General features: G+C 59.3%; 107 protein-coding genes (2 of these 107 cut by a window edge). 46 read left to right on the forward strand and 61 right to left on the reverse strand.

The annotated features are described in order from the left end of the window. The 4 genes from MK208_RS11155 to MK208_RS11170 all read left to right on the forward strand — a co-directional run. Positions 1-541, forward strand: the 3' portion of a protein-coding gene (locus tag MK208_RS11155; protein WP_294116754.1) for a putative sulfate exporter family transporter. 458 nt of this gene lie to the left of the window's left edge; only the last 541 of its 999 coding nucleotides appear in the window; its start codon lies beyond the left edge, outside the window; it ends in the stop codon at positions 539-541. A gap of 20 nt (positions 542-561) precedes the next feature. Next, positions 562-3,384 (forward strand): molybdopterin oxidoreductase family protein, encoded by a 2,823-nt coding sequence (locus tag MK208_RS11160; RefSeq protein WP_294116599.1) that lies wholly within the window; start codon positions 562-564, stop codon positions 3,382-3,384. 70 nt (positions 3,385-3,454) lie between these two features. After that, the gene (locus MK208_RS11165) at positions 3,455-4,216 is read left to right on the forward strand and encodes a 4Fe-4S dicluster domain-containing protein (protein ID WP_294116600.1); all 762 of its coding nucleotides are present in this window, start codon (positions 3,455-3,457) and stop codon (positions 4,214-4,216) included. Next, entirely contained in the window at positions 4,216-5,088 is an 873-nt protein-coding gene (locus MK208_RS11170) for a DmsC/YnfH family molybdoenzyme membrane anchor subunit (protein WP_294116601.1), read from the forward strand. Before MK208_RS11165 ends, MK208_RS11170 begins: the two co-directional genes overlap by 1 nt. Here MK208_RS11170 and MK208_RS11175 read toward each other — a convergent pair. From MK208_RS11175 to MK208_RS11220, 10 genes are all read right to left on the reverse strand, one after another. Then, entirely contained in the window at positions 5,085-5,735 is a 651-nt protein-coding gene (locus MK208_RS11175; protein ID WP_294116603.1) for a DUF1523 family protein, read from the reverse strand. The two genes, MK208_RS11170 and MK208_RS11175, sit on opposite strands and share 4 nt — an antisense overlap. Positions 5,736-5,748: 13 nt before the next feature. After that, entirely contained in the window at positions 5,749-6,015 is a 267-nt protein-coding gene (locus tag MK208_RS11180; protein ID WP_294116605.1) for a hypothetical protein, read from the reverse strand. Positions 6,016-6,018: 3 nt separating this feature from the next. Beyond that, complete coding sequence (locus MK208_RS11185; RefSeq protein ID WP_294116606.1) at positions 6,019-7,368, reverse strand: DUF6638 family protein; 1,350 nt, start codon at positions 7,366-7,368, stop codon at positions 6,019-6,021. Between the two features lies 1 nt (position 7,369). After that, entirely contained in the window at positions 7,370-7,885 is a 516-nt protein-coding gene (locus tag MK208_RS11190; RefSeq protein WP_294116607.1) for a hypothetical protein, read from the reverse strand. A 169-nt stretch (positions 7,886-8,054) separates the two neighbouring features. Beyond that, positions 8,055-8,432 (reverse strand): hypothetical protein, encoded by a 378-nt coding sequence (locus MK208_RS11195; RefSeq protein WP_294116608.1) that lies wholly within the window; start codon positions 8,430-8,432, stop codon positions 8,055-8,057. 369 nt (positions 8,433-8,801) lie between these two features. Next, complete coding sequence (locus MK208_RS11200) at positions 8,802-10,739, reverse strand: ATP-binding protein (protein WP_294116609.1); 1,938 nt, start codon at positions 10,737-10,739, stop codon at positions 8,802-8,804. A gap of 69 nt (positions 10,740-10,808) precedes the next feature. Continuing rightward, the gene (locus MK208_RS11205) at positions 10,809-11,258 is read right to left on the reverse strand and encodes a hypothetical protein (RefSeq protein ID WP_294116610.1); all 450 of its coding nucleotides are present in this window, start codon (positions 11,256-11,258) and stop codon (positions 10,809-10,811) included. 20 nt (positions 11,259-11,278) lie between these two features. Next, the gene (locus MK208_RS11210; protein WP_294116611.1) at positions 11,279-12,400 is read right to left on the reverse strand and encodes a hypothetical protein; all 1,122 of its coding nucleotides are present in this window, start codon (positions 12,398-12,400) and stop codon (positions 11,279-11,281) included. Between the two features lie 530 nt (positions 12,401-12,930). After that, entirely contained in the window at positions 12,931-14,007 is a 1,077-nt protein-coding gene (locus MK208_RS11215) for a hypothetical protein (protein WP_294116612.1), read from the reverse strand. Between the two features lie 197 nt (positions 14,008-14,204). Next, positions 14,205-15,413 carry an aminopeptidase P family protein gene (locus MK208_RS11220; protein ID WP_294116613.1) on the reverse strand — a complete coding sequence of 403 codons (1,209 nt, stop codon included), beginning with the start codon at positions 15,411-15,413 and terminating at the stop codon, positions 14,205-14,207. Between the two features lie 211 nt (positions 15,414-15,624). Between MK208_RS11220 and MK208_RS11225 the strand changes: the two genes are divergently transcribed. Then, positions 15,625-16,596, forward strand: a complete 972-nt coding sequence (locus MK208_RS11225) for a P1 family peptidase (protein WP_294116614.1) — start codon at positions 15,625-15,627, stop codon at positions 16,594-16,596. Here the strand turns inward: MK208_RS11225 and MK208_RS11230 are convergent. Beyond that, positions 16,593-17,372 (reverse strand): alpha/beta hydrolase, encoded by a 780-nt coding sequence (locus MK208_RS11230; RefSeq protein ID WP_294116615.1) that lies wholly within the window; start codon positions 17,370-17,372, stop codon positions 16,593-16,595. The genes MK208_RS11225 and MK208_RS11230 overlap by 4 nt on opposite strands. A 167-nt stretch (positions 17,373-17,539) precedes the next feature. On the opposite strand from MK208_RS11230, the gene MK208_RS11235 reads away from it, so the two are divergent. Then, complete coding sequence (locus MK208_RS11235; protein WP_294116617.1) at positions 17,540-19,723, forward strand: esterase-like activity of phytase family protein; 2,184 nt, start codon at positions 17,540-17,542, stop codon at positions 19,721-19,723. Positions 19,724-19,778: 55 nt separating this feature from the next. Here the strand turns inward: MK208_RS11235 and MK208_RS11240 are convergent, their stop codons facing one another. The 7 genes from MK208_RS11240 to MK208_RS11270 form a co-directional block, all read right to left on the reverse strand. Continuing rightward, positions 19,779-20,981 (reverse strand): MFS transporter, encoded by a 1,203-nt coding sequence (locus MK208_RS11240; RefSeq protein ID WP_294116618.1) that lies wholly within the window; start codon positions 20,979-20,981, stop codon positions 19,779-19,781. Between the two features lie 153 nt (positions 20,982-21,134). Beyond that, positions 21,135-21,608 carry an Hsp20 family protein gene (locus MK208_RS11245; protein WP_294116619.1) on the reverse strand — a complete coding sequence of 158 codons (474 nt, stop codon included), beginning with the start codon at positions 21,606-21,608 and terminating at the stop codon, positions 21,135-21,137. 135 nt (positions 21,609-21,743) lie between these two features. Continuing rightward, positions 21,744-22,544 carry a trypsin-like peptidase domain-containing protein gene (locus MK208_RS11250; protein WP_294116620.1) on the reverse strand — a complete coding sequence of 267 codons (801 nt, stop codon included), beginning with the start codon at positions 22,542-22,544 and terminating at the stop codon, positions 21,744-21,746. 46 nt (positions 22,545-22,590) lie between these two features. Further along, entirely contained in the window at positions 22,591-23,379 is a 789-nt protein-coding gene (locus tag MK208_RS11255; RefSeq protein ID WP_294116621.1) for a trypsin-like serine protease, read from the reverse strand. An 89-nt stretch (positions 23,380-23,468) separates the two neighbouring features. After that, entirely contained in the window at positions 23,469-24,791 is a 1,323-nt protein-coding gene (gene glcF, locus MK208_RS11260; protein WP_294116622.1) for a glycolate oxidase subunit GlcF, read from the reverse strand. 4 nt (positions 24,792-24,795) lie between these two features. Continuing rightward, positions 24,796-25,932 (reverse strand): FAD-binding protein, encoded by a 1,137-nt coding sequence (locus MK208_RS11265; protein WP_294116624.1) that lies wholly within the window; start codon positions 25,930-25,932, stop codon positions 24,796-24,798. A 77-nt stretch (positions 25,933-26,009) separates the two neighbouring features. After that, the gene (locus MK208_RS11270) at positions 26,010-27,449 is read right to left on the reverse strand and encodes an FAD-linked oxidase C-terminal domain-containing protein (RefSeq protein WP_294116625.1); all 1,440 of its coding nucleotides are present in this window, start codon (positions 27,447-27,449) and stop codon (positions 26,010-26,012) included. A gap of 84 nt (positions 27,450-27,533) precedes the next feature. Here MK208_RS11270 and MK208_RS11275 point away from each other — a divergent pair, with 84 nt between their 5' ends. After that, entirely contained in the window at positions 27,534-28,232 is a 699-nt protein-coding gene (locus tag MK208_RS11275; protein ID WP_294116626.1) for a DUF599 domain-containing protein, read from the forward strand. Between the two features lie 110 nt (positions 28,233-28,342). On the opposite strand, the gene rlmH is transcribed toward MK208_RS11275, so the two are convergent. From rlmH to MK208_RS11290, 3 genes are all read right to left on the reverse strand, one after another. Beyond that, a complete protein-coding gene (gene rlmH / locus MK208_RS11280; RefSeq protein WP_294116755.1) occupies positions 28,343-28,813 on the reverse strand; it encodes a 23S rRNA (pseudouridine(1915)-N(3))-methyltransferase RlmH in 471 nt (156 codons plus the stop codon). Positions 28,814-28,864: 51 nt separating this feature from the next. Beyond that, entirely contained in the window at positions 28,865-29,218 is a 354-nt protein-coding gene (gene rsfS / locus MK208_RS11285) for a ribosome silencing factor (protein WP_168590911.1), read from the reverse strand. A 262-nt stretch (positions 29,219-29,480) separates the two neighbouring features. Then, positions 29,481-30,905, reverse strand: coding sequence for a mechanosensitive ion channel domain-containing protein (locus MK208_RS11290; RefSeq protein WP_294116627.1), 1,425 nt, complete (start codon positions 30,903-30,905; stop codon positions 29,481-29,483). Between the two features lie 260 nt (positions 30,906-31,165). On the opposite strand from MK208_RS11290, the gene leuC reads away from it, so the two are divergent. The 5 genes from leuC to MK208_RS11315 all read left to right on the forward strand — a co-directional run bounded on the left by leuC (position 31,166) and on the right by MK208_RS11315 (position 34,622). Next, complete coding sequence (gene leuC / locus MK208_RS11295) at positions 31,166-32,572, forward strand: 3-isopropylmalate dehydratase large subunit (RefSeq protein ID WP_294116628.1); 1,407 nt, start codon at positions 31,166-31,168, stop codon at positions 32,570-32,572. 3 nt (positions 32,573-32,575) lie between these two features. Then, positions 32,576-33,013, forward strand: a complete 438-nt coding sequence (locus tag MK208_RS11300; protein ID WP_294116629.1) for a hypothetical protein — start codon at positions 32,576-32,578, stop codon at positions 33,011-33,013. A 29-nt stretch (positions 33,014-33,042) separates the two neighbouring features. Continuing rightward, on the forward strand, positions 33,043-33,648 hold the full coding sequence (gene leuD, locus MK208_RS11305; RefSeq protein ID WP_294116630.1) for a 3-isopropylmalate dehydratase small subunit: 606 nt from the start codon (positions 33,043-33,045) through the stop codon (positions 33,646-33,648). A gap of 75 nt (positions 33,649-33,723) precedes the next feature. Beyond that, positions 33,724-34,041, forward strand: coding sequence for a hypothetical protein (locus tag MK208_RS11310; RefSeq protein ID WP_294116631.1), 318 nt, complete (start codon positions 33,724-33,726; stop codon positions 34,039-34,041). A 14-nt stretch (positions 34,042-34,055) separates the two neighbouring features. After that, positions 34,056-34,622: a GNAT family N-acetyltransferase gene (locus tag MK208_RS11315; RefSeq protein WP_294116632.1), complete on the forward strand. Its 567-nt coding sequence runs from the start codon at positions 34,056-34,058 to the stop codon at positions 34,620-34,622. Between the two features lie 148 nt (positions 34,623-34,770). On the opposite strand, the gene MK208_RS11320 is transcribed toward MK208_RS11315, so the two are convergent. Continuing rightward, positions 34,771-35,985 (reverse strand): hypothetical protein, encoded by a 1,215-nt coding sequence (locus MK208_RS11320; RefSeq protein ID WP_294116633.1) that lies wholly within the window; start codon positions 35,983-35,985, stop codon positions 34,771-34,773. Between the two features lie 431 nt (positions 35,986-36,416). On the opposite strand from MK208_RS11320, the gene MK208_RS11325 reads away from it, so the two are divergent. Then, on the forward strand, positions 36,417-37,262 hold the full coding sequence (locus tag MK208_RS11325; RefSeq protein ID WP_294116634.1) for a hypothetical protein: 846 nt from the start codon (positions 36,417-36,419) through the stop codon (positions 37,260-37,262). 17 nt (positions 37,263-37,279) lie between these two features. Then, positions 37,280-38,275 (forward strand): endonuclease/exonuclease/phosphatase family protein, encoded by a 996-nt coding sequence (locus MK208_RS11330; protein WP_294116635.1) that lies wholly within the window; start codon positions 37,280-37,282, stop codon positions 38,273-38,275. On the opposite strand, the gene MK208_RS11335 is transcribed toward MK208_RS11330, so the two are convergent. Next, positions 38,245-39,141, reverse strand: a complete 897-nt coding sequence (locus tag MK208_RS11335) for a sugar nucleotide-binding protein (RefSeq protein ID WP_294116636.1) — start codon at positions 39,139-39,141, stop codon at positions 38,245-38,247. The two genes, MK208_RS11330 and MK208_RS11335, sit on opposite strands and share 31 nt — an antisense overlap. A gap of 97 nt (positions 39,142-39,238) precedes the next feature. On the opposite strand from MK208_RS11335, the gene MK208_RS11340 reads away from it, so the two are divergent. From MK208_RS11340 to MK208_RS11350, 3 genes are all read left to right on the forward strand, one after another. After that, positions 39,239-40,135, forward strand: coding sequence for a LysR family transcriptional regulator (locus tag MK208_RS11340; RefSeq protein WP_294116637.1), 897 nt, complete (start codon positions 39,239-39,241; stop codon positions 40,133-40,135). 58 nt (positions 40,136-40,193) lie between these two features. Continuing rightward, positions 40,194-41,297, forward strand: a complete 1,104-nt coding sequence (gene leuB / locus MK208_RS11345) for a 3-isopropylmalate dehydrogenase (protein WP_294116638.1) — start codon at positions 40,194-40,196, stop codon at positions 41,295-41,297. Between the two features lie 125 nt (positions 41,298-41,422). Further along, positions 41,423-42,061 (forward strand): PEBP family protein, encoded by a 639-nt coding sequence (locus MK208_RS11350; protein WP_294116639.1) that lies wholly within the window; start codon positions 41,423-41,425, stop codon positions 42,059-42,061. On the opposite strand, the gene MK208_RS11355 is transcribed toward MK208_RS11350, so the two are convergent. The 5 genes from MK208_RS11355 to MK208_RS11375 all read right to left on the reverse strand — a co-directional run bounded on the left by MK208_RS11355 (position 42,058) and on the right by MK208_RS11375 (position 47,647). After that, entirely contained in the window at positions 42,058-42,720 is a 663-nt protein-coding gene (locus MK208_RS11355) for an ABC-type transport auxiliary lipoprotein family protein (protein WP_294116640.1), read from the reverse strand. The two genes, MK208_RS11350 and MK208_RS11355, sit on opposite strands and share 4 nt — an antisense overlap. Beyond that, the gene (locus tag MK208_RS11360) at positions 42,717-44,831 is read right to left on the reverse strand and encodes an MlaD family protein (protein WP_294116641.1); all 2,115 of its coding nucleotides are present in this window, start codon (positions 44,829-44,831) and stop codon (positions 42,717-42,719) included. The genes MK208_RS11355 and MK208_RS11360 overlap by 4 nt, the downstream gene beginning before the upstream one ends. A gap of 3 nt (positions 44,832-44,834) precedes the next feature. Further along, the gene (locus MK208_RS11365) at positions 44,835-45,638 is read right to left on the reverse strand and encodes an ATP-binding cassette domain-containing protein (protein WP_294116642.1); all 804 of its coding nucleotides are present in this window, start codon (positions 45,636-45,638) and stop codon (positions 44,835-44,837) included. A gap of 2 nt (positions 45,639-45,640) precedes the next feature. Next, positions 45,641-46,771: an MlaE family lipid ABC transporter permease subunit gene (locus MK208_RS11370; RefSeq protein ID WP_294116643.1), complete on the reverse strand. Its 1,131-nt coding sequence runs from the start codon at positions 46,769-46,771 to the stop codon at positions 45,641-45,643. Positions 46,772-46,858: 87 nt separating this feature from the next. Beyond that, positions 46,859-47,647, reverse strand: a complete 789-nt coding sequence (locus MK208_RS11375) for a PaaX family transcriptional regulator C-terminal domain-containing protein (protein WP_294116644.1) — start codon at positions 47,645-47,647, stop codon at positions 46,859-46,861. 133 nt (positions 47,648-47,780) lie between these two features. On the opposite strand from MK208_RS11375, the gene MK208_RS11380 reads away from it, so the two are divergent. From MK208_RS11380 to MK208_RS11405, 6 genes are all read left to right on the forward strand, one after another. Further along, positions 47,781-49,400: a carboxyl transferase domain-containing protein gene (locus MK208_RS11380; RefSeq protein ID WP_294116645.1), complete on the forward strand. Its 1,620-nt coding sequence runs from the start codon at positions 47,781-47,783 to the stop codon at positions 49,398-49,400. Positions 49,401-49,402: 2 nt separating this feature from the next. After that, positions 49,403-51,358 carry an acetyl-CoA carboxylase biotin carboxylase subunit gene (locus MK208_RS11385; RefSeq protein ID WP_294116646.1) on the forward strand — a complete coding sequence of 652 codons (1,956 nt, stop codon included), beginning with the start codon at positions 49,403-49,405 and terminating at the stop codon, positions 51,356-51,358. Then, positions 51,355-52,155 carry a TIGR03084 family metal-binding protein gene (locus MK208_RS11390; RefSeq protein WP_294116647.1) on the forward strand — a complete coding sequence of 267 codons (801 nt, stop codon included), beginning with the start codon at positions 51,355-51,357 and terminating at the stop codon, positions 52,153-52,155. Before MK208_RS11385 ends, MK208_RS11390 begins: the two co-directional genes overlap by 4 nt. A 1-nt stretch (position 52,156) precedes the next feature. Then, positions 52,157-53,026, forward strand: a complete 870-nt coding sequence (locus MK208_RS11395; RefSeq protein WP_294116648.1) for a 3-keto-5-aminohexanoate cleavage protein — start codon at positions 52,157-52,159, stop codon at positions 53,024-53,026. Between the two features lie 99 nt (positions 53,027-53,125). Beyond that, the gene (locus tag MK208_RS11400) at positions 53,126-53,872 is read left to right on the forward strand and encodes a sulfite exporter TauE/SafE family protein (protein ID WP_294116649.1); all 747 of its coding nucleotides are present in this window, start codon (positions 53,126-53,128) and stop codon (positions 53,870-53,872) included. Positions 53,873-53,931: 59 nt separating this feature from the next. Then, a complete protein-coding gene (locus MK208_RS11405) occupies positions 53,932-54,840 on the forward strand; it encodes a rhodanese-related sulfurtransferase (protein WP_294116650.1) in 909 nt (302 codons plus the stop codon). A gap of 55 nt (positions 54,841-54,895) precedes the next feature. On the opposite strand, the gene MK208_RS11410 is transcribed toward MK208_RS11405, so the two are convergent. From MK208_RS11410 to MK208_RS11445, 8 genes are read right to left on the reverse strand one after another with little or no spacing between them, the layout of a single operon-like run. After that, positions 54,896-55,372, reverse strand: coding sequence for a class I SAM-dependent methyltransferase (locus MK208_RS11410; protein WP_294116651.1), 477 nt, complete (start codon positions 55,370-55,372; stop codon positions 54,896-54,898). Then, positions 55,369-56,124 carry a polysaccharide deacetylase family protein gene (locus MK208_RS11415; protein WP_294116652.1) on the reverse strand — a complete coding sequence of 252 codons (756 nt, stop codon included), beginning with the start codon at positions 56,122-56,124 and terminating at the stop codon, positions 55,369-55,371. The genes MK208_RS11410 and MK208_RS11415 overlap by 4 nt, the downstream gene beginning before the upstream one ends. Further along, positions 56,121-57,263: a glycosyltransferase gene (locus tag MK208_RS11420; protein WP_294116653.1), complete on the reverse strand. Its 1,143-nt coding sequence runs from the start codon at positions 57,261-57,263 to the stop codon at positions 56,121-56,123. Before MK208_RS11420 ends, MK208_RS11415 begins: the two co-directional genes overlap by 4 nt. Beyond that, on the reverse strand, positions 57,260-57,847 hold the full coding sequence (locus tag MK208_RS11425) for a histidine phosphatase family protein (protein ID WP_294116654.1): 588 nt from the start codon (positions 57,845-57,847) through the stop codon (positions 57,260-57,262). The genes MK208_RS11420 and MK208_RS11425 overlap by 4 nt, the downstream gene beginning before the upstream one ends. Continuing rightward, entirely contained in the window at positions 57,847-58,923 is a 1,077-nt protein-coding gene (locus tag MK208_RS11430) for a glycosyltransferase family 4 protein (protein ID WP_294116655.1), read from the reverse strand. Before MK208_RS11430 ends, MK208_RS11425 begins: the two co-directional genes overlap by 1 nt. Positions 58,924-58,927: 4 nt before the next feature. Beyond that, positions 58,928-60,166: a glycosyltransferase family 4 protein gene (locus MK208_RS11435; RefSeq protein ID WP_294116656.1), complete on the reverse strand. Its 1,239-nt coding sequence runs from the start codon at positions 60,164-60,166 to the stop codon at positions 58,928-58,930. Next, the gene (locus MK208_RS11440) at positions 60,163-61,386 is read right to left on the reverse strand and encodes a glycosyltransferase (protein WP_294116657.1); all 1,224 of its coding nucleotides are present in this window, start codon (positions 61,384-61,386) and stop codon (positions 60,163-60,165) included. The genes MK208_RS11435 and MK208_RS11440 overlap by 4 nt, the downstream gene beginning before the upstream one ends. Before the next feature lie 15 nt (positions 61,387-61,401). Further along, positions 61,402-62,673, reverse strand: a complete 1,272-nt coding sequence (locus MK208_RS11445; protein WP_294116756.1) for a nucleotide sugar dehydrogenase — start codon at positions 62,671-62,673, stop codon at positions 61,402-61,404. 337 nt (positions 62,674-63,010) lie between these two features. On the opposite strand from MK208_RS11445, the gene MK208_RS11450 reads away from it, so the two are divergent. After that, entirely contained in the window at positions 63,011-65,227 is a 2,217-nt protein-coding gene (locus tag MK208_RS11450; RefSeq protein WP_294116658.1) for a mechanosensitive ion channel domain-containing protein, read from the forward strand. A gap of 188 nt (positions 65,228-65,415) precedes the next feature. Beyond that, positions 65,416-65,949, forward strand: coding sequence for a J domain-containing protein (locus tag MK208_RS11455; RefSeq protein WP_294116659.1), 534 nt, complete (start codon positions 65,416-65,418; stop codon positions 65,947-65,949). Positions 65,950-65,984: 35 nt separating this feature from the next. Here the strand turns inward: MK208_RS11455 and MK208_RS11460 are convergent, their stop codons facing one another. The 4 genes from MK208_RS11460 to MK208_RS11475 are packed head-to-tail and all read right to left on the reverse strand — an operon-like array spanning position 65,985 to position 71,834. After that, entirely contained in the window at positions 65,985-67,136 is a 1,152-nt protein-coding gene (locus MK208_RS11460) for an ABC transporter permease (protein WP_294116660.1), read from the reverse strand. Further along, on the reverse strand, positions 67,133-68,161 hold the full coding sequence (locus tag MK208_RS11465) for an ABC transporter permease (protein WP_168590753.1): 1,029 nt from the start codon (positions 68,159-68,161) through the stop codon (positions 67,133-67,135). Before MK208_RS11465 ends, MK208_RS11460 begins: the two co-directional genes overlap by 4 nt. Positions 68,162-68,170: 9 nt before the next feature. Continuing rightward, positions 68,171-70,063 carry an ABC transporter substrate-binding protein gene (locus MK208_RS11470; RefSeq protein WP_294116661.1) on the reverse strand — a complete coding sequence of 631 codons (1,893 nt, stop codon included), beginning with the start codon at positions 70,061-70,063 and terminating at the stop codon, positions 68,171-68,173. Then, entirely contained in the window at positions 70,056-71,834 is a 1,779-nt protein-coding gene (locus tag MK208_RS11475; protein ID WP_294116662.1) for an ABC transporter ATP-binding protein, read from the reverse strand. Before MK208_RS11475 ends, MK208_RS11470 begins: the two co-directional genes overlap by 8 nt. Before the next feature lie 315 nt (positions 71,835-72,149). Here MK208_RS11475 and MK208_RS11480 point away from each other — a divergent pair, with 315 nt between their 5' ends. From MK208_RS11480 to MK208_RS11525, 10 genes are all read left to right on the forward strand, one after another. After that, positions 72,150-73,376, forward strand: a complete 1,227-nt coding sequence (locus MK208_RS11480) for an aminotransferase class I/II-fold pyridoxal phosphate-dependent enzyme (RefSeq protein WP_294116663.1) — start codon at positions 72,150-72,152, stop codon at positions 73,374-73,376. A gap of 4 nt (positions 73,377-73,380) precedes the next feature. Then, on the forward strand, positions 73,381-74,028 hold the full coding sequence (locus MK208_RS11485; protein WP_294116664.1) for a DUF4833 domain-containing protein: 648 nt from the start codon (positions 73,381-73,383) through the stop codon (positions 74,026-74,028). Beyond that, a complete protein-coding gene (locus MK208_RS11490) occupies positions 74,025-75,137 on the forward strand; it encodes an inositol-3-phosphate synthase (protein WP_294116665.1) in 1,113 nt (370 codons plus the stop codon). Before MK208_RS11485 ends, MK208_RS11490 begins: the two co-directional genes overlap by 4 nt. After that, on the forward strand, positions 75,137-75,934 hold the full coding sequence (locus MK208_RS11495; protein ID WP_294116666.1) for an SDR family oxidoreductase: 798 nt from the start codon (positions 75,137-75,139) through the stop codon (positions 75,932-75,934). The genes MK208_RS11490 and MK208_RS11495 overlap by 1 nt, the downstream gene beginning before the upstream one ends. Then, entirely contained in the window at positions 75,931-76,800 is an 870-nt protein-coding gene (locus MK208_RS11500) for a phosphatidate cytidylyltransferase (RefSeq protein WP_294116667.1), read from the forward strand. The genes MK208_RS11495 and MK208_RS11500 overlap by 4 nt, the downstream gene beginning before the upstream one ends. Before the next feature lie 40 nt (positions 76,801-76,840). After that, positions 76,841-77,989, forward strand: a complete 1,149-nt coding sequence (locus MK208_RS11505) for an LptF/LptG family permease (protein ID WP_294116668.1) — start codon at positions 76,841-76,843, stop codon at positions 77,987-77,989. Further along, positions 77,986-79,134, forward strand: coding sequence for an LptF/LptG family permease (locus MK208_RS11510; protein WP_294116669.1), 1,149 nt, complete (start codon positions 77,986-77,988; stop codon positions 79,132-79,134). Before MK208_RS11505 ends, MK208_RS11510 begins: the two co-directional genes overlap by 4 nt. Beyond that, the gene (locus MK208_RS11515) at positions 79,131-80,249 is read left to right on the forward strand and encodes a glycosyltransferase family 4 protein (protein ID WP_294116670.1); all 1,119 of its coding nucleotides are present in this window, start codon (positions 79,131-79,133) and stop codon (positions 80,247-80,249) included. Before MK208_RS11510 ends, MK208_RS11515 begins: the two co-directional genes overlap by 4 nt. 106 nt (positions 80,250-80,355) lie before the next feature. After that, the gene (locus tag MK208_RS11520; protein WP_294116671.1) at positions 80,356-81,882 is read left to right on the forward strand and encodes an FGGY family carbohydrate kinase; all 1,527 of its coding nucleotides are present in this window, start codon (positions 80,356-80,358) and stop codon (positions 81,880-81,882) included. 11 nt (positions 81,883-81,893) lie between these two features. Next, positions 81,894-82,505 carry a CDP-alcohol phosphatidyltransferase family protein gene (locus MK208_RS11525; protein WP_294116672.1) on the forward strand — a complete coding sequence of 204 codons (612 nt, stop codon included), beginning with the start codon at positions 81,894-81,896 and terminating at the stop codon, positions 82,503-82,505. Here MK208_RS11525 and MK208_RS11530 read toward each other — a convergent pair. The 13 genes from MK208_RS11530 to MK208_RS11590 form a co-directional block, all read right to left on the reverse strand. Beyond that, complete coding sequence (locus MK208_RS11530; RefSeq protein ID WP_294116673.1) at positions 82,481-83,263, reverse strand: hypothetical protein; 783 nt, start codon at positions 83,261-83,263, stop codon at positions 82,481-82,483. The two genes, MK208_RS11525 and MK208_RS11530, sit on opposite strands and share 25 nt — an antisense overlap. A 4-nt stretch (positions 83,264-83,267) precedes the next feature. Beyond that, on the reverse strand, positions 83,268-84,974 hold the full coding sequence (locus MK208_RS11535) for a cyclic peptide export ABC transporter (RefSeq protein WP_294116674.1): 1,707 nt from the start codon (positions 84,972-84,974) through the stop codon (positions 83,268-83,270). Positions 84,975-85,113: 139 nt separating this feature from the next. Further along, complete coding sequence (locus tag MK208_RS11540; RefSeq protein WP_294116675.1) at positions 85,114-87,129, reverse strand: cache domain-containing protein; 2,016 nt, start codon at positions 87,127-87,129, stop codon at positions 85,114-85,116. Beyond that, the gene (locus MK208_RS11545) at positions 87,122-88,510 is read right to left on the reverse strand and encodes a sigma-54 dependent transcriptional regulator (protein WP_294116676.1); all 1,389 of its coding nucleotides are present in this window, start codon (positions 88,508-88,510) and stop codon (positions 87,122-87,124) included. The genes MK208_RS11540 and MK208_RS11545 overlap by 8 nt, the downstream gene beginning before the upstream one ends. A 3-nt stretch (positions 88,511-88,513) precedes the next feature. Next, positions 88,514-88,639, reverse strand: a complete 126-nt coding sequence (locus MK208_RS11550) for a hypothetical protein (RefSeq protein ID WP_294116677.1) — start codon at positions 88,637-88,639, stop codon at positions 88,514-88,516. A gap of 1 nt (position 88,640) precedes the next feature. After that, positions 88,641-89,939 carry a c-type cytochrome gene (locus MK208_RS11555; protein ID WP_294116678.1) on the reverse strand — a complete coding sequence of 433 codons (1,299 nt, stop codon included), beginning with the start codon at positions 89,937-89,939 and terminating at the stop codon, positions 88,641-88,643. A 3-nt stretch (positions 89,940-89,942) separates the two neighbouring features. Next, positions 89,943-91,022, reverse strand: a complete 1,080-nt coding sequence (locus tag MK208_RS11560; RefSeq protein WP_366010901.1) for a formate dehydrogenase subunit gamma — start codon at positions 91,020-91,022, stop codon at positions 89,943-89,945. A gap of 243 nt (positions 91,023-91,265) precedes the next feature. Further along, positions 91,266-91,859 (reverse strand): formate dehydrogenase FDH3 subunit beta, encoded by a 594-nt coding sequence (fdh3B, locus tag MK208_RS11565; protein ID WP_168590772.1) that lies wholly within the window; start codon positions 91,857-91,859, stop codon positions 91,266-91,268. 14 nt (positions 91,860-91,873) lie between these two features. After that, positions 91,874-94,768 carry a formate dehydrogenase subunit alpha gene (locus MK208_RS11570; protein WP_294116680.1) on the reverse strand — a complete coding sequence of 965 codons (2,895 nt, stop codon included), beginning with the start codon at positions 94,766-94,768 and terminating at the stop codon, positions 91,874-91,876. Positions 94,769-94,877: 109 nt separating this feature from the next. Next, on the reverse strand, positions 94,878-95,069 hold the full coding sequence (locus tag MK208_RS11575) for a ubiquinol-cytochrome c reductase iron-sulfur subunit N-terminal domain-containing protein (RefSeq protein WP_164644045.1): 192 nt from the start codon (positions 95,067-95,069) through the stop codon (positions 94,878-94,880). 51 nt (positions 95,070-95,120) lie between these two features. Beyond that, positions 95,121-95,729 carry a molecular chaperone TorD family protein gene (locus MK208_RS11580; protein ID WP_294116681.1) on the reverse strand — a complete coding sequence of 203 codons (609 nt, stop codon included), beginning with the start codon at positions 95,727-95,729 and terminating at the stop codon, positions 95,121-95,123. Between the two features lie 2 nt (positions 95,730-95,731). Next, positions 95,732-96,391: a DUF3306 domain-containing protein gene (locus tag MK208_RS11585; protein WP_294116682.1), complete on the reverse strand. Its 660-nt coding sequence runs from the start codon at positions 96,389-96,391 to the stop codon at positions 95,732-95,734. After that, the gene (locus MK208_RS11590; protein WP_294116757.1) at positions 96,388-96,945 is read right to left on the reverse strand and encodes a DUF3305 domain-containing protein; all 558 of its coding nucleotides are present in this window, start codon (positions 96,943-96,945) and stop codon (positions 96,388-96,390) included. The genes MK208_RS11585 and MK208_RS11590 overlap by 4 nt, the downstream gene beginning before the upstream one ends. Positions 96,946-97,275: 330 nt before the next feature. Between MK208_RS11590 and MK208_RS11595 the strand changes: the two genes are divergently transcribed. Continuing rightward, complete coding sequence (locus MK208_RS11595; RefSeq protein WP_294116683.1) at positions 97,276-99,249, forward strand: 4Fe-4S binding protein; 1,974 nt, start codon at positions 97,276-97,278, stop codon at positions 99,247-99,249. On the opposite strand, the gene MK208_RS11600 is transcribed toward MK208_RS11595, so the two are convergent. Further along, positions 99,243-100,001 (reverse strand): hypothetical protein, encoded by a 759-nt coding sequence (locus MK208_RS11600; protein ID WP_294116684.1) that lies wholly within the window; start codon positions 99,999-100,001, stop codon positions 99,243-99,245. The genes MK208_RS11595 and MK208_RS11600 overlap by 7 nt on opposite strands. A gap of 79 nt (positions 100,002-100,080) precedes the next feature. Here MK208_RS11600 and MK208_RS11605 point away from each other — a divergent pair, with 79 nt between their 5' ends. The 4 genes from MK208_RS11605 to MK208_RS11620 are packed head-to-tail and all read left to right on the forward strand — an operon-like array spanning position 100,081 to position 102,547. Further along, a complete protein-coding gene (locus MK208_RS11605) occupies positions 100,081-100,281 on the forward strand; it encodes a DUF6494 family protein (RefSeq protein ID WP_294116685.1) in 201 nt (66 codons plus the stop codon). Then, complete coding sequence (gene apbC / locus MK208_RS11610) at positions 100,282-101,346, forward strand: iron-sulfur cluster carrier protein ApbC (RefSeq protein ID WP_294116686.1); 1,065 nt, start codon at positions 100,282-100,284, stop codon at positions 101,344-101,346. After that, on the forward strand, positions 101,343-102,068 hold the full coding sequence (locus tag MK208_RS11615) for a biotin/lipoate--protein ligase family protein (RefSeq protein ID WP_294116687.1): 726 nt from the start codon (positions 101,343-101,345) through the stop codon (positions 102,066-102,068). Before apbC ends, MK208_RS11615 begins: the two co-directional genes overlap by 4 nt. Next, positions 102,068-102,547, forward strand: coding sequence for a DUF6505 family protein (locus MK208_RS11620; RefSeq protein WP_294116688.1), 480 nt, complete (start codon positions 102,068-102,070; stop codon positions 102,545-102,547). Before MK208_RS11615 ends, MK208_RS11620 begins: the two co-directional genes overlap by 1 nt. Before the next feature lie 15 nt (positions 102,548-102,562). Here the strand turns inward: MK208_RS11620 and MK208_RS11625 are convergent, their stop codons facing one another. Genes MK208_RS11625 through MK208_RS11635 form a run of 3 tightly spaced genes read right to left on the reverse strand, consistent with a single transcriptional unit; the run spans position 102,563 to position 104,786 of the window. Then, the gene (locus MK208_RS11625) at positions 102,563-103,372 is read right to left on the reverse strand and encodes a substrate-binding domain-containing protein (RefSeq protein ID WP_294116689.1); all 810 of its coding nucleotides are present in this window, start codon (positions 103,370-103,372) and stop codon (positions 102,563-102,565) included. Then, entirely contained in the window at positions 103,369-104,088 is a 720-nt protein-coding gene (locus MK208_RS11630; RefSeq protein ID WP_294116690.1) for an ATP-binding cassette domain-containing protein, read from the reverse strand. The genes MK208_RS11625 and MK208_RS11630 overlap by 4 nt, the downstream gene beginning before the upstream one ends. After that, positions 104,082-104,786 carry an ABC transporter permease gene (locus tag MK208_RS11635; RefSeq protein ID WP_294116691.1) on the reverse strand — a complete coding sequence of 235 codons (705 nt, stop codon included), beginning with the start codon at positions 104,784-104,786 and terminating at the stop codon, positions 104,082-104,084. Before MK208_RS11635 ends, MK208_RS11630 begins: the two co-directional genes overlap by 7 nt. 333 nt (positions 104,787-105,119) lie before the next feature. Here MK208_RS11635 and MK208_RS11640 point away from each other — a divergent pair, with 333 nt between their 5' ends. Both MK208_RS11640 and MK208_RS11645 read left to right on the forward strand, forming a co-directional pair. Beyond that, on the forward strand, positions 105,120-106,163 hold the full coding sequence (locus tag MK208_RS11640; protein ID WP_294116692.1) for a TRAP transporter substrate-binding protein: 1,044 nt from the start codon (positions 105,120-105,122) through the stop codon (positions 106,161-106,163). Between the two features lie 207 nt (positions 106,164-106,370). After that, positions 106,371-107,435: a pyridoxal-phosphate dependent enzyme gene (locus tag MK208_RS11645; RefSeq protein WP_294116693.1), complete on the forward strand. Its 1,065-nt coding sequence runs from the start codon at positions 106,371-106,373 to the stop codon at positions 107,433-107,435. A 55-nt stretch (positions 107,436-107,490) separates the two neighbouring features. Here the strand turns inward: MK208_RS11645 and MK208_RS11650 are convergent, their stop codons facing one another. The 3 genes from MK208_RS11650 to ade all read right to left on the reverse strand — a co-directional run bounded on the left by MK208_RS11650 (position 107,491) and on the right by ade (position 111,188). After that, complete coding sequence (locus MK208_RS11650) at positions 107,491-107,778, reverse strand: HU family DNA-binding protein (protein WP_168590788.1); 288 nt, start codon at positions 107,776-107,778, stop codon at positions 107,491-107,493. A 132-nt stretch (positions 107,779-107,910) separates the two neighbouring features. Beyond that, the gene (locus MK208_RS11655; protein WP_294116694.1) at positions 107,911-109,383 is read right to left on the reverse strand and encodes an AMP nucleosidase; all 1,473 of its coding nucleotides are present in this window, start codon (positions 109,381-109,383) and stop codon (positions 107,911-107,913) included. Beyond that, a complete protein-coding gene (gene ade / locus MK208_RS11660) occupies positions 109,380-111,188 on the reverse strand; it encodes an adenine deaminase (protein ID WP_294116695.1) in 1,809 nt (602 codons plus the stop codon). The genes MK208_RS11655 and ade overlap by 4 nt, the downstream gene beginning before the upstream one ends. A gap of 192 nt (positions 111,189-111,380) precedes the next feature. Between ade and MK208_RS11665 the strand changes: the two genes are divergently transcribed. Continuing rightward, positions 111,381-112,136, forward strand: coding sequence for a class II aldolase and adducin N-terminal domain-containing protein (locus MK208_RS11665; protein ID WP_294116696.1), 756 nt, complete (start codon positions 111,381-111,383; stop codon positions 112,134-112,136). Here MK208_RS11665 and MK208_RS11670 read toward each other — a convergent pair. Then, positions 112,133-113,077, reverse strand: a complete 945-nt coding sequence (locus MK208_RS11670) for a GlxA family transcriptional regulator (RefSeq protein ID WP_294116697.1) — start codon at positions 113,075-113,077, stop codon at positions 112,133-112,135. The two genes, MK208_RS11665 and MK208_RS11670, sit on opposite strands and share 4 nt — an antisense overlap. A gap of 75 nt (positions 113,078-113,152) precedes the next feature. Between MK208_RS11670 and MK208_RS11675 the strand changes: the two genes are divergently transcribed. The 3 genes from MK208_RS11675 to MK208_RS11685 form a co-directional block, all read left to right on the forward strand. Continuing rightward, a complete protein-coding gene (locus tag MK208_RS11675; protein WP_294116698.1) occupies positions 113,153-114,313 on the forward strand; it encodes an acyl-CoA dehydrogenase family protein in 1,161 nt (386 codons plus the stop codon). A 66-nt stretch (positions 114,314-114,379) separates the two neighbouring features. Further along, positions 114,380-114,661 (forward strand): SelT/SelW/SelH family protein, encoded by a 282-nt coding sequence (locus MK208_RS11680; protein ID WP_294116699.1) that lies wholly within the window; start codon positions 114,380-114,382, stop codon positions 114,659-114,661. Between the two features lie 223 nt (positions 114,662-114,884). Then, positions 114,885-115,343, forward strand: the start of a protein-coding gene (locus MK208_RS11685) for an acetate--CoA ligase family protein (protein ID WP_294116700.1). 1,569 nt of this gene lie beyond the right edge of the window; the window shows 459 of its 2,028 coding nt (coding positions 1-459); the start codon lies at positions 114,885-114,887; the stop codon falls past the right edge of the window.

Here is a 115,343-nt window from a genome sequence, read left to right on the forward strand (position 1 = left end):
CACCGTCATGGGCGTCACCGTTATGTCCACCATTGCCATGATCGCGTATCCGCCGTTGGTGGAAGTCTTCGGGCTCAACGATCAAATGGCGGGCGTCTTCCTTGGCGGCACCATCCATGATGTCGCCCAGGTTGCTGGTGCCGGCTTCTCTATCAGCCAAGAGGCAGGCGACACCGCCGTACTGGTCAAGCTGATCCGAGTCGCCATGCTGGCCCCAGTGGTTCTGATCACCTCCATGCTGATCCGCACCTTTGCTGAAGCCCCCACATCCGGCGAGCGCCCGCCAGTTTTGCCGGGCTTTGTGGTCGGTTTCCTTGCTCTCGCAGCTCTGAATTCGCTTGGTTTCATTCCCGCCTTTCTTTCTGACCTGCTGGGCGAAACCTCTCGTTATCTCCTGCTCACCGCCGTCGCGGCTGTGGGCATGAAAACCAACCTCAAACAGGTGCTCGGCGTCGGCGGCGCAGCCATCGCGCTCATCTTTGTCGAAACCCTCTTCATCGCAGGCTTCATTCTCGCGGGGATTTACTTGCTCACCGGATAAACGCGCCCAAGGGAGGCCAGATGACGTTCCAGCAACCCGACCTCAACACCAGTCCGAAAGTCTCTGACGAGATACGTCAGACGACCTGTTACATGTGCGCCTGTCGCTGCGGCATCAACGTGCACATGAAGGACGGCCCCGATGGCAAAAAACAAGTGGCCTATATCGAAGGCAACCGCGACCATCCGGTGAACAAAGGCGTGCTCTGCGCCAAAGGCTCCGCCGGCATCATGCAGGTCAACGCGCCGTCTCGCCTGAAAAAGCCCCTTAAACGGGTCGGCCCACGCGGTTCCGGCGAGTATGAGGAGATCAGCTGGGAAGAAGCCATGAGCACAGCTGTCGGTTGGCTTACCGAGCTACATGAAACCGCGCCGCACAAATTGGCATTCTTCACCGGCCGCGACCAATCCCAAAGCTTCACCAGCTTCTGGGCACAGCACTTTGGCACGCCCAACTATGCGGCCCACGGCGGTTTCTGCTCCGTCAACATGGCAGCGGCGGGCATCTACACCATGGGTGGGGCTTTTTGGGAGTTTGGCCAACCGGATTGGGACCACACCAAACTCTTCATGATCTTTGGCGTCGCCGAAGACCACGACAGCAACCCAATCAAAGCTGGCATTGGAAAGATCAAAGCCCGCGGTGCCAAAGTCATTGGCGTGAACCCTGTGCGTTCCGGCTACAACGCCGTTGCGGATGAATGGGTGGGCATCACGCCCGGCACCGACGGCCTCTTCATCCTCAGCCTCGTGCATGAGCTGATGAAGGCCGGCAAAATCGACCTGCACTACCTCGCGCAATACACAAATGCCGCCGTGCTGGTGGACGCCGAAACCGGCCTTTTGATGCGCGACGCGGATGGCAAACAACTGGTGATTGACCGCAAAACCGGCAAGCCCGCACCCTTTGACAAGAAAGGCGTGCGCCCAGATCTGTCGGCCACCTACCGTCAGGCCGGTGTCACCCACCGTACAGTGATGCACCTGATGGCTGAGAAATATCTCGACCCGCAATACGCACCGGAAAACGTCGCCGAGAAAACCGGCATCTCCGCCCGAAAAATCAAAACCATCGCCGCTGAACTGGCGCGTGTGGCCTTTGACGAGGCCTTTGAGCTGGAGCAGGAGTGGACCGACTTCCGCGGCGAGGTCCACAAAACCATGACGGGGCGGCCGGTCAGCTTTCACGCCATGCGCGGCATCTCCGCCCATTCCAACGGGTTCCAGACGTGCCGCGCCCTACACGTGCTGCAAATCCTTTTGGGGACCGTCGAAGTCCCCGGCGGTTTCCGTTTTAAGCCGCCCTATCCCAAGCCGGTTGAGGCGCACCCAACACCCCACGGCTATGGCCGTCCCGGCAAGCCACTAGCCGGTCCACACCTCGGCTTCCCGCGTGGCCCCGAAGACCTGCAGATCAACGAGGACGGCTCCGCCTGTCGCATCGACAAAGCCTTCACATGGGAAAACCCTATGTCCGTACATGGCCTGATGCATATGGTGATCTCCAACGCCCACGCACAGGATCCGTACCCGATCGACACCCTGTTCATGTACATGGCCAACATGTCCTGGAACTCCTCGATGAACACCTCGGGCGTGATCAAGATGCTGACCGACCGCAACGACGACGGCGGCTACCGCATCCCACGCATCATCTACTCCGATGCCTACAGTTCCGAAATGGTCGCCTATGCCGACCTGATCCTCCCCGACACCACCTATCTGGAACGCCACGACTGTATTTCGCTATTGGACCGCCCAATCTGCGAAGCGGACGGCGCGGCCGACGCCATCCGCTGGCCGGTGATTGAACCAGATCGCGACGTGCGCGGCTTCCAATCGGTGCTGATCGAACTTGGCGCACGTATTGGCCTGCCTGGCTTTCTCAAAGAAGACGGAACCGCCAAGTGGAAAGACTACGCCGATTACATCGTGAACCACGAACGCCGCCCTGGCGTGGGTCCTCTTGCTGGTTTCCGTGGAAACGGCGACCAATTTGGCCGCGGCAAAGTCAATCCAAATCAACTTGAAGAGTACATTGCCAACGGTGGCTTTGCCATCGAACACGTGCCGGACAACGCACTCTACATGAAACCTTGGAATCAGCACTACCAAGACTGGGCCGTTGGCATTGGGCTCTATGACGCCCCCCAACCCTTCTTGTTCCAGCTCTATGTGGAACCAATGCGCAAATTCCAACGTGCCGCCGAAGGACATGGTGACATCCAGCCTCCAGACCATCTGCGCGACCGTCTGAAGGAGGTTATGGAGCCGCTGCCCATCTGGTACGCGCCGCTGGAGGACGCCCGTGTTGATCCAGACGAGTTGAACGTGCACGCCCTCACCCAACGCCCAATGGCGATGTATCACAGCTGGGGCACCCAAAACGCTTGGCTGCGCCAGTTACACGGCGAAAACCCGCTCTACCTCCCAACCAAACTCTGGAAGAAACACGGCTTTGCCGAGGGCGACTGGGCCCGCGTGACCTCTGCCCACGGCGAGATCACAGTGCCTGTGGCCCATCAGGCGGCTCTCAACGAGAACACCGTCTGGACCTGGAACGCCATTGGCAAACGCAAAGGCGCCTGGGCGCTTTCTGAGGACGCGCCGGAGGCCAACAAAGGGTTCCTGCTCAACCATCTGATCCATGAATTGCTGCCGCCCAAAGGCGACGGCTTGCGGTGGGCCAACTCGGACCCCATCACAGGCCAAGCCGCGTGGTTCGACCTGCGCGTGAAAATCGCGAAAGCGGATGCGCCTGAAGAGAGCCAACCGGCCTTTGATCCTATCAAGTCACCAGTGCCCCAAGGCCCGGATCATTTGGAATGGAAAGTAGGCAAATGAGACATCAAGGCCTCAAAATCCGCACCTCCGCGATACAGTCGCAATACCGACGCAATACCGACGTGAAAAAATGACCGATTTACCCGCCAAAACCGACCGCACCCTCGGCCTTGTGATCGATCTGGACACCTGCGTCGGCTGCCACGCATGCGTGATATCCTGCAAAGGCTGGAACACCGAAAACTACGGCGCGCCGCTGTCTGATCAACGCCCCTATGGCACCGAACCCATGGGCACATTTCTGAACCGCGTACACAGCTATGAGGTGCAGCCAGAGCAAGGCAGCGCGCAGACCGTACACTTTCCCAAGTCTTGTTTGCATTGCGAAAATGCCCCCTGCGTCACAGTCTGCCCCACCGGCGCAAGCTACAAACGCGTTGAGGATGGCATTGTGCTGGTCAACGAAGACCACTGCATCGGCTGCGGCCTCTGCGCCTGGGCCTGCCCTTATGGCGCGCGCGAGTTGGATCAAGCCGAAGGCGTGATGAAGAAATGCACCCTCTGTGTGGATCGCATCTACAACGAAAACCTGCCGGAAGAGGATCAAATCCCCTCCTGCGTCCGCACCTGCCCAGCGGGTGCAAGACACTTTGGCGACCTGTCCGATCCCAAATCTGACGTCAGCCAACTTGTTGAATCCAGAGGCGGATTTGACCTCATGCCGGAAATGGGCACCTTGCCCGTCAACAAATATCTGCCACCCCGCCTCAAAGATTCCTGGGACGACCAAAGCCTTTTGGCCCCACTTCTGGAACCCGTTGCCGAAGAACCCCAAGGCTTCCTCGGCTGGCTCGACAAGGCCCTCGACAAACTGCCCGGAGGGACCGCCTGATGCATCCAGCCCCATCCGTTATCGTCTTCTCAACGCTCTCCGGCCTTGGCTTCGGCCTCCTGTTCTGGCTTGGCATTGATCCGACGCCACCCACCGGCCTCACAGCTTTTGTATTCTTTGCAATTGCTTACGCCCTGTCCGTTGGTGGCCTGATCTCCTCCACCTTCCACCTCGGCCACCCTGAACGCGCCTGGCGCGCCCTCTCCCAATGGCGCAGCAGCTGGCTATCACGCGAAGGAGTCAGCGCCATCCTCGCCCTTCTTTTTATGGGGCTACACGCGATATCGCTGATTTTCCTTGAAATGAACGCCACCGCATTGGGTCTGATCGGTGCCGCCCTATCGCTGTTCACCGTCTTCACCACCTCAATGATCTACGCCCAGCTCGAAACTGTGCCACGCTGGAAAACCCCTTTGACGCCAGCACTTTACCTGAGTTTCTCTCTGGCTGGAGGCGCATTGCTTTCGGGTCTCGTGAACATGGCCATCCTGCTGCTTGTGATCGCCGCGATCTTCCAATTCATCTGGTGGCAACGTGGTGACGCGGCCCTATCTGACAGCGGCACCGACCTTGGCACGGCCACGGGATTAGGCGAGCGCGGCACGGTGCGCTCCATGGCACATCCCCACACCGCGCCCAATTATCTGGTGAGAGAATTCATCTACGTCATTGGCCGGAAACACGCGCAAAAACTGCGCCGCATCGCTTTTGGGCTCACCTTCGTGCTGCCCATCATCTGCCTGCTGCTGCCCTTCAGCCACGTCTTGGCAATCATCGCAGTCCTCAGCCACGTCGCAGGTGTCGCAACCTCGCGCTGGCTGTTCTTTGCAGAGGCCGAGCACGTGGTCGGCCTCTACTACGGCATGCGTTAACGCGCCTTCCCGCGCCAGGTGTCCAGCCAGGCGCGGAACCGCCCGCGCTTCTCAGCCAGATTGTCGCCTGCTGCTTCCAGGCTGTCTCCCATGTCCTCAAGCACCGGATCAATCCGCGCCTGACGGAAGCGCCGCCAACGCACGTAAATCGCCCAAACAAAAGCGAAAAACACGGTCAGGATCAGGATGTTCAACCATGGAATAAAGGTCACATCTGACCCTTCTACGGCTTTCACTCCCACGGCATTTGGGTAGATCGATAGGAACTCATTGCGCCAGCCGTAGTGCTTTACAGCCACCCATTGCGGCGCGTCCGCAGACGACTTCATATCCGCCGCTTCGGCCTGCAAATTGGCGGTGTCAAACTTGAAGTACGGCGGCCACCCGGCGGACGTATCTTCGTTGCGATAGACCATCACCTTTTCATTCGGAAACTTGGTCTGAATGAAAAACACATCGCGATTCACGTTGCCGGTTGCATTGCCACTGTCTTCTTTGGCCCAGAAAATCGAGTTCTCGCCAAAATCGATCCGCTTTTCATAGGTGTCGGTGATCCGCACGACATCGTGCTGCGGCAGTGTGTAATGAAAAAACGCCGCCACAAACAGCCAGAAGAGCGTCCAAAAGCCCCATTTCACATAGACCATGTCTTTGGTCCCCCTAGTGGAAATTCATAAAGTAGATCAACGCGATCACGATGGTCACAGGGATGATATAGACACCCCAGATCAATTTGCGACGCAAAGAGCCGTCATAGTCCTGCAACCCTTGCTCTACAAAGGCATCCCGGTCGCCGCTCATACCCTCACGGTCCCATTCCGCCTCAAGCTTGTCGCGCCGTTTGGCGCGCGAGTAGAGCGACAGACAGATGTAGACAATGGTGAGCACGACAAAGCCCACGACCGACAATCTTACCAATGCAAACATGATCTACCTCCTCACCGCGCCCCACGGACCAACCCGTGCGATCATATCCTCAGACGCCCGCCGCGTCACACGGGGCATCTCCAGTGGTGCGTCAAAGCCAAACAGAGCCTCGCGCGCGCCAACCTTGTCGACCTGATACTCCCGCTCCAGGAAATCCGCCACAAAGCTTTTTTTGGTCTCTGACCAGCCTTGATAGAGGCGATAAAACACCTCCTTGTGGCAGATAAACAGCTGCCGGATGTCCTTGGGCGCCAACTCTGCCAGCAGCATATTCACCAGATCGCGCTGATCCGTGTCTGTGGCCCGCAGCGTGTAGAAATAGGCGGGGTGATCGCTGGTGATCTTCGGCCATTTACCATCACTTTCCGCCCAATCCACCATCTTACGCAGCTCATGGTATTCAGGCGGCAGTTGCTCCGCATGCTGTCGCGCCAGACGGCGAATGTCGCTGCGCGTTGCCCCAGTAAGGTCCACGCCGGCTTCCTGCGCCGCGTCCACAACGATGAAATCCATCTTCTGGCGCAAAATCGCCGCGCCATCCACGCCCCGCGCTTTCACAATAGGCTCGGCCAGATCGTTGTAGTCCAGAAACTTCGCGATCTGATTTCGGTCTTTGAAATCAAACGTGTATTTGATCGGCAGCTTGCCCAGGTCAGCCTTGTCACCCGCCGTGATCACCGCTGGATGCGCCAAGCCGCGGAACAGGTAGACCCCGCCATAATGCGCGGTCCAATAGTCTTGCTGATCAAACTCCATATGTTTGAGCTTCACCGGATTGCGCGTCACATCGCCAGTGCGTATTGCCAGCGTGATCATGTCAGCAATCAGCACATCATCAAACCAGCCGTCTTCCTCCTGCTTGAACCGATCCGCCAGTTCGCCCAGCTTCTCCGCATCGCGCAGCGTGCCCTCAGTCGTGTCCGCCTCAATCGTGACCTTGCGAATGTCCATCAGCTTGCCGGGCTGGCTTACGGAAAATACCGAATTCACCAACTCGCCTGCGACGGCATCCCGCGCGGTCAGAGCAAAGAGCTGAGGCTCGTTTTCCTCAATGAAATGCCGCAGAATATCGCGGCTGGTGGAGAACTTGATGTTCAACAGCGGCGCGGATTTCTGATCCGTGGTCAGCAGGATGAACTGCCGATTGCAGCCCCCGTGATTGAGGTAGAGATGATCGTTTAGCTCGTCGCCAATCTCCGGCGAATAACCCGAGATATCGATGTGGAAATCGGTAAGATTGGTGGTCTTGCCCGTCAGATGTTTCAGCGCCCGGTTATAGCGCTCCACCAAAACCGGCGAGGCCACCTCGATCAGGTTGCCAAACATCAGGCCGCGTTGGATCAGTCTATGCATTTTAGGCCAACCTCTTTAATTCACTTTCAATAAGCTCCCACTCAGCACGAACAATCGCCCGACAAAGTGCTCTAAACTCCGGAACTTGAACCACTCCAATGGCACTATCTTCACTATTACCGCCAAATAGATGTGTAATTGTGCCCAAAACCGCTTGATCGAACTCTTCTGGATCAACAACTTTAGCGCGGATTCTCGATGCAATTTCCCATGAAATCAGCACCATCTCTGACATGCCTTTCTTGACATCCTCTTCGCTGAGACCTTCATTCGAAGCGTTCCGAAAGCAAATGGACTCAACTAAAGCATAAATTCGGTCCACTTGTTTGATCAACTCATCGAAGTTTTCTTTCCGGTACTCCGAGAGCTTTACTCTACCGGCCAATCGAATTTCGTCAGCTTTGGATTTGTGAACCAAATAACTGCCAAAAAAGCCGACGAAAACTGTAAAAACCGGTATCCCCAACGAAACTAGTAATGCTTGGTTTGCTGCTAACCACTTGCTGATTTCTGTCACTTTTTAACCTCCCGCCCGGCCTTAAGTCGGGCCGCGCCCGACCTCCCCCCGGAGGGCGCGTTTGCACCGTCCACAACACACACAAACACCTGCGCTCCTTGCGCCAAATCACCAACTCCAAAACAATCCAAAGCGCCCACCAGGTCGGGCGCGGCCCTCATCTCCATGCTCACCGCTCCACTGCCGCACTATCCTGCCCGCGCCGCGCTTCCACACCCTGCGCATGGCCAAACCAGGCCAGCCCCAAAATCGGCGCCCAGACAATCGCCGCCATCAGCGACAGTCTCAAATGCACCCAGGCCGCACCCAGCGGATCAATCTCAAAATGCCCCACGGCCTCAAACCCGCGCATCTGGGTGAGACCTATCGAAATCATAAACCCAATCGCCACCAAAAACGCCGCAGACAGCGCAATTCCGTGCAGCACCTTGCCATGAGAGCGCGTCTCACGATCCACCAGCACACGCGGCAACAGCACCGCCAACAGCGCCAAGACGCCGAGCGGCACCGCCGTGTTGAAAAAACCGATGCTGTCGATCACAAACACAAAGGCTCTCCCCCGCAGAGTTGGGCGTCAATCGGGTTCATTTTGCCACTCCGGATGGCCAGCTTGCGTCGCGTTGGACTGCTAAGACAAGCGTTACAAAGGGCACGAGAAGGAACATCGCCTCCCTAAACACTTGGTACGCAAAGTCCCTTGGGCACCAATCGAAGTAAACGCACGCGTGCAGAACACCTGTGTCCCAATTCCAAACCCCAACACGATAAAGTTCGATGAAGGCAGCGCCACTTGCGATGAACACGCATGACAGCGCACCTGCCAGCGCCCAAAGCCACAGATTTTTGGGCAGTGCCACACGAGTCAAGCGACACATGCAAAAGCTGACCATCAATAGGAGAGGCACCGCAGTCCAACTCACCCTTTGCCCTCCAGATACCGCCGCTTCGCCGCCTCGGACCGCTGCATGTCGCGCACCATATTGGAGATCGCGACCTCGTCGGATTTATCGGCATAGCGGAACTCACTGTCCGCATAGCGGTTGATTTCCTGCACCACCATGTCGGTGGTGATCGGCACCCGCAGTTCGTTTATCATGGCCTTCTTGGTGTCGTAGTCTTTGGCCAAAAACAGCTCTGGATTTTCCATCCATGCGTCCGGCAATTCAAAGTCCATCGCCCGCACCTTCACAGCGTCAGTAATGTTCTTGATCGCCCGCCCCGTAAAGCGCGGATCAGCCTCCTGAATGGCCTTCAGATACGTACCCATCTTAGCAATGGTGTCCAACTCGCCTACCTGAGCATGAACCTTGTCGAAAACGTTAAGCAAGCCTTCCTCATGTGGCCGGTTGTGGCTCTCAAAGCTCGCCGCTACAGCTTTCTGAATGGCCTGTGCTTCAAACAGTTCATGATCACCCAGCGCAATGTCGTGGTTCTTGCCCATCAACAGAGCGAGGATGTCGATGTAATCCTCCCGCGTCTGCGGCCCATCCACCAAGAACCGCGCCCCGGCCCGCTGACGCAGCGCGTCGTCTACGTTCTCCGGATAGTTGGAGAACATGCCAAAGGTGCAGTTGCCGCGCACCACGGTGTTGGCGCCCGCAAAGGCCTCCATAAACACCGCCGTGACCTCCTGCTGCCCTGCCGAACTCTGCCGATCCCCGCGCTTGCCCGCGATCTGGTCGATGTCATCAATGGTGCCAAAGCCAATCACTTGCGGGTCGAGCACATTCTGCACAAAAGCCTTGGCGTTCTGCCCCGACTTGCCCTGATAGCTGTCGATATTGTCGATGCCAAAGTTCTGATAGCGGAAGGCATAACCCGCCACCCGGCAATAGTCGTTGATCAGCCCCGCCATCATCTGAATGAGCGTGGTTTTCCCGGTCCCCGGCGCGCCGTCGCCCATGAAGGTAAAGATGAACCCGCCCAGCTCCGCAAACGGATTGAGCCGCCGGTCAAAATCATAAGCCATCAGCATTTTCGCGAGCTTCATCGCCTGGTATTTTGCAATGTGGTTACCGACCACCTCATTGGGTTTCTTGAAGGTCATGGTCAGCGTCGAACCCTTCGCAGCCCGCGCTGGCGTAAACCCGTTGATGGTCAGATCGTCGGCCTCAACCTTCCAACTGGCACCAACAAAAGCCGCAAGCTGCGGCGCATTCTGCGCCCGCAAGGCGACCTTCTCCATCAACTGCTCAGCAAACGCACAGACACAGGCGACCAGCCGATCCTCATCAGAGACCAGCGCAGCGATATCCTGATCCAACTCCCACAATGCGCCATGCAACGCCAGTTGCGCATTGTCGGTCAGCACCTCTTCAACTTCGCCCACTTCAACCTGCGTCTCGCCCAGCAGTGGCGCGAGCAGAAACGAGGTTGCATTGGCAAACACATAGCTGACCGCCAAAGCCTCCGCTGCCAACAATTCGGAAAACGCCGTCTTCTTATCCGCGCCCAGCGCGCCTGCGAGATTGTCCCGCTTCAAATCCGCCAAACCGGAGGCCTCGGCGAAGTTTTCACCCACCGCCAAAGCAATCGCCAAAGCCCGCCGCATCCCGTGCAGCACATTGGCTTGAATAGGGGACACCAGCGGATCTTCCCCCCCCGCGCCCTCAATGCGCTCCACCAGATGCACGCCTTCCGGCCGCGCGGTTGAGCGTGTCACCAACCCCGGCGTGGTGCTGCGAAAGCGCCGCCGCGTGCCAATCCCGCTGGACCGCTCCGGGGCGGCCACAGGGTCCTTGCCCTTGGCAATTCGCGGCGTGTGATCAAAGCCGTCCAGCATCCCCACCGCCGCATCATAATGCTTGCGAATATCCTCTTCGCGCAGCTCCATCTGATCACTTGTCAGGCTCATCTAAATCTCCACCCCAAACTTCATCTTTTTAAATTCCTCAAGCCGATAGAACGGCCAATTGTTCACTGACTATCTTTGTACCGCGGCTTCAAACTCACACCATTTTCGTTGGCCATAGTCTTCAGGCAACAACTCTCCTTCCCAAGTTCCGGCGGGCCAGGATTTGTCCACGTGCGCAATCGCAATGCTATCGTACCGATAATCCTCGCTGGATACGCATGCCAAAATCACTTCACTGGACGTGCCTGCACTTTCCTCGACAACCCGGCTGAAGCAAATTGCTGCATTGGGTTTCTCCAGCATCCAGCCCACTGGGCGCATCGAACAGGGAAAACGCCACTTCCCAGTCAAAGGATCGAAAAAATCGTTCTCGGCGACAAAGCTATTTTGCAAGGCCCAGCCTTCAAACTCCGCCAACGAATAGTAATTTGCGTAGGCCCAAAACACGTCGGTTCGGTCCAATTTTGGCTTCGACAGGAACAGAGTTTCTCCGACCACCAAGGCCAATAAGCCCGCCATCAGTATCCACTTGAACCGTCTCAATACCGCAACACCCGCCCCTGCGAGCTCACCACATATTTCGTCACGCTGCCAAACCCCGGCGGGTTGAGCTCTTCCAGCGCCTGAAACGGCCGCTGTGGCAGGATGATCGACCGCTCCATACTCGTCGCCCCGGTGTCCGCGCCGTGCCCCGCAAAGGGATCGAGGGCAAAGACCTGCCGCTCCACCGTGCCAAACCAGCCAGAGCGCTCATCGGTAACGCGCTCACTTACCAAATCCTCGGTGGTCCAGGCCAATGTCCAATCTTCGCCTTCCGGCGCCCGTGCGGCCTCCAGCACCTCACGGATCGGCCCCGACTGCCGCGTAAAGGCACTCGAATACATCGGCCCCACATGGATACGCCGCAGCCGTTTCGGGTGCAGGTCGTCAAAGCTCTCGTCAAACCCTTTGGCAATGGTCACCAACTTCAAGCCGCCCACCGCCTGCGCCATCAGATGCGCCTGCACTTCCGGCCAGCGCCGCTCGTCTTTGGGCAAAGCACGACGCCCGGTGTCCTCTAGGTCCATCAAGTAAATGGTCGGCAAATTCACCTGACTGTCATAAACCGCCCAATGCAGCAGATACTGACGCCGCCGCTCCGACAGATTGCCCTGCCAGCGCACTTCCGGATGGTTCTGCGCCCAGAACAGCTCTCCTTTCAAAAGCTCCTCATAATAAAGCCGTTGGCTCAGCGCGAACTGCAGCTTCGTCGGGATCTCCTGATCGCCAATGATGGCGCGCAGCATGTCATCCTTGAGCTGTTCCGCGCTTGGCATATTGCGCAAATGGCTTTCGGCCTGCTGCGCATCATTCGCCATGACCAGCAGCTCGTTGAACACCGGAAAGCCGCTCTCCACCGCGTCCATCGCAAGGCTGCCAAAGAACTGTCCGGTCTGCCGCCCAACCAGAAGGTACTTCATGCTCAACGCTTTGAAAGTGTAGCCAATCGACGCCAAATAGCGCGTGAGGATTTCCACCTCATTCTGCCCAATCGCCCCCTCAGCCGCGCGCGCCGCCGCCACCTGTGTCAGATGCTCGGTGATGCGCTCAAACTTCTGAAAATACCGCCGCGACGCGCGGGTCTCCATCAAAGCGGTGTGGTCTTCGATTGTGTCAGTCAAGGTCTCAAACTTCCATCACGATTGATCCCAGAAAACCACATTATCGCAGGTCCCGAAGGACCGTCGCAACGATCCTGCCATTTCTCCAGCTGATAGTGATTATCTGCCATCTTTGTCACCTTCCACATCCAACGATTGAAGAGCGGGCCGATTCCTCCAAAAACTACAAAGAGAAACGCAACGAAGGCCACTGCACGCCCTGCCGAGTCACAAGGGCCGCTGCCAAGCGAGCAGGGCGCAATGGAATAAGCCTTCAATGCCAACGCAACTCCCGCCGCCACACACAAAAAACACCGAAGTCTAAATGGAAGCATCACGCCTCTTTGCCAATTGAAAGCCAAGCCAAGTCACCCACCAGGCAAATACGAACGCTAACCCAATCATCGAATTTGGCACGCCAAATATTCGTTCAAACTCGCCGGAGGCAGCCACAACGTCCCAACAGAACGCCCCGGTCAATAAAAACAAAGTGGGCCAAGCGACTTTCGGCCCAATTGCCCAATCTAGGAAGAATTCCCAAGCGTGCCTCATCACGCCCCATAAAGGTTCTTGTCGTGCTTCTCGACAATCTTCTGGAACCGCCTCGCAAAGCGTTCGTCCGCCTTGGCCTTCGCTTCCAACACGTCGCGCGCAAACACCATGTGCTCCTCATGGGCTTCCATCATATCGGCCATCTTCTGGTTGGTCGCCGTGCCAATCGCCGCCATAGACGCCTGCGCTTCTTTGTCGGTCTCCACACCAATCTCGTTGATGCGGTGCGCGATGTCCTGCTGCTGCGCGGTCTTCAAAGATTTGGTCAGCGCATCATAGAGCACCACGCGCTGCTTGGTGTCTGTCTGCAGCTTGTTGATCAGCACCATCTGCGTCGCCGCCTGATTTTGCAGGGAGTCGACCCAGGTCTTGCCCTTCTCGATATAACGTTCCAGCGTCTGGCTTTTGGACAGTTTCACCTGCTCCTGCTGCACCAACGCATTGTAAGCCTTGTTCAGGTCCGCCAGCTCGGTTTCCAGCTTGGTCCGCGCCGCCGCGTCCTGCTCCACCGCAATCTTGTTTTCGATCTCGATGATCTTGGGATCCATGCCCAAAATCTCTGCCCGCAGGCTTTCCAGTTCCCCAACCGTAAACTCGCGCTCATCCAGCGTCTCGCTCAGATTCGCTTCAACCTTCACCTTCTGCTCTTCGAGCACAGCCAGTTGGCTTTCGAGCAGCTTGGTGATCACGTCGGATTTGGCAATCAGGTCCTGCAGCTTGTCATCAATGTTGGCCGTCTTGATCCGTTCCGCCCGCATGGACTCGGATTTGCCACGGCTGAAGATACCAACAAAGCTCTCCCAGCCGGTCTTATCCCGCATCTGGTCAAAGTCTTTGGAAAACGCTGCGGTGACGTCATCCAGCCCCATGATCAATTCAGCGATATTGGCGTTCATCACATCCGTATGCGCATGCACATCGTCCAATGTTGCGTTCTCGATATCAATCGCAACATCATCGCCGGTTTTCATCTTCGCCCGCGCCGCATCAATGCGCCCGGTCAGCTCGGCAATCTTGTTTTGTGCTTCGGCCACCTGCGCTTGAGACTCACGCACTTGGGTTTCAAAATCTGCCATAAAACACTCCCTATTTCCAATATGTTGAGACTGATATGGGGAATGTTATGCCCATTTACATCAATCACAGATCCAATTTGGGCAGAGTGTTGCAAATGTGCACGGCAAAAGAAAGGGCTTGCTGTTACGCACCCGCATTTCGCGAGGTTTTGGCCATGTGATCGCGCAGCCAAAACCCAAGCTTGTCTCACATCGCCTTACCCGACAACGTTGAACTCCGGCCCATAGGGATAGCCAGTGATGTTCTCATTGCCATCGTCGTTGATCACCAGGATGTCATGCTCTCGGTACCCACCGGCACCGGGCTGCCCATCTGCGATGGTCAACATCGGCTCCATGGAAATCACCATACCCGGTTCCAGCACTGTCGGAATATCTTCGCGCAGCTCCAATCCAGCTTCACGGCCATAGTAATGGCTCAACACGCCAAAGCTGTGACCATAGCCAAAAGTTCGGTATTGCAACAAATCACGTTCAGCGAAGAAGTCATTGATTTGCTCAGTAACCTCCGCGCAGCTCGCTCCGGGCTTCAGTAGAGAAATCCCCAGTTCATGCGCACCGACATTGGCCTCCCAGATCTTCAGACTTGCGTCATCCACTTCACCGACAAAAAGCGTGCGCTCCAGCGCTGTGTAGTAACCGGAAATCATCGGGAAGGTGTTCAGCGACAGAATATCGCCCCGCTGCAACTTGCGCGCGGTCACAGGGTTGTGCGCCCCGTCGGTGTTGATGCCCGATTGGAACCACACCCAGGTGTCACGATACTCCGCATCCGGGAAGCGTTTCGCGATCTCCAGCTCCATCGCATCGCGACCGGCCATGGCCACGTCAATCTCGCGCACACCTTCTTTGACGGCATCGCGGATCGCATAGCCCCCCACATCGGCCACAGCAGCACCAGCTCGGATCATTTCGATCTCCGCCGCGCTTTTGTGCATCCGCTGACGCATTGTGGGTTCATAAAGATCAACCACTTTGGACGGAGCCAAGAAGCTCTCTAACTTCCCTTGCTGCAGAAGGGTCAGGTGATCGCCCTCAATGCCAACTACCACACCACCGCCAGTGATCGATTTGATCGCCCGCCAATAGTTGTCGCGCTGCCAATCGGTATAGGTGATGTTGTCACCATAACACCGCCGCCAAGGCTGCCCTGCGTCTATGCCAGCGGAAATGGTCACACATTCGGTGGGCGTCACCACCACCGCATAAGGCCGCCCAAAGGCACAGTATGTGAAGCCCGAGTAATAGGACACATTGTGCATCGACGTGAAGACAGCCGCGTCGACCCCATGCTCAACCATGATGGCACGCAAACCGGCCACGCGGTTGGCATATTCAGCCTCGGCAAATTGCAACGGCGCTTTCTCGCCATTGTGGAAACGATAGAATTCTGGACGTGCAGTCATTTTGACCTCCGATCAAAGAGGTCCCGGCGTTCAGGACTGGAAAGATTGGTGCGCATTCCGGTTGGGAATGTGGCGACGCCATCGCCAATGCTGCGGACATTCTGCCAAATCCCCCGACACAGGGACAAGCAAAATCCGACACAGATGTCTCAACCGCGACCTTGCGCCTAAAATTCACGCGCCTACTGTGACCCGAACAGGAGGCGCTAAAATGCAGACCGGACTCAGAAACCTGATCACGGACATTGCCGGCTTGCGCGTCGGAAACGCGCAGGACGACAACATCAAAACTGGCACCACTGTGCTGATTGGCGATGCGCCTTTTACCTGTGGCGTCTCTGTGATGGGCGGTGCGCCAGGCACCCGTGAAACCGATCTTCTAGCCCCAGACAAAACCGTGCAGCAAGTCGACGCGCTCACCTTGTCCGGTGGTTCTGCCTTTGGTCTGGACGCGCCATCCGGTGTTGCAGACGCGCTCCGCACCCAAGGTCGCGGCTTTTCTGTCGGCGATCAAACTGTCCCGATTGTGCCCGGCGCGATCCTCTTTGATCTGCTGAATGGCGGTGACAAAAAATGGGACTCGAACCCCTACAAAGCCCTCGGCGCGGCGGCCTTAGAAGCAGTTTCCGAGGATTTCACGCTTGGTTCAGTCGGAGCGGGTACAGGTGGCACGCTCGCCACTCACAAAGGTGGACTTGGTTCAGCCAGCATGGTGCTCCCATCGGGTCACACGGTTGGCGCCTTGGTTGCTGTGAATGCCCTTGGCGACGCCTCACCAGATGGCAAACATTTCTGGGCCGCGCCCTGGGAAGTGGGCACCGAGTTCGGCGGCAACGGCCTCATGCCTTCCGCTCCCAGCGACTTACCCAACACCAAACTCTCCAGCCACAACACCACCATCGCAATTGTCGCCACTGACGCTGATCTAACCCAAGCGCAATGCACCCGCATGGCCACCGCCGCCCATGACGGCATGGCCCGCGCGTTGGTGCCGGCGCATACACCGATGGACGGTGATCTGATCTTTGGGGTCAGCACAAACGCCAAACCTTTGGACAACGACATTGCCGACACGCTCTGGTTGGGCCACGCGGCCGCCACCTGTCTCGCCCGAGCCATTGCACGCGGCGTGTGGCATGCCACCCCCAAGGAAGGTGACACACTCCCCTGCTTCCGCGCTTAGGAAAACAGCATCCGCGCCATATCGCTGTCAGGATCGGCAAAGGCGTCAATCACATCAAAGTGGTGCTTGCCGCCTGCCACCACCAGATCACAGCCCCAAGCGTCCGACAACCATCGTGCTTGGTCTAAAAACACTGGCCGCTCAGCCGCCCCAACCAGCACCGTCACATCGACACCTGCGCGCGGCGCCTGCCACATTGGGCTTTCCGCATCCGCCTCCGCCGCATCCAGTTGCAGCTTGTCATTCATCGCCGTCATCATCAGCGGACGCAAATCGGCCAGCGGCGAAATCGGCACAACCCGAGATACCCGCGCGGCCACATCCTCCGGTAACACCCCATCACAGATCATCCGCGCCACAAGATGCCCGCCTGCCGAATGGCCGGCCAGAACAACAGGGCCATCAACGAGCGCACAAGCCTTGGTCACAGCCGCTGCAATCTGCATGGTAATCTCGGAAATCCGCACATCGGGCGCAAGATCATAAGACGGCAACGCCACCGCCCAACCACGCGCCGCAGCCCCGCGTGCAAAGTGGCTCCAATACGACTTGTCAAACGCCATCCAGTAGCCGCCGTGCACAAAGACCAACAAGCCTTTGGCCGTCCCTGAGGGCCTGAACAGATCAAACTTGTGACGCGCACCGTCGCCGTAAGCGACATCCAGCTCCACGTCTGCAGTTTCGCGAAACGCAGCCGCCTCGCGCTCCCAGCGCGGCGGATAGCCCTCTGCGCCCTCAATATAGGCGCCATTTGAATATGCGTCGTCCCAGTCCATAGTTTTCTCCCCACAGCTCGACAGCACTCTGGGCGAAACTATTTCAAACCTCAAACATCTTTTGCGACTCCTGCTCTAGGCTTTAACAAATCTGTCACTCGCCCGTTACAGATGCGTCACCTGTCCATGCGATGCCCCTGCGCAGTATTCAACATGGAGACGCACAGATGTTGCTTCGCAGCCTTTGCCTGACCTCCGCGCTGGCCCTGACCGCAGGTCACGCCGCCGCAGAGATGAACTTCAACCGGATTGCCTCTTTCCCAGTGGTCAAAAACATGGCCGCAGGCGAAGACACCAAGCGCGAGACTTCTCCGGAAATCATCGCTGCCACTGCTGATGGCATGACCTTGGTATACACCGACAGCCCGCTGGGCGTTTTGGGCCGCATCGACATCACGGATCCCGCCAACCCCAAGCCTCTGGGCAACATTGCTCTGTCTGGCGAACCTACTTCTGTGGGCGTTCTGGGGGACTTTGCCATCGTTGGTGTGAACACCTCCGAAAGCTACACCGCTCCGTCGGGCAGCCTGCAAGCCATCAACATTAAAGACGGCACAGTCGCCGCGTCCTGTGACCTCGGCGGCCAACCTGACAGCGTTGCCATTGCACCGGACGCCTCCTTCGTGTCCGTCGCCATTGAAAACGAGCGCGACGAAGACCTCGGCGACGGCCGCACCGGGCAGATGCCAGCGGGTATGCTGGCCATGGTCGACTTGAAAGACGGCGCGCTGGCCTGTGACACCCTGCGTTTGGTGGACATGACCGGCCTCGCCGAGGTCTCGCCCGAAGATCCGGAGCCAGAGTATGTCTCCATCAACGCTCTTGGCGAAACTGTGGTCACCCTGCAGGAAAACAACCACATGGTGGTTGCCTCCAAGGACGGCGACATCATCTCGCATTTCTCCGCCGGCGCGGTTGACCTTGAAGGCATCGACGCAACAGACGAACGCGGCGCGCTGATCTTCACCGAAAGCCAAGCAGGTCGCCTGCGCGAGCCGGACGCCGTCGTATGGATCGACGACAACCACTTCGCCACAGCCAATGAAGGCGACATGGACGGCGGTTCTCGCGGCTGGACCATCTTCCACAAGGACGGCACCGTTGTGTACGAAAGCGGCACCGACTTTGAGAAAGCCATCATCCAGATCGGCCACTACCCGGACAAGCGCTCCGACAGCAAGGGCGTGGAACCCGAAAGCGTAACCTTCGCCACCTTCAATGGCACACCTTACGTGTTTGTCGGCGCCGAGCGTGCGTCCGTAGTGGGTGTTTATGACGTCACCAACCCCGCCGCGCCTGTGTTGAAACAGTTGCTGCCCTCCGGTGTAGGTCCAGAAGGCTACGTGGCCATTCCAGAGCGCAACCTGTTGGTCTCCGCCAACGAAAAAGATCTCATTGAGGACAAAGGCGCCCGCGCGCACGTCATGCTCTTTGAGTATCAGAACGCGCCAGCGACCTATCCGCACCTGACATCTGAAGGCGCGGACGAGCTCATCGGCTGGGGCGCGATTTCCGGTATGGTGGCAGACAAGGACGGCATCGTCTGGGCTGTGAATGACAGCTTCTACGGCTTCCAACCCTCGATCTTTAAGATCGACACCAACCAGACCCCAGCCCGCATCGTGGATGTGATCCGCGTCACCCGCAACGGCGCACCAGCGCAGAAGCTTGACCTCGAAGGCATCACGCTGGATGGCAAAGGCGGCTTCTACGTGGCATCCGAAGGCCGCACAGAGCGCCTGATCCCGCACGCGATCTATCACGTGCAGGCCGACGGCTCGATCAAGAACCTCAAAGGCGAATTTGGCATCCCGGCAGAGCTGGCCGCCGTCGAAAAACGCTTCGGGTTTGAGGGCATCACCAAGATCGGCGACACCCTCTGGATGGCCGTGCAGCGTGAGTGGAAAGACGATCCAGCGGATCACGTGAAACTCGTGTCCTACAACCTTGAGACCAAGGAATGGGGTGCTGTGCACTATCCGAAGGCTGCGCCTGCCACCGGCTGGGTAGGTCTGTCCGAAATCGTCGCCCACGGCGATTGGGTCTACATCGTGGAACGTGACAACCAGCATGACCACCGCGCTGTCACTAAGAAGATCTACCGCGTCCCAGCATCCGAAATGGTACCAGCCCCTCTGGGTGGCGACTTGCCGGTTGTCTCCAAAGTTCTGGTCCGCGACCTGCTCACCGATCTGACCGCTACCGGTGGCTACGTTCTGGACAAGGTTGAAGGCCTGGCAATCTTCGAAGACGGCACCGCCTACTTCTCCACCGACAACGACGGTGTCGACGATCACTCAGGTGAGACGATGTTTGTGAACATCGGCAACATCGAACCTGCCGCCAACTGATCTGACCCTCCCCGTCTGATTGGAAGCAAGCCCCGGTGCCGTTTGGCATCGGGGCTTACGCTTTGAGCCGAGCCAACAAAAGATAGGCCGCCACCCCTAGCGCCGCCAAGCTGCCGGTCCAAACCAATGCGGTCTGATACCCAAGCCAATCGGCCAAAATCCCCATAGCGCCCGCACCCAAAGCCGAACCACCAGCGGCAATCACCGCCCACAGGCTCATAACGCGCCCGCGCATGTCATCTTCCAAATCCAGTTGAATGGCTGTCTGTGTCGAGATCGCCGTCACCGTGGTCACAAAAGACATCCCTGCGGCCACCACCAAGGCCACTTCCCAGATCGGCGACACGCCAAGAACTGCGACAAGCATCAACCCAAAAACAATCGCTATTCTCGTGGTCAGCGGCAGCCGCCCTGGCTCTTGCTGCGGCAGCGCCGCTTGCGAGAAGCCACCAAGAATAGCGCCCACGCCAGTCACGCTCATCAACACGCCAAGCCCGTCCGCGCCGCGCTCAAACACCCCGTCCGCGAGAGGTGGCAAAACTTCCAGCGCGCCCCGTGCCACCAAAGCCAAAACACCCGCGATAAACATCGCCTCGCGCACCGTCTCTGTTTGCCACACGTATCGTACGCCAGCCCCCAATGCCTTGAAAAAGGGTTCCTGCGCGCTTCCGCTGTCTCGCCGCGGTCTTAGGGTCAGCCGCGCAATCACAAACAGATAGGGCGCAAACAACAGCGTCTGCACAAAGAGCGTTTCCGCCACACCGATAACAGCGATCAGAAAGCCACCAACGGCAGGCCCGACCATCCGCGCGATGTTGAAATTGATGGCCACAATTGTGACCACTGATCCCAAGTACTCGCGCCGTACCAGCCTCGGCGTCAACGCCATCCGCACCGGATGGTTGGCAGCAATCACCATGCCAATCAGAAGTGTTATCAATGCAATCAAAAACGGTGTCGCCCAACCCAGCGCCACAACTGCCCATAGCACGGCACTCAACATCGCATTGATGCTTTGCAACACCAACATCGTGTGTTTCACGCGCCAGCGGTCCACCCAAACGCCAAACAACGGTGACAGCACAATCGACGGCGCAAACAGCAAAAACGCCACCGCACCAACAAAGCTGGCGGAGTCCGTCATCTCCCAGGCCAACCAGCCAATGGTGACCCGCTGCATCCAGATCGCCAGCAGACCAAAGGCGGCGCCAAAGACATAAGCGCGGAAATTTCTGGATTTCAAAGCGCCCAGGTTCACGCGCCACTCCCGATTGTTGGAAAACGTCCGGCCAACATGCCCTTCACAGGTTAAGAACACAACCAATCAAAAACGCGCGCTCCAAACGGAACGCGCGTTGCCCAAATGGGCCTGACAACAAGGGAAGGAAGTTTGTCAGTTAAAGTTTGGAGGTCAGTTGACGGCTTTGGCGTCGACCACATCCTGCTCAACGGCTTTGGTCGCACCGCTGGAAATTTCAATCCGGCGCGGCTTCAGCGCCTCGGGGATTTCACGTTCCAGGTTGATGTGCAGCATGCCGTCTTCATGGCTTGCGCCGGTCACACGCACATGGTCCGCCAAATGGAAGCGGCGCTCAAACGCGCGGGTGGCAATGCCACGATGCAGATAGGTTTTGTCCGAAGACTCTTCGCCTTTCTTGGCGGTCACAACCAAAGCGTTCTGCTTGACTTCGATATTCAGATCATCGGCCGAAAAACCAGCCACAGCCAGCGAAATGCGATAGGCATCATCAGCGGTTTTTTCGATGTTATACGGGGGGTAGCTCGGCTGGGCGACGTCATTGGACAGAACACGGTCCATCATATTTGCCAACTGATCAAAACCAACGGTCGACCGGTACAGCGGAGCCAGATCAAAAGTGCGCATGGGTTATCCTCCATTGAGCGACAACGATATGTAGGTGCCTTCCATTCGGACAGGCGATGAATGTGTAAGACCCGATCATCGGCGCCTTACGCATACAGACCTATGTTGGCAAAATGCGGTTTCAACCCCCGCGCATCAGGGCTTCACAAATTTTGCGCCGCCGCCGCTGCGTGTCCCAACTTGAATGCGTGTCACACCTGTGGCGGTTTTCACTGCCGGACGGTCACCCACACGCATCCGATGTTTGAGCCGCTCGACAACTTCTGGAAGTTCCATACCAAAGGCTACTTTCTGCCCATCCCCATTGTCTCCTGTCGCAGACACCACAGACAAAATCCGTACGCGGTTGCCATAGCGCACAAAAACCGGCGCGCCTGATGAGCCAAAGGTCACGTTGCAATCAAAGGTCAAAATGCCCCAACCGCGCTCCAAAATGGAACAATCGCGCTGCCAAGAGAGGTGCTCACTTCGGCCACGGCCGTAACTCAGAACAGACACCTTTTCCCCTTCCTGAGGATCAACATGAATGGCAAACGGATCGGCTTCTCCTGTGGAAATGGGCGACTCCAGCCGTAACAAAGCCACGTCGTGTGGAATCATCCGGGTGCTAATCTTGCCATTGCCCGCGTCACGATAGCCACTATCCACCACAACGCGATCAACCCGCCGCTCCGCAAGAGCGTCACCAGAGACATATCCAGATCGAAAAGTGATCTGTTCCGGCGGCACCGGCGCGCCATTGCTGTCAAACACGCAATGGGCGGCGGTCAACACCTGATCCGGCGCAATCAAAACACCGGAGCAAAAGCCTGTGCCGCGCATATCCAGTCGCCCCAGCGCTTCCCATCCCAGCAGGTCGCCACGACTGGTCAAAGGCTGCAACCTCTCACCAGCCATACCCTGCCCCGCACAAAGCACGGCTATAAGCAGACTCAAAAATCTCGGAAAATGCATGGAATAACCTCCTAAACCCACCCGCAAATTACGGGCGCACAAACTTCGCACCGGTGCTGTTGCGTTGCTGTAGAGAGGTTCTTGCCCCTTGCGCGGACGCCACCCCACGTGCGGCAAACAGCTCTGGCAGGCTGTGATCCAGCGCTGTGCCAAGCGCCACTTTGCTGCCCCGCACCTCTGCCTTGGCAGCCACCACCGACGCGATCCGCACCGCACCATCCTCAAACACAAAAACCGGCGCCCCGCTGCTGCCAAAATCGATGTTGCAAGACAGCACATAGACGCCGCGCTGACGCCCCATCACCTGACACACTTCCTGAAAAGACGGCGCCGCCTCGCGTCCAACCGCATAATACACCACGCCGATTTTTGACCCTTTTCTCAGATCCGTGGACGTTTCAAACGGTGCAATCCGGTTGTTGCGAATGGGATGATGCAGCTCCAGCAACGCCAGATCGTTCTGCACAGTCTCGATCTGCGCATCGCCGCTATAAGCGTATTTCGGATGCACCACCGCGCGCCGCACAGAGCGATACGCTTCCGCCCGCCCATTGCGCCACCCGGCGCGGAACTCGATCTGCTTCACGTCGTAGGCCGCGCCAGTGCTCTTGTCATAAAGGCAATGCGCCGCTGTCAGAACCAGATCCGGCGCAATCAGAGCACCGGTGCAAAACCCGCGCCCATCAATTTCCAACCGCCCGACAGCACCCCAATCGCGACTGTCCTCGCCGGTATCCAACCGTTGAAGTGCTGTGTCCTGGGCTGCGGACACGCCCGCCCAAAGGACTGCACCCAGAATTGTTAAAAGTCGCACCACAGCCTGCTCTCCACGCGTCGTTTCCACCGAAGTAATCGCACCCTGCGGCAGAAATAGGGCACACGCTTGGCAAGGCGAAGATCAATCCATTAACGCAGGATAGGGATTTCTGGTGCAGTCTTTCCTGGCTCAGTCAACGCGCGCGGCTGCGGCCCGCCGGTCGCCCAATCGAGCAACTCAACGGTATGGACAATCGGCACATCGGTGCCCGAGCCAATCTGCATCATGCAACCGATATTGCCCGCTGCGATGATGTCCGGGCTCTTGGCCTCAAGTGTACGCACCTTGCGCGCCTTAAGTTGCCCGGAAATCTCCGGCTGCATCAAGTTATAGGTCCCCGCCGAGCCACAGCACAAATGGCTATCTGCGGGCTCAACAACCGTAAACCCTGCCTTCTTCAGTAGGTCCTTGGGATACGTCTTGATTTGCTGGCCATGCTGCAAAGAACAAGCCGCGTGATAGGCCACTATGGTATCCTTACCCGCCCCATCAGGCAGGTCCAAGTTCATCAAAACCTCTGACACATCCATCGCAAGGCCACTCACCCGCGCTGCGTCGGCGGCAAGATCATCATTGCGGAACATGTGCCCGTAGTCCTTCACCGTAGTGCCACAGCCCGACGTGTTGATCACAATCGCATCCAGCCCTTTGCCATCCATCTCCGCACACCAGGCTATGATGTTCTTGGCGGCAGTCGCATGGCTCTCACTGGTTTTGCCCATGTGATGCGTCAGTGCCCCACAGCAGCCAGCACCCTCCGCCACGACCACTTCGCAGCCCAGCCGCGTCAACAGCCGGATGGTGGCATCATTGATATTGGTGTTCAGCGCTTTCTGCGCGCAGCCCGTCATCAAAGCCACCCGCATCTTTTTCTCCGTTACCGGTGCAAAACTCTGCGGATCATCGTTTCGACTGACCGGCGGAATAGACTTCGGCGCCATATCCAGCATCGCTTTGAGGCGTGCATCCGGCATCAAAAACCGGAACGGCCGTCCCAGCTTGGCACCAATCAAGGCCCAACGGAACCGCATCGGATATGGTAAAATCTGTGCCAACACCCAGCGCAAAACCCGATCACTAAGGGGACGCCTATAGTTCTCTTCAATGTACTCGCGCGCGTGATCCACCAGATGCATGTAATGCACCCCACTTGGACAGGTGGTCATACAGGCCAAACAGCTCAGGCAGCGGTCAATATGCTTGACCGTTTTGGCGTCCGGCACCCGCTCGTTTTCCAGCATATCCTTGATCTGGTAAATCCGCCCTCTTGGGCTGTCGAGCTCATCGCCCAGCATCTGATAGGTCGGGCACGTTGCGGTGCAAAACCCGCAATGAACACAAGCGCGCAAGATTTCATTGGCCCGCTGAATACCCGGATCTTTGAGTTGGTCTTCGGTGAATGTGGTTTGCATCGAATTACCCCATCAATCCCGGGTTCAAAATGCCGCGCGGATCAAATTTGGCCCGCAAGCCTTGCGACAAGGTCGCCAACGGCGCCGGTTCCGGATGGAAAACCGGCAAAGAGGCACGGGTCTCACGCGAGCTCCGGATCAAAGTCGCGTGCCCTTCAAAAGCCACCGAACGCACATCGGTTCCCGCTGGCACTTGCACCCAGACCAATCCTCCGCCCCAATCGTACAAAACCCGAAGATCTGCATAGAGAGCCCGCAATTTTTCAACGACCTCAGGCCCATCGCTTGGCTTGACAGAAATCCGCCAGACATCACCTGCACCGCCTTGCATCGCCGCCACATCGCGCACCCAGGCCCAGCCGACCGCAACCTTGTCGGCATCGCGCTCAACACTCACCTCACCGCCAAACCTGGCCAGGACGTCCGTTAACTTCGCCGCACGATAGGCCACAGAAGCCTCCAGCCCCTCAATCCGGATCATTGTCACCGGATGCCCATCCACACCGGACGGCGCATGCGCCGCGCCGCTCACATCAAATGGCGACCCAAGCGCCGCACTCATGGCCGCCACCGCATCCTCGTCCGATAATCCGTTGATCAGGACACAGCCGACGGCCTCAGGCAATGCCTGCACCTTCAGACTCACCTCGGTCAGCACGCCCAGCGTGCCCCAGCTCCCGGCCATCAGCTTTACCAAGTCATAGCCGGTGACATTTTTCATCACCCGCCCGCCATTCTTCAACACACGCCCGGCGCCATCGACAAACCGAACCCCCAACAGGCTGTCGCGGCAAGCACCCACTTGAATGCGGCGCGGTCCGCTGATGTTGCCCGCCACCACGCCGCCAATGGTCGATGTGCCGGTGGTGCCAAGCAAACCGCGATGATCCACCGGCTCAAAGGCCAGCCTCTGCCCCTCTACCGCCAGAGTGTCCTCTATATCCGCGAGAGGCGTACCCGCCACGGCCACCAAGGTGAGCGCTCCCGGCTCATACAGCGTTACGCCTGACAAGCCAGCGGTCGACAACACCTCACCTTGCACAGGCGCGCCGATATCTCGCGTGCCGCCGCCCTGAATGCGCAACGGCCCCTTCGCGCCTGCAATCACATCTGACAGCTCTGCTTCTGTTAAGGGTGTCATCATTTTCTCTTGGCCTTCAAATATCCGCGATAAATTGGCAACTTGGTTGCCATTAGGGTCTGGCCCCTCCCTGCTTGTCATTCTGCCGCCATCCGGCGCGCTTCACTGGAGGCCAAGGGAAACACCTTGGCCGGGTTCAGCAACCATTTGGGATCAAACACATCTTTCACCGCCATCTGGATATCCAGATCTTCTGGCAAGTATTGATCCACCATCAAATCCCGCTTCTCAATGCCCACGCCATGCTCGCCAGTCAGACAACCGCCAACTTCGACACAAAGCCGCAGAATATCCGCGCCAAAGGCCTCGCATTTTTCCAGATCACCCGGCTTGTTGGCATCAAACAGGATCAATGGATGCATGTTGCCGTCGCCTGCATGAAATACATTGCCCACATCCAAACCGTAGTCTTTGCTCAGCTCTCCAATCCGGCGTAGTACATACGGCAACTGGCTCACCGGGATGGTTCCGTCCAGGCACATGTAGTCATTAATCTGCCCCATGGCGCCAAAGGCGGACTTACGCCCCAACCAAATCCGCGCGCTTTCATCTGCACTGGTGCTTTCACGCAGTTCGACAGGACTGTGCGCCCGCGCAATGGCCAAAATACGTTCCAGCTGCGCGTCGATTTCCTCGTCAGAGCCTTCGACCTCGACAATCAAGAGCGCCTCGCAATCCGGGTAGCCAGCACCAGCGAAAGCTTCGGTGGCTCGGATGCAAGGGCGGTCCATAAACTCAATCGCCACAGGCAAAATACCTGCCTTGATGATGTCGGACACGCACTGGCCCGCCACTTCGTTGCTGTCAAAACCCATCAACACAGGCCGCGCGCCTTCTGGTTTGTGCAAAATCCGCAAGGTCGCTTCGGTCACGACACCAAGCTGACCTTCGCTGCCGCAGATCACGCCCAATAGATCCAACCCGCCAGCGTCCAGATAGGCACCGCCTATCTCGACGATCTCACCCTCCATGGTCACCATGGTCACGCCCATCAGGTTGTTGGTGGTCACGCCATATTTCAGGCAATGTGCCCCGCCGGAATTCATTGCAATATTGCCCGCAATCGCACAGGCCAGCTGGCTGGAAGGATCGGGTGCGTAGAAGAACCCTTCTTCCTCCACGGCGCCGGACACGCTCAAATTGGTGCGACCGGTTTGCACGCGGATGAAGCGGTTTTCATAATCCGTTTCAAGCACTTCCGTCATACGCGCGACGCCAAGGATGATGGAATCCGCTGTCGGCATGGAACCGCCCGCCAAAGAGGTGCCCGCGCCGCGCGGCACAACGGGTACATTCTCGGCATGACAAACTTTTAACACCGCCGCGACCTCCTCTGTTGAGGCCGGCAAGACGGCAGCCAAAGGCGGGCAACGGTAGGCGGTCAGTGCGTCGCACTCATAGGCGCGGACTTCGACCTCGTCGGAGATCACGGCATCGGCTGGCAGCACCTCTTTTAGACGCGCGACGATGCGGGCTTTTTTGGCAAGCACCTCGGGATTTGGGGTTGGCATGTCCATGGCTGACCTCCGCTACAATTGGTAAACTAATATAACCAATAATCGAGGCTGGCAAGCGCAACCGCTTCACGTTAGGGTGCGATCATGATCAAAGACACCCTCCTCGCACAGTTTTCCGCCCTCGATTTCATCGCGGTTTTGACCATCCTATCGGCTTGGGCGCTGACCACGCACCTTATTGAAAACCCACCAAAAAACCGGCCTTCCGTGTCGCGCCTGATGGCATTTTATCGGCAGGAATGGATGGTGCACTATGTGGCACGGGAGGTGCGGGTTTTTGATGCGCAGATCATGGGAAATCTGCGGCAAAGTACGGCGTTTTTTGCCTCCTCCTCGATGATCGCCATCGGGGGCCTGGTGGCATTGATCGGGAATACCGACCAAATTGCCGGGGTGACCAAAGACCTCACCCAGACCGCGGAGCCGGCCTCCGTCTTGGAACTCAAACTGGTTCTGGTGCTGCTGTTTATCGGCAATGCATTTCTGAAATTTGTGTGGTCTCACAGGCTCTTCGGCTATTGTTCGGTGCTAATGGCGGCGGTGCCAAATGACGCCAAAGACCCGACAGCGCTGTCGCGTGCGAAGAAGGCGGGCACCATCAACATCACCGCCTCACGCAGTTTTAATCGGGGGATTCGGGCGATCTATTTTGGGTTGGCGGCGGCGGCCTGGCTTTTGGGGCCGGTGATGCTGCTGCTTGGGGTATTGGTAACAGTGGTTGTCCTGGGGCGGCGTGAGTTTGCCTCCCAATCCCGTGCCGCACTGCTGCAGGAACCGCGCTGAGTTAACCAGTCAATTTCCACGTCGGTATTGCGTCGGTATCACGACTGTTTTGCGGAGGTGCGCTTTCGAAGCACCCACCCAGGTTAACATTTCAAAAGATGAAGAGAGATTTAGACGCGGTGGTAAGGTGCACCGGCCAAAATGCTGGCGGCACGATAGAGCTGCTCGCTCAGCATGACCCGCGCCAGCATGTGTGGCCAAACCATTTTACCAAAGCTCAGCTTGGCGTCTGCTCGTGCGCGCAAACTTGGGTCAATGCCATCCGCCCCGCCAATCACAAAGGCCAGATCACCGCGCCCATCGTCGCGCCAGCCACCCAGCTTATTGGCAAACTCAGGACTGCTCATCAGCTTGCCGCGCTCATCCAGTGCACAGATCACGGCCCCCTTGGGGATCACACCTTCGAGCAGACCGGCTTCAGCCGCCATACCGCCGCCCTTGCGGTCTTCCACCTCGTGCACTGCTACCGGACCCAGGCCCAAGGCCCGTCCGGTGCGATCAAATCGGGTGAGGTAGTCATCAAGGAGGTCGCGCTCGGGACCAGACCGCAGCTTTCCCACGGCGCAGATATGCACCTTCAGTGCCATGTCATGCCCTCCGGCCTGCAAGCACAGTGCAGGCCGCCAGAAGTCTTATGCGGTACCGTCAGGCACCCACATCTTTTCGAGCTGGTAGAACTCACGCACTTCCGGACGGAAGATGTGCAAGATCACGTCGCCGGTATCGACCAGAACCCAGTCGCCTGTGTCCTTGCCTTCGACCTTGGCGCCGCGTCCAAACTCGGACTTCAGCCGCTCAATCAGCTTTTCAGCAATCGCCGTCACCTGACGCGAGGAGCGCCCGGAGCAGATCACCATGTAATCGCCAATAGAGGTTTTGCCGCGCAGATCGATCTGCACCACATCTTCGGCTTTGTCTTCATCCAGAGAGGTGAGAATACGGGCAAGCAGTGCCTCGCTTGTCGTATCCGGAGAGTCCGACGTCACAATCGAACCAGTGTCAGTAGCATTGGCCACGTCAGTGTTCAGAGACAGAAGTCTGTCCTCCTTGTAGCGCACCCGTCAGCCCCGGTGCCGAGCGTAATTTCAAGATAGCACCGGTTGGCGGTTTTCTCAACGAAAGGCAAGGGGGATTCGCGCCTCTCAGCCGGTTTGGCGCGGTTTTCAGCGGTTTTTGGCAGAGGGGGCCAGCCCCCACGCTTGGCCAAGCCAAGCGCTCCCCCGGGATACTTAGAGAATGAGAAGGCGCCTAAGGGAGGGTAGGCTGCCCGTCCTCTCCCTCCAACATGCGCACCTCGCGCTGTGGGAAGGGCAGCGAAATGCCGTGCTCGTGGAAGGCATCCCAGAGCGCGAGATAGACATTGCCGCGAATGTTGGTCAGCCCGCCGGTGGGATCTTCGATCCAGAAGCGCAGGATGTAATCCACGCTGCTGTCGCCAAAGCCGACGATGTGACAGACCGGCGTGTTGGGGTAGCGCAGCACTCGTTTGACCGACTGTGCCGCCTCCACCGCCACCTTGCGCACCAGATGCGGATCGTCGCCGTAAGCGGTGCCAAAGAAGATATCGAGCCGCACATAGGCGTCCGAGTGCGACCAGTTCACCACCTGATTGGTGATCAGGTCTTCGTTGGGAATAAGGAATTCTTTGCCGTCGCGCGTGACCACAGAGATGTAGCGCGCGCCCAGCGAGTTGATCCAGCCAAAGGTCTCGCCCAGCGAAATCACGTCGCCGGGTTTGATCGATTTGTCCATCACAATGATCAGGCCGGAGACCAGATTGGACACCACCTTTTGCAAGCCAAAACCAAGTCCAACGCCAATGAAGCCGGTGAGGAAAGCGAGGCCCTGCAGATCAAAGCCGATGATGCGCAGCCCCACAAAGAAGGCCGCTGTGTAGAGAAAGACTTGCAGCAGCTTGCCAAACAGCACCCGCATGGACGGGGAGATGTCTTCGCTGCGTTTGAGCCTTGCGTCGGCCTGGCGCGAAAGCAGCCGCGTGACGGCAAAGGTCAGACCCAGCAAAACAAGCGCTTGCGCAATCATCCATAATGAAATGCGAGTCTGACCAAACACCAATGCCATGCTGTCCATCAGCTGCACCGCATCGTCGCGCAGGCCGGTGAGCACCAGCGTGACCCAAATCCAAGCCCCATAGCGCAGGAAGGTGCGCAGAGTGGTGTTCTGCACCACCCGCAGAACCACCACCACCACCAGCCAGGCCAGCGCCAAATTGGCCAATCCCACCAACAGATAAGACCGACTGGGCCAGGTCACCGCGCGCATGCCCCAGACCGTGAACCAGATCAGCCCGTTGAACACGATCAGCACCATGCGACGGTGCACCATCATCGCGTAGCGATAGCGCAGCTTGGACCAACCCTCGCGGGTTTTGAGCCAGGCGTAGAACCGCGGTTTGATCACTGCCGCCAGCGCATAGGCCAGTGCGAGCAGCCCCAACGCAATCAGCACCTGGTAAAACGCCCAGGGCCGCAGGAGGCTTTCGCCAAAATCCACCACCTGATCCCAGATGCTGAGCGCGATTTCGGTGGTTTGCGTGTTGCTCTCGCTGGGTTGGGCGGCCACAACCTCACGCTCGGCCCCGGCGATGCGGTCGAGCTCGGATTCCTGCGTGTCGCCAGTGGTTTGGGTCTCTGTGGTGTTCTCCTCAGCCATAAATGCATCCTTGCACGGGCTCTGCCTCTGCGGCAACGCGTGTGTGTCGGATTGTGTGCTTCTGCTTGAAGGAATCTGCGCAACCCTGTAGGGGAGAAGCATGAAACGCATCTATGACATCTCTGACCGCGCCTTTTTGCCTTGGCGATTCTTTGGTCAGTCCAAGTCCGTCATCGCCGCGCTATGAGCTTTTGGCGCAGCTGAGCTGTGCCCGTTAGTCAGCCATATTTTCAGCTATCCAAACAAAATGGAGAGGACCGATGTCCCCCAAAACGCTCTATGATAAAATCTGGGATGCCCATGTTGCGCATGAAGCCGACGATGGCACCTGCCTGTTGTATATTGACCGTCACCTCGTGCACGAAGTGACCAGCGCGCAGGCTTTCGAAGGCCTGCGCATGGCAAACCGCAAGGTACGCGCACCAGAAAAAACCATCGCTGTGCCGGACCACAACGTGCCGACCACCATGGGCCGGGAAGATCCGGCGCAGATGACCGAAGAATCGCGCATACAGGTGGAAGCGCTGGACAAAAACGCCAAGGAATTTGGTGTGCACTACTATCCGGTGTCTGACGTGCGTCAGGGCATCGTGCACATTGTGGGCCCGGAAAACGGCTGGACCCTGCCGGGGATGACTGTGGTGTGTGGTGACAGCCACACCGCAACCCACGGCGCCTTTGGCTCTCTGGCGCATGGTATCGGTACCTCTGAGGTGGAGCACGTGCTTGCCACTCAGACGCTGATCCAGAAGAAGTCCAAAAACATGAAGGTGGAGATCACTGGCAAACTCAAGCCGGGCGTGACCGCCAAAGACATCACGCTGGCCGTGATTGGCGAAACCGGCACCGGTGGTGGTACGGGTTATGTGATTGAATACTGTGGGGAAGCGATCCGCGATCTGTCCATGGAAGGTCGCATGACGGTTTGCAACATGGCGATTGAAGGCGGCGCCCGCGCCGGTCTGATCGCGCCAGATGAGACCACCTTTGCCTACTGCAAAGGCCGTCCACATGCGCCAAAAGCTGGCGCATGGGAGCAGGCGCTGGAGTATTGGAAGACGCTCTACACCGACGAAGGCGCGCATTTCGACAAAGTGGTCACCATCAAAGGCGAAGACATTCAGCCGGTGGTGACCTGGGGCACCAGCCCTGAGGATGTGCTGCCGATCACCGGTGTGGTGCCAGCGCCAGAAGATTTTGAAGGTGGTAAGGTGGAAGCGGCCCGTCGCTCAATCGAGTATATGGGGCTGACCCCGGGTCAGAAGCTGACCGACATCGAAATCGACACCGTGTTCATCGGCTCTTGCACCAACGGCCGCATCGAAGACATGCGCGCCGCCGCAGAAGTGCTCAAGGGTAAGAAGATCAAAGAGGGCATGCGCGCGATGATCGTGCCGGGCTCTGGTCTTGTGCGGGCGCAAGCGGAAGAAGAAGGTCTGGCGGATATCTTCCGTGACGCAGGCTTTGAATGGCGTCTGGCTGGGTGTTCCATGTGCCTGGCGATGAACCCGGATCAACTGTCAGAAAACGAACGTTGCGCGTCCACCTCGAACCGCAACTTCGAAGGCCGTCAGGGCTATAAGGGCCGCACGCACCTCGTGTCCCCTGCCATGGCCGCCGCTGCCGCGATCACCGGCAAGCTCACTGACATTCGCGAGCTGATGTAGGCAATGCTGGCTTTCTTCAAAAAACGCTTTTGGTGGGCACTGTTTACAACAGTGTCCATCATCTCGTTTTTTTGGAGTGGCCCAGCTTGGTTTGCGTGCCCAAACACAAAACTTCTCACAGATGGAACGCATATCTCACACTGCCGAAGCAGCGGTAAGAATGAGTACTGGTTTAGTGCATCCGCGAAACGCGAAGATTTCTTTGTGTTTCTCGATGCTCTCGCAGCCTCCAACCAAGGCGAATGGGAGCTCGCGAAAAATACAGCTCAAACGGAAGAATATGCGTTTGACCGTAGCGACGATGTGCTTGTGAGACGTAGTGCATATTGGGTGGATGGAGAAATCCATTACTCTCAGCGCAAACCAATTGTTTTATCGGATCGCAAAAAGAAAGAATGTGCGGCCTCAGACGAGTCCAGAGGCCGCTGCACCGAGACTTAATTGCGCCCTGAGCGCATTGGAGTAACACGATGGAAAAGTTCGAAACCTTCTCCGGTATCGCCGCGCCTATGCCGCTGGTGAATATCGACACCGACATGATCATCCCAAAGGTGTTCTTGAAATCCATTGCCCGCACCGGCTTTGGCGCCAATCTGTTTGATGAGATGCGGTTCAACCGTGACGGCACAGAGATACCTGATTTTGTGCTGAACAAACCACAATATCGCAACGCGCAGATCCTGATTGCGGGCGACAACTTTGGCTGTGGCTCTTCGCGGGAACACGCGCCTTGGGCGCTGGATGATTTTGGCATCAAAGTGATTGTGTCGACGTCGTTTGCCGACATCTTCTTCAACAACAGCTTCAAGAACGGCATGCTGCCAATCGTGCTGCCGCAGGAGCAGGTTGACGTGCTGATGGCAGACGCGGAAAAAGGCGAAAACGCCCGGATGACCGTGGACCTGGAAGCGCAGGAAATCACCACATCGGATGGCGAGGTGATCAAGTTCGAAGTGGATGCGTTCAAAAAGCACTGCCTGCTGAACGGCTTGGACGACATTGGCCTGACCATGGAGAAAGAAGCCTCCATCGACGCCTATGAAGCCAAAGCGGCAGCGGAGCGTCCTTGGGCATAAGCCCGTCGACCGCTGATTGACATAACCCTGCACAACCGCTCAAGTTGTGCGGGGTTTTCTTTTGGGTTGATTTGCATGTTTAAAAAACTGTTCAGGCAAAAAAGCCGCGTGGAACGTATCCACGACGAGTTGAAGGTACTAATCGAGCTCTTGGAAAGTTCCGAAGGGCGGGAATTTTGGGTCAGCCAACTACGCAGCCTGATGAAGGCCACAAACGAAACCCAGCTGTGTAACGCCGTCCAAACTATTTACGGCGGCATGGGTTCATTCAATGACATTGTGTTCCACAAATTAAATGGAGATACCGGCACCGAAGAGGAGCTTAACGGTTTGAACGAGCGATTTCATCACCACAAAACTCGCCTATATGGCCTTACCCAAAAGCACACTTGATTATGGAAGAAACAATGGGATCCATTGGGCCGATTGATAGTTTTTTGGACTTCTCCATAGATACCGAACGCTTGCTGCTCCGCCCCTGTCGGATGGAAGACGCAGACGCGCTCACCGCCTTGATGACGCCTCAGATCAGCGACCGACTTGCAACATGGCCCACCCCGCTGTCGTTGTCTGAGACACAAACAATTTTGCGGAACTCTCGCCAACATGCAATGTGTGGCACATCCTTCCCTGCAGTTGTGATCGAAAAGGCGTCCAGCACTATAATCGGATGGTGCAAGCTGGATTGTGCGGAGGGGCAAGCGGACATGGGGTATTGGATTGGTGAAGCCTACCAGCGACGCGGCTTTGCGCTGGAAGTCGCGAAGGGCGCGATTGGCTTTGCTTTTGAGACCTTGGATTGCCATCAAGTGCGCGCCGGGGCGCGGGTGGACAATGCGGCCTCCCTTTCTCTGCTGAAAAAACTAGGGATGTCGCCCCAAGGCATCCAATCCTTTTGGACGCCTGCGCGCCAGCGCTACGAAGATTGCGCGTTCTGGCAACTGAACCGAGACGATTGGCGTCGGCCTCGGTAGGTAACCTTCGCAACCTCAGCAGCGATCGAGCCGAGGGGTGAAAGCGAAGCGCCCGCGTTTTGCCGAAGGCAAACCTATGGTTTGACGGGGGCGGTTTGGGCGCTCGCCAAAGCGGTGCTTTGGCGTCTTATCGCAATCTAGCCCCACATCACTCCGCAGGCACAGCCACCTGACGATCTGTGCCGCCCAAATGTTTGGCATTGAGCTTCAGCACCAACCAAATCATCGCCACCTGCAGGGCAATCGCCACGGCGGAAATCAGCAGATAGGCCAGCGAGAATTTGTCGACCAAACCGCTCGCCACCAGCCCTTTGTTGAGCCAGAAGTGCAACATCACCGACAGCGCCACACCGGGGCAGACCAGCGCGTAGGAGCCTGCGGATTTTTCCTGCCCGGTGATGAATGTGGACACATAGCCAAAGCGGCGCAGCACCGTCAGACCAAGTGCCAGCACGGCAAGCTGCACCATCAACAGGGTTGTCAGCATGGAGAGCGTTTCGCCCGCGCCGCCGTGCACGTCAAAATGCACATGCAAACCGTGGTTCTGACGCATCCAAGCGATGGTGATCACTGTGATCAGCGGCACAATCACCAGCAGGGTTGGTGCGCTTTCGGCTGTGGCGCCGTTTTCCATCATCGCCCGCAGGCCCAAGATCACATTCGCCACGGCCAACAGGATTGCCACCACAATGAAGAAGCTCGACAGGATAAAGGACACGCCCGCCACCAAAGCGGAGCCGCTCATGGCAGCGGGAGCGGCCAGGCCAACGCCCACCATGGCGAAGGCAAAGGCGGGCAGAACCTGTGCAAAGCTGTTGTTTTTGGCGCAGTCAAAGCCGCCGTTGATCAGCACGCGGCCAAAGAAGTCGCGCATGATCCTCAGCCCGTAGCTGCCAATCAGGACAAAGGCGATCATGGCAATTGGGAAGAGGTATTCGACCACGGTCCACAGGCCGGGCACAAACACCAAACCCACGATAAAGCCGCCGTTCACCACCATCGCCAGCGCAAGCGGGATCGCCATAAGCTGGGTTTCGGCGTTTGACGTGCGCAGCGCCTGATAGGCAGGCGTAGCCCGGAAAGCCGACAGGTGGCGCAGGTTCCAGATCAGCGATTTGATCAGCAGAAAGGTCAGCCCGGCGATCCCAACCATGGCGACCACAATTGCGGTCTGAAGCGGGAGTGCTCCAGATAAGAAAGCGGCGGTGATGTCTTCAAAAATCGGTACAGGGCGCCCGGGATGCGGCACCCAGAACATCAGGAACATAAAGAAGGTCACCATCAGGCCGCCGGAGCCCAAGGTAGCAAGAAAATAGAGGGGAGAATAAGGCGTGTCTTCACGCGTGACAGAGGGGGACGACATAGGATTTCCTTTCACATTCCATAAAAAGAATATGAGTCAGATTTTGCGCTACCTTGATCTAAATCAATACATATTCATTATTTGGAATGTCTGGAAGTTGAATTAAGGCAAAAATGTGGCGCGCCGTTTTACGAGGCGGTCACATTCTCCAAAACCCTTGTGGCCCCGCCAAATTCGCCCACCAGATTTAGTATCACCCTGAAAAACAGTGCTTTTTTGAAAGGCACAATTGATGCATTCGCGCACCAGTCTCTGTCTCAGACCGCGGCTTGGTTGCCAAAATCCAAACAAAACCTTGAGACTTGCCAAGATCCAATGGCACAATAAGGCATAAATGAGGCACCCCGCCATCAGAGCGGGATCAAGTTGGAACAAGATCGCACGGCCAAAGAGCCACAAAACGCGACATCCGGTTTGAAGGGACACGAGCTGTGATAGGCAGAATCATTGGCGCGGCAACGCGTGCGGGACTGGTGGCATTGCTGTTTGCCTTGCCAGCCATCATCTTGCCCACTGTGAGCGAAGATGTGGTGCACATTGTGCTGCTGTTTGCGATCTTCAGCTCGATCCTGGTGTTCATCGAATATGTGACCACCGCGCCGTCGTTCATCGAATTCCGCCACGCGCCGCCGTTCAACCGGATGCGCTTTCTGGCGATCTTTCTCACCGTATTTGCGCTCTCGGTGATTGCCCGTGGCGAAGTGGCGCCCAACGCCTTCACCGCCTTTTTGCATGCGCTTGGCATCATTGTTGGCGACGCGATTGATTTCCCCTATTCGCCGGTGCGGCTGATGGTCATCATGTTGCCGGACAACGCCACGCCTGAGCTGATCAAAGAGGTGCGCACCGCGTCTGGGCTCAGCTATCTGATCTCTCTGATGACGCTGGCGGTGTTCTACTTCTTTGCGCGCGTTCTGGAATGGCCAGCGCGCAACGGGGCGTTTAACGTCTGGATCAACCTGCCGCTGTTTGACCCCACCGCAGGCGGCGACGTGCTGCCACGTCTGCAACGGGATGGCCGTCTTAACATTGCGTTAGGATTTCTTATGCCATTCTTAATCCCGGCGATCATTCAGATGATGTCGGACCTGATTGATCCGATCTACTTAAGCGATCCGATGACAATGATTTGGACCATCAGCGCATGGGCTTTCATACCGGCCAGCATGATCATGCGCGGCATTGCCATGAGCCGCATTGCCACCATGATCGACGAGAACCGCCGCCGCGCCTATGCCGCGTCGCGTGGTACACATCCGGTGTCCTCTGCCGCCTGATTGGCGTTCTGTTTTTTGTGAGTTTTGCGCATGCGGAGACGATCCGCGTAGCAACCTATGATGTGGAACTGAGCCGCAAAGGGCCGGGCCTCATGCTGCGCGACATCACGCGGAGCGATCCGCAGGTTGTGGCGATCACTCAGGTGGTGACACATCTCGCGCCGGATATTCTGTTCCTGCAAGGCGTGGACTATGACGCGGATCTGTTGGGCGCCAAGGCGCTGCGGGACCACTTTGGCAAAAGAGAGCTGGACTACCCGCATGTTTTTTCGCTGCCCCCCAACACCGGCATTCCCACTGGCTTGGACATGAATGGCGACGGGCGATTGCACACACCAGCGGATGCGCAGGGCTATGGCAAGTTTCGCGGGGCCGGTGGTATGGTGGTTCTGTCGCGCTGGCCCTTTGGCGAGGCGCGGGATTTCTCGGTGCTGTTGTGGCGGGACCTGCCGGAGGCCACATTGCCCGGAGTAAATGGGCAACCGTTCCCCTCAGAGGAAGCACAAGCCATCCAGCGGTTGTCGTCCAATGGCCATTGGGTTTTGCCCGCGCTGCATCCCAACGGCCCAGTGACGCTCATGCTCTTTGCCGCAGGGCCGCCGGTGTTTGACGGGCCAGAAGATCAAAACGGGTTGCGCAATGCCGATGAAATCCGCCTGTGGTCTCATCTGCTGGACGGCAAGCTGGGGCCCGCACCAGAGCCGCCGTTTGTCTTGATGGGCGGTGCAAACCTTGATCCACAAAAAGGCGAAGGGCGGCATGAAGCCATTCAAGGCTTGCTAACTGATCCACGCCTACAAGACCCGCTGGAAAAGGCAGGCCCCACCGTGGATTGGCGCGAGCCGACGCCGGGGGATTTGCGGGTCGATTATGTCCTGCCCAGCGCCGATCTGAAGGTGATCGACGCTGGGGTGTTTTGGCCGAAACCCAAAGAACCGGGCCATGAGCTGCTATCGGAGAAAGACATCGCCGCCAGCCGCCATCATATGGTTTGGGTCGACATCGCCTTCTGAGGCACCGCCGACTCTGGCAGTGCAGAGGCCAAAGCCTTGTGCAACTCGGTAGGCTCAAACTCCGGCAGCAATTCCTCAAACCGAGCGCTATCCAATCGATGCGACGTGTTCCACAGGTAGCGCATTTCCAGCAGGTGCGGCGCCAGTTTCCACACCGGCGAGGCCAATTGGATTGCCCACCACGCCATGGATTTGACCTTCAACGTGCGCCCTAGAACCTGCTCCAACGCCTGCGCCATATCGTTGCCGGTCAACGTGTAGCCCGGAAACGGCACGTCCTCGAAACGGTTCAACTGATCCCGCTTCTCCGCCAGCATCACAGCCGCGCGGCAAAGATCCGGCAAATAGGCCCAAGCGTGATCCACATCGCGTTTGCCCGGATAGGTCAGCACACCCCGGCCAATCTTGGATGTCATGATCATGTCAAACCAATTGCCCGAGGCCTCTGTGTCGATAAAATCCCCAGCGCGCAGAATGATCGTGCGCACCTCGCTAAAGCGATAGGCCCGCTCCATGTCACGCCGGATTTGGCCCAGCGGGTTCTCTGCCTGATGCGGGGTGGTCACGCCCCAGGGGCTGGGCGTTTGTGCGCCGTAAACATAGACGTTGCCCGGCACAATCACCGTGGCGTCCACCATTTTGGCGGCGGCAATCACCTCATCGTGCAGTTTTGGCACCTGTGCGGCCCAATCAAAGTATTGCGGGTTCCAGGCGTTCACGATCACCTGCACCCCATGCACCGCCTCACGCAGCCGGTCTTTGCTGCGATCAAAGGGGCGCACATCCCACCCCGCCTTGGCAAAAGCCTGCGCTGCGTTGCGTCCAAACCGCCCGTTTGCGCCAAGTATCAAAACCGTCTGTGCCATGATCTCTCTCCTGCTGTCTGGCGTCTTGACACCAACATGCGGCATTCGAAGACAGTTAGGTATTGGCGAAATTCGCAGCCGTGATATTCATAAATGAATGGAAAAGGCACTCTCAAACCTCGACTGGTCGTTGATCCAGTCCTTTCTGGCTGTGGCGGAAACCGGCTCCCTGTCTGGCGCGGCGCGGCAGCTCAATGCCTCCCAACCCACGTTGGGACGCCATATCAAAACGCTCGAGGACACGCTGAAGGTTGAGGTCTTCCACCGCCACGCGCGGGGTTTTGAGTTGACCGAAACAGGACAGGCCTTACTCGCACCCGCGCAACGTATGGCCGCCGCCATGGCCGACCTGTCGCTGGCCGCCGCCGGTGGGGAAACCGACCTGGCCGGCACCGTGCGGATCTCGTCATCCATCTTCATGGCGCATCATGTCATGCCGAACATTCTGGCCGATCTGCGCCAGAAAGAACCGCAAATCCAGATTGAGCTGGTGCCGTCGGATCAATCGCAGAACCTGCTGTTTCGCGAGGCCGACATCGCTGTGCGCATGTACCGCCCCGAGCAGCTCGACATGATCACCAAACATCTGGGCGACATCACGCTGGGCATGTTCGCCGCCGAGAGCTACCTCGCCCGCAAAGGTCGCCCGTCCGGGGCCGAAGACCTGCCCCATCATGACATCGTTGGCTATGACGCCAATGACGACATCATCCGCGAAATGCGCCGCATGGGCATCCCCGCCAATCGGGATTGGTTTCCGGTGCGCTGTGACCATCAAACCACCTATTGGGAATTGGTGCGCGCGGGCTGTGGATTGGGGTTTTGTCAGCGCCACATTGCGCGGCAAACCCCGGGAATCGAAGAGATCAAAATCGACTTTCCAATCCCACATTTGCCTGTCTGGCTCACCGCCCATGAAAGCCTGCGCCACACCCCGCGCATTTCCCGCGTCTGGACCCTGCTGGAGAGCGCATTAAAGCCCTTTGTTTCTTGATCTTTCACGCGCCACTCGGTAACCCGTAGCGAACCTATTTGATCAAGGACGCACCGCAATGAGCAACCCTTCGCTTCTCATCCTCGCCGGCGACGGCATCGGCCCCGAAGTCATGGACCAGGTCCAGCGTATTATTGGCTGGTTTGGCGACAAGCGTGGCCTGAAATTTGACGTGAGCGAAGACCTTGTCGGCGGCGCGGCTTATGACAAACACGGCGTGCCGCTGCATGACGACACCATGGCCAAAGCGCAAGAAGTGGACGCGGTGCTGCTGGGCGCCGTAGGTGGGCCAAAATACGACGATCTGGACTTCTCCGTGAAGCCAGAGCGCGGCCTGCTGCGCCTGCGCAAAGAGATGGACCTGTTTGCCAACCTGCGCCCGGCGCAGTGCTTTGACGCGCTGGCAGATTTCTCCTCACTGAAAACCGACATCGTGTCCGGTCTGGACATCATGATCGTGCGCGAACTGACCTCCGGCGTGTACTTTGGTGAACCACGCGGCATCTTTGAAGAAGGCAACGAACGTGTTGGCATCAACACCCAGCGCTACACCGAATCCGAGATCGAGCGTGGCGCCCGCGCTGCGTTTGAGCTGGCGATGAAGCGCGACAAGCGTCTGTGCTCGATGGAAAAAGCCAACGTGATGGAAAGCGGCATCCTGTGGCGCGAAGTGGTCAACGAAGTGGCCAAACACTACCCAGAGGTGGAAGTCTCCCACATGTACGCCGACAATGGCGCAATGCAGCTGGTGCGCGCACCCAAGCAGTTTGACGTGATCTACACCGACAACCTGTTTGGCGACATCCTCTCGGATTGTGCCGCGATGCTGACCGGCTCGCTTGGCATGCTGCCCTCCGCCTCCCTGGGTGCACCAATGGACAACGGCCGTCCAAAAGCGCTGTATGAGCCGGTACACGGCTCCGCGCCAGACATCGCAGGCGAAGGCAAAGCCAACCCATGTGCCTGTGTGCTCTCCTTCGCCATGGCGCTGCGCTACTCCTTCAACGAAGGCGCAGAAGCAGACCGTCTGGAAGCGGCTGTGGAGAAAGTGCTGGCAGATGGCGTGCGCACAGGCGACCTGATGCAAGCAGACGGCGGCACCCCGGTGTCCACCTCCGAGATGGGCGACGCCCTGCTGGCCGCGCTGGACGCAAGCCTCTAAGCACAGGCCACAGCTTGAGAAATTGCGAAGGCGTCCTTAGGGGCGCCTTTACCTTTTTGGCAATTTGTTTTCCGCGGGCTTCTGCAAGCTGCTACCACTAAGGCAGGCAAGTTTTGGAGGTCGACATGAAGCATGTCCTCGGGGGCGCCCTCACGCTGGTTCTAAGTACCGCCGCCACAGCAGAAACCTTCAAGGCGGACGTCTGGGCCGACAATTGGTTTGCCCTCTATGCGAACGGATCCTTGGTGGGACAGGACCGCATCTCCATTGCCACGGAACGCTCGTTTAACGCCGAGAGCTTCACCTTCCGCGCCGAACGACCGTTTATGCTGGCGCTGATGGCGAAAGACTTCAAAGAGAACGACACCGGGTTGGAATACATCGGCACCAACCGCCAACAAATGGGTGATGGCGGCGTGATCCTACAAATCAAAGATGCCGCCGGGGACATCGTGGCCGTGTCTGACAAAGACTGGCGCTGTAAGGTGATCCATGAGGCACCGCTCAACAAATCCTGCACCAAGGAGCGCAACCCGCGCGTGGGCGAAGGGCCGTGTGGGTTTGAAGCAAGCAAGCCGCCGCGCGGCTGGACTGCCGAGTATTTTGACGATTCAGATTGGCCTCGGGCGACGGAGTACAAGAAACGTCAGGTGCGGCCGAAAGACGGCTACAACGATATCAAATGGGACCGGCGGGCGGAGTTCATCTGGGGGCCGGATCTGGAAACCAACAACACGATGATTTGTCGGTTGCTGATCCGCTAGCGCAGCGCCGGGCGCGGGTTGCGTTGGCCGTGGCTGTAGATGGTTTTCACGCTCCATTCCACGGCGCGACGCATGGTTTTGCCCAAGGCATCATCAAACGCCACCACCACATCAGACATCTCTTCGCTGGGCGACATGATGACTTTCTCAAAGGACTTTGACCCAATGATGTGATCGTCATAGGCGTCCACAATCTTGAGGTTCATGCGCACATGCACTTCCAGCGCATTGCTTTCGGTTTCCACCGCCGGAATGCGCGCCTGAAACTCGCGCAGGTCTGACACAATCAGGAAGTCCGGACGCAGCGCCACGGAGGAACGGCCCACGGCGGCCACCTTACCGCTGTTTTCAAAGCTCTCGATCAGCAACGTCTGCACAATCACCGGCGCGCGATCGACCCAACGCGCCACGGGCAGATATTCAAACTGATAGGGCGTCGGCTGCACCGCGATCTGGTCGGTGTCCACAGCGGCATGGGCCGTGGGCTCCTCGATCACAATCTGATGGCTGAGACGGGGCAGGCCCGACGAAAACGTGCTTTTGGGCGTCAGCGTATAGAGATCCGTCGGCGAGGCCGCGCGGTTCAACGTGCCCAACCCGCCGCAGCCCGAGAGCGCCAGCGCGCCCACCAATACCGTTGCCCATCCCCATCGAGTCATCGGCTAAACTCCGATCCTTGCGTGCCGAGAAGAAACCGTGCCGGATCGCGTTTGATCCGGGCCACCAGCCGGTCAAGGTTGCCAACCAGATAGCGGGATTCTTCCACAAATTTAACAGTTTGCGGCAAGCCCAACCGCAGGAATTCCGACACCTGCCGCTCGTTGCGTTGCACAATCTCATTCACCGTGCCGAGCAAATCAGATGCGGATTGCGAGGCGGCCAGCACCTCGTCCGACGCCTTGCTGATGTCATCAGAGACACCTGTAACCGTTCCGGATACCGCCGCCACTGCACCGCTGATGTCGGTCATAATCTGGTCCACATCCTCATCAAGAATCTGGTTCACCCCGCTGAACGTGTCGCCCGCCGTGGCCAGCGTATCGTCGGCGGTTTCCATCGCCTGATAGATCGCCTCCAGGGTGCGATTTGAGCGCTCAAACGTGTCGATCGCTGTCGTCAACGCTTCGCTGGCCTGTGGGGACAGCGTGGCCAATTGGCCGGTGGCGTCCACGGCCAGCGTGTCGATGCTGGCGATCATGGTATTGGCGGCTTGTGCGGCTTCAGAGATGTTTTCCACCACCTCCGGCAGGCGCTCATCCACGGTCACGCGGATGGCATCCAAGGCGCTGCGCGCGCTGGCCGCGGCTTCGCGGGCATCCTCGACCATCTCGGTTGCGCCGCCACGCACCAACGTGTTCACCGCATCCGCCGTGTCATCCAACGACCGCAGCATTTCATCCGACAGCTCCAAAGCCTCGTTGAAATTCGCAAGCGTGCTACGTGCCTCCACCAAGCGCGCCGTGGCGGTTTCCAACATCAGCGCGCCTTGGTCTGTGATCTCCTCCACGCCGGTCTCAATCGCCACCAGCGTCTCGTTGGTCTGATCAATCAAAGGCGAGACTTTGGTGGTCGCGATGTCGCGCACCGTGGTCAGCGCCGCTGTGGCTTCATCCGCCAACGGCTGCAGATCGGTGTTCATCACTGTGGTGGCCGTATCCGAGGCCACCCGCACCGAATTGAGCGTGTCGGTCGCCGCATTGGTGGCGGTTTCAAAGGCCGATATGGCGGTCTGGGTCTGCTCCACACGGGCCTGCACGCTGGTGCCGACCTCCTCATACCGCGCCATCAGGCTCGACGCATCGGTGCCGACCTTTGCGATCTGGGTTTCCATCACTTCCGCCGTGTCTTGCACCTGTTGCACCAAGGCGGGCAGGCGCTCATCAATCAAAGCCTGCGCCGATTGCATCGCGGAAATCGCCGAGGGTTCTAGCACCTCCACCACATTCTCCAGCGCAGCCGCCGCATCTGCGCCGCGTTGAATAAAGTCTTTGAGGTCTTCTTTCATCAGGCTATCCGCTGTGGCAAAGGCGCTTTCCGCATTGTCCAACGTGCCTTTGGTGCGCTCAGCCGCCTCCTTGATGGAGCCCAGCGCGCCGGTGGCCTCGACCAACGTTTCTTCGGCGGTGTCCGACAGGGCCTCCAAACGCGTGGTGAAGGCGGCGATTTCACGTGCCGCGCTGCCGACATCTTCGGACAGCTCTTCAAACTCCGCCAAGGTGCGGTCCAAACGGCCCGAGGCGCTGGCCAGATTGCCCAAGAGTTCATTCACCGCAGCGGTGTTTTCTTCGCTCACCACGCCTTGCAGGTTTTCCAGCAGGCCAATCGCCTTTTCCATCAGCTCCGGCGCGCCTTGGATCACAGACTGAAGCGCGCTTGGCTCGGTTGGGATTTCGCCAAATTGCTCCAACGCCGCCGCACCCGCCGTGCCGCCAGACAGCGCCACAAAGCTCACGCCGGTGACACCCTGCCCTTGCAGCTTGGCAATAGTGTCGGTCTTCACCGGCGTGTCTGCCCCCACCTCAATGCGCACCCGCACCAGTGAGGGGTTCTCCTCGTCCAGCTCCAGCATCACAACCTGCCCCACCGGCAGGCCGTTGTAGCGCACGCCACCCGCCATCCCGAGGCCGGAGACGTTGTCAAACAGCACGTCGTAATAGGCGTATTGCTTTTCCAGATCGATCTTGGCGAGCCACAGCACAAACAGGAACGAGCCGATCAGGCCGACCAGCGCGAACACCCCAATCAGGAGGTAGTTTGCCCGTGTCTCCATGCCCTATGCGCCCCCGGTTTCGGTGTCGATGCCTTTGACCTGCGCGGCCCGCGCACGTGGGCCGGTGAAATACTCCTGCACCCACGGATGATCGACATCCGTCATTGTTTCTATTGGACCTTCTACCAGAACTCGCTTCTCGGCAAGCACCGCAATGCGATCACAAATCGCGTAGAGACTGTCCAGATCATGTGTGACCATAAAGACGGTGATGCCCAGACTGCGCTGCAACTCGCCAATCAGGTCGTCATAGGCCGCCGCCCCGACGGGATCGAGGCCCGCTGTGGGCTCGTCCAGAAACACAATCTGCGGGTCGAGCGCGAGCGCCCGTGCCAAGGCTGCCCGTTTGCGCATCCCGCCCGACAGCTCGCTGGGCAGCTTGTCACAGGCGAGCTGCGGCAGCCCCACAAGGCTGATCTTGAGCGCGCCGAGTTCCTTCATCAAATTGGTCGACAGCTTCAGATGCTCGCGCATTGGCGCCATCACGTTCTGCAACACCGTGAGCGAGGAAAACAGCGCGCCGTCCTGAAAGGCCACACCCCAGCGGGTTTCGACCTTGCGCCGTTCCTCTTCCGGCGCGGTGAGCACATTGGTGCCCAGCACCTCAATGGTACCTGCTGCCGGTTTGTTCAGGCCAACAATGGTGCGCAGCAGCACCGATTTGCCGGTGCCAGACCCGCCCACAATGCCCAGTACCTCGCCGCGCCACACGTCCAGATCGAGATTGTCATGCACCACCTGTGGCCCAAACTGGTTGCGCAATCCGCGGACCTTGATGATGGCGTCACGCTCTGGGATATCGCTCATGCTCACACCCCCAACTGCGCAAAGAAGATCGAGAACAGCGCGTCGAGCGCAATCACCAGAAAGATGCCCTGCACCACGCTGGAGGTGGTGCGTTGGCCGACGCTGGTGGAGCTGCCTTTCACCTGGAAGGCCTGCCAACAGGCCACCACCCCAATCACCAGCGCAAAGAACGGCGCTTTCACCATGCCCACCAGCAGGTGTTTCACGGCAATGTTGTCATGCAGGCGGGTGAGGAACATGCCGGGGTTCACATCCAAGCTCACCCAGCTCATCAGCGCGCCGCCAAAGAGGCCAAACAGATTGGCGATGAACCCCAAAAGCGGCAACATGATCAACAGTGCCAGCACCCGTGGCACCACCAGCACCCGCACCGGATCAAGGCCCAGGGTCTGCATGGCGTCGATTTCCTGCTGCACCTTCATCGACCCGACCGAGGCCGTAAAGGCAGAACCGGAACGACCGGCCACAATGATCGCAGTCAGCAGGATGCCCAGCTCGCGCAGCACCGAGATGCCGATCAGTTCGACCACAAACACCTCTGCGCCAAACTGCTGCAACTGGCTGGCCCCCTGAAAGCCCAGCACCACGCCGATCAAGAAGCCCATCAGCGCCACAATCGGCACCGCGTTGAAGCCGACGTCCTGCATATGCGTGAACAGGCTCGCCCAGCGAACTTTGTGCGGACGGACAATCACATCCGCCAACCCGGCGAGCGTTTGCCCGAGAAAACTCACCAGTGACAGCGCGTCATCCCAACCGGACACCAGCTTGCGGCCAATATCCGCCACCCATTCCCAGCGTCCGTGTTCCGGCAGCTCATGGGGTGTCTCTTCCGGCGTGGCGGTGGCCACTGTTTCGATCAATGCAAGATGATCCGCCGCGCCAGTGATCTGCACCTCGGCGCCCTGTGTCTGCAGACGCGCACGCAGTTGAGAGACCAGCCAAGCCCCCCCTGTGTCAAAGGCGGTGAGCGGGGAGAGGTCTATGTCGACGTGCGTCTCAGTTGGCGCAGCCTGTGCGAACGGCGCTTCCATGTCGGCGAGAAACTCGGTCAGCAAAGCACCTGACAGGCGGACAGTGGCGCGCCCATCCTGGGCCGCAACCTGCAGGTCTGGCGCCGCCAAAACGCTCATGCGCGGCGCACTCCGCATTCCATAGTGTCCGTCAAACCCCGGATCATCCTGCCCTAATTCTGTTACCTCAAACCGTTTCGAAAAAGCCTAGCCCAGCGCCACCTGCCGCTCAAGCTCTGCCACCTCTGGCCACTCCAGCCGGGTCAGCGCCTGCATCACCAGCCGCTGCGCCCGTGCGCCGGGCCAATCAGACGGCAGAACCGCATCTTGAACAGCGCCATGGCGCAGCCGCAACCGCCGCCAGTGGTGCAAGATCACCAGCCGCAGCGCGGTACGCTCCAATGTGCCTTCCGGCGTGCTATGCGCAAGCACACGCCCGACCGCCTCTGACAGCGCATCATATTCCGTCGCCAGCTCGTGCGGGACCAAAGCAGTGACCGCCCACTCCGGCACACGCTCCGGCGTGAACTTGCTCAGCAAAACCTCCTCACTCGGACGCACGGTCCCGGTCCCCAGCGCACTGCGTGCTGACAAAGCAACCGCGTGGGTCGGCAAAAGCTCCAGAAACTCTGCTGCCGTCAAATTCGGGCCACCTACCGCCAACCAGACCGCCTCCGCCGTATCTGCTGTGCCATAAATCTGCCCGCGCACTGCTTCGGTCTCGGCCCAGCCTTTGGCCGTCAATTGATGCGCCGACAACCGCCCGCGCTTCTCCGAGGTGATCCAACCATCCCGGCGCAACCGGTGTACCGCCACGCGCAACGCCTGATTGTTGATCCCGAGCCGACTTACCAATGCATCTAACACCGGCCCGGACAGCCAGGCCTCTTCGCTTTGCAGCAGGTCGCCCAGAATGGTGACCACAACCGACCAGACTTTGATCGGGCCACAGGCGGCGACGGCATTGATATCTTCTTGCAGATCAACAGTTTGCATGGGCCAATTCTACGCCGCCCAAGCCTCAACAACAAGCTTTGGCCGCAGCGTCACAATCACGCTGCCTTGATGCGCCCGCGCCGGCGGCTCAGAGTGATCTCAATATCGGGACCGCTCAGGAGGAGGAGCCCCCATGTCGTTTGAGACACAGATCACGCCCAACGCGCCTGCGTTTGGCGAAAACCGGGATGCAATGTTGAGCGCCGTGGCGGAACTGCGCGCGCTGGAAACCCGGACGGCGGAGAAATCCGAACAACGGCGAGGGCGCTTTGCCGCACGGGGGCAAATCACCCCTCGAGAGCGGCTCGCCCGCCTGCTGGACCCCGGCCTGCCGTTCCTGCGCCTGCACAGTCTCGCGGGGTATCTGCAAGACAGCGATGACCCAGAGAAATCCCTGCCAGGCAGCACTTTCCTGATGGGCATTGGCTTTATCTCCGGCGTGCGCTGCATGGTGATTGTGGATGACAGCGGCATCAACGCGGGCGCGCTGTCTCCGATGTCGCTGCAAGCCATGCTCTCCGCCCAGGAAATTGCCCTGCGCCAGAAGCTGCCCTTTGTGCATCTGGTCGAAAGCGCGGGCGCCAACCTGATGAATTACCGCGTCGAAGACTGGGCTCTGGGCGGCGGCGTGTTCCGCAATCTGGCGCGTCTTTCGGCGGCCGGTTTGCCCACCGTCGCGGTTTTGCATGGCCCGTCCACTGCGGGCGGCGCCTATATGCCCGGCCTGTCGGACTATGTGATTGGCGTGAAGAAAAACGGCATGGCCGCACTTGCCGGGGCCGCGTTGGTAAATGCCGCAACCGGCGAGGTCGCGAAAGACGCCGATTTGGGCGGCGCGGAAATGCACGCGACCACCTCCGGTCTGGTGGAATACCTCGCCGAAGACGACGTGCACGCCATCGCGCTGGCCCGCCGGGTCATGGCGCGGCTGGACTGGAACCGTGACATGCCCAAACCAGAGGCGCGCGCCTTTGACGAACCGCGTTTTGACGTGGGTGAAATCGCAGGCGTGGTGCCCGCCGACTGGTCCACGCCCTATGACGCGCGCGAGTTGATCGCCCGGCTTGTCGACGGGTCCGATTTTGACGAATTCAAACCGGATTTTGGCCCCGCAACCCTCTGTATTCAAGCGCAAATCTACGGCCACACCGTTGGCATCCTTGCCAACAATGGCCCCATCGATCCGGCGGGCGCCAACAAGGCCACGCATTTCATTCAGGCCTGCGAACAGGCGGGCACCCCGCTTGTGTTCCTCAATAACACCACCGGCTACATGGTCGGCACGGCTTATGAACAGGCCGGGATGATCAAACACGGCTCCAAAATGATCCAAGCCGTGTCCAATGCCCGCGTGCCCAAAATCACGCTCTACTGCGGCGCCAGCTTTGGCGCGGGCAACTACGGCATGTGCGGCATCGCCTATCAGCCGGATTTCCTGTTTGCCTGGCCGACCTCCCGCTCCGGCGTCATGGGCGGCGCACAGGCCGCAAAAACCATGAGCCTCGTCGCCCGCGCCGGGGCCGCCCGCAAAGGCGTCGACGTGGATGAGGCCCGCATGGCCCAACAGGAAGCCGCCATTCAAGGCCTGTTTGATGCGCAAAGTTCCCCTTTCTTCACCTCCGGCAAAGTGCTCGACCACGGCGTGATCGATCCCCGTGACAGCCGCAAAGTGATTGCTTTCTGCCTTGCCACCGTGGCCGAGGCCCGTCGTCGCGATCTCAACTCCAACAGCTTTGGCGTGGCGAGGATGTGACCATGAGCACGTTTGACACCCTTCTGATTGCCAATCGGGGCGAAATTGCCTGCCGCATCATCCGCACCGCGCGCGACCTCGGCCTGCGCACTGTTGCGGTCTATTCGCATGCCGACGCAAATGCGCTGCATGTCTCGATGGCGGATGAGGCGCACCCCATCGGCCTCGCGCCCGCCGCCGACAGCTACCTCAACAGCGACGCTATTTTGGAGGCCGCCAAAGCCTCCGGCGCGGGGGCAATCCACCCCGGTTATGGCTTTCTGTCTGAGAACGCAGATTTTGCCCGCGCGGTTGAACGCGCAGGTCTTGTTTTTGTAGGACCATCCGCCGAGGCCATCGAGATCATGGGCAACAAAGCCATCGCCAAGGCGCATATGCTGGACGCCGGAGTGCCCTGCGTGCCCGGCTATCAAGGTGATGATCAAACTGACGCGACATTGCTGTCTCACGCACGCAACATCGGCATGCCACTCATGGTCAAAGCCGCAGCGGGAGGTGGCGGCAAAGGCATGCGGCTGGTCACGGATTTGGACGATCTGCCCGAGGCGCTCACCTTGGCCCGAGCGGAGGGCAGTGCGTCCTTTGGCAATGGCACGCTGATCCTCGAGCGCGCCGTGCAAAGCGCGCGACATATCGAAATTCAGATCTTTGCGGATCACGACGGCAATACCATTGCCTTGGGGGAACGAGACTGCTCTGTCCAGCGCCGGCATCAGAAGGTAATAGAAGAAGCCCCTGCCCCCGGCATGACCCGAACCATACGAAAGCGTATGGAAAAGGCCGCCATCGCAGCAGCTCAATCGGTGGGCTACGTCGGCGCGGGCACGGTGGAGTTTCTGCTCGATGGAAACGGTGAGGATTTCTATTTCCTGGAGATGAACACCCGCCTTCAGGTCGAGCATCCGGTCACCGAGATGGTCACGGGCCTGGACCTCGTCGCACTGCAACTCGCTGTCGCGCAGGGCGCGCCCCTGCCCGTCTCCCAAGAGGACATCACACTCTCAGGACACGCCATAGAGGTCCGGCTCTACGCCGAGGACCCCGCCAATGGCTTCCTGCCATCCATTGGGAAAATTCATAAATTTGAAACAGATAACATCATCCGCATCGACACCGGCGTGCGCAGTGGGGACGAAGTCTCTCCGCATTATGACCCAATGCTGGCCAAGCTCATTGCCTATGGTGACACCCGCGATGAAGCCCTGCGCAAGCTGAGCCAAGCACTGGACAACACGGCAGTTCTGGGTGTGACCACAAACGTGGCGTTCCTGCGCGACTTGCTCGATCGCACCGAGGTGCAAAACGGCACGGCTACCACATCTTTTCTGGATGACGCCTACCCGAATGGCCCTCCGCAGACCGCCGTCACGTCCCAAACTGTCGCCCTTTCTGCCGCGCTTTTGCTGCGCAGCGAAAGTGATAAAGCACAAGCGCAAAGTCTGCTGCCGGACGCCTCCCTCGCAGGGTTCTCCAGCGATGGCGGCCTGCCTATTCCGCTGGATCTCTCGCTTGACGGAGAACTACATAGTATCACCGCAACGAGTGTTGGCACGGACCAGATCACGGTTTCTGGTGACGGCTGGACCCACAACGTTTCGAGCGACCTCCGCATCGACGGACACCGCACCACTGCGCATCACGCGCCTGACGGTATGAGGGGGCTTTATCTGCAAACCGCAGGCCACCACCTGCATGTCACCCGCGCACAGCCCTGGGCCACAACTGACGCCACCGCCACCGGCGCCCTCACCGCGCCGATGCCGGGCCTGCTGGTGGCGCTCAACGTGGCCGCAGGGGACACCGTCCAAAAAGGCGACACGTTGGCCGTGCTTGAAGCCATGAAAATGCAACATCAATTGACCGCCGCCGCCGACGGCGTTGTCGCCGCGCTCCACGTTGAGACCGGCCAACAGCTGTCCAAAGGCGCGCTGATCCTGACCATGGAAGACCCAACATGACCCTCACCCAAGCTGATGATTTTCTCACCGAGTCCGAAGTGCTGTATGACGCCCTGTCTGGTTTGTCGGACGCGGAGCTGCGCACACAAACCCAGTTCAAAGGCTGGACCGTCGAAGACGTTTTGGTGCACCTGCATTTCTGGAACACCGGCGCGGACCTGTCTGCCTCCGACGAAGCCGCCTTTATGGCGCGCATGGGCGGCGCGATGGCCTCGCTCAAGGCCTCGGGTTCCCTGCGCAGCTATGAGAATGAAACCATCCCGGAGCGCGGCGCAGACCTGCGTGCCCTCTGGATCGAAACGGCGCGCGACGTCGCCGCCCGCTGGCGAAACATGGACCCCAAGGCGCGCCTGCCCTGGGTCGGCCCGTCGATGTCGGCACGCTCCTCTATGACCGCCCGGCAAATGGAAACCTGGGCCCATGGGTTTGAAGTGTTTGACCTACTGGGCAAGGTCCGCGCAGACAGCGACCGCATCAAAAACATCGTGATCCTTGGCGTGAACACCTTTGGCTGGTCCCATCAGGTGCACAGCCTGCCGGTGCCCGAGGCCATGCCCAGACTCACCCTGACCGCACCATCCGGTGCCACATGGGAGTTTGGCGAAGAGGGCGACAACAGCATCGCAGGCCCTGCCGCAGATTTTGCCGCCGTGGTCACTCAGACCCGCGCCTTTGCCGATACCGCGCTGACCGCCACAGGCGAAGTTGCCCAGACCTGGATGGCCAACGCCCAATGTTTTGCGGGTCCGCCAGAAACGCCGCCCGCCCCCGGCAGCCGCCACAAACAGGAGCGCTGAGATGGACAAAGCCATCCTCACCTGTGCGCTCAACGGCGTTCTGACCGATCCGACACAGCACCCCGTGCCGGTCACGCCCGCGCAATGCGCCGCCTCCGCGCGCGAGGCGATGGACGCGGGTGCCGCCGTGATCCACATCCACTTCCGCCAGCAGGAAGAAGGCAAAGGTCATCTGCCAAGCTGGGACCCAAAGGTGGCGACGGAAATTGTTGGCGCGATCCGCGATGCCTGCCCCGACATCCTAATCAACGCCACCACCGGCGTGGTAGGGCCGGATTACTCCGGCGCGTTGGACTGCATTCGTGTGCTCAAGCCCGAAATCGCCGCCTGCAACGCCGGCTCGCTCAATTATCTCAAGCTACGCAGCAACGGAGAGTGGGCTTGGCCGCCAATGCTGTTTGAAAACCAGCCGTCCAAAATTCAGGACCACCTCGATGTGATGGCGGAGACCAACACAATTCCAGAGTTTGAGTGCTTTGACACCGGCATCGTGCGCTCTGTGGCGATGTATGTGCAAAACGGCATGACCAGCTGTGCGCAGTACAACCTTGTCATGGGCGTGGCATCGGGCATGCCCGTGGACCCGAAACTTCTGGCATTCCTCATGCCCTACATGCTGAAAGACAGTTTCTGGCAAGCCACCCTGATCGGGCGCAGCGAGCTTTGGCAGAGCCACCAAAAGGCCGCCGAGCTTGGCGGCATGTTGCGCACCGGTGTAGAAGACACGTTCTACCTACCGAATGGGGACAAGACCCGCTCCAATGGGCCGTTGATTGAAGCGCTGGCCACCTGCGCCACAAACGCCGGGCGCGCAATTGCCAGTCCAGCAGAAGCACGGGAGATGTTGGGCATTTCGCCAGAGCGGTCGTAAGCGGGGGCCAGCCCCCGCACCCCCGGGATATTTTTGGCAAGAAGAAGCCCAAGCCGGAAGAAAGCTTGCACTGGGAGACCCACTGCTCATAGTGGCGCCATGATTGACCTGCTCCCGCCAGACCTGTCCCAAACCCATGCAATCTTCCTTTTGGCGGTGAGCTTTGCCACCTCATTGATGACCGCTGCTTTTGGCATTGGCGGCGGTGCGATCTTCCTGGCGGTGACCGCGGTGATCCTGCCGCCAGCGGCGCTGATCCCTGTACATGGCGTGGTGCAACTGGGCTCCAACGCCGTGCGCGCCATCATGTTCAGCAGCCACATCTTGCGCAGCGCCTTGCCCGCCTTCACCATCGGTGCCCTCATCGGTGTGGCCATTGGCGGCAGTGTGGCGGTGAGCCTGCCGCCTGCGACCGTGCAAATTGGCATTGGTCTGTTCCTGCTGTGGGTGGTGCTCGGCAAGACGCCTGCTTGGATCGGAAAATGGCCGATTGGCGCGGGCGCGTTTTCTTCCTTTCTGACCATGTTCTTTGGCGCCACCGGCCCGTTTGTCGCCGCCTATGTGAAAACCATGCAGCTGGACCGCCACACCCATGTCGCCACCCACGCGGCGCTGATGACGGTGCAGCACGGGCTCAAGGTGGCGATGTTTGCGGCACTGGGGTTTGGCTTTGCCCCCTGGGCGCTGTTCATCGCCGGACTGATCATCTGTGGCGCAGCGGGCACCTGGGTGGGCAAACATGTGCTGGGCCGGATGAGCGACCACGGATTTCACAAGGTGCTCAATGTGTTGCTGATCCTGATTGCGCTGCGTCTGTTGTGGGGCGGGGTCAGCACCTTCCTCTGACAAAACGCCACAGGGGACTGAGTCTTGATAGACCTTTAAAATAGGCGTAATGGGGCGCTATGTTTACAGTCTGCGCTCTCTATCACTTCACCACTTTTGACAACCACGAGGCCCTGCGGGCGCCCTTGCTGGAGTTTTGTCAGAAGCACAACATCACCGGCACCTTGTTGTTGGCCCATGAGGGCATCAACGGCACCATTGCCGGGCCACGCGACGGCATTGATGCAGTAATTGGCTACATCCAAAAGCTGCCGGGTTGCGCCAACTTTGAGTGGAAGTTGAGCACCGCGGCGGAAAAGCCGTTCCCGCGCATGAAGGTGAAGCTCAAGAAAGAGATCGTGACGCTGGGCCAGCCCAACGTCGATCCGACCGCGCATGTGGGCAACTACGTGAACCCGGAGGACTGGAACGAGCTGATCCAGTCGCCGGATGTGGTCACCATCGACACGCGAAACGACTACGAAGTGGCGATTGGCACCTTCCAAGGCGCAATTGACCCGGAAACCGCGACGTTCCGCGAATTCCCGGCGTGGTGGGAAGCCAACAAAGAGCGCTTCCACAACAAACGTGTGGCGATGTTCTGCACCGGGGGCATTCGCTGTGAGAAATCCACCAACTTCCTGATGAGTCAGGGTGTCGAAGATGTCTATCACCTGAAAGGTGGCATTCTGAAGTACCTCGAAGAGGTGCCACAGGAAGAGAGCAGCTGGGATGGCGAGTGCTTTGTGTTTGACGGACGTGTGTCGGTTGGGCACGGGCTGAAAGAAGGCCCGCACCTGCTGTGCCATGCCTGCCGTCGCCCCATCCTACCGGCAGATCAGGAGCGTCCGGAGTATGAGGCGGGCGTGAGCTGCCACCAATGTGTTGGCGAGTATTCGGAAAATGACAAAGAGCGGTTCCGGGAACGTCAAAAGCAAATGACTCTGGCACGCCAGCGCGGCGAGCAGCACATCATCGGTCTGGACTGATCCCTAAGTCACCAAGCCAAAGAACAAAACGCCCGGTCACTGACCGGGCGCATCTTTATGTTCTGTAGAAATAATAGCGCTCTGGCGCCACGGTTGTTGGCCCGCGCACCTGTTCAAATCCAACCAATGGCTGACCTGACACCAGCACGCCACCGGGCAACATAATCTCTTTGATCATTGCCGACAGACGCGCCGCCTCGGCCACGTCTTTCTCTTTGTCGCCAAAGCCAAAGTCATAATGCGCCATGGCCACTTTGGTGCCGTCTGTCGCCATCTTTTTCAGCATCTCTTCGGCTTCGCCCTGAAGGAAATCCTCCTCCGGCGGCACGCAGGAAGGGTGGCAGTTCAGCGCGCGGTCAATCACCCAGATGCGCCGCTCTGGAGCAATCTCGCGGATGTGGTCATAGGTGCGGCCATTGCCCAGCCCCATGTCGAGGAAATCCCCCTTGAGGCTGTCCACCATGGTGTTGCCCCACTCCAGCCCATCGGCCTGCGCTGCCAAGCGACGCATCATGCTGTTCAAACGGCTCATGAAATGCCCTTTCCATCATGGCGATAAAGCCGCACTGGCCCTTCGCAAATTTCCTGCAAAAACTGCCGCGAAAACTCCCAGATATCGGCGTCATGCACAAGGTGGTGCGTGAGATATCCCAGGGGTTCTTGATTGTCCGTGTGACCCGCGCGGCGGTCTTGTAGCAGCTTGACCACTTGAGACAGCAATGTCTCTACATCCACCAACCCTCTATGGCCGCGCCAGAAAATCGGATCAATGTGCGTGTTGATCTGCGCCACACAGGAGGCGGCCATGGCGGTTTTACGAGGGTTATAGGTCGACACCGCGTCAAAACCAGCCTCGGCCAGCCCGGCCACAACATCGGGCGCAATCCGGTTCCACGGCGGCACAAACATCGGCGCCAACTTGTCGCCAAACAGGGCGCGAAGTCGCGCAAGGCCTTGAGACGCATCCGCCAGTGCCGCGTTGGCAGGGCGGCCCGCCCCAAACTCTGCGTTTTTCACACCCTCCGGCGTGTGGCTGACATGGGCCCAGCCGTGCACAACCGGCACAAAGCACGTCGCCAAGTCCTGCGCCAAAGCCTCGTTGGCGTCTTTGGGTATGATCGCCAAGTGTACCGGAACTTCCGTCGCTGTGCTTAACGACGCAAGCTGATCAAGCGCCTCGGTGGGGGCAACCGCGTCGTCATCGCGCCACCACAAGGGCAGCACCAGACCTTCTGCGCGCCATTGCGCCAGTTCCGCCCGCAGCGCTGACCAGTCGATCCTCACCCGCGCAGCTCCGCCAGCATGGATTGGGCAATACGCACGCTCTCAGCCGCGCCATTCATACGCAGGCCGGACGGGCTGCGGCGGTCTTTGGAGGCCACACGTTTGATCTCTGCCATCAGGCTTTGCGGGGTCAGGTCGGTGGCGCTGAGCACTTCGATGCCGGGCTGCACGGAAAGGGCGCGCGCGCGCAGGGTCTGCTCCACTTCCCCGCCATCATCAAACGGCACAAACACCGCTGGCACGCCGGTTTGCAGCACATCGAGCGCGGTGTTGTAGCCGCACATGCTGACCGAGGCGGTCACATGGTGCAGCATTTGCCGGAAATCGGGCCGCACCGGTTCAATCTTGATCATCGGATCATCGGCCAGCGTTTTGAGCTCTGCAATCCGCGCCTCGGCATTGGCCCCGCCCACCAACAAGCGCCACCGCAACGGGCTACGTTTGGCGGCTTTGATCGCACATTCAAACAGCGCCTGTCCGACCGCGCCGCCCCCGGCGCTGACCACAATTTCACCGGCACCTGCGCTGTCCGGATGCTGTTGTGGCGCGGGCGGCGCCACGTAGCCGGTGTAGCGCAGCATCGCCGTCACATCGCTGGTCAATGGCCAGCTCATGTCGAGTTTGGTCAGCTCTGGGTCGGCATGCACCAGAATGCCGTCGTAATACTGTTTGATCACCTCGCGGGCGCGAGCCGCTTTGGAGGCTTTCGACGGCGGTGCAAGGATGTCGCGCACCGAGGCCAGCACCAAGGCAGGCTGCGGCAATGATTTGGCGGCGTCTAGCAAGGCTTCAAACTCCGCCGACAGGCTACGACGGCCAAAGGGGAAGAGTTCGGTGATCACCACATCGGGCGCCATGTCCTCTACCGCTTTCACCATCATCGCCTGACGCTTGGCCAGATAGGCGGCATCCGCCTCCACGCCCAATTCAGTCAACAGCTTGGTGAAATCCACACCATCCGAGGCCAGCGGCGGCAGCTGCACCAATGCAATGCCGTCCTTGTCCAGATGCTCTGCAGGCATGCCGCCCGACAGCACCACAGCCTCGTGGCCATCACGCGTGAACGCGCGGGCAAGTGTCAGAGCGCGGGACAGATGCCCGGTGCCCAGAAGATGGGTGACAGCGATCAAAACTTTCATGCGCTGCGCCTTTCCAATCGCACAATATCAGGGTCTGCGACTTTAACCGTATCCCCCTCAATTTCCACCACAAACAGCCGGTTGCGCTTCACCGCAAACGGGGCCGGGCCGTCAAAATCCCAGCCATGCGCCTTGGCCAAAATCATCCGCATGATGCCGATGTGGCAGACCGCAATGCAATCCCGCTTTAGGCCAAACAACCACGGCGCCAAGCGGTCCCAGACCATCTGCGGGCTTTCCCCGCCCGGCGGCTGGTAGTCCCAGCCCCACTGCTCGATGTCGCGAAACCCGCTGTTGGGATCGGCCTTAAGGTCCACGCCCTTTTTGCCTTCCCAATCCCCCCAGTCCATCTCGATCAGCGCGTCGACCACCGCTGGCCTGCGCCCGGTGACAATTTCGCCGGTTTCCTGCGCGCGGAGCAACGGGCTTGCCACCAGTTCGGCGGCGTCCCAGCCTGCGGGCAGTTTGAACTCTGCCAGACCTTCGCGCGCCTCATCGTCCAGCGGAATGTCCGTGCGCCCCTGGATTTGTCCGGCGCGGTTCCAATGGGTGTGTCCGTGCCGCAGCATGGCCAATCGGATCATCATGTCTCTTTCATCAATGGGTTCAGAACCTCCCACACGGTCTGCCGGGCGGCTGTGAGCAGGTGGTGGTTTTGCACCAAATCCCGCGCCTCTTGCGCCCGCTGCCGATGGGTTTCATCGTCATTCAACACCGTCAAAAGCGCCGCTGCAAGCGCATCCGGGGTTGGGTCGGCCACCAAGCCCTCTGCCGCGACCACATCGCGCACACCGGGGCGATCCTGTGCCACCACCGGCACACCATGTGCCTGCGCCTCCAGGTAGACCATGCCAAAGGCCTCGTTTACGCCGGGCCAGAAAAAGACGCGCGCGCGCTCGTACGCCTGCGCCATTTCCCTGGCGTCCAGCTGTCCCAAAAATCGCACCCGACCCCCATAGGGTGCCATCAGCGCCTCAACCTCAGCACGACACGGCCCATCTCCAGCAATCTCGACCTGCCAGTCGCCAGTCAGATGCCCCAAGGCCTCCGCGATGATGCTGTATGACGCCAGTTTGTCGCCCTTGCGCATCATGCCCGCCACCAGAAGGGTCGACGCATCCGGCTCCGCTTGGGTTGGCAAATTCTCCTGCGCCAGAAACGGCGGCAGATGCACAAGCTGTTGCCCGACTTTCAGATGACCCCGCAAAGCCACTGCATCGCGCCCCGTGAAGTGAAACAACACATCCGCCGCATCACAGGCCGCCTGCGCCTTTTTCTCAAAAGCATCCCAAGGCCCGCCCAAGCGTTTGTTGGCTCTCGTGGCCTCAAAGGACAAATAGGGAATGCCCAAAGCCGCGCTCACGGTTGGCCCCAACAAATCCGGCGCTTTGTAATAGCTGTGATAGGTCGCCCACAGCGCCCAGCCCTCGGCCCGCCCCTTAGCAATCAGCGTCGGTATCTCCGCCTCCGCCTGTGCCAGCAGCGCTGCCTGCACCGCACCATCGCCGTGTTTATCAAAGCTGCGCAGCTCAGAGACCAACTGGGGCACGACGCCATCGCGCATCAGCAGCTGCATCAGGTTGCGCGCCATCTGGCGCTCGCCGGACGGCACCGGATGATGCGGTGATTTCAGAGGGGCATAAAACGCAATCGGCCCCATGAGGTTAGGCCTTCGCCGCAGCCGCTTGCAGGCGCGCGTCGAGCTGGGCAATGCCCGGCTGCATCAGGAAATGCGCCGTCAGCCGACCATAAGCCGCCTCGGTCAACGTCTCCCGAAGCTCCGCATCCCGCGCCAGCCGCTCCATGGCCGCCGCAAGTGCCTCTGGCGCGTCGCTGGACAACACGCCATGTTCGCCGTCGGTGATGAACTCCGGGATCGCAGACACCGGCGTGGACAACAGGCACAGATTTTGGCTCGCCGCTTCCATCAGCACATTTGGCAAGCCGTCACGGTCACCGTCCTCGGCAATCCGGCTTGGCAGCACAAACACGTCGGACACCCGCATCGCCTCGATCACTTCGGGCTGGTCGCAGGCCCCACGCCAGGTGATACGATCAGCAATGCCAAGGGTCTCAGCCTGTACTTTCAACAAGCTGCCGTCCCCGCCGCCGCCAATATGGTCCCAATGCCAATCGAGGTCTTTGGGCAAGAGTGCCAAGGCAGAGATCAGACGGTCAAAGCCCTTCTTCTCCACCAAACGCCCCACAGACAGGAAACGCACACCACCGCCCTCAGGCCGCTCTGTGGGTGGCTCTGGAAAACGGGTCAGGTCCAAGCCGTGATATACCAGTTCCACGCGATCCGGCCTGTCGGCCAGTTCAGCCAAGTGATCCGCGCCGACCTTTGTACAGGTCGCCAAAAACTCCGCGCCAAAGGTGCTGTCTTGCAGTTTTTCGCGCTTTTCCCACTCCGGCGAAGTCCAGATGTCCTTGGCATGGGCCGACACCGACCACGGCATGTCGCGTATGATCGCCGCATAGCGTGTCACCGAGGCCGGCGTGTGCATGAAATGCGCATATAGCAGGTCAATGTCGTCCGGCAGCTCCCGCGCCAGAACACAGGCCTGCCCAAAACGGCGCACCCGGTTGCGGGTCACATCACGACGGAGGTCTTTGAGCCAAGCTCTCGTGGCGGCCCAAAACCGTTTCTTGAACAGTCCCGCAAAAACGCCCTTGAGCACACGCAGCGGCTCCTGATGCAGATATTCCGGCAGGTAATGCACCGGCGCCTGCAAACGCTCATGCAGCGGGTGGCGTTTCTTGTCGGTGGGGAAGCGCAGGGACCACATCGACAGGTCGTATCCCGTCTCTTCCAGGGCCACAATTTCCTGCGCAATAAAGGTCTCGGACAGGCGGGGCCAGCCTTTGACCACCACCGCCACCTTAGGTCTTTCTGAAGTCATGCAGCGCCTTGAGATCGGGCAATGCCAAGCATCGCCAAAGTACGTTCGGAGACCACGTCCAACCCGTCGAGCAGACCGGGCACAAAGGCGTGGCTTGGTTTTGGTTGATCCGGCAACGCGCGAATGGCGGCGATCATCGCCTGTGGCGTGAAGCCGTCGCGCTGCTCGTCCAACATGCGCACAAGGCCAAGGCTTTCGGCCCGGCTGGCGCGGATATGTTGCTCCATGCGGGGGCGTGTGCGCGGCACAATCACCACCGGTTTGTCAAAGGACAGCACCTCACAGAAGGTGTTGTAGCCGCCCATCGAGACAATCCCCATCGCGCCCTTCATCAGGGTTTCCATACGGCTGTCAAAGCCCACGGCTTGCACCCGGCCATTGAGCTTGGCAACACGGGCCTCAAACTCGGCGCGCACTTCGCCGCTCAGGAAGGGGCCATAGACCAGCACCGCACGTGGAGACAACTCCGGGTCCTGCTCATAGGCCGACAGCACCAGATCCACCATGCCTGCACCATCGCCGCCGCCACCGGGGGTGACCAGCACATAGGGCTGCTCTGGGGTTTCGCCTTCGCTCAGCGCTTCGCGGTGCAGATAGCCGGTGAATTTCATGCGGGAGCGGAAATTTTGCGACAAGTTCAAACCGGCCACCGGATCATAAATCGAGCGCAGCCCGTAGACCCAAGTCTCATCGTAGTATTTCTCAGCCGCTTCCAGAGCGCCTTTGCGGTCCCACTCGGCCGCCAGCACGTTTGGTTCGTCCAGCACGTCGCGCAGACCCAGCACCAGATGCGCCTTGCGCTTGGCCTTGAGCCATTCCAGCGCCGGCAACAGTTCGCCGCGAAAGCCGGTTGGCTCTTTGTCCACGATCAGGATATCGGGATCAAAATGCTCCACCGTGGCTTTGATCAGCCCAGCCCTCAGCGCCGTGGTCTCATCAATGTGCAGTCCCAGACGCTCGCTCTCATAATCCCCATCCGGCGTTTTGGTCACGCCGGGCAGGCGAATGTGGTCAACATTGTCCGGAAACGGGAAGCGCCCCGCCACTGGGGAGCCGGTCAGGATCAGCGCAGAAATCCGGCTGTCCGCCTGTGTGATCGCCGTGGCCAGCGCACGCGAGCGTCGCAAATGGCCCAGACCATAGGTGTCGTGACTGTAAAACAGCACGCGCGGCGACGCATTGGCCGCCAAATCACCTGTCAAAGAAATCGCCTCGGACACGTCACCCGCCTCGCTCTATAGCCGCCAGTCCGACTCGGACTTCGGCAAAACCCCTTTGATATCGTAAAGCAAAGCGTCCGGCTTTCCGAGGGCTCTTATCGCCGCGCTGTCCAACTCGCGGAACTGGCGATGCGCAACGGCAACGACCACGGCGTCATACGCCCCATTTTGAGGCTGATCGACCAAGGCATAGCCGTAGTCCGCATCCACCGCTTCAGGGTCCACCCATGGGTCCCAGATGTCGACCGTCGCAGAATAGCTTTTGAGCTCATCCACAATATCCACAACACGCGAATTGCGCGTGTCGGCACAGTTTTCCTTAAACGCCAGCCCCATGACCAGCACCCGCGCGCCAGCGGCATTGGTGCCTTTGGCCAATAGCCCTTTGATCAACTCCTGCGCCACATGGCGGCCCATGTGGTCGTTGATCCGCCGCCCCGCCAAAATCACCTCGGGCCGATAGCCGAGCTGCTCTGCGCGATAGGTCAGGTAATAAGGGTCGACCCCAATGCAGTGCCCGCCGACCAGACCCGGTGTAAACGGCAGGAAGTTCCATTTGGTGCCTGCCGCTTCGAGCACTTCCAGCGTGTCCAGCCCCATGCGCGCAAAGATCAGGGAAAACTCATTCACCAGCGCGATGTTCAAATCCCGCTGGGTGTTTTCGATCACTTTGGCCGCCTCAGCGGTTTTGATCGAACTGGCGCGGTGCAAACCTGCCTTGATCACCGGGCGGTAAATGGCATCCACACGGTCCAGCGTTTCCGCGTCCTGCGCCGCTACGACCTTGACCACATGCTCCAGCGTGTGCTCCGCATCGCCGGGGTTCACCCGCTCTGGCGAATAGCCCAGTTTGATGTCTGTGCCTGCTGTAAGCCCGCTGGCTTTCGCCAAGGCCGGGCCGCATACATCCTCGGTCACACCGGGATACACCGTGCTTTCCAAAATCACCAAAGCGCCGGGCGTCAGATACGGCGCGATGGTGGTGCAGGCTCCCAAAACCGGCCCCAAATCAGGTTCCTTGGCATCGGTGATCGGTGTGGGCACCCCCAGAATAAACGCAGTGCGCCCTGCCAGATCGGCAGCGTCGTCAGTGAACACCGCCGTGCTCGCTGCCAGAGTGTCGGAGGACACTTCACTATTGGGATCATCGTTGTTGAGCAGACGCGCCACCAACCGGCTGTTGGTATCAAAGCCCACCACATCAAAGCCCGCCCGCGCCAAGCCTAAGGCCAGCGGCAGGCCAACATAGCCCAATCCCAAAACGGCGATTTTTTCTGTCTTTGTCAGGCTCACGTCTCTTGTGCCTTTGCGAAAATGCGTATCATTTCCCGTTGCCTCCGCGCTATCGGGTTTCCCCACGGATGTCACCCCCAAAGCGCCGCAAACCCATGCAACAGAGCCGCAAATTGCCCCTCCCTCGCGGTAATCTGTTTTGCCCCACCGCATTGTTTGTGTAAGACCAAGATAAGACGACAGGAAAGACCACCCCATGATCCGACTTCTGCTTGCCGTTCTCTCGGTATGTCTCTTTTTGCCTTTGGCCGCTGTTCACGCGCAGGAGGCCGACACTGCTCCTGCCTCAGACACCATTTCTCAGCTTGTACAACAGGCCAGCGAAAGTGGCATGACTGTCATCATTTTGGATAGCAACGGCAACCCGATGGCGCCGGGCGAGCCCGCCGAACCCGTTGAGACAATCAACGAAACCACCAACATGACAACGGTGATGCGCCTGCAGTGGGAAATGGAAGGCTTCAACAAAGTCCTTCAGGATCGCATTGAGCACCTTCCTGTCGCCATCAACGAGGTACTCTTCATTCTGCGCGCCTCCAGCCCGGATGGCAGTATTCTCTTCTTTGCTAAACAACTGGTGATCACCCTGCTGTTGCTGGGCGTTGGTGTCATTTTTGAGAGGCAAGTCTACGGCCGGAGGTTGGCGGCACGCTTTGTTGTGCCATTGATCAGAGAAGTCCCAGAAGGATACACCCAGAAACTCCCGTTTTTGGTTGTGCGCTTTCTCGCCGGTGTTATCGGTTTGTTTGTGGGCATGGCTTTTGCGGCTCTGATTGGGTTGCTGATTTTTGGCCCCTCAGATGACACGGCCGTGCGTTTCACCAATGCTTCGATTTTTGCGGCCTACGCTCTGTCCCGCATGATCGCTTTGACTTGGCGCATGATCCTGTCGCCGTACCTGCCGCAGTATCGGATTCCGAAATTCTCCACCCATGACTCCAAAAAGCTGCACTACTGGGTCACTGGGCTGGGCATCGTCGATGTCACCACGATTATTTTTGGCGAATGGCTCAGTGAGCTGGGCCTGGTCTACGACGTCTATGCCGTGAACACTCTGGTGCTTTCCAGCCTCTTTGCTCTTGGCAACATCGCGCTGGTCTTTGCCAACTACCGCGCCATTTCTTTTGCCATTCGCAACGGCCGCGAAGCGGATCGCGTTCCTTTGGCAACCCGCTGGGCCAGCACCCTCTGGGCACCGATTTTCATTGTCTATGTGATTTACGGTTGGGCGCGCATGTCCTGGGATTTGATCCTCGGCAATGAGACAGAAATCCCCCTGATCGCGGGCGCCTATATGATCCTCACCGCCGTACTGGTGGTTTACGCCACCATCAACTTCGGCATCGAACGCTACTTTGAGCGCAACCGCGCTGTGAAGGAAATGAACGACGCGGCGGACGCGCTGCGCGATGAAGCCGTTGAGGAGGGCCATCTGTCCGAACAGCAGGAAGCGGAACTGTTCCAACTGGAAAACATCATCGACCACCGTCAGATGAACACCTTTGAAGAACTGGCACGGCGGATTTCCGGCGTGCTGGCGCTGGTCGCAGGTCTTTATGCTGCGCTCTACATCTTCAACGCCGACAACATCATGAACGAAGACATGGCCGGCGGGCGGTTCCTCGACGTGATTGTCATCCTCTTCCTGGGCTACATCGGTTTTCACGCGTTCCGCATCTGGATCGACAACCGCATTCGAGAAGAACAGCCAGACCCGTCAGAAGCAGGGGAACTCGGCGATGAGGGCGGCGGTGCCAGCGCCTCCCGTTTGGCAACTTTGCTGCCGCTGTTCCGCAACTTTGTCCTGCTGGTGATCCTGGTCACCATCATCCTGATTGTGCTGATGGAAATGGGCGTGAACGTCAGCCCCTTGTTTGCCGGTGCTGGTGTGGTGGGCTTGGCCGTCGGTTTTGGCGCGCAATCCCTGGTGCGCGACATCTTCTCCGGCGCGTTCTTCCTGTTTGATGACGCTTTCCGCAAAGGCGAATACATCGACATCGGCTCGGTGAAAGGCACGGTGGAAAAGATCTCCGTACGTTCCTTCCAGCTGCGCCACCACCTTGGCCCGCTGCACACCATCCCATTTGGCGAAATCCAGTATCTCACCAACTATTCGCGTGATTGGGTGATCATGAAGCTCAAGCTGCGTGTGACCTATGACACCGACGTGGAGCGCGTCCGCAAGCTGGTGAAAAAGCTTGGCATCGAATTGCTCGACGATCCGGTGATTGGCCACAACTTTATCCAGCCTTTGAAATCCCAGGGCGTGGTGGAGATGCAGGACAGCGCCATGATCATTCGGGTGAAGTTCATGACCAAACCGGGCGACCAATGGCTGGTGCGCAAACGGGTGTATCAGGAAATCCGCGAGCTGTTTGAGCGGGAAGGCATCAAATTTGCCCACCGCGAAGTCACCGTACGCATTGCCGATGATGCCAATGCCGAAGACCTCACCCCAAAACAGCGTGAAGCGGTTGTGGGTGCTGTGGAAGCGGCGATGGATGAAGACGCCATGGAAGGTGGTCCCGCTGGCGGGGATGACCGGTAAGCGCTGAACGCGCTATCAAAACAAGCAAAGGGCGCGTGTGACAAACACGTGCCCTTTTTCTTTGGCACTGGCTGTCTTTGCGGTGGCGTTAACCAAATGCAGTATACTCCTAAACGTGCACTTAAGAAGATACTTAGAATTTTAGCCAAATACTTGATGAATGAAGCTCAAAGGCACACACTCATCCCATGGCACATGATCTCGCATACGCTTACGACCTTCTGCAGGTCACACCCAATGCCTCCGAAAAGGAGATGCGGGCCGCGTGGCGCAGACTGGCGCGGCGCTATCATCCTGATGTGGCCAAAACCAATCCGGAAGAAGCCGCACGCCGCATGAGCGAGATCAACGCCGCTTATGATGCGGTGGCCCACCACATTGCGCGCCAAAACGCAGGCGCTGCGCCAAAACCAAGCCTCCACCGCCGCCCACGCACAGCGCGTCAGGCCGCAGAATGTCAGGCATGGCGCCGCCAGCGGGACGCCATGGCGCGCAAAGCGGCCAAAGCGTGGAAAGCTGCGCAAGTAGTTGCGACACCTGAGCATGTTGAGCCAACCCCGCAACTGGACGCGCCAAAGCCACTCCAGATTGCGCCAAAGGCCGCTGCAAAGTGGAACCGGGCGGAACAATCCCTGATCAACTCAGCCCGCGCCGCATTTGAAGGCACCCGCAAGACGCTGGGCACCGGTGCGCCACGCCCGGTGTTCTCCGCCTGTCATTAATTTTCAGCGTTTTTAAAAATTGCCGAACCGCAGCCTTAGCTCCGGTTCGGGTCCATCGCGTCGCGCAAACCGTCACCAAAGAAGTTGAACGCCAGCACCACAATCACAATCGGCAGCATCGGGATCGCCGTCCAGGGGTAGATCTCGATCGAGGCCAGGTTCTGTGCGTCGTTCAGCATCACACCCCAGCTCACAGCCGGTGCCCGCAAGCCAAGCCCAAGGAAGGACAGCGCGGTTTCCCCCAAAATCATCGCCGGGATCGACAGGGTTGCGCTGGCAATCAGGTGGCTGAGGAAGTTGGGCAGCAGGTGTTTCTTGATCACGCGGCTGGGTTTCGCGCCCATCATTTCCGCTGCTTTCACAAATTCTTCCTCGCGCAGGCTGAGGAATTTAGAGCGCACGGCACGGGCCAACCCGGGCCAATCTAATATTCCAAGGATGATCGAGATGATGAAGAACACCGACACCGGCCCCCAATGCGAGGGCACCGCCGCCGACAAAGCCAGCCAAAGGGGCAGTTCCGGCAGGCTGCGCAGCACTTCGATCACACGGTTGATGATCCAATCGAGGAAGCCACCAAAGTAGCCGGCAATAGACCCAAGCACGATGCCAATCACAAAGGATACAGTGATACCCACCAGCCCCACGGTCAGCGACAGCTGCGCCCCATAGAGAATGCGCGAGAACACATCCCGCCCCAGCCGGTCCGCGCCAAACAGGAACATGGTGGCGCCTTCAGGGGCGCAGAACAGATGGGTGTTGGACGGGATCAAGCCAGCCAGCTTGTAGTCGGAGCCTTCGCAGAAGAATTCCAGCATCGCTGGGCTGCTGGTGTCCGGCACATATTTCCAACTGAAGCTCTCCAAGTCCATCTCTGCCGTGGTCGGATAGACATGCGGCCCGATGAACTTGCCTTCGTGGAAGAAATGCATGCCCTGCGGCGGGGCGTAGATGTAATCCTCCAGCCGCTCATTGGGCGAATAGGGCGCGATGAACCCCGCAAAAGGCAACGACAGGTAGGACAGCAACAGGAAAATGGCCGAAACCAAGCCCAGCTTGTGTTGCTTAAACCGCAGCCACAACAGCCGCGCATTGGACATGTCCAGCTCAGCGCTGCGCGCCTCGGCGGCGGCTTCGGGATCATACGGCGCCTGATCGACGTACCGGCCATCCGGTTGCATGGTCATCGCTCCCGCCCTCCAAATCGAATGCGCGGATCAAGTAGCGCCAGCAACAGGTCAGAAATCAGCGTACCAATCAACGTCAGCAGCGCCACAAACATCAGCACAAAGGCCGAGAGGAACAAGTCTTGCGATTTCAGAGCAGAGAGCAACAGCGGCCCAATGGTCTGCAAGCCAAGCACCACGGACACAAGAACCGAGCCAGACACCAAAGACGGCAACAGCGTGCCAATGTCCGCGACAAAGGGGTTAAACGCCACCCGCAGCGGGTATTTGGTCAGCATGCGCGGCTCGCTCATGCCCTTGGCCCGCGCGGTCTCCACATAGGGTTTGCCCAGCTCATCCAAGAGGTTCGCACGCAGACGCTGCATCATCGCCGCCGCGCCGCTTGTCCCGATCACAAAGGTCGGAATAATCAGGTGAATGAGCACCGACTTCATTTTGTCAAAGCTCATCGGCTGGCCTTCGTATTGCGGGTCCATCAGGCCGCCGATGGGCAGGTTGAGATAGCGGTTGCCGTAATAAAACAGGATCAGCGCCAGCAGGAAGTTTGGCGTCGCCAATCCCAAATAGCCGACAAAAGCCGAGGTATAATCCACCCAGGTTTTCGACTTCGCCGCCGCCAGAATGCCCAGCGGCAAAGCCACCGCATAGATGAACAGCACCGCCGCGAGGTTGACCAGAACGGTCATCCACAACGCCCCGCCCACCAAATCAGCCACCGGCTTGTCAAACTCAAACGACCAGCCAAACTCGCCTTGCAACAGCCCGGCAAACCCATGCGGCCCCGGCATAAACCCGGCCCAGATCAGGTATTGCTTCCACAATGGCTGATCGAGCGAATACTCCGCCCGCAGGAATTCTGCCTTGGCGATACCCGCTGACTGGCCCGTGGCCCGCAACTCGTTGATCTGGTTGGACAGGTAGTCCCCCGGCGGCAGGGTGATGATCAAAAACACCAGCACCGACACCACCGCGAGGGTCGCCAGCATGGTCAGAAACCGGAAAACTGCAAACCGCAGCAGAGCCATTCTGCGCTCCTATTCTGCGAAGAAAAATTCATCAGGGCGATGCACCCCGAAATGCGCGCCCGGCGACCAGGCCCAGATGGCTTTCTCCGGCACATTGCGCAGGTTGTTACTCACTACAACCGGCTGCGGCGCGCCATTCAGAATGCCAATGGCAAAGACGTTGTCGGCGTGAATATCCACCATCTTCTGCCAGATCAGGCCACGATCCACCGAGGAATAGGCCTTGGTCCATTGATGTGCCAAGTCATTGAGCTCAATCGCCGCCGGCAAATCAGGTGGCTCGCCCACGGCGCCGTGGTTCTGATGGTACTGCCCCCACTTTGGCCAGGCCTGAAACGCCTGATCCCAAGGCGCCAGATAGGCAGGGGAGGTATAAGGCTGCGGCAACCCGTTGTCCCAACCAAACCAGGTCGAGGCCATGGTTTCCCCGGCATACACACGGTTGCGCAGGATGTCGCGCTCCAACGGACGCATGATCAGCTTCACGCCAATCTCGGCCCAGTTGTCGGTGATGATCTGCAGCGCGTTTTCCACTTCCTGACGCTCACCCGCAGTCTCAATCACCACCCAGGCCGGACGGCCATCAGGCAACAAGCGGAAGCCATCTTTGTCCCGCTTATCCATGCCCATCTCGTCAAGCAGCGCGTTGGCCATTTCCAGATCGCGGATCGCCCAAGCATCGCGGTTCTCTTCTTTAAAGAACGGGCTCACCGGCAGAACCGTCATGCCACCGGGCTTCGCCAAACCAAAATACAGACCCTTGTTGATGGTCTTGCGGTTGATCGCCAAGGACAGCGCCCGGCGGAAGCGCACATCGCGCATGGTCTCGCGCCAACCGTCATCGTTGTAGTTCAGGTTGGGGTAAATCGCGATCTGGCTGGCGGTGCCATTGCCCCACAGCTTGGTCTGATAGCCACCCGACGCTTCGCCCTTTTTCAAGATCGCCGCGTCTTTGAAATCCAGACCGCGCGCCTGCAGGTCTACCTCACCGGCATTGGCTTTGGCCGCCACAAGCCCCGGTGCCACCACCTGCATTTCGACCACGTCGATATAGGGCAGCTGCACACCATTGGCATCGACACGGTGATAGTAAGGGTTGCGCACAAACAAGAACCGGCTTTTGCCGTCTTTGGTCGCCATCATCCAAGGCTGCAACGTCGGCAGATCCGGATTGTCGAACTTATACATGTTGTCTTGACGGTTGTGCAGCGCCGCCCAGCTGCGCACCCGCGCCTCATACAGGCGCTCACGCAGTTCTTCTTCGTCGGTGTAGGCCGCGTGGTAGGGCTTCAGGTAATGCGACGGGCGGTAGATAAACGGGGGCCGCGCCTCGGCCAGCATCTGCAAAAACTGCGGATTGGGCTTGGACCACTCATAGATAACCGTATGTGCGTCCGGGAAGCTGACCTTGGGCAGCTCGCCTTCGACCCGCAGGAAATCCACCGGACCGGAGGGCGACAACAGCTCGTTGTTGGCCACGTCTTCCCACCAGTAGCGGAAATCCTCGGACGTAAACGGATGCCCGTCAGACCACTTGTGCCCCGGGCGCAGATGCATGGTGAACTTCTTGTCGTCCTCATTCTCAATGCTCTTGAGAATGTCGGCGACCAGCTCATAGCGTTCGTTGAACCCCACCAGGCGCGCATAGCCGTAGACCACCATCTGACGCACGTCTTTGGAGCGCGTCACCATGGTGCGCAGAGTGCCGCCTTGCTGGCCCAGCTCACGATTGCGCAGCTTGAGGTCGACAGTTTTGGGTGCCTCGGGCACGCGCTCCGCCACCGGAGGCAAGCTGCCTGCGTCCACATCGGATTGCCAGAACGCGCTCTCCTGATACTCGGCCTGCGCCGCGCTTAGGCCGAATACGGCAAACGCCGCCGCAAGGATCGGGGTTTTAAACATGGGCACGCACCTTATGTCCGGGGTCGGTTTCGGTCAGCGGAGGGGCATCCGCGCCGACAAATCTGAATTCTTCGGGCCAGGACGACGGCTCGCCCGCCCCCTGCGCCACAATCTTGAGGTCAATGGGCCGGGAGATATCCGGCTCTGGCTGCGCCGCGATCAGCGCCTTGGTGTAAGGGTGTTTCGGATTGTAGAACAGCTGCTCCGGCGGGCCTTGTTCCACCACCAGACCGGAACGCATCACCGCCACCTCGTCCGCAATCCGCGCCACAACGGCAAGGTCGTGGCTGATGAACAGATAGCTCAGGTTCAACCGGTCGCGAATGTCTTCAAGCAGCTGGAGCACCTGCTCCTGTACCGACACATCAAGCGCGGAGGTCGGCTCGTCGCATACCAACAGGATCGGGTTCAACATCAGCGCGCGGGCAATCGACAAACGCTGCCGCTGCCCACCCGAAAACGCATGCGGATAGCGGGTGAGCATGTTTTCGTTCAGCCCAACCCATTTGAGAATTTCCACCGCCCGATCAATCCGATCACTGGGCGAACCAATGCCGTGAATCTCGAGAGGCTCACACAGCGCGTCTTTCACCCGCATCCGCGGATTAAGCGTGCTGTAGGGGTCTTGAAAGACCATCTGCGCCTTGCGCTGAAACTTCAGCCGCGCGTCGCGGTCCAAGTCTTGTAGATTCACCGGCTCCGAATCTGCCGTCTCCCGAAACAGGATCGACGCCCCCGCGTCCGCCCGCTCCGCGCCCAGCGCCATGCGGGCACAGGTGGTTTTGCCCGACCCGGACTCGCCCACCACGGCCAGCGTCTTGCCACGCTCCACGCCAAAATCGACACCGCGTACGGCGTTCACCACCGTCTTGGGCTTCCACGGCGCGCTGCCTTTGAGAATGTAGGTCTTGTTGACGTCGCGCATTTCCAAAATGTAATCGCGATCAGCCTCATCGGGCCGATCCGCGGGCGCGGCCGGAATCTCCGGCGCCGCCGCCATCAGGTCTTTGGTGTAGGGATGTTTGGGATCGCCAAGGATCAGCTCGGCAGAGCCGCTTTCCATCACCCGGCCGCGGTTCATCACAACCACGTCATCGGCCATGTTGGCGACCACCCCGAGGTCATGGGTAACCAAAACCACCGCCATGCCATACTCGGCCTGCAGGTCTTTGATCAGGCCCAACACCTGCGCCTGCGTGGTCACATCCAGCGCTGTTGTCGGCTCATCCGCGATCAGAATATCAGGCCGCCCAACCATCGCCATCGCGATCATCGCCCGCTGCCGCATCCCGCCAGACAACTCAAACGGATAGCTCTCATAAACGCGTGCCGGATCAACAAAGCCCACACGCTCAAACATCGCCAGCACACGTTTCTTGCGTTCCGTCGCGCTAAAGTCCCGGTGCAGCTTCAACGCCTCTGACACTTGGTTGCCAATCCGGTGCAGCGGCGACAAAGAGCGCATAGGCTCTTGAAAGATCATCGAAATCCGGTTGCCGCGAACGTCCTGCATCTTCCGTTCGCTGAGCGACATCAGGTCGACCGGATGCCCCCCCTCGCGATCACACAGCACAATCGACCCCGACCGTACCTGCGCCGCCGCCGGCAAAATCCGCAACGCGGACCGGCAACTCAAGGTCTTGCCCGAGCCACTTTCGCCCACAAGCGCCAAGGTCTTTCCGGCCTCAACCGTAAAGCTGACATCCTCGACCACAGGGGCATCGCCCCCAAAGCCAATACTCAGGTTTTCAACAGTCAGAAGTGCCGTCACACCAAGTTCCCTCGCCACGCTCTCGTTATTATCCACCACGTGGCGGAGCGCCTTGCGTTAACTCAACATGATTATCCCTGTCGGAGCAAGCATCTAGGCTGTCCCTACCTGCCTTCCGCCTCAGATTTGTGCGCCAATCGCGAAAACCGCGCCCTTGCAGACGCACCTTAGGCAATCCCGCCTTGCAATGTTCTGGACCGGATGCGACTAAACAGTCATATTAAACCAAGAGCATATAACTGCCCGCGTGTTCTTTGGACCCATTTTAGAACCATATCCTTTGGCAATTGGCGCAGCCCCGCTGCGGAGACATAGATGACGACAGAGACTTCCAGCTTCTTGGCCTTTGCCGAACGCCGCTTTCGTCTAAGTGGCCGTGCCCTGATCGAAAATGGTCATCCTTACTTCGTTCCCACCGACGCCTTGGAAGCCCGCGCAGACCAGTGGTCGGGCGGCTACCTGTCGATGTCGCACTACGACTATCTCGGCCTGATGCATCACCCCAAAACTGTCGCCGCCGCCAAAGACGCAATTGACGCGCAAGGCACAGGCGTGGGCGCCTCACGCCTTGTGGGTGGCGAACGTCTGGCCCACCGCGCGCTGGAAGAAGACATGGCGGATTTTCTGGGTGTGGGCGGCGTGCTCTCCGTGATCTCGGGCTACCTCACCAACGTGTCCGTTATTGGGCTGCTGCTGGGGCCGCGTGATCTGGTTCTGGTGGATGAGCTTTCCCACAACTCCATTGTAGTCGGCGCGCGCGGCGTGAAAGCCCGCATGGAAACCTACGCCCATAACGATCTGGATGATCTCGAACGTCTGCTGCACAAACACCGTGCCGACTATGGCCGTGTGCTGATCTGCACCGACAGTCTGTTCTCCATGGATGGGGACATCACCGACCTGCCGCGCCTGCTGGACATGAAAGACGCCTACGACGCCTGGCTTCTGCTGGATGAGGCGCATTCCTACGGCGTGCTGGGCGCAACCGGCCGTGGCCTGTGTGAACACTTTGGCGAAGACCCCAAACGCGTGGAAATTGCCATTGGCACCCTGTCCAAGAGCTTTGCCTCTTCTGGTGGGTTTGTGGCCGCCAATGCCGACGTGATTGAATGGATGCGCTTTTGCCTCCCCGGCTTTGTCTATTCCGTCGGCCTGCCCCCCGCGACCACGGCAAGCGCGCACGCCGCCCTGCGACTATTGCGGGCGGAACCCGAACGCGTCACCAAACTGCGTGCCAACTCTCAGTATTTCATGCGCAAAGCAACCGAGGCCGGATTGAACACCGGCACGGCCATTGGTGAGGCCGTGGTGCCCATCCTGTTTGAAACCCCTGACGACTGTGTCTTTGTTGCCGAAGCCCTGATGCAGAAAGGCATCTACGCGCCACCGGTGGTGCATGTCGGCATCCCCAAAGACATGCCACGCATCCGCTTCTTCATTTCCGCCGCCCACTCCGAGGCGGACATCGACCGTGTGATAACAGCTGTTGCGGCGGCCCACACCACGGCCACCGCCACCCGACAACGGCTCAGCGCGGAATAACGACATGACCGGGCACGCACTCACGACTTTGCCGCGCCTGTGCCGGGCGATGACGGGCATCTGCCTGCTGGCCCTTGTGACGCTCTTGCTTCCCCTGTCTGCATCAGCGGCCAAACCCGCGCTCACCCATCTGTCGCGCAGCGAAACCCCGCAGCTGCCGCATGTGAACCGCGCGTTTCGGTTTCCCTCTGACGCGCATCAACTGTTCTTTCTGCAACGCACGCTGAACGCCAATACCGTGGTCTACACCGCGCATTTTGACAAAGCCGGCAACCTGAACCCCGACGCACCGGTGGCGGTCTACTGGCGTCGGTTTCAGGAACAGGGGCAGGTCATGGCCCTGCCCTGGTATGAACGCGCCTTTGGCTTTGGCGTGCGTGTCCAAAATACCGCCAATCCACAAACGCTACGTCTGACCTTCAATGGGCTGAAATCCCAACAATTGGAATTGCGCCAGACCGCCCCGTTCAAAGCCGCGCTGTTTGCCCGCATCGAAGACCGTGAGTATCGCCTGATCTACGCCTATCTGGACGTGGACGAGAGCGGCCTTTTTCCCAAAGTCACGCGCCTGCGCCTCTATACAAACGACCCGCAAACCGGTCTTTATGTCACTCATACCATTGCCGTTTCCGGCGGAGCTTATACCGAATGACCCACGCCTCAGCTTCCTCCCCCATCCGCACCGTCATTGTTGGCGTTGGCAATTGCGCCAGCTCGCTGATCCAGGGGGTGTCCTACTGCCGGGCCTTAGGTGATCAGGCCGTGGGGGTCAGTTTTCCGGAGCTGGCGGGGTACACCCCGGGAGACGTGGAGCTGGTGGCCGGGTTTGACGTCGACAGCCGTAAGGTCGGCAAAACCCTGGGCGAAGCCGCCTTTGCCGCACCCAACTGCACTGAACAATTCCACACCGATCTGGCGGATCAAACTGCCCCCGTGCTGCGCGGCCCCGATCTGGATGGTGTGGCGGCGCATATGCTGGCCAATCCCGCAGACCGCAGCTTCCGCCTGTCGGACGCGCCCGCGCTAAGCAAAGACGAGATCGTCGCCAAGCTTAAAGAATTCAACGCGGACGTCATGATCATCTTCCTGCCGGTTGGCTCCCAACAGGCGGTGGAGTTCTACGTCGAATGCGCGCTGGCCGCAGGCGTGGCGGTGGTCAACGGCATCCCCGTGTTCATCGCCTCCCATCCGGTTTGGGCCGAAAAATTCCGCGCCGCAGGTCTCCCGATCCTTGGCGATGATTTCAAAGCACAGATGGGCGCCACCATCCTGCACCGCACCCTCGCCAATCTGGCGGAAATGCGCGGCGTGGAGATCGACCGCACCTATCAACTCAACGTGGGCGGCAACACCGACTTCCTCAACATGAGCGAAAACGCCCGCCTGACCAACAAACGCGAAAGCAAGACCGAGGCGGTGCAATCCGCCATGGAGCAGCGGCTGGACGAAAACGACATTCGCATCGGCCCGTCCGATTATGTGCCGTGGCTCAAGGACCGCAAAGTGGCTTATGTGCGTCTGGAAGGCCGCCTGTTCGGCGGCGCGCGTACCAACATCGAAGTGCGTCTGGACGTGGAAGACAGCCCCAACGCCGCCGCCGAAGCGCTGGTGGCCATCCGTTTGGCGCGCATCGCAAAGGATCGCGGTTTGGCGGGCCCCATTTCCGAGGCCTCTGCCTTCCTGTTCAAACACCCGCCGGAACAGATCGAAGACACCGACGCGCATGACGTGGTTCTGCGCTTTGTGAACGACGAGGCCTGATGCCCGCGGCCTTCATAACCGGCGGCTCTAGCGGCATTGGCTTTGCCGCCGCTTGGGAGCTGGCGATCAAAGGCTACAGCCTCGCGCTGTTTGCGCGCGACGCTGCCAAACTTCTGGCCGCCCGAGACGCGCTGCTGGAGGCGGCCCCGGACATCGAAGTTGAAGTCTTCGCCGTAGATGTGGCCAACCGCGCAAGCTTTGTCGAAGCGCTAAAAGCGGCAGTGCGCAAAATTGGCCCACCGGACATGGCCATTGCCAGTGCGGGCATCGCCGAGCCGGGCCTGTTCCGCGAGCAAAGCTTTGAACAGCATCAGCGCCATATGGACGTGAACTATTTTGGCACGCTCACCTTCATCGAGACCTTGCGTGGGCCCATGGCAGCCTCGGGCGGCGGGCGCTTTGGCCTGATCGCCTCCGGTGCGGCTTTCTTTGGCATCTACGGCTATGGTGCCTATGCGCCCTCCAAATTTGCCCTGCGCGGATTGGCGGAAATCCTACATCTGGAGTTAGAAAACACCAACATCTCGGTGACGCTGATCTACCCACCGGACACCGACACGCCCCAGCTTGAGGCGGAAAAACGCACCAAGCCTAGCGCCACGCAAGAAATCACCGAGGGTGGCGGATTGTGGCAGCCGGTGGATGTGGCTGGCCGCCTGATCAAAGGCATGGAAGAGGGCAAACCGGTGGTCACACCGGGGCCGCAAATGCTGCTGCTGAACGGTCTCAGCAGCCTGATTTCGCCCATCCTGCGCTGGCATCAGAGGCGGATCATCCGCAAACACGAGGCCAAATGACCACCCTCACGTTACCCCAGGTTACCACCGCAATTGTCGCCATCTACGCCTTTGGTTTTGGCATCATTGCCGTACTCGCAATGATCCCCGCCCGCCGCAAAGACGCGATTGAGTTTGGCAAAACGCTCGGCACCGCCGTTGCCTTGATTGCTGTGCTGACGGCGCTGTTTTGGCTTGGAGATACCGCGCTATTCATCGCCCTTCCCGCAATCGTGGCGCGCATCAGCTACGAAGTTGTCTTTGTGCGCCTGCCCTCAAAACAAACCGCCTTCCTGCTCGGCCTCGCAGCAGCCGCATTGGCCTGTGCCGCCATGGTGTTTGAATGGGGTGGCTTGGCCGCTTTGGGCCTGTTTTTCATTGCCCTCGCCCGGCTGATCATCGGACGGCGCAAAGCCATCGCGTCCACGCTGGTCTTCCCAATCCTGCCCGCCTGCCTGCTGGCCTCAGGCACAGCCGACCCAGCCCTTGCCGCACTCCTGCTCGCCACCTACCTGATGGTGGAAATCTTCGACAGCTTTGCGCTGTTCTTCGGCGCCATGTGGGGCCGCACCAAAGCCTTCCCCACTCTCAGCCCCAACAAAACCGTTGAAGGCCTGCTCGGCGGCGGCTTCGCCCTGCTGACCCTCTCCCTGATCACCGCCGCCTTCCTCGACCTGCCACTCTTGCCCGCCGCCCTCACCGCGCTGCTTGTCGGTGTCCTCGCAGTGGTCGGCGACCTCGCCGCCTCGCGCCACAAACGCATCGCAGGCGTGAAAGACTTCCCGCAAGTCCTGCCCCGTCAGGGCGGCCTTTTGGACAGTCTCGACAGCTGGATCGCCGCCGGCGCGGGCATCACCGCCCTGCACACAGTCACGCAACTGTGGTGAGACCCTTGCCAGCCCCCGCCTTGGCAGAGACACTCACCCCATGAGACAACACCGCCCTCACACACGCAAATTTGTGCTGCCCCTGCCCCGGCTGCCAATTGTGCGCGTGCTGGGCAAGCCGTTGATCTTGCGGCTGTTGCTGCTTCTTTTGGTGATCGAAGCCATATTCCTCGCCGAAAGCTTCACCACTCTGATGGAGCATGCCCTACGCTACGAAGGCACCGCACGCGACGTGCTGCATTTGCTCAGCTTCAAGACACCCGAGATCCTCGACCTCGCCCTCGCCATCAGCCTGCTGATCGCCACCTATTTTGCCACGCAGGACGCCCGCAATCGCGGCGAGCTGGTGATCCTCGCCACCGCGGGCATCCACTGGGGCCGCGTGATCGCCTTTGTGCTGCTGCTGGGCACCTGCGGCGGGTTGCTCAGCTTTCTCAACGCCGGGCTGGTGCTGCCGATGGCCAAATACGGCGAACGCCTCGCCCTCGCCGCGCTGCAAAAAGACCACGTGCTGTCCCGCATCAACACCAGCACCGATCACACCACCCTGCAAACCATCCGCGACACCACTTTCATTGCCACCCCACCGCAGGACGCAGCCCAGTCTCGCGGCCAGCTGTTTGTGTTTCAGCCAAATCAAAACGGCAACTGGCGGGTGGCGCAATCGCAGGACTGGCAGGTCACCGACCCAGCCCCGGCCGATACCCACACCATCACGCTCCAATCACTTTCTGTGCTCGAAGCGCCCTACCCAAGTGGACAACCCAAACCGCTCAACCGGTTTAAGACCGCCCAAGCCAGCTTTGCCTTTCAAATGGCGGACGCCCTGCCCACACCGGACACCACCCGCACCGCCGCGGAGCAACTGCTGGATCTGAACGCCAATCAACCCGCCCAACTCACCCGCCTTGTCACTCGCGCGCTGATGGTGCCCATGGCAGGGCTGCTGGCCTTGGCCGCCTTGCTGATCGGGGGCGCGGGTCCTTGGCGTCATGCCGCCCTGCCCTTGGTCGCGCTGCTGATGATGTCCGTCGATGTGGCCAGCCGCGCCCTGCTGGCGGAATGGTCCGCCACATTCCCAACACCAGTTCTCTTGCTGCTTGCACTGGCCTTTTACCTCGGCCCTCCGCTCACCTACCTGCTCTGGCGCGGCGAAGCGCTGATGACCCCGCAACGAGGCCGCACATGAGCTGGCGCCGTCACACAGGCTTGGCCGTGCGCGCCATGGTGCGCGGCGATCTCGCCGCCATTGGCTTCATGATGTTCATCCTGCTGGTTGTGGCCCTGACCATTGATCTGGCCAAATGGCTCGACACCGTCCGCGCTCGTGCGGAGGCCACGGACAGCCCGCTGTGGCAGGTGCTGTTGCCTTACATTGGCTACCGCAGCACCGACATCGTGACCCGCCTGCTGACAATGGCCTGCGTCGCGGGCGGCTTTGTGGTGACCCTGTTGCGCCATCAACGGCTGGATGATGTGGTGCTGGCCGCCGCGGGTGCCAGTCCAAGCCTGCGCCTCACGGCCCTGCTGATCTCTGGCCTATTGCTGGGCACCGTGCAAATGGCCGGTGAAAACTGGCTGCGCCCCACTGCGGTAGAGGCTCAAGTCGCGGCCAATCTCGGCGACTATGGCAACCGCTATTACGACACCGACGTGGGCACGCAATGGGTGCTCACCGACACCCGCGCCTTGCGCGCCACTGTCACCCGTGGCCCGGAGGCCCAGCTCAGCAACCTGATGCTGTTTTACGGCATCGATCAGCCAGCGCTCACCCACGTTTTGCACGCAAACACCGTCACCCCACGCGGCCTGTTAAATGTCTGGACCCTCAAAGACGTGACCATTTGGGACACCACCAAAAAGTCACCAGAGATAGAGCCCAAACTCGACCTCGCGCTGAATATCTCCGCTGAAAAGCTGCGCTGGTACGGCATCGACGGCTACTACCTGCCCAACGACGTCGCCCGCATCATTGCCGCCACCGACACGTCTGAGGCCACCCCCACGGCCACAGACGCAGGCACCGCACTCGCCGTGCGCAAGGTTGCGATCTTCTTGCCCAGCATCTTTGCCTTCTTGGGTGTCAGCCTCGCAAGCCTCGGCACCCAAGGCCGCCGCTTGTCGCCGTTCAAACTGCTGGCGCTCGCCACGGTAGGCTACCTCGCTGTGGTGTCCGTGAAAGTCTTCTGGGCGCTTGGCATCCATGGCGTTGTGCCACCCATGCTGGCCGCCACCCTGCCCGCGTTCTTTGCGCTTGGCCTCGCCACGCTCCTGCAACTGTATCAAGCTGGTTACCTGCCACACCTGCGCCGCACCACACGGAGCCTGCCATGAAGATTGTGCAGCTGACGCCCTACGCCATGGACCGCCCCGGCGGGGTGCAAAGCAACATCCGTGACCTCGCCGCTTGGTGCCGTACCCAAGGCCATGAGGTGCGCATCGTCGCGCCGCCGGGTAATCCGGCGCACAAAGAAGAGGGCCTGATGACGGTTGGCAGCGCCCGACCGTGGTCGATCCATGGCACCAGTTTCGAGGTCAGTCGCGCCACGCGCCAAGACATCAAAACCGCCGTGTCAGAGCTGCGTGACTGGGGCGCGGAGGTCATCCACATGCACACGCCATGGACCCCGCTTTTGCCGTGGCAGATGTGGCGCGCCCTCAAGCTGCCCAGCATCGCCACCTTCCACGCCACCCTGCCGGAAGGCGCGGGGTTCGACCCCATGTCCGCCGCTCTGCGCCGCGTGGGCCACTACTTTAACCGTAGCATCAGCCGCGTAGTCGTGCCGTCCATGGCGCCGTTTCGCCAATGGGAGGCCGCCGGTGCCAATCCTGTGCCCGTCATCTTGCCGCCCAGCATCGACCTGTCAGACTGGCGCGCCGCAGGAGAGTCTGCAAAGCCATCCAAAGCCTTCCGCGTGGTCTACATGGGGCGTTTGGAAGCCCGCAAAGGTGTGTCTGTTCTGCTCGACGCTTGGCACACCGTGACCACAGCCGTCCCCAACGCTGAATTGATCATCGCAGGCGCAGGCGAAGAGGAACCCGCCCTGCGCCTGCAAGCGGCCAACTTGCCGAACATCACCTTCAAACCGCCGCCCAGTGATGCCGAAGCCCGCGCCCTCATTGCCTCTGCTGATGTCTTCGCCGCTCCTGCCTTGCATGGCGAGAGCTTTGGCCTTGTGCTGATCGAGGCCATGGCCGCAGGCACCCTGCCAGTCGCCGCCGCCAACGAGGGCTTTGCCACCGTGATGACCGGAATAGGTGCGGACCTGCTGGTGCCGCCCGGAGACGCCGCCGCTCTGGCGCAAACGCTGATCAACCTGGCAAATGATCCCGACAATCGAGCCCGATTGAGCAAATGGGCGAGCAAACACGCCATGGAATTTGACGTTGCCACCGTAGGCCCCGAATACGTGAAATTATACGCACAGGCCTTGGCCGCCCCGACCTAAGGCGTTCCGGCCCTTGCCAAACTTGCCGACCGCATGCCACACCTGACTCAAGATTTTTGCCTGTGACAGGCGCTTTTTTAGGACGACGTTTTTTGAGGTGCGCCGCGTGACAAAGGGCGATTTGGTCATATCAGCCGACTTTGGCACCTCCGGCGTGAAGGTCGGCGTGGTGGACAGCAGCCTCTCTGTTTTGGCCCGCGTCACCGAGAGCTATCCGTTGGTTCTAAAAACCGGCGGCATCGCCGAACAATCCCCCGACGATTGGTGGGGCGCATTGGCCCATGCGCTGGCCACCCTTCGCCAAGAGGTGCCGGACCTGTCCAAACGCGCCGCCGCACTGGTGTTTTCCTCGCAACTCTGCGGGCTGGTCTGTTGCGACGCCAATGGCACGCCCCTGCGGCCTTGCCTGACATGGCTCGACAAACGGGCCGCCCCTTTGGGCAAAAAACTCACCGGCGGCTTTCCGGAGGTGCATGGCTATAACCTCCCACGCCTGCTCAAGTGGCTACGCCTGGCCAATGGCGCGCCCGCCAAAAACGGCATGGACCCCACCGCAAAGATGCTCTGGGTGATGCGGCAGGAACCGGAAATCTACGCCAAGACCCGCTGGATGGTGGATGTGAAAGACTGGCTGGTGCACCGCGCCACCGGCGAGATGACCACCAGCCCCGAAAGCGCCAATCTCAGCTGGGTCATGGACAGCCGCACCGGCCGCGAAGGCTGGTCCGATGCGCTTTGCGCCTTCACCGGCATCGAGCGCGCCAAACTGGCCCCGATCACCCAAGCCGACACCATCGTGGGCACCCTCACGCCCCAGGCTGCCGCCGAGCTTGGCCTCGACGCCACGGTCAAAGTCTTGGGGGGCACGTCTGATGTCATGGCCTCCGCATTGGGTTCCGGCGAAGTGAACGACGGCGCGCTGCACATCTCGGTGGCCACCTCCGCCTGGATCGCAGGGTTCTTCCCCACCCGCCGCCTGTCTGTGGCGCATTCCTACGCCACCATCACCTCCGGCCTCGGCTACCGCCCCCTGCTGATCGCCAGCCAGGAAAACGCCGGGTCCGCGCTTGATTGGGTCTGCCAACTCACCGGCAACGGCGCCAAAGACACCCGCTTTGCCGCCATCGGCACACCCCAAGATGATGACCCGTTCTTTCTGCCCTGGCTCGCGGGCGAACGGGTGCCGGTGGACAACTCCGCCCTGCGCGGCACCTTCCACGGCCTGAGCCTGCACCACGACAAAAATGCCCTGCGCCGCGCCACCATCGAAGGCGTTGCGCTCAATCTCCGCTGGGCTATGTCCAAAGTCGCCCGCGAGAAAGGCGCCCAAACCTTCGGCCCGCTCTCCATTGTCGGTGGCGTCGCCTCTGACCCGGTCTTTGCCCAAACGCTGGCCGACGCGCTCAACCGCGACATCCGCGTCTGCTCCGCCCGTCACGCCGGTATGCTTGGCACCGCCACATTGGCCGCGCCACTGATGGGCTGGGCAGGTAGTGTGTGCGATGCCGCCGCCACGCTCAAAACCCGCACCTCCGCCAGTTACACGCCTAACCCAACACGCACCGCCCAACTCGCCGCCCGCGCCGAACAACTCGCCAAAATCCGCCGCCTCGCGATCCGCAGCTACACCTGAAGGACACCGCCATGATTGATGGCCTGATGAAATCCACCATCGACCCGCTGTGGGAGGCCATGGCCACCCCCTTGGTCAAAGCCCGCCTGACACCCAATCAGGTTACCTTCATCGGTCTGGTGCTGATCCTCCTCGTTTCGCTGGCCTATCTCTGGCACCAATCGCCCGCGCTGTACGGCGCAACCCTGATCGTGGCCTTTGTGTTTGACGCGCTGGACGGGGCGGTCGCCCGCCGTCGCAACATGTCCACCAAAGCCGGCGGCTATTTTGACGCCATGGTCGACCGCTACCAAGAGCTCGCCGTGCTCGCCACGCTGGCGCATATTCATGACGCCTGGCCGCTGGCGCTGGCCTGTTTCTCAGGCTCGATCATCACCTCCTACGCCAAAGCCCGCACCGCCATCGAAATGCCCGTGTCCAACACCGACTGGCCCGACTTCTTTGAGCGGATGGAGCGCGTGATCTACCTCTGCGCCATGCTGCTGATCGCAGGCGTGCTCGGCGACACCGCCATCCTCTGGGGCCTTGCCGGGTTTGCCATTCTTGCCCACGTCACCGCGCTACAACGCGCCCGCCGCGCCACACAGATGCTGCGCGCTCAGGACGCCTCCAGCGACGAATAGTGCGCCCGGCTTGCCTTCCAGGCACACCACATATCCGGAGCATAGCTCATCACGTAAAACAAAAACGAACTCAGAAGAAACAACTCCGTGCTGACATAGGCCAAATAGACCTCGAACCGGATCGAGTCTGGCGCATAGCCCTTCCCCAAAAACAACGCCAAGTAAGCCAGTCCCAGATAAATCGGCACCCAAACGTACACCCGCCGCCACCCGGCAAACCGCGGTGACCAAACGCGCCCGGCGACTTGACCTTCTGGACCCAATGCGGCGTAGCTGCGGGACAACACCTCGCCAAAGACCACAACAAAGGCTTGGCTGAAGAAGAACAAATAGCTACCCGCCATATGCTCATCACGAAAATGCGGAAACCTGTATTGGCTTAGGATCACCAGACCAACACAGGCCAAGAGTTGCAGCACCACTACGATCCAGGTGAGCACGGCAATCCGCCGCGTGCCATTGCCGCTGGCTTGCAGCTCCCGCAAAGTTGGAAGCGTCAACAGGCACACGCCGACAAACAGGACCGGCGCGCCAAGCAAAAGCCAATCCGCAAAAGGCTCGCCAATGCGCGGATCCCCAATGGACTCGCTGATGGTGTACGGCCGCTCGGCGGTTTTCTCCGGGTAAAACCCCGCAAATTTCCACCGCGCGGGATAGATTTGCGCATTCACCAACAGGGTGACAAATCCGGTTGTGACCAAAGACACCAGCATCGCCCAACCAGTGCTCAGCGCCGGGCGCCATTGCGTTTCACTCATACCTTCAAACCTCTTTGCGGCGCGGCATACGCTCATCTGACACGATGCGCCCCGAGTCCATTTTGATCAAGCGATCACATTTCCCAAATTGGTGATCATCATGTGTCACCGCTACGACAAGCCGCCCCGATGCTGATAATTCCGGCATCAACACGTCATAAAAGAACGCCCGGTTGGCCGGGTCCTGATCGGCAGCAAATTCATCCAGTACAATGATCGGCCGCTGCTCTGCCAAAGCCACGGCCAGTGCCAAGCGGCGGCTTTGCCCGGCCGACAAAGACGTGTTGGAAAACTTGTCGCCCAACAACTGCACCCGCTGCGCCAGCCCCAGCTGCGCAATTCGCGTTTCCAATTCCCCCAGCTCCGCGGCGGTCAGCCCATAGGCATGGTCAAACAGGTGGTACTGCGCAAACACCGCCGAAAACAGCTCGCGATAGCTGGCGGTTGTGCTGTCCGTCAGCCCGGCACCATCCAGCGTGATCTCTCCCGCCTCAGGATGCCGCATCCCGGTAATCAGCGACAACAGCGTGGTTTTGCCAGAACCATTGCCCCCACAAATGAACACCGTCTCTCCGGGCTGAAAGGTCAGGTCAATCGGCCCCAGATGAAACGGCACCACACCGTCGCGCGCCTCGCCAACATTGGCCTCAACACCACGCAGTGCAATTTCGTCAAAGCTTCTGCACAACTCAGGCGCCGCCGTCAGCGCCAAACTCTGCGCCGCACTCAACTCCATCTCCACAGCTTTGATCTTGTAAAAACTGTTCTCCGCCCGGCTCAAAACCGGCAGCGTGTTGAACACCAACTCCGTCGGACCGTTCACCAGAAAGATGATGGTCAGCACCTGGAACATCACAATCGCATCGCCGCCCTGCAACTGTGGCAGCACAATCACCACAAAACACATCAACAGCGCCACCGCGACCTGCCCGCCGCCGGTGCTGGCCGCAAACAACCGTTCAGAGCGCATTTTATGCGCCACCTGCGCCGCAATCACGTCTTTGGTTTCCGCCTCCAGCGCCGCGCGCCGACTGGCCCGCAGCCGCAGCTCTTTCCAGCCACCCAACATATCACTAACACGGTCACAATAGGCGGCAAAACTGTCGGACGCCTTTAAGGCCCAAACCCGCGCGGGGCCGTCCATAAAGGCAAAGCCAATCCCACCAAGTGCAATGGCCGCCACGGCGGCGACACCGGCGATCCAGCTCACGAAAAACAAGTAGGGAATGGCAAACAGCAGCACAATCGCCGCACCAATCGCCTCCACCAAATGGATCACCGCCTGCGCCAGTTGGTTCACCTCCGCCGTCATTGCGCCATAAACTTTGCCGTGCCGTCCAGAGATCAGGAAATCGATGTTGGCCCGCAGCAGCAGCTCGGACAAGCGGAGGCGCATCTGCGCCTCAATGCGGGTGATCAATGTGAAGGCCCGCACCTTTTGCAGGTACGCCGACACAACCATGCCCGCTGCACAGAACAGCAACAGCCAAACGGACCAACCCAGCCCCTCGGCATGGCTGCGCGCGGTTTCGTTGATGGCAAAGATCATGCCCGCACGGCTTATCCCGGAGATCAACGTGAGGAAAACAATTGGGTCGCGCAGGCCCAGACCGGCATCCAACAGGAACCGTGCCACCTCTGCCCGCTGCCGCAAAACGTCGGCCACACCCGGCTTACCGGCGCTGTCTGATATATCCGCGTTTGAATTCATGTCTAAAATATTTGGCCTTCACGCCCTTGCGTTAACGGTTTTTGCCCGCAAAACCGCCACCTCCGCAATACAGTCGCGATACCGACACACTACCGACGTTGCAATTTTGGACCGGTTTTTCGCGCTTTTGCCCCGAATCTCAGGCCAAAGTCGCCGGGAACCACACGCGGAATTCGGTGCCTTGGCCAACCAAGCTGTCCGCCTCGATCTCTCCATCGTAGCGCTCCACCAGCTTGCGGGTGATCGACAGGCCCAAACCGGTGCCTTCGCCTTGTTTTGTTGTAAAAAACGGATCAAATATCCGGGCCAAAACGTCACTGTCCATGCCCATTCCTGTGTCTTTCACAAAGAGCAGAACCCCCGCTTTTCCATCCCGATCCGCGTCTAATGCCCCCACGGTCAAAGCCCCGCCCTCTGGCATCGCGTGGATCGCATTGACCATCAGGTTGATCAGGATTTGTTGCAGCTCCGTGCGGTGGATCGAGATTGCCTTAAGGCTTTCAAGCTCCAGCGAGAGCGCGATATGCCCTTTGCTCAGCAAATGCTGCACAAGCGGCAACGTATCCGTGATGATGTCGGCGGGGCGATGCTCCTCGCTGCCCTCGGCATATTCGTCCGGCCGCGTGAACTGTAAGAGCTTGTTCACAATCAGGAAAATCGAATGCGTCTGCTCATCAATCAGCCGCAACTCAGTCTTCACCAGGTCTGCATCGTCGCCCAATTGCACCCGCAAAACATCCAGATTGCCCTGAATCACCTGCACCGGATTGTTGATCTCATGCGCGATCCCGGCCGCGATCTCGCCCACGGCGGCCAATTTCTCAGACACCACCAACTGTTTCGAGGTCGCCTCAAGCCGCCTATTGGCGTCTTCCAGGTCCCGCGTCCGCGCCACCACCCGCCGCGTAAGTTCCCGATCTCGCTCCTGAATTTGCTCCAGCAGGTTGTCCATCTGCGCCGCAACACGGCCAATTTCACCGCCATCCTCAACCCGCGTCCGCGCGTTCAGATCGCCCTCCTCCACTCGTCCAATGGTCCGCACCATCCGCTCCAGTGGTGCAAAAATCTGCCGCGCCCAGCGCAGGAAAATTGGCACGGAAATCAGAATGATAACCACAAAAGCAACGGCAAAAGTCAGGATGGTCGAGAACTTCGCATCCCGAAACGGCTGATCCAGAAAACCCACATAAAGCATGCCAACCCGCTGTCCAAAGCTGTCGATGATCGGTTCATAGGCCGAGATGTACCAGTCGTTCACCACAAAGGCCCGATCCAGCCAAACCTCGCCACGTTCCAGCACGGTTTCATAGACCGCCGCCGACACCCGCGTGCCTAGGGCGCGCTCGTCCTGAAACAGGCGCACATTGGTGGAAACCCTTACGTCTTCTAGGAAAAGCGTCGCTGTGCCTTGGCTGCCTTCGGTCAAACTCGCAGTGGGATAGACCAGATCGTTGATTGTATCGATGAAGGTCAGATTGCGGTTCAACAACACGCCCCCAACCAGCGCCCCGCTACGGCCGCTGCCCTCAACCGGTGTGGCGGCATGCACCACCATACCCCGGGTTTCCTCGGTGCGTTCTGTCGGCACAGCCGCCTGCGTGGACACCAAATTGATCCTCGCCTTTTCCGCAAGATTGTCAGATACTTGCCCTAGGTCAAACTCGCTAAAAATATCAATCTGCGCCGAGCCTGTGCCGGCCAATGCCTGCGACACCACCGGCCATTTGGTGAGCCCCATATCATCCACAAACCGCGGCGAGGACCACACCGCCCCGTCGGCGTTGATGTAGTAGAGAAAATCGAGCCCCATCTCGGCTTTCTTGTTGTCCAAAAGCGTCAAAACCGCATTGCGGTCTTGAGACACCACGCGATCCACAAAGGCAGAACTCTCCGCTAGCGCCTGCATCCGCAGGTCACTGTTTTCCAACAGTTGGCTGAGGAATTGCTGCGCGATGGTGAGCTCGCCATTCACTTTTGCAATCAACAGGTTGTCAAACCGCGAGGACCAGTTGACCGCCGTCACAATGAAGAACAGCGGCATGATCACCAGTGTTGGCAAAAGCGCAATGGCCAAAAGGCGCATCCGCACGGACGCGCCGCGACGCTTTGCTGGCGCCTGACGGGGAGGGCCTTGAGACTCTGAGGTCTCAGTCATTCCACATCGCACATTTGCGGTCGATGGTTTTGCGGGAAATGCCCAAGCGTCGCGCCGCCTCTGCCCGGTTGCCGTCGCAGGCATCCAACACTGTCAGGATATGCCGCCGCTCCACTGCCGCCAGGCTATCCACGGCCTCAACCTCTTCGTCCGATCCGCCCGCCGCAAACTCTGACGCCCATTCCCCCACAATCAGGGACCGTTCAATGAGATTGCGCAATTCCCGCACGTTACCGGGCCAGTCATAGCGCGCCATATTGAGCAAAACGCCCTCGGACAGGGTCAACGGCGGCACCCCCAATGACTTGGAAATCTGCTGAATGAACATCAACGCCAGCTCTTTCAAATCGCCATTGCGGGTGCGCAGCGGTGGCATTTGGATGTTGAGCACGTTGATCCGATGATAGAGGTCCTCGCGCAAGCGCCCTTCCTGCACCGCCGCTTCCATGTCTGCGTTGGTGGCAAACAGGAACCGCAGGTCCAGCGGGACTTCGCGCGATGAGCCAACCGGCCTGACTTTTCGTTGCTCAATCACCCGAAGCAATGCTGCTTGAACAGGCAGCGGCAATTCCACAATCTCATCAAGATAGAGCGTGCCGCCATTGGCGTTCATAAACACCCCGTCATGGCGCACCGTGCGTCCACCTGCGTCCTGGCGGATATGACCAAACAACTCATGTTCAATCATGTCCCCGGCAATGGTGGCGCAATTGATGGGCACAAAAGGCTTTTCCGCCCGAGGCGACACCATATGGATTGCGCGTGCGCAGACCTCTTTACCCGTGCCCGTGTCACCGGTCAGCAATACAGGTGTCGGCAAAGGCGCCGCCCGCGCCATGGTGGCACGGATTGTCTCAATCTCCGGCGAACTGCCCAACAGGCGCGAGCGCACCTGCTCATTGCCAGAGGCCAGCTCGTATTTCAGTAGGTAGTTTTCCCGCCGCAGGTTCACCCGATCCACACAGCGCGCCACGGCGTTGAGAATTTGATTGGACCGGAACGGCTTCAGGACAAAATCCACCGCGCCCGCGCGCATCGCCTCAATCGCCGTGTCCATATCGGCAAAAGCCGTGATCAAGATCGTGTCGGCAAAGAACCCCAACTTGCGCTGTTCGCTGAGCCATTCCAACCCCGTGGTGCCTGGCATCACATTGTCCAGGATCACAATGTCAAAATGGTTCGCATCCAAAAGCCGGCTGGCAACCTCGGTATTAGCCGCCTGCTCGACACGGGCGACCACAGGCTCCAGTATTTTCACAATAAAATTGCGAATGCCCGGCTCATCATCAACCACCAGAACAGAGGCCGCAGACAGCCCCATGCCAAATTCGGAAGACGCGCGGTCTTTGCTCCGGGAGTGTGGTCGCTCGAGGTGGTTCATTGATTAGTCCAGTCGTACGGAAGGTCCGCTGCCCGCTTCTGTACTGGAAAAGCCCAGGGTGTGCAGCCCGTAATAGGCCACAACAGAAATCCCTGCGACGGTTACACAGGCTAGCAAAAAAGTTTTCATCTCAGTCGTCCTTGATGTCGCTGTAAGTCCGCAGATACTCGATGAGATCTGCACGATCCTCGGCGCGGGCGATGCGCTGAACTGGCATTTTTGTGCCCGCAATATACACGTCTGGTCCCAAATCAAAAAGCGCATCAATGGTTTGCGCGGACCAGACGATGTCTGATGTCTGTAACGTGTCGGAATAGCTGTAGTCGGCCACGGCCCCGGCACGGCGGCCAAACACGTTTTTAAGCGTTGGCCCGGCTCGACGCGCACTGTCTCCGGTCAATGTGTGGCAGATGGAGCATTTGCGTTGAAACTGACGCTCGCCGTTGGAAGCGCTGTCGTTGCCATTCAGGAAGGCACGGTCCTGTTCCACCATGCGCGGGGCGTCATCCTGATCTGACAGAGGCCAGCTAAACAGAGAGTCGTCTAATCCACCGGCATGGATGTTCTCGCCATCTTGCGAGAACGCCAGCGCCCAGACCGGCCCCCGATGGGTGGCGCGGAAATCATTGGCAACGGACCAGTCTTCCGTGGCAAGCAACAGGATGTAACCTTCGCCATCCCCTACAGCGAGATGCTGACCTTGACGATCTAGGGCCATCGCCAGGATCGGTCGGCGCTCCAGCGTCACGTCTTTGATCAGCTCCGCTGTTTGAACGTCAACAATCTTGGTCACACCATCCACCGCGCCAAACGCCAACCATCCGGCTGCCTCGTTCAGCACCAGATTGTTGACACCAAAGCCATTGGAGAAAAACAACTGCTGCATTTCTCCGGAGGTCACATCGTAGATGCGGATCTTGCCGTCCGCCGCCCCGACAAAGAGAATGGAGCCATCCCCGCCAAACGCCACATCATTGACGTTGGAGCCCACGTTAATGAAGCGGGGTGCAGCACCATCAAGCGACCAAAGCCCAACGGTGCCGTCCCAGCTTGCTGAAGCCACCATTTGCTGATCGCCCGACACGCGCACCGACATGACTTTGCCCTTGTGGCGGCCAAGCTCTAGCGATGTCGCTGCGGCCAAGTCCCAAAGCCGCACGGCAAAATCATCGCCACCGGACACTGCACGTGTGTCATCGACAAAAGCCACTGTGTTCACCGCCGCCTCATGCCCGTCCAACCACATAGGCGCGCGCGCGGACCAGAGCCCAAGCGCGTTGTCAAAGCTGGCGGTCAGAATACGTTGCCCATCCGGCGACACGGCGATCCCTTTGATGGGACCGCCATGGCCTTCCAGGGTGAAAAAGTCACCCGCCAGCGTTGCTGCTGGCCACAGCAAGAGTGCCAGAAGTGGCGCCCACACCCGCATGGGTCATTCCGCAGGTGTGGCGTTGTCCGGCGCAGCCGCTTTGGCTTTGGCCATCTCCTCATCGTACCAGATGGAGTGGTGCTCTTTGGCCCACTGCTCATCCACCTCACCTGTCGCCATGGTCTCCAGCGCGCCTTCCATGCCGACGCTGCCGAGGTAGATGTGCGCGATGATGATGCCAATGAAGACAAAGGCCACAATGCCATGCCACAGCTGCGACAGCTGCATCTCTTCATAGGGGCTTAGTACCTCAGGCAAAGGTGCCCCCATGATCAGGTTAGGCAGACCGGTCATGTTGAGGATCTGGAAGGTCTTGGCAAAGACCGACACCTCAAACGGGAACAAAAGCGCCACACCGGAGAGGGAGATCGAGAAGCCAAGGATGATTACAGACCAGAATACGATCTTCTGACCGGCGTTGAATTTCTTGGCAGGCGGGTGCACGCCTTTGGAAAACAGACCGCCGGCCTTGGCCATCCATTTGATGTCGCCACGGTCCGGAATGTTGTGCTTCACCCACATGATGAAGACAAACACCAGGCTGATCATGAAAGCCCAGGAAATGTTGTTATGCACCCATTTGCCCGCTTCGGCGATGCTGGCATAAGCTTCATGGCCCATCCACGGCAGCAAGAACTTGCGCCCAGCAATCAGGTAAATCCCGGTCAGGCCCAAAAGAATAAAGCTCACCCCCATGACCCAATGGCAGAAGCGCTCAAAGGCGACAAAGCGGATAATGTTGCGGCCGGTCTTTGGTCCGTCGATCAGGATTTTGCCACGGTAGAGATAGAATCCGAGAATGACGACAATCATGCCGCCCAGGAACCACAAGCCATAGGTCAGAAGCGGCCCTTCGCGAAAGGACAGCCATGCCATGCCTGAATCCTGAATGAGGAGGCCGGATGTCGGTCCACGCGCGGCGGTTCGGGTGTCGGCACTGCCATAGCGCAGCGCGCGGAACACGTCCGCGTCCGAGGCTGTGCCACGGGTGCTGAGTTGCCCCATCAACGCCTCGACATTGCCTTGACCGGTTGCATCCCGACGGAAGCTGTCATCCAGCTTTTCGCCGCGTTGGCGGGCCATGATATCTTCCAGCGTCTGGGCACCGCCCGTCGCGGAACGATCAGGCGCCTCTTGTGCAAAACTAGGCAAAGCCAACATAAAACTTAGTGCAATCCAAAGAAGCGCGCGCATCACATCCTCGATGTTTGAATAGTCATAGCGGCCCTTACCACCTTGGAAAGCCGCCGCATCTCATTTGAGACAAGTGTGTCTGGTGCATCGGCGGCGCGGAAATCCGCGCCGCCAACTTTTTGAAGGCAGGCCTTAGCCGCCTTTCTGTTCGTAGGCTGTACCCCAGCCCCAGGCGCCGGTGCCAAAGCCGCGCGCCACAACACGCTCACGGTAGATCGCGGAGACAACGTCCCCGTCACCCGCCAGCAGCGCTTTGGTGGAGCACATCTCGGCGCAGAGAGGCAGTTTGCCTTCTGCAATCCGGTTGCGGCCGTATTTGGAGAATTCCGCGTTGGAGTGGTTCTCCTCCGGGCCACCAGCACAGAAGGTACATTTGTCCATCTTGCCACGGCTGCCAAAGTTGCCTGCCTGCGGGTACTGCGGCGCGCCAAACGGACACGCGTAGAAGCAGTAACCACAGCCAATGCAGAGGTCTTTGGAGTGCAGCACGACACCTTCTTCGTTCTGGTAGAAGCAATCCACCGGACAAACGGCCATACAAGGCGCGTCGGAACAGTGCATACAGGCCACCGAGATCGAACGCTCACCCGGCGTACCGTCGTTGATGGTTACAACGCGGCGACGGTTGATGCCCCAAGGCACCTCGTGCTCGTTCTTACAGGCCGTGACGCAGGCGTTACATTCAATGCAGCGTTCGGCGTCGCAGAGAAACTTTGCTCTTGCCATTTCTCTTCTCCTCCTTAAGCGGCCCAGATTTTGCAGAGAGTTGTTTTGGTCTCCTGCATCTGTGTCACGCTGTCATAGCCATAGGTTTGTGCCGTGTTGGTGCTTTCGCCCAACACATATGGGTCGGCGCCTGCTGGGTATTTGTCCCTCAGATCCTTCCCTTCGAAGTGACCGCCAAAGTGGAACGGCATGAAGGCAACGCCTTCGCCAACCCGCTGGGTGACCATGGCCATAACTTTGACCTTGCCGCCTTCTGGACCTTCCACCCAAACTTGCGACCGGTCACGAATGCCCAGATCGTTCGCATCACGCGGGTTGATCTCGACAAACATGTCCTGCTGCAGTTCAGCCAGCCATGGGTTGGAGCGAGTCTCTTCGCCGCCACCCTCATATTCCACCAGTCGACCGGACGTCAGGATGATTGGGTAATCCTTGCTGAAGTCGTTCTTCTGGATGGACGCATAGAGCGTTGGAAGCCGATAGGCATGCCGGTCTTCGTAGGTCGGGTAGTCTTCGACCAGATCGCGACGTGGTGTGTAGAGCGGCTCGCGGTGCAGCGGCACCGGATCCGGGAATGTCCACACAACAGCACGGGCCTTGGCGTTACCAAACGGCGCACACTCGTGCTTGATCGCAACCCGCTGGATACCGCCGGAGAGGTCGGTCTTCCAGTTGGTCTTTGGACCAGCTACAGCGTCAATTGCTGCGCGCTCGTCATCCGTCAGATCGCCGTCCCAACCCAGGTCCATCAGCATCTGCATGGTGAACTCTGGATATCCGTCCTGGATCTCAGAATCGAGGCTTGCAACGCCTTCTGCCAAGAGGTTCTGACCGTCACGTTCCACACCAAAGCGGGCACGGAAGGTCAAACCACCCTCAGAAACACGTTTGGACATGTCATAGAGGTTTGGCGTACCCGGGTGGTTCATCTCCGCGGTGCCCCAGCATGGCCAAGGCATACCGTAGTAGTCACCATCTGCTGGACCACCATTTGCCTTCAACGTGGTCCGGTCGAAGGTGTGCTGGTTTTCCATGTGCAGCTTGATGCGCTCAGGAGACTGACCGGTGTAACCGATGGTCCACATACCCCGGTTGAACTCGCGCGTAACGCTTTCGATGTTCGGGGTGTTTTCGTCTTCCATCTCGATGTTGCGGAAGAAACGATCGGCCCAGCCAAACTTTTTGGCGAACAAACCCATGATCTCGTGGTCTGTTTTGCTTTCAAAAAGCGGTGCCACAACCTGATCGCGCCACTGGATGGAGCGGTTGGAAGCGGTCACAGAACCACGGGTCTCAAACTGGGTACAGGCCGGCAGCAGGTACACGCCATCAGTGCGGTCATGAAGCACGGCGGAAACGGTTGGATACGGGTCAACAACGACCAGCATGTCCAGCTTTTCCATCGCGGTCTTCATTTCCTTACCGCGGGTCTGAGAGTTTGGCGCGTGGCCCCAAAGCACCATGGCACGGACCTTGTCCGGGTTGTCCATGTTGTCGGGATCTTCGAGTACACCGTCAATCCAGCGCGACACCGGAATACCGGTGAGGTTCTGAAGCGACTTCTCTTTGCCGTCTGCAGCGGTGGTTTTGGCAAACTGGCCACTCAACCATTCGCCGTCTTCTTCCCACACGCGACCCCAATGCGCCCAAGCGCCTTTGGACAGGCCGTAGTAGCCTGGCAGTGTGTGGCTGAGAACACCAAGGTCGGTTGCGCCCTGCACGTTGTCGTGGCCCCGGAAGATGTTGGTGCCACCACCGCTGGTGCCCATGTTGCCAAGGGCCAGCTGCAGAATGCAGTACGCACGGGTGTTGTTGTTCCCGTTGGTGTGCTGCGTGCCACCCATACACCAGATCACGGTGCCGGGGCGGTTGTTCACCAGTTGTCGTGCCACACGACGCAGTTGCTCACCCGGAGCACCAGTGACGCGTTCCACCTCTTCTGGGTTCCACTGACGCACTTCGTCGCGGATTTGATCCATGCCCCAAACACGGGTGCGGATGAATTCTTTGTCTTCCCAACCGTTTTCGAAGATATGCCACAGAATGCCCCAAACCAGCGCCACATCGGTGCCGGGACGGAAGCGCACATATTCATCTGCATGGGCCGCCGTGCGCGTAAAGCGGGGGTCACAGACGATCAGCGGTGCGTTGTTGCGCTCTTTCGCGCGCAGTACGTGCAACAGGGAAACCGGGTGGGCTTCGGCCGGGTTGCCGCCGATGATGAAGATGGCTTTGGAGTTGTGGATGTCGTTGTAGGAGTTGGTCATGGCGCCGTAGCCCCATGTGTTCGCAACACCCGCAACGGTGGTGGAGTGACAGATACGCGCCTGGTGGTCCACGTTGTTTGTACCCCAGTAGGCAGCAAACTTACGGAACAGATACGCCTGTTCGTTATTGTGCTTGGCCGAACCCAGCCAATAAACACTGTCAGGACCGCTTTCTTCGCGGATCTTCATCATGCCGTCGCCGATCTCGTCGATCGCCTGTTCCCAGCTGATGCGCTTCCACTCACCACCCTCTTTTTTCATAGGGTACTTCAGGCGGCGTTCACCGTGGGCGTGTTCCCGCACCGATGCGCCTTTGGCACAGTGGGAACCGAGGTTGAACGGGCTGTCCCAACCAGGCTCTTGCCCGATCCAGACACCGCTTTGCACTTCGGCCACAACCGTACAGCCCACGGAACAGTGGGTACATACGGATTTCACAGTTTGAACGGCAGTATTGGCTGCGTCTTGCGCCTGCGCCTGAGTAACGGTGCCACCGGTGGCACCAATCGCTGCCAGACCGCCAATGGCGAGTCCGGACCCACGCAAAAATGTGCGTCGATCCACAGCTTTTTCAGCTGCGACAGACAGGATACTTGTCCGCTGGGGGCGTCGCGCAACCCCGTTGGTCTTTTTCCTAAGCATTCTTTCCTCCCTTGCTGTCCCGTTTCTCGGGACTGGCTCGGTTAGTCTCAAATCCTGACCGGTGGGCGTCACGCAACCGGTGGTCAGGGGCGGGGTGAAAACGTCCGGATCAGAATCGGGCGCTGTCGAGGTATGCGCGGGTGTGCGCGGTGTCCTGCATCTCCGTGCGGGACAGATCAGCTGGCTGGGCCTCTGCCGCTTGTGGCGACATGGCAACCACTGCTGCGGCTGCCGGGGCTGCTGCTGTTGCGAGCTTCAGAAAATCGCGCCGGCTGGCACCTTTTTCCTCTGGCTTGCTCATGGCGAGCTCCTTGATTTGGGTCGGTCGGGGTCCGACAGTTTCAATCGACGTTTAGTCCGCCCCCATGCGGAACGCCTGTGTTTCAATCTCTAGGAAAGCTTTGCCCACCGTGCCCACCGGCGCGTAGAACACCGAGTTCTGCGCCGCTTCCAAGTCGGAGAAGAAATGCTCCGCCCAGGCAGCGATGTGGGTGAAGAAGAAATCCTTCTGCTTTTGCAGCGGCACCGGCGCGCCAAAGCGCCCCCGGATCATGCCCGCCATCATCTCCAGCAGGCTGGCGATGTTGTCTTCCGGCTCATAAACGTTTGGTGCGCGGGTGATGCGCAGCGCCGCCATACCGGCCCGCAGCGAGGCCAGCGGTTTCTCGTTCAAGAAGCCGGTCAGGTAGTATGACGCAAAGGGCATCAACTCGCCGCGGCCAAGCCCAATGAACAGCGCGTTGAATTCGCTTTCCACAGCGGTGGCATTGGTCGCTTTGGCCACGCGTGCCAGAGTGCTGATCGCCTTGCCAAGATCGCTGTCATCGCCGCTCAACGCGCTGGCGTGCTGCAACAGGTCTTTGCTTGGCGGGTTGGCCAAAAGGGCGGCCAGAAAATCGTAAAGATCCGCACGCAGCAGATCCTCTTCGGCAACTTGGGTATTGGTGACGGCTTGGCTCATCGCTATGCCCTCTCTTCAGGTATGTCAGATGCGGCAAATTCAAACCGCATACGGCGACGCAGCGGCGCAACGGGAAGCGCCTCTGTGTCTGGGATTGGTTCAGTTGGAGCCTCAGCTTCGGCCACAACCTCCACTGGTGCAACCTCTGCCAGCTCGGTCTCTGCGCTCTCGTCAGAGCCCTCAACCAATACTGCCTCAGTTTGCACCTCAAACTCTTCCAGCGACACGCGACCTTCGGCCAAGGCTTTGGCCTCTTCTTCCTGTCGCGCCATCTCCTGCACATGGGCCAACATGCCTTTGCCCACCTGATAGGTGGTCTGCATCGCCTCAACGACCATGGCGCTGTCGGTGAAGTCCTGACCGTAGTCCACCAGATCATCGACGTTGGCCAACACCGGGTTGGTCAGCCACAACTTGCGCAGCGCTTTGCGGCGGATGCGTTCCGGCACGGCTTTGCCCAGGAACACCGAGAAATCATCGCCTTGCTGCATCTCTTCCGGATCGGGCAGATTCAGTTCTGCCAGAATGTCCGCGTCAGACTTTTCTTCCAACTCGGCATGGGCTTCGGCGAGCACCGCCTGTTCCTCGGCGCGCACCTCGGCTTCGGCTTCCGCCGCCACGGCCGCCTTACGGCGGGCCCAGAAATCGCCCCCGCGACTCAATGTGGCCTCCCGGTGCGCGGCGCGCGGTACACATCACTCAACTGGGAGATACGCGCATCACCACGGCCATCTTCCACCAGATCAATCCGCTTCTTGTCGCGGCGCCGTTTCACAAAAGTCTCTTCTTCGTGGTGCTCTTCGACAAAATCGCGCAGGAAAGCCACAAGCCCTTCCGGCATCGGCACCAGCTCCAACAGCTCTTCCCCGCTGTCGGCATAATCTTGGAATTCATAAGCGGAGGCCGTCGCCAGCAACACCTCATAGGGCCGCTCGGCATCGCCCTCTTCCGCCTCACGCATCACCACGCCAATGGAGGGCACCCGCGCGGTTAGGGTTGTCAGATAGGCTTCGGTGTCGGTGTGCCACAGCTCCAGCGGCACGGTTGCGGCGTGATACTCCACCGCATCGCCTTCTTCGCGCATCACACGCCAATCCGCCTGCGCCGCGCCCGGAAGCACGCCAACAGCTTGCCACGCAAATTTCGCCCAGCGGTTGGCCGAGGGCGTTCTGCGGATCACGATGCCCAACGGCAATGATACCGGCGCTTGGCGCATGAAATCGTCTTCCTCCCGTGCCCACGCTGTTCTCGAAAATTTTTTCGTGGGCATGATTAGTCTCAGTCCTTTCCTGAGCCTTGCCAAAGGAAAACGCAAAAATCGCGATTTCCGGCAAAATAACTGGACATTTTGGGGCATCGATTCCTGCCATCACGACAGGCGCGGACAGATTGTCCACATCACCTAAAAACCAATAGAATCACTAGGTTTTTTGACCGCCACAAATCTGCCAGCGCGATCAAGACAGAGGGCTTTACGGCGCCGAAAAATCATGCATGTGTGAGGTGTGCCAAGCGCGTAAACGCCAGCTAACCCTCGGGGGAAATAATGTCTAAGACATTGATTTTGTGTGACTGTTATAAAAGTATGCCGTTGAATACAGAGACCTTCGACTCTGTTGGCACCGTGAAATGCTCCAAAGTGAACACCCCTCTTGGCGACGCAGAGATGCAGACCGCCGCACAGCTTTTGCAATCCGCCGCAGACCCGTCAACAACCTGCGTCACCTGCACCGAGGAACAGACCTTCTTTGCGGAACTGGCGGACGAATTGTCCCTACCTGAACCCACCTTTATCGACCTGCGCGATCGCGCGGTCTGGTCGGATGAAGGGGCAGAAGCCGGACCCAAATCCGCCGCCCTTTTGGCGGACGGTTTGCGGGCTGCCCCGGCCACCAAAACCTTCGACATCACCTCCGAGGGGCTCTGCCTGATTGTGGGCCCGGAAGAAGTGGCTCTTCCTGCCGCGCGTCAGTTGAAAGACTTCTTGAGCGTCACTGTGCTCCTGTCGCCGGGCAGCGACGCGCCAGAAGATCGCGACTTTGACGTGGTTGCCGGTCACCTGAAGAAAGCCTCCGGTGCGCTGGGGAATTTCTCGGTGGAGATCGACGCCCTGCAACAGGTGGACTCGTCCGCACGCGGCCCGGCCGTTTTTGGCGAACCGCGCAATGGCGCCAAAACCACCTGTGATATCCTGCTTGACCTGCGCGGCGAGACACCCCTCTTCCCAGCGCCGGAAAAACGCGAAGGCTACCTGCTGGCGGACCCCAAAAGCCTGCCCGCCACCCATGCCGCCATTCTCGAAGCGTCCCATCTGGTCGGCACCTTTGAGAAACCACTCTATCTGACACTGGAACCCAGCATTTGCGCCCACTCCCGCGCCGAACAAGCCGGGTGTTCCAAATGTCTGGACGTCTGCCCCACCTCGGCGATCCGGCCCGCAGGTGATCACATCGACATTGATCCCAACATCTGCGCCGGTTGCGGATCTTGCGCCGCACTCTGCCCGTCCGGGGCCATCACCTATGACGACCCGCCGGTCAGCGCGCTCTTTGCTCGCATTAGCGCCTTGGCAGAAGCTTTCCGAAGCGCTGGTGGCGCAGCCCCGCGCCTCTTGGTGCACGACCGCGCATTTGGCGCCGAACTGATCGCACTGGCCGCCCGCCACGATCGCGGCCTGCCCGCCAAAGTGATCCCGCTTGATCTCGAGCGGGTGAGCGGCTTTGGCCACGCCGAAATGCTGGCCGCGCTCTCAAGCGGCTTTGTCGGCGTCGACGTGCTCGCCGCGCCAACCACAGACCGCGGCGCGCTCGACAGTGAGCTCATGCTGGCCCAAGCGCTGAGTGGTGACAGCGACGCCCTGCGCATTCTGGACCCAGAGGAACCATCCGCGCTTTGTGACGCCCTCTATGGCGCCACCAGCAGCCTCACGGAGATCGCGCCAGTGCTGCCGCTTGGCAACCGCCGTCAGGTCACCCGCCTTGCTGTCAAAGCGCTGCGCGGTGAGCAGGCCGACCCGCTGCCCCTGCCAGAGAACGCCCCATATGGCGCGGTGCTCGTCGACAAAGACGCCTGCACGCTCTGCCTCTCCTGCGCCTCGCTCTGCCCGGCCGGCGCCTTGGGCGACAACCCGGACAAGCCACAGCTGCGCTTCCAGGAAGACGCCTGTCTGCAATGTGGTCTCTGCACCCATGTCTGCCCGGAAAACGCGATCTCTCTGGTGCCACAATTCAACACCTCGGACGCCGCGTTGTCGCAGCAGGTGGTGCACGAAGAAGAGCCGTTTGAATGTGTCGAATGCGGCACGCCATTTGGGGTGAAATCCACCATCGAGCGCATTGTCGAAAAACTGGAAGGCAAACACGCGATGTTTGCCACCTCTGATGCCGCCCGTATGATCCGCATGTGTGACGACTGCCGTGTGAACGCGCAATTCCACCGGGAAAACAACCCGCTGGCCGGTGGCGAACGCCCGAAGGTGCGCACCTCGGAAGACTACTTCAGCAAGCGCCGGGATCACTGATGCGCGATGGGCGATCCCAAATCTGCCGGATCCATGGTTGCGGTGTAGGCCACGATGTTCTCCAGCTCCTCCAGCGTCAAGGTGACGGGGCTGATCGGGGACGGACGGGTCTCGTCAAACGGCTCAGTTACGTCCGGAATGATGGTGAAAGATGGATGTGGGTTCAACGCGTAGAACGCCAGAAAACGCTCCAGCCAGTCATCCAAACTGCGCAGCACCGCAAAGCTCGGCGTGGAGCCAATGCCGTTCATCCGGTTGACTTCGCCCACCACATGACATCGCCCACAGGCGCTCAGCGCCAAATCCGCGCCTCGCGCCGCGTCGCCGTCCAGTTCAACCGCCTCTTCCACCTCCGCCACCACAACCGGCGCTTCAAACACCGCTTGGCCGTCCTGCTTGAAGCTCAGAATGGTGCGCCGACCTACATCGCCGGTCAGCCAGTCCGCCAAGGTGGCCATATGCGGATCGTCCATGTCATATACCGTCAGGCCGTAGTTCGTCCCGGCACGCGAAAACACAACGGCGTCGCCATCTTGAACCAAACTGCCCGCAGCGTCGCCTTCATTGACGACCGTCACCCGCACCCCATGCTTCAGGGTGAATCGCGGCAGCATGAATTTGATAATGCCGGTTTCCTGCACTTCCGGCGCGACCAAAAGCGTGGTGGTTTTGCCTTGCGACATGGCCGGCATGGTCCACACCATGCCAACCAATGCGGCAAAAACACCCATCAAAATCCGAGAAAAATCCATGACACAAACCTAGGCCTGTGCCGTGGCATGCGTCAACATGGACCCAAGTAGAATGCCCTAGGCAGAAGGATATCCACCGATGAGCGACGATTTTAACATGAGCATGCGCAAGTTCCTCAAGCAGGTTGGCGTGACCAGCCAGCAAGCGATTGAGGACGCCATGCGCACCGCCGGGGCCGAGGCCACAGCGGGCAAAGAGTTCACCGCCAAAATGGTGCTGACCATTGATGGCCTGGACATGGAGCATGTTGTCACCGGTCAGATCAAAGGGCGTGGCTAAATGGCAAACCGCGACGATATTCTGAACGTTCTCAAAGGCTTCACTGACCCTGCCTCTGGCTCTGACTTGGTAGCCTCCGGCATGGTTCGTGCGCTGAGTGTAGACGGCGGCGAAGTCCGCTTTGTGCTGGAAATCGACCCGGCCCGCGCGCAAGCCATGCAGCCGATGAAGGTCGAGATCGAGGACAAGCTGAACGCTTTGGACGGTGTGGAGAGCGTCTCCATCGTGATGACCGCACACGCCGCTTCCAAACCGCCACCCGATCTCAAAGGCTCCCGCCCGGCAGAGCCGCAAGGCCCGCAGAAGATCCCCGGCATCGACCGCATTCTGGCCGTGGCCTCCGGCAAGGGTGGCGTCGGCAAATCGACTGTGTCAGCCAACCTCGCCGCCGCTCTGGCCGCCGAAGGTCGCCGCGTAGGTCTGCTCGATGCGGACGTTTATGGCCCATCCCAGCCTCGCATGCTGGGTGTCTCCGGCCGTCCGTCGAGCCCCGATGGCAAAACCATCCTGCCGATGCGCAACCACGGTGTGACCATGATGTCCATTGGCCTCATGACCCGCGAAGAAGAGGCCGTGGTCTGGCGCGGTCCAATGCTGATGGGCGCGTTGCAACAGATGCTCAACCAAGTCCAATGGGGCGCGCTGGATGTGCTGATCGTCGACCTGCCACCGGGCACCGGCGACGTACAGATGACCCTCGCGCAGAAGGCCGAACTGACCGGTGCACTGGTGGTCTCCACCCCACAGGACATCGCGCTGTTGGATGCCCGCAAAGGCATCAACATGTTTGAGAAACTAGGCACGCCAATTGTGGGTATGATCGAAAACATGAGCACCCACATCTGTTCCCAATGTGGCCACGAAGAGCATGTCTTTGGCCATGGTGGTGTGGCCGCCGAAGCCGAGAAACTGGGTGTGCCACTGCTGGCAGAAATTCCGCTGGCGCTGGACATCCGTGTCGCCGCCGATGGCGGGGCGCCGATTGTGGTCTCCAAGCCGGAATCGACCCAAGCGCAATCCTTCCGCGCCCTCGCGCGTCGCCTGATCGAGGACGGCAACGCATGAGTGACGCCCCGCAGTTCCCACCGCTTTTTGAAGGGCTCGCGCTGAGTGGCAGCGCGGACCCTTTTGCCAAGGCCAAGACTCAAGCGATCATGGGATGTGACGCGGGGCTTGTGGTCTACAATCTCGCTGCCGATCAGCTGCGCGCCGCCATTGTCTTTGCGCCTGAGGTGCCTTTGACCGAAGCGATGCCCGTGCTGATCAGCTGCGCGATTGGCTTTCAAAACGCCCTTGGCGCTTTGGCCCCGCCAGAGGTCGCGGTGCATCTTGATTGGCCTGGTGGTATCTTGGTCAACGGCGCCCGCTGTGGCCGGATGCGCGTGGCGGCCTCCACGCAAGAGGCGAGTGAAGTACCGGACTGGCTGGTGGTCGGGCTGGAATTGCCGCTGATCCCGCTAGATGCGGAAACGCCCGGCGCGACGCCGGACCAAACCGCGCTCTATGAGGAAGGCTGTGTGGACGTCACACCTGACACGCTATTAGGCGCGTGGGTGCGGCACACGCTGGTCTGGGTCAACCGCATGGAAGACGAGGGCCTCAAGCCACTCAACGCCGAATGGCGCGGCCTCGCCCACAACCTCGGCGAAGAGGTCGAGTGGACCTTTGGCGAGGACACAGAAGCTGGCACCTTTGTTGGCACAGACGAACACTTTGGCGCGCTCCTGCGTAGCGGCGACAACACCCGTCTGCTGCCACTTAGCCGCCTCTTGGAAGGAGACAGCTGATGCTTCTGGCACGTGCGATCCATTTTGATGAAAGCGACCAACGGGTCTACTTCAACCCGGCCCGCACCGGCGAATGGGCGATCAGCGGCGGATTTGAGTTTTCCAACTGGTCCGAGGCAGATCTGACCGGCAAGGCACGGCAGGCGTTTGCCAATGGCTGGCTAGGTGTGGAGACCTTTGGCCGCGTGACATTTGTGGCCGTGACCACCATCGAGCCGGCAGAGGTTGAAGCCCTCACCGACGCGCTCGCTCAGCATTTTGTAGATGTCTATGGCGCGCCCTCGCTGGAGGCGGCGCGTCCGGTGGCGGCCGAGGAGATTTCCCATATGGCCGATCTCTGCGCGGAGCATGAAGCCAATACGCTTCTGACTTTGGCGCGTGAACTCACCGACGCCGGTGTGAAGGAGCAATTCCGCAGCATCGCGCCAGCAGCAGCCGAGTTGGAGCAATTTGCAGTGCACGCCATTCCAGACGAGTGACGTGCACCAACGCGCTTACTGTTCCGCGTTGAAGATGAACAGGCGGCCACCTTTCAGAGTGTAGCCGTCGATCAAGTCTTTGGCGCGGTCACTCACCAGCCAGGCTTCCAGCTTCTGCGCCAGGTCTGCCCGCACATGGCTGTGGGTCTCCGGGTTCACCGGAATATAGGCATACTGGTTGAACAGCTCCGGATCGCCGGAATACAGCAGCGCCAGATCGCCTTTGTTGCCAAACTTGAGCCAGCTTGCGCGATCGCTCATGATGTAGCCATTCATCCCAGACGCAGTGTTCAGGGACGCGCCCATACCGGCACCGGCTTCCTTGTACCAGTCAACAGTGCGAGCGTCGTCATCCACGCCGGCTTCCGCCCAGAGCGAGAGCTCTTTCTTGTGGGTACCGCTGTCATCGCCACGGCTTACAAAAACCGCCTTTGTGTCAGAAATCGCGGTCAAGGCCTGAACAACAGTATCAGATGCAGCAATCTGCGCCGGGTCCGCACTTGGGCCGATCAGCACAAAATCATTGTACATGATCTCACGACGGTGCGTGCCATAGCCGCCCGCAACAAACGCGTCTTCCGCCTTCTTGGAATGCACCAGGATCGCGTCCACATCACCTGCCTCGCCCAACCGCAGGGCCTGACCGGTGCCAACCACCAAAAGCTGTACTTCCAGCCCCAGGTCTTTCTGGATTTCTGGCAACAGAACATCCGACAGGCCCGAGTTGTGGAAGGAGGTTGTGACCGCCATTTTCATGGTGTCAGCCGTTGCCATCACACCACTCAATGCAATGGCCGCCGCGGCAAGCGTTGTGCCAAACTTCATTCGACTATGTCTCCGTTAATGAAAGCGCGCGCTTCACTTGATTTGGGCGCAGCAAAAAACTCCGCTGCAGGGGTCTGCTCCAGAATTTGACCGTGGTGGATGAACCAAACATCCTCCGCCAGCCGCCGTGCCTGACCAATGTCGTGCGTGGACATCACCACGCGTGTACCGTCGTCATGCGCCTGCTTGAGCAGGCTCTCAAATTCCCGCGTCGCCCGGCCGTCAAGGTTCGCACAGGGTTCATCAAGGAACAGAATTTCAGGCTTGCGGATCAACGCCCGCGCCAGTGCCAGCTTCTGGCGCTCTCCGCCGGACAGCACTGTGGCCTGTTTTTGGGCGCTGTCAGCCAGACCAACCCGCTCAAGCCACTCCGCCGCGCGGACACGGGCATCCTTTTTGGACACCCCATGCGTGGTCAACGGATAAGCCACATTGTCCAGCGCCGTGCGCCGCATCATGATAGGCGACTGAAACACAAAGGCCTGGAGCGCGCGGGCATCTTCTTCGGGAATTTGCCACTGAAGCGATCCCCCACTGGACACCCGCTCCATGCCATGCAGCAGCCGCAATAGCGTGGTTTTGCCCGCCCCATTAGGCCCCATCACAATAGACAGCCCCGTGTCACTGACCGTGGTTGTCACAGGGCCTAGCAACGTTTTGCCACGCCGCCGCACCACTGCATCATTTACCGTCAAAGGAAGAATAGAGGTCACCATCGGCCACTCACCTCCGTCCGCGACAAGGTGTGGATCAACAGGTTCACCAGCACCGCCAAACCGATCAGCACAAACCCCAAAGCCAAGGCGAGAGAGAAGTTCCCTTTGCCGGTCTCCAGCGAAATCGCGGTGGTCAGAACGCGGGTGGCATTGTCGATATTGCCACCGACGATCATGATCGCACCGACTTCACCAATACCTCGGCCAAACCCGGCCAAAGACGCCGTCAAAAGCGCCCTGCGCCCATCCCACAACAACGTGCCAATACGCTGCAGCCGCGTGGTGTTCATCGAAATCAGAAGATCATGGTATTCGGCCCAAAGTTCCCGAATGGCCTGATGGGCAATTGAGGCAATCAACGGTGTCAAAATGATCACCTGCGCGATGATCATCGCGGTCGGGGTGAACAACAGGCCAAACACGCCAAACGGTCCGGCCCGCGACAGCATCAGATAGACAATCAAACCAACCACAACCGGTGGCAGCCCCATCAGCGCATTTAAAGTCGCAATCACAAAACGGCGAAAACGAAAGCGTCGCACAGCCAACCAGCAGCCCAAAGGCAAACCTATTGCGGACGCAATCGCAACCGCAGTGAGTGTGACTTGCAAGGACCGTAGAGAAATCTCGATTAGGTCCGCATCAAATGTGACGATCAGTCGACCCGCTTGCAGCAGGCCTGCCAGTATTTCATTCATGCAACCGCTCTGGTGCCCCTCCCTTCAGCCTCCCCTTAAGAAAGCCGAGGCTCGCCACCGATTGGCAAGCTCGCTTACTGTCATTGTGCCATTTCGCCGTGGAGGCAAGAGGGCGCTAATTGTTTGTGAAACAACGCTAACGTAAGCCGCCCGTTTGGCGCAAATTGTCCACTCGCCCCAAAGCCAAAATGTCATTTTGTCCCAAGTGTTTTAGGCAGTTTATCCCGTCAAAACAAAGAAACATGTCCAACTGGTCAAATTTCCCTTGGCAGGACGCGCTGCATCAACAACACTCTTCTCAATTGGGAGAAAAGACTAATTGGGAGGACCCTCATGACACTGCGCAAACCTATTGCCAAACTACTCGCCGCCGGTGCCGCCATGGCGTTCAGCGCCACCACCGCGCTGGCTCAGGACGTGACCCTGCGCATGCACCAATTCCTGCCACCGCAGGCCAATGTGCCAAAGCTGATTCTGGACGTTTGGGCAGATGCGATTGAGAAAGACAGTGAAGGCCGCATCAAGATCGAGCGCTATGCCGCCATGTCTCTGGGGGGCAAGCCACCGGAATTGATGGACCAGGCCATCGACGGCGTGGCCGACATCGTTTGGACCGTGGTTGGCTATACGCCAGGCCGTTATCCGTCCACCGAAGTGTTTGAATTGCCCTTCATGGTCGAAGATGCCCGCGCAGGTTCCTACGCCTACGCCAAGATGTTTGACACCCACATGAAGGACTCCGAGTTCAAGAACCTGAAGATCTTCGGCACCTGGGTACATGGCCCCGGCATGTTCCACACCAACGCGCCAGTGACCACACCGGAGGACCTCAAAGGCATGAAAATCCGCGGCGGCTCCCGCCTGGTGAACGACCTGTTGAAACAGACCGGCGCTTCGCCAATCGGCATGCCAGTACCTGCTGTTCCAGAAGCGCTGTCCAAAGGTGTGATCGACGGCACCACCATCCCATGGGAAGTGACCGCAGCCCTGAAAGTGCCAGAACTGGTTGGCAACCACACCGAATTTGAAGGCAATGCGCTCTACACGCTGACCTTTGTACTGGCGATGAACAAAGACCGTTATGAGTCCATGCCCGACGATCTGAAAGCCGTGATGGACAACAACTCCGGCGTTGAGTTCTCCATTTTTGCCGGCGGCGTCATGCAGGACATGGACGCGCCTGCCCGTGATCTGGCTGTGGCTCGCGGCAACAACATCGTGACTGTTTCTGCGGAAGACGCCGCCAAATGGGCCGAGGTTGTAGAGCCGATCTACGCCACCTGGATTGCCGATATGGACAAGCGCGGCATCGACGGTCAGGCGCTGATCGACGAAGCCAAGGCATTGATGGAAGAGTACAAAAAGAACAATATGTAACTCTTACCTTTGCGAACAAGATTGGCCGCAGCTTCCCGCTGCGGCCTTTTTTGTTTTCCGTCACGCGCCTGACAAAAAACGCCGTCACGCTCATTTTCACAGGCCAGACGCCTCGTTCTTATTTCCACCTGCGACCTTCGCAGGCCTACCGTTTTTAGCAAACGCCGCTTAGCTTGATTTGTGAAAGTACCAGTAAAGGAGGCGCCCATGCCCCGCCAAACTCAAGGCCGCGGCCGCCGCTATGACAGCATTCTGGACACGGTAGGCGACACCCCAGTTGTCCGCCTGAACCGGATTGCACCCAAACATGTGAACATGTTTGTCAAATTCGAAGCGGCCAACCCGGCTGGCTCGGTGAAAGACCGTCTTGCCCTCAACATCATTGAGGCCGCAGAAAAAGATGGCCGCCTGAAACCCGGTCAAACCGTGGTGGAAGCCACCTCGGGCAACACCGGCATCGGCCTTGCAATGGTCTGCGCCGCCAAAGGTTACCCGCTGGTCATCACCATGTCTGAGGCCTTTTCCGTGGAACGCCGTCGTCTGATGCGCTTCCTCGGCGCCAAGGTTGTGCTCACTCCCAAAGCCCAAAAAGGCTTTGGCATGTACAAGAAGGCGCAAGAACTGGCCGAGCAAAATGGATGGTTCCTCGCCAGCCAGTTTGAGACCGCGGACAACGCGGATATGCACGAACACACCACGGCGCGGGAAATCCTCACCGACTTTGCCGACACCACGCTGGACTATTGGGTCACCGGCTACGGCACCGGCGGCACCGTGGCCGGGGTGTCGCGCCTGCTGCGCCGCGAAAGCCCGGACACCAAGATCATCCTGTCAGAACCCGCCAACGCCGCGCTGGTGGACTCCGGTTACGTCAACACGCGGGACGACGCCCATCAGGCCACAGAGAGCCATCCCGCGTTTGAACCGCACCCGATCCAGGGCTGGACCCCGGACTTCATCCCTTGGGTGCTGCAAGAAGCGCTGGACAAAGGTGGCTACGATCAGCTGATTAAAACACCCGGACCGGACGGCATTCAGTGGTCGCAACGCCTCGCGGCCGAAGAAGGCATAATGGTGGGCGTCTCTGCGGGCGCCACACTGGCCGCCGCCATTGAGGTTGCACAGACCGCCCCGGAAGGTGCCAACATCCTCGTGATGCTGCCTGACATCGGCGAGCGCTACCTGTCAACGCCGCTGTTTGATGGCATTGCTGAGGGCATGTCGGACGAAGAAGTCACAATCTCCCACTCCACGCCCAGCGCGCAGTTGTAAATACAAAAAGGGTCGCTCAAACGAGCGACCCTTTCCGTAACAATGATCAGAGCGATCAGCCGTTCACGCTGTCTTTCAGCGCTTTGGCGATGGTCATTTTCACAACCTTGTCCGCGTCTTTCTTGATCTGCTCACCAGTTGCCGGGTTGCGCACCATACGCTCAGGACGCTCGCGGCAGTAGATTTTGCCAACGCCTGGCAGGGTCACTGCACCACCTGCGGAAACTTCGCGGGTGATCAATGCGCAAACGGCTTCCAGAGCTGCGCCTGCGGATTTCTTGTCAGAGCCCATATCTTCGGCCAGCGCGGCAACGAGTTGGGTCTTGGTCATCGGTTTTGCCATTTCAGGTCTCCATTAGTCTGCCCGATTACTTGGGCCTCACGCCCGGCATTTAACGGGATGTTGTGGGTGAACACAATAAATTGTGTGCCAAAAAACGAGGTTTTTAAGGGTTTTCCACAGATTTCCGTAGGGTCAGAGGAAGGCTGTCTCGTCAAATGACCGCAATTTCCGCGAATGAAGCCGTTCCAGGGGCATTTCGCGTAAGCTCTCCATGGCGCGAATTCCAATCAACAAATGGCGCGCGACTTGTGTCTTATAAAAGTCTGACGCCATGCCGGGAAGCTTTAATTCGCCATGAAGCGGCTTGTCGCTGACACACAGCAGCGTGCCATAGGGCACCCGGAAACGATAGCCATTCGCCGCAATGGTGGCACTCTCCATATCCAGCGCAATGGCGCGGGATTGGCTCAAACGCTGCACAGGCCCTGTATGTTCACGCAGTTCCCAGTTCCGGTTGTCGATGGTGGCCACCGTGCCGGTCCGCATCACCCGCTTCAGTTCAAAGCCAGACAGTTCCGTGACCTCAGCGACGGCGCTTTCCATGGAGGTCTGCACTTCGGCCAGCGCCGGGATCGGAACCCAGATTGGCAAGTCATCATCCAGCACGTGGTCTTCGCGCAGATAGGCATGCGCCAGGACAAAATCGCCAAGGCTTTGCGAGTTCCGCAAGCCCGCGCAATGTCCAACCATGATCCAGGCATGAGGACGCAGCACCGCAATGTGATCCGTCGCCGTTTTCGCGTTGGACGGGCCGACACCGATGTTCACCAAAGTAATGCCAGAGCCATCTTCGCGTTTGAGGTGGTAGGTTGGCATCTGCGGCTGCTTATCCACCGGGGCAATTGGAGTTTCCGCGTCCGAAATCTCCACGTTCCCCGTGCTGACAAAGCTGGTGTAGCCCGATTTGGGATCATCCAGCATCTGCCGCGCATAAGCTTCAAACTCGGTCACATAGAACTGATAGTTGGTGAACAACACGTGGTTCTGGAAGTGCTCTGGATCGGTGGCGGTATAATGGCTCAACCGCGCCAGCGAGTAATCCACCCGCTGCGCCGTGAAGGGCGCCAGCGGCGCCACGCCATTCACTTCCGCCGTGCCATTCACAATGTCATCATTGGTGGTCGACAGATCCGGCACATCAAAGATGTCACGCAGGGTGAAATCTGCCGCCCCTTCTTGGGGTACGGTCATGTCGCTCTGCGCCGCTACTGCAAAATGCACCGGAATTGGCGTCGCAGACGCACCAATCACCACCGGCACGCCGTGGTTTTCCAGCAAAAGCGCAATCTGCTGCTCCAGATAGTTCCGGAACAAATCCGGCCGCGTCACGGTGGTGGCATGCACACCTGGCTCAGCCACATGGCCAAAACTCAACCGGCTGTCGATCTGCGCAAAGCTGGTCGTGGTGATCCGGATCTCCGGATAAAACGCGCGAATGCGATGCCCGTCCGGCCCTTTGCGAAGCGCCCGACGGAACTGGTCGCTCAGGTAGGTGGTGGCAATCTGATACAGTTCTTCCAGACGCGCCACGGCGGCTTTAGCATCTGTAAAGGCTTCTGGGGCGGGGACTGCGGGGGAGTGCACGGGAATATTCTGTGGTGTCATTGCGCAGCCTTGATTACCTCGGTCATTTCAAATTTTGTCACATCCACCAGCCCAAGGTCGGAAATCCGCAGTTCCGGGATCACCACGAGGGCCAGTAGGGAGTGTTGCATATAAGCGTTGTTCAGGGTGCAACCGCAAGCCTCCATCGCCTCCACCATCTTCTGCGCCTTGGCCGCGACCTCGGTGGCTGGGGCATCTGACATCAATCCGGCAATGGGCAGTTCTACCAAAGCCAGCTCTTCGCCATCCTTGATCACAGTGACGCCGCCGCCCACGTCGCCAAGCCGGTGGGCCGCCATCGCCATCATCTCGCGATCCGTACCCACTACAATCATATGATGGCTGTCATGCGCCACGGTGGAAGCCATCGCCATCCGCCCTTTGTAACCAAAGCCCGACACAAACCCGTTGACCACATCCCCAGTCGCACGGTGCCGCTCCACCAGCGCAATCTGTGCTACATCGGTCTCTATATCACCCTGAACCACACCATTCATGACGGACAACTCGGCGGTCAACGCCTTGGTTGGCGCTTGATTTTCAATCACCCCAATCACATTGGCGGTGACTTGGGTGGCCCCCTCCGGTGCCTTGACCTCAAAGTCTTCCGCCGTCCGTGCCCGTCCCATGTTCACGGTCTGACGCGCATGGGCTGGCCAGTCGTAATGCGGACAATCCGCCAACACTTTGCCGTCTCGCGCCACGGTTTTACCGCGGGCAATCACATGCTCAATCGGGAGCGTTTTGAGGTCCGATGTCAGGATCACATCCGCCCGCCGTCCCGGCGCAATAGAGCCCAAATCCCGCTCCAAACCAAAATGCGTCGCGGTGTTGATCGTCGCCATCTGCAACGCCACCAACGGGTCACACCCACAGTCAATGGCATGGCGCACCACCCGGTTCATATGCCCGTCGTTCACCAAAGTGCCGGAATGGCAATCATCGGTGCAGAGGATAAAGCTGCGCGGGTCCAAGCCCTTCTCCGTGATCGCCGTGATCTGTGTCTCCACATCATACCAGGCAGAGCCCAGCCGCATCATCATCCGCATGCCCTGACGCACGCGGGCAATCGCATCCGCCTCACAGGTGCCTTCGTGATCATCCGCCGGTCCGCCTGCGACATAGGCATGGAATGGGGTGCCCAGATCCGGCGACGCATAATGCCCACCCACGGTCTTGCCCGCGTTTTGTGTGGCGGCAATCTCGGCCAGCATCTGTTGACTGCCATTGATCACGCCGGGGAAGTTCATCATCTCCCCCAACCCAATGATGCCGGGCCAGCCCATGGCCTCGCTCACATCATCCGGCCCAATTTCAAAGCCGGTGGTCTCCAACCCCGGCGCCGACGGCGCACAGCTTGGCATCTGCGTAAAGATGTTGATCGGCTGCATCAGCGCCTCATCATGCATCATCCGCACGCCTTCCAGCCCCAACACATTGGCAATCTCATGCGGGTCGGTGAACATCGTAGTGGTGCCATGGCCCATCACAGCGCGGGCAAATTCTGCCGGGGTCAGCATACCGCTTTCAATGTGCATATGCCCGTCACACAGACCCGGGATCATGAACCGACCATTGGCCTCGATGATCTCTGTGTCTGGTCCTTCGCAGTGGCTCGCGTCCGGCCCGACATAGGCGATCCGCCCTTCGGCCACAGCAATATCGTGATCCGCCAACACCTCGCGGGTGTGCACATTGACCCATTGGCCTTTGCGAATGATGAGATCAGCAGGCTCGCGGCCCGCGGCCACGGCGACAAGACGGGGGGCCACATCGGCCCATGTTTGAAAATGCTTCTGTTCCATGGCCCACGGTGCCACGGGTTTTGACCATGTTCAACCTCACCGCAGGTGAAGCTTTTACGAAATGTCCTTCAGGTGGAAACTGAAACCCAAAATTGGAACCGCCTGACCAGTCACATGTCAAAAGTGACGTCGCAAACACGCTTGACCGCTGCGCCCTCGCAATGCTCCGCTGCGCAAAACAAGGAGGCTTCCATGACCGTCGCACAGCTGCACCCCAACATCACCCACTGGCAAGAACGCGTGGATATGGCAGCCGCCTTCCGCTGGACTGCGCGCCTCAACATGCATGAAGGCGTCGCCAACCACTTCAGCCTTGCGGTGAACAACGACGGCACGCGGTTTCTGATGAACCCCAATCAAAAGCACTTTGCCCGCATCAAAGCCAGTGACCTGCTGGAAATCGACGCCAATGACCCCGAAACCCTGAAAGGCCCAGATGCGCCTGATCCCACCGCTTGGGGTCTACATGGCGGCGTACACCGTCACTGCCCCCACGCGCGTTGTGTGATGCATGTGCACTCCATCTTTGCCACGGTTCTGGCGTCCTTGGCGGACAGCACGCTCCCGCCCATCGATCAGAACTGTGCCACGTTTTATGATCGGATTGTGGTGGATGACGGCTATGGGGGTTTGGCTTTTGAGGACGAAGGCGAACGCTGCGCAGCCCTGCTCACAGACCCCAAAAAGAAAGTCATGGTCATGGGCAACCATGGCGTACTGGTGATTGGTGACAGCGTCGCGGACACGTTTAATCGGCTCTACTATTTTGAACGCGCCGCTGAGACCTACATCCGCGCCTTGCAAACCGGCCAACCTTTGCGAGTTCTGCCTCATGACATTGCGGAGAAAACTGCACAAGAGCTAGAGCAGTATCCAGAACAAGACGTGCGCCACCTTGCAGAGCTAAAAGCCATTCTGGACGAAGAAGGCAGCACCTACACCACCTAACTCCCCTTGCGCAGCGCCTGTGGCGTGGTGGCAAACTCAGCCCGAAACGCCCGCGTCATCGCCGCCGGATCACTATAACCGCTGCGCAACGCAACCTCGGACACGCTCAAATCGGTGTCCACTACCAGCTTGCGTGCCAGATTGAGCCGCAAACGCCGGTACACCACCGCCGGCGTGGCCCCAAGCTCTGCCAACATCCGCGCCGCAAGCGTTTTTTGTGTCACACCGGCCCGGCGCGCTACCTCGGGCAGGGCCAAAGGCTCTTCCAAGTGGTCCTGCATCACCGCCAAAGCGCGGTTCACAACCCGCCCCGCAGGCGTGGCGCCCCCTTCATGGGAGCGCGCGCTGTCCCGTGTCATGAACAACTGCGCCACCTCCAAAGCGAGCGCCTGCCCAAAATCGCGCCCGATCAGAAACATCACCAAATCAAACGCTGCCATGGCCCCCGAACAGGTCACTCGCGCCCCATCTATCACAAACCGCTCGCGCTCTGCCGCGACATCTGGAAAGCGCTCCGCAAAAGCGGTCAGTTCCTCCCAGTGAATCGTGGCGCGATGCCCCTCCAGCAGGCCTGCTTCGGCCATCAACCAGCTGCCTGTGTCCATGCCACAGACCGTGCCAAACCGCTTGGCTGCCGCCCGCAAAGCGCTCTGTGTTTGCCAGCCTGCGTGGTCTTTAAAACCATACGACGGCATCACCACCAGTATGTCGCCGGAGGCTTCACTGAGCCGACCGTGCGGGGTGACCGGCAGTGCACTGGAACTACGAACAGCGGCGCCGTCCAGAGACAAAAACGCCCAGTCAAAAAGCGCTTTGCCCGACAGCGTATTGGCCGCCCGCATCGGTTCCACGGTGTTCGCCAGACAATGGTTGGAAAACCCGTCAAACAGCAGAACCCCAATCTTCTGCGCTGCAGCGGATGTATTTGACCAAATCTGCATAGTGAAACGCTATTCCTGCATGATCTAGCTGGTCAAGCACGCTCTGCTGTCGACAGCCAAAGAGGGACACGCGCCATGCAGTTTGATCTGACCGAAGAGCAGGAGATGATTGTCTCCACCGTTCGCAGCTTTGTGGAGAACGAGATTTACCCATATGAGGACGAGGTCGAGCGCACCGGCGAAATTCCCGAAGGTCTGGGCGAACAAATCAAACAGAAGGTCATCGACCTTGGGTTTTATGCCTGTAACTTCCCAGAGAAAGTTGGCGGCGCAGGCCTGAACCACCTTGAGTTCACCCTGGTGGAACGCGAATTGGGCCGCGGTTCCATGGCGCTCACACATTTCTTTGGCCGTCCGCAAAACATCCTGATGGCCTGCGAAGGAGAGCAGAAAGAGCGCTATCTACTGCCTGCCGTGCGCGGCGAACGTATGGATGCCTTGGCGATGACCGAACCGGGTGCCGGGTCCGATGTGCGTGGCATGAAATGCGCCGCCGTGCGCGATGGCGGCAACTGGGTCATCAACGGCAACAAGCATTTTATAAGCGGCGCAGAACACGCGGATTTTTTCATTGTCTTTGTCGCCACCGGCGAAGATCAAACCCCAAAAGGCCCAAAAAAGCGCATCACCACCTTCCTTGTGGACCGCGACACGCCGGGCTTCACGGTGCGCGACGGCTACAAATCGGTGAGCCATCGTGGTTACAAAAACATGGTACTGGAGTTTGACGACTGCCGCCTCCCCGACGCGCAAGTCCTTGGCGAAGTCGATGGCGGATTTGCCGTGATGAACGATTGGCTCTACGCCACACGCCTCACCGTGGCAGCCTTTTGTGTGGGCCGCGCCCGCCGTGCCTTTGACTATGCGCTCGACTACGCCGCCCAGCGCGAACAATTTGGCCAGCCTATCGGCAAGTTCCAGGGCATCGGTTTTCAAATCGCCGATATGATCACCGAGATCGACGCCGCCGACCTTCTGACACTCTCTGCCGCCGCCCGACTGGATCGCGGCCTGCCGTCTAACCGCGAAATTGCCTCCGCCAAGCTCTACGCCACCGAGATGCTCGCCCGCGTCACCGACGCCGCGATCCAGATCCACGGCGGCATGGGTCTGATGGATGACTATCCATTGGAACGCTTCTGGCGGGACGCACGGGTGGAACGTATTTGGGACGGCACCAGCGAAATCCAGCGTCACATCATCAGCCGCGACCTCTTGCGGCCCTTGGGTGCTTGATGGAACCCATTGTGTTGGGCGCGCGCCTACGGCACAACCTCGACACGCCATCGAGGAACCTGCCCCATGAAACCATCCGTCACCATCACCTATTGCGTCGGTTGCAACTGGCTGTTGCGCGCAGGCTGGATGGCGCAAGAACTGCTGTCCACCTTCAAAGACGATCTTGCTGGCGTGACCATTGCGCCTGCCGACGTGCCGGGAACCTACAAGGTCACGGTCAACGACAGCGTGATCTGGGACCGCAAGCGCGACGGGGGCTTTCCGGAGGCCAAAGAGCTGAAAAAGCGCCTGCGCGATGTGATCGAACCGGACCGCGATTTGGGGCACCTGGACCGCAGCAATTAAACGCAGCGCCATGCATCGTGGGGGCCAGCCCCCACACCCCCGGAGTATTTGCGGTCAGAAGAAGCCATGGATCCGCCCCCCGAAGAGTAGACATTGGCCGGGGGGCTTCTCCTGACGCGGCCATCGGCGCTCCCGCCTGTACCGCAGTTTTATATTTCCGCACCGTGGTTAACAAAGGGTTACCCACCAAAGGGGGCGGGCCTGGTGTTGCGGGGTTCATGCCATGACCCGCGACCTCTCCCGCCTAATCCGCCCAAAATCCATCGCCGTTGTCGGCGGCGGCACATGGTGTGCCGAAGTCATTGGGCAAACGGAAAAGATTGGTTTTGATGGCGCCATTTGGCCAGTGCATTCCAAGTCATCAGACGTGGCGGGACACAAAGCTTACCCATCCATCGACGCATTGCCCGCACCGCCGGACGCAACCTTCATTGGCATCAACCGCCGCGCCACGATCCCGGTTGTGCAAGAGCTTGCGGCCGCCGGCGCGGGCGGCGCGGTGTGTTTCGCGTCAGGATTTTCTGAGGCCATTGCCGAAGACGCTTCCGGAAATGATCTACAAGCAGACCTTGTGGCCGCCGCCGGTGACATGCCGATTCTCGGCCCCAACTGCTACGGCCTTATCAACGCGCTGGACGGCGCAGCGATCTGGCCGGACCAGCACGGCTGCGCACGGGTCGAA

The sequence above is a fragment of the Shimia sp. genome (assembly GCF_022448905.1).
Taxonomy (GTDB): domain Bacteria; phylum Pseudomonadota; class Alphaproteobacteria; order Rhodobacterales; family Rhodobacteraceae; genus Shimia.

Excerpts from the sequence above, each read along its gene's own strand:
- MK208_RS11510 (WP_294116669.1), top strand. The coding sequence starts at position 77,986 with ATGAGCTGGCGCCGTCACACAGGCTTGGCCGTGCGCGCCATGGTGCGC.
- MK208_RS11485 (WP_294116664.1), top strand. The coding sequence starts at position 73,381 with ATGACCGGGCACGCACTCACGACTTTGCCGCGCCTGTGCCGGGCGATG.
- MK208_RS11640 (WP_294116692.1), top strand. The coding sequence starts at position 105,120 with ATGACACTGCGCAAACCTATTGCCAAACTACTCGCCGCCGGTGCCGCC.
- MK208_RS11650 (WP_168590788.1), bottom strand. The coding sequence starts at position 107,778 with ATGGCAAAACCGATGACCAAGACCCAACTCGTTGCCGCGCTGGCCGAA.
- MK208_RS11670 (WP_294116697.1), bottom strand. The coding sequence starts at position 113,077 with ATGCAGATTTGGTCAAATACATCCGCTGCAGCGCAGAAGATTGGGGTT.
- MK208_RS11290 (WP_294116627.1), bottom strand. The coding sequence starts at position 30,905 with ATGGCTGAGGAGAACACCACAGAGACCCAAACCACTGGCGACACGCAG.
- MK208_RS11205 (WP_294116610.1), bottom strand. The coding sequence starts at position 11,258 with ATGGCGGGCTTATTGGCCTTGGTGGTCGGAGAAACTCTGTTCCTGTCG.
- MK208_RS11390 (WP_294116647.1), top strand. The coding sequence starts at position 51,355 with ATGACCCTCACCCAAGCTGATGATTTTCTCACCGAGTCCGAAGTGCTG.
- MK208_RS11265 (WP_294116624.1), bottom strand. The coding sequence starts at position 25,932 with ATGACACCCTTAACAGAAGCAGAGCTGTCAGATGTGATTGCAGGCGCG.
- MK208_RS11200 (WP_294116609.1), bottom strand. The coding sequence starts at position 10,739 with ATGAGCCTGACAAGTGATCAGATGGAGCTGCGCGAAGAGGATATTCGC.
- MK208_RS11425 (WP_294116654.1), bottom strand. The coding sequence starts at position 57,847 with ATGATCCGATTGGCCATGCTGCGGCACGGACACACCCATTGGAACCGC.
- MK208_RS11665 (WP_294116696.1), top strand. The coding sequence starts at position 111,381 with ATGACCGTCGCACAGCTGCACCCCAACATCACCCACTGGCAAGAACGC.
- MK208_RS11435 (WP_294116656.1), bottom strand. The coding sequence starts at position 60,166 with ATGACTTCAGAAAGACCTAAGGTGGCGGTGGTGGTCAAAGGCTGGCCC.
- glcF (WP_294116622.1), bottom strand. The coding sequence starts at position 24,791 with ATGCAAACCACATTCACCGAAGACCAACTCAAAGATCCGGGTATTCAG.
- fdh3B (WP_168590772.1), bottom strand. The coding sequence starts at position 91,859 with ATGGCAAGAGCAAAGTTTCTCTGCGACGCCGAACGCTGCATTGAATGT.
- MK208_RS11675 (WP_294116698.1), top strand. The coding sequence starts at position 113,153 with ATGCAGTTTGATCTGACCGAAGAGCAGGAGATGATTGTCTCCACCGTT.
- MK208_RS11350 (WP_294116639.1), top strand. The coding sequence starts at position 41,423 with ATGAAGCATGTCCTCGGGGGCGCCCTCACGCTGGTTCTAAGTACCGCC.
- MK208_RS11680 (WP_294116699.1), top strand. The coding sequence starts at position 114,380 with ATGAAACCATCCGTCACCATCACCTATTGCGTCGGTTGCAACTGGCTG.
- MK208_RS11355 (WP_294116640.1), bottom strand. The coding sequence starts at position 42,720 with ATGACTCGATGGGGATGGGCAACGGTATTGGTGGGCGCGCTGGCGCTC.
- MK208_RS11235 (WP_294116617.1), top strand. The coding sequence starts at position 17,540 with ATGTTGCTTCGCAGCCTTTGCCTGACCTCCGCGCTGGCCCTGACCGCA.
- MK208_RS11550 (WP_294116677.1), bottom strand. The coding sequence starts at position 88,639 with ATGAAAACTTTTTTGCTAGCCTGTGTAACCGTCGCAGGGATTTCTGTT.
- MK208_RS11505 (WP_294116668.1), top strand. The coding sequence starts at position 76,841 with ATGAGACAACACCGCCCTCACACACGCAAATTTGTGCTGCCCCTGCCC.
- MK208_RS11530 (WP_294116673.1), bottom strand. The coding sequence starts at position 83,263 with ATGAGTGAAACGCAATGGCGCCCGGCGCTGAGCACTGGTTGGGCGATG.
- MK208_RS11215 (WP_294116612.1), bottom strand. The coding sequence starts at position 14,007 with ATGGCAGATTTTGAAACCCAAGTGCGTGAGTCTCAAGCGCAGGTGGCC.
- MK208_RS11460 (WP_294116660.1), bottom strand. The coding sequence starts at position 67,136 with ATGACCATGCAACCGGATGGCCGGTACGTCGATCAGGCGCCGTATGAT.
- MK208_RS11555 (WP_294116678.1), bottom strand. The coding sequence starts at position 89,939 with ATGCGGGTGTGGGCGCCACTTCTGGCACTCTTGCTGTGGCCAGCAGCA.
- MK208_RS11615 (WP_294116687.1), top strand. The coding sequence starts at position 101,343 with ATGAGTGACGCCCCGCAGTTCCCACCGCTTTTTGAAGGGCTCGCGCTG.
- MK208_RS11370 (WP_294116643.1), bottom strand. The coding sequence starts at position 46,771 with ATGAGCGTTTTGGCGGCGCCAGACCTGCAGGTTGCGGCCCAGGATGGG.
- MK208_RS11455 (WP_294116659.1), top strand. The coding sequence starts at position 65,416 with ATGGCACATGATCTCGCATACGCTTACGACCTTCTGCAGGTCACACCC.
- MK208_RS11395 (WP_294116648.1), top strand. The coding sequence starts at position 52,157 with ATGGACAAAGCCATCCTCACCTGTGCGCTCAACGGCGTTCTGACCGAT.
- MK208_RS11230 (WP_294116615.1), bottom strand. The coding sequence starts at position 17,372 with ATGGACTGGGACGACGCATATTCAAATGGCGCCTATATTGAGGGCGCA.
- MK208_RS11275 (WP_294116626.1), top strand. The coding sequence starts at position 27,534 with ATGATCAAAGACACCCTCCTCGCACAGTTTTCCGCCCTCGATTTCATC.
- MK208_RS11500 (WP_294116667.1), top strand. The coding sequence starts at position 75,931 with ATGACCACCCTCACGTTACCCCAGGTTACCACCGCAATTGTCGCCATC.
- MK208_RS11165 (WP_294116600.1), top strand. The coding sequence starts at position 3,455 with ATGACCGATTTACCCGCCAAAACCGACCGCACCCTCGGCCTTGTGATC.
- MK208_RS11245 (WP_294116619.1), bottom strand. The coding sequence starts at position 21,608 with ATGCGCACTTTTGATCTGGCTCCGCTGTACCGGTCGACCGTTGGTTTT.
- MK208_RS11315 (WP_294116632.1), top strand. The coding sequence starts at position 34,056 with ATGGGATCCATTGGGCCGATTGATAGTTTTTTGGACTTCTCCATAGAT.
- MK208_RS11495 (WP_294116666.1), top strand. The coding sequence starts at position 75,137 with ATGCCCGCGGCCTTCATAACCGGCGGCTCTAGCGGCATTGGCTTTGCC.
- MK208_RS11450 (WP_294116658.1), top strand. The coding sequence starts at position 63,011 with ATGACTGTCATCATTTTGGATAGCAACGGCAACCCGATGGCGCCGGGC.
- MK208_RS11160 (WP_294116599.1), top strand. The coding sequence starts at position 562 with ATGACGTTCCAGCAACCCGACCTCAACACCAGTCCGAAAGTCTCTGAC.
- MK208_RS11625 (WP_294116689.1), bottom strand. The coding sequence starts at position 103,372 with ATGAAGTTTGGCACAACGCTTGCCGCGGCGGCCATTGCATTGAGTGGT.
- MK208_RS11605 (WP_294116685.1), top strand. The coding sequence starts at position 100,081 with ATGAGCGACGATTTTAACATGAGCATGCGCAAGTTCCTCAAGCAGGTT.
- MK208_RS11595 (WP_294116683.1), top strand. The coding sequence starts at position 97,276 with ATGTCTAAGACATTGATTTTGTGTGACTGTTATAAAAGTATGCCGTTG.
- MK208_RS11655 (WP_294116694.1), bottom strand. The coding sequence starts at position 109,383 with ATGACACCACAGAATATTCCCGTGCACTCCCCCGCAGTCCCCGCCCCA.
- MK208_RS11540 (WP_294116675.1), bottom strand. The coding sequence starts at position 87,129 with ATGACTGAGACCTCAGAGTCTCAAGGCCCTCCCCGTCAGGCGCCAGCA.
- MK208_RS11335 (WP_294116636.1), bottom strand. The coding sequence starts at position 39,141 with ATGGCACAGACGGTTTTGATACTTGGCGCAAACGGGCGGTTTGGACGC.
- MK208_RS11465 (WP_168590753.1), bottom strand. The coding sequence starts at position 68,161 with ATGGCTCTGCTGCGGTTTGCAGTTTTCCGGTTTCTGACCATGCTGGCG.
- MK208_RS11620 (WP_294116688.1), top strand. The coding sequence starts at position 102,068 with ATGCTTCTGGCACGTGCGATCCATTTTGATGAAAGCGACCAACGGGTC.
- MK208_RS11420 (WP_294116653.1), bottom strand. The coding sequence starts at position 57,263 with ATGAAAGTTTTGATCGCTGTCACCCATCTTCTGGGCACCGGGCATCTG.
- MK208_RS11225 (WP_294116614.1), top strand. The coding sequence starts at position 15,625 with ATGCAGACCGGACTCAGAAACCTGATCACGGACATTGCCGGCTTGCGC.
- MK208_RS11220 (WP_294116613.1), bottom strand. The coding sequence starts at position 15,413 with ATGACTGCACGTCCAGAATTCTATCGTTTCCACAATGGCGAGAAAGCG.
- MK208_RS11525 (WP_294116672.1), top strand. The coding sequence starts at position 81,894 with ATGATTGATGGCCTGATGAAATCCACCATCGACCCGCTGTGGGAGGCC.
- MK208_RS11430 (WP_294116655.1), bottom strand. The coding sequence starts at position 58,923 with ATGGGGCCGATTGCGTTTTATGCCCCTCTGAAATCACCGCATCATCCG.
- MK208_RS11360 (WP_294116641.1), bottom strand. The coding sequence starts at position 44,831 with ATGGAGACACGGGCAAACTACCTCCTGATTGGGGTGTTCGCGCTGGTC.
- MK208_RS11175 (WP_294116603.1), bottom strand. The coding sequence starts at position 5,735 with ATGGTCTATGTGAAATGGGGCTTTTGGACGCTCTTCTGGCTGTTTGTG.
- ade (WP_294116695.1), bottom strand. The coding sequence starts at position 111,188 with ATGGAACAGAAGCATTTTCAAACATGGGCCGATGTGGCCCCCCGTCTT.
- MK208_RS11630 (WP_294116690.1), bottom strand. The coding sequence starts at position 104,088 with ATGGTGACCTCTATTCTTCCTTTGACGGTAAATGATGCAGTGGTGCGG.
- apbC (WP_294116686.1), top strand. The coding sequence starts at position 100,282 with ATGGCAAACCGCGACGATATTCTGAACGTTCTCAAAGGCTTCACTGAC.
- MK208_RS11320 (WP_294116633.1), bottom strand. The coding sequence starts at position 35,985 with ATGTCGTCCCCCTCTGTCACGCGTGAAGACACGCCTTATTCTCCCCTC.
- MK208_RS11545 (WP_294116676.1), bottom strand. The coding sequence starts at position 88,510 with ATGAACCACCTCGAGCGACCACACTCCCGGAGCAAAGACCGCGCGTCT.
- MK208_RS11400 (WP_294116649.1), top strand. The coding sequence starts at position 53,126 with ATGATTGACCTGCTCCCGCCAGACCTGTCCCAAACCCATGCAATCTTC.
- MK208_RS11375 (WP_294116644.1), bottom strand. The coding sequence starts at position 47,647 with ATGCAAACTGTTGATCTGCAAGAAGATATCAATGCCGTCGCCGCCTGT.
- MK208_RS11515 (WP_294116670.1), top strand. The coding sequence starts at position 79,131 with ATGAAGATTGTGCAGCTGACGCCCTACGCCATGGACCGCCCCGGCGGG.
- MK208_RS11490 (WP_294116665.1), top strand. The coding sequence starts at position 74,025 with ATGACCCACGCCTCAGCTTCCTCCCCCATCCGCACCGTCATTGTTGGC.
- MK208_RS11180 (WP_294116605.1), bottom strand. The coding sequence starts at position 6,015 with ATGTTTGCATTGGTAAGATTGTCGGTCGTGGGCTTTGTCGTGCTCACC.
- MK208_RS11575 (WP_164644045.1), bottom strand. The coding sequence starts at position 95,069 with ATGAGCAAGCCAGAGGAAAAAGGTGCCAGCCGGCGCGATTTTCTGAAG.
- MK208_RS11385 (WP_294116646.1), top strand. The coding sequence starts at position 49,403 with ATGAGCACGTTTGACACCCTTCTGATTGCCAATCGGGGCGAAATTGCC.
- MK208_RS11310 (WP_294116631.1), top strand. The coding sequence starts at position 33,724 with ATGTTTAAAAAACTGTTCAGGCAAAAAAGCCGCGTGGAACGTATCCAC.
- MK208_RS11570 (WP_294116680.1), bottom strand. The coding sequence starts at position 94,768 with ATGCTTAGGAAAAAGACCAACGGGGTTGCGCGACGCCCCCAGCGGACA.
- MK208_RS11635 (WP_294116691.1), bottom strand. The coding sequence starts at position 104,786 with ATGAATGAAATACTGGCAGGCCTGCTGCAAGCGGGTCGACTGATCGTC.
- MK208_RS11590 (WP_294116757.1), bottom strand. The coding sequence starts at position 96,945 with ATGCGCCAAGCGCCGGTATCATTGCCGTTGGGCATCGTGATCCGCAGA.
- MK208_RS11560 (WP_366010901.1), bottom strand. The coding sequence starts at position 91,022 with ATGGCCCGCCAACGCGGCGAAAAGCTGGATGACAGCTTCCGTCGGGAT.
- MK208_RS11365 (WP_294116642.1), bottom strand. The coding sequence starts at position 45,638 with ATGAGCGATATCCCAGAGCGTGACGCCATCATCAAGGTCCGCGGATTG.
- MK208_RS11535 (WP_294116674.1), bottom strand. The coding sequence starts at position 84,974 with ATGAATTCAAACGCGGATATATCAGACAGCGCCGGTAAGCCGGGTGTG.
- MK208_RS11470 (WP_294116661.1), bottom strand. The coding sequence starts at position 70,063 with ATGTTTAAAACCCCGATCCTTGCGGCGGCGTTTGCCGTATTCGGCCTA.
- MK208_RS11185 (WP_294116606.1), bottom strand. The coding sequence starts at position 7,368 with ATGCATAGACTGATCCAACGCGGCCTGATGTTTGGCAACCTGATCGAG.
- MK208_RS11645 (WP_294116693.1), top strand. The coding sequence starts at position 106,371 with ATGCCCCGCCAAACTCAAGGCCGCGGCCGCCGCTATGACAGCATTCTG.
- MK208_RS11405 (WP_294116650.1), top strand. The coding sequence starts at position 53,932 with ATGTTTACAGTCTGCGCTCTCTATCACTTCACCACTTTTGACAACCAC.
- leuC (WP_294116628.1), top strand. The coding sequence starts at position 31,166 with ATGTCCCCCAAAACGCTCTATGATAAAATCTGGGATGCCCATGTTGCG.
- MK208_RS11380 (WP_294116645.1), top strand. The coding sequence starts at position 47,781 with ATGTCGTTTGAGACACAGATCACGCCCAACGCGCCTGCGTTTGGCGAA.
- MK208_RS11170 (WP_294116601.1), top strand. The coding sequence starts at position 4,216 with ATGCATCCAGCCCCATCCGTTATCGTCTTCTCAACGCTCTCCGGCCTT.
- MK208_RS11580 (WP_294116681.1), bottom strand. The coding sequence starts at position 95,729 with ATGAGCCAAGCCGTCACCAATACCCAAGTTGCCGAAGAGGATCTGCTG.
- MK208_RS11270 (WP_294116625.1), bottom strand. The coding sequence starts at position 27,449 with ATGGACATGCCAACCCCAAATCCCGAGGTGCTTGCCAAAAAAGCCCGC.
- leuD (WP_294116630.1), top strand. The coding sequence starts at position 33,043 with ATGGAAAAGTTCGAAACCTTCTCCGGTATCGCCGCGCCTATGCCGCTG.
- MK208_RS11480 (WP_294116663.1), top strand. The coding sequence starts at position 72,150 with ATGACGACAGAGACTTCCAGCTTCTTGGCCTTTGCCGAACGCCGCTTT.
- MK208_RS11600 (WP_294116684.1), bottom strand. The coding sequence starts at position 100,001 with ATGGATTTTTCTCGGATTTTGATGGGTGTTTTTGCCGCATTGGTTGGC.
- MK208_RS11410 (WP_294116651.1), bottom strand. The coding sequence starts at position 55,372 with ATGAGCCGTTTGAACAGCATGATGCGTCGCTTGGCAGCGCAGGCCGAT.
- MK208_RS11340 (WP_294116637.1), top strand. The coding sequence starts at position 39,239 with ATGGAAAAGGCACTCTCAAACCTCGACTGGTCGTTGATCCAGTCCTTT.
- leuB (WP_294116638.1), top strand. The coding sequence starts at position 40,194 with ATGAGCAACCCTTCGCTTCTCATCCTCGCCGGCGACGGCATCGGCCCC.
- MK208_RS11300 (WP_294116629.1), top strand. The coding sequence starts at position 32,576 with ATGCTGGCTTTCTTCAAAAAACGCTTTTGGTGGGCACTGTTTACAACA.